Here is a 115,343-nt window from a genome sequence, read left to right as displayed (position 1 = left end):
CGCTGGCGATACGCGCTCGGTTCCCGGCTATTACAAATTCGAAGTCGAGCGTTACACCGTCGATGCCGGTGCCCGCGTGCGCTTCGACACGGGCCCGATCAACCACAGCACCACCGTGCAGGTCACCCGTTACCGCGACGAGTTGTCCAGGGGCATCAACTCCGGGCCGGCGGTTCTGTCGAACATGTATCACCCGGTCGACCGTCCGAAGCCGTCGATTGCCAGCCCCGATGCGCTGAAAGTCTCCGAGACCGAGCTGTCCGGCGTGGCCCTGGCCGATACCCTGTCGATGATGGACGAACGTTTGCAGGTCACCCTCGGCCTGCGCAAGCAGAATATCCAGTCCGATAACTACAACACCGCCGGCGTGGTCACCACCTCGTACGATGAAAGCGAAACCACGCCGCTGTTCGGGGTGGTGGTCAAACCCTGGGATCACGTTTCGTTCTACTACAACTACATCGAAGGCTTGAGCAAAGGCGACATCGCGCCTGCCACGGCCTCGAACTCGGGCGAGATCTTCGCACCTTACATTTCCCGCCAACAGGAGGTCGGGGTCAAGGTCGACTACGGCACCTTCACTTCTACACTCGCCCTGTTCCAGATCAAGAAGCCCAGCGGCGAACTGGCCAACGGCGTGTTCTCGGTGCAAGGCGAGCAACGCAACCGTGGCGTCGAGTTGAACGTGTTCGGTGAAATCGCCCAGGGCACGCGCCTGCTCGGTGGTGTGACCCTGCTCGACGCCGAACTGACCAAAACCGGCACCGCCGCCAATCGCGGCAATAAACCGGTGGGTGTGCCCGAGGTTCAGGCCAACCTCTGGGCCGAATGGGACACCCCGTGGGTGGAGGGTTTGACGCTGACCAGCGGCGCGATCTACACCGGCAGCCAATACGTGAACCAGGCCAACACCCAGGAACTCGATCCATGGACCCGCTTCGATGTTGGTGCGCGTTACGCCACCCGCATCGCGGAACGCCCGACCACGTTCCGGGCGACGGTGCAGAACGTGTTCGATCGTGAGTACTGGTCCGGTGTCGCGTCTTACGGCGCTTTCTCCCAAGGTTCGCCGCGCACCCTGCAACTGTCGGCCACCGTCGATTTCTGAAAACGTTCAGCCCGAGCAGTGGCCTGAACCGCTGCTCGGGCTGGCCCTGTAAAGGCTTCAACCATGGCATCTGTTCATCGACACAGCCACGCCTTCGTTGCCCTGCTATTGGCAGGAGTGCTGGGCGTGGCGTTGTTTTTTTCACTGGCGCCGCGCAATGCGGTCGCCGCCGCTCAAGACCCTGCAGCAGTCACGGTGACTGACTTGCTGGGCCGCAAGGTCAAGGTGCACCTGCCGGTCAGACGGGTGATTCTCGGTGAAGGTCGACAGCTGTACTTGGTCGCCGCACTGGATACGCAGAATCCGATCGAGCGCATCGTCGGTTGGCGCAAAGACTTGATCCAGTCCGATCCGGACACCTATGGCGCCTACCTGCGCAAATTCCCCGACATCGCGAAGATCCCCACCTTCGGCGGCTTTGAAGACGGCACGTTCGACATCGAGCAAGCGATCTCGCAGCAGCCCGACGTGATCATCCTCAACATCGAAGCCCAACACGCCACCGAAGACGCTCGCTACATCGAGAAGCTCGACGCCCTGGGCATTCCGGTGGTCTATGTCGATTTTCGCAACAACCCGATGGACAACACCGAACCGACCATGCGCCTGTTCGGCAAGCTGTTCGGCAAGGAAGCGCGCGCCGAGGCGTTCATCGACTTTCGCAACCAGCAGATCCGCCGCGTCACCGACGTCATCAAGGCCAGTCAAGCGCCTCGCCCGAACGTGTTCATCGAGCGTATCGGCGGTTACACCGACGACTGTTGCCTGAGTTTCGGCAATGAGAACTTCGGTCGTTTCGTTGAAATGGCCGGCGGCAATAACATCGCCAAAGGCATCATTCCGGGCACCTTCGGCCAGTTGAACCCTGAACAGGTGATCGTCGCCAACCCGGATCACGTGGTCGTGACCAGTGCCAACTGGGAAGCCTTCGCGCCTAGTGGGCGTTGGATCGGCGTCGGCCCGGGCGCCGACCTCACAGAGGCCCGACGCAAACTGGCCTGGTACACCCAGCGCCCGGCATATGCCGGGATCAAGGCTCAGGACACTCAGGCGTTTCATGCGATCTGGCACCAGTTCTACAACAGCCCTTACCAATTCGTGGCCATCCAGCAACTCGCCAAATGGTTTCACCCGACGCTGTTTGCCGACCTCGATCCCGACGCTTCGTTTCGCGAACTGCATGAGCGATTCCTGCCGGTACCGTACGAGTCGGGTTACTTCGTCAGCCTGAAGGAGAGCCGTCAATGAGTTCTCTGGGTGAAGCGCAGATCGTACAGCGCGACACGTATCGCCAACTGGTGCTGCGCAAACGGCTGATCCTCGCGGCGTTGGTGGTGTTGCTGGTGTGCAGCGTGTTGCTGGATCTGGCCCTGGGCCCCGCCAGTTACAGTTTGAGCGAAGTGCTTAACGCGCTGTTTTCACCGGACACCGCCTCGGCGCAAGTGCGGGTGGTGATGTGGGAAATCCGTCTGCCGGTGGCGCTGATGGCAGTGGCGGTCGGTGCGGCGTTGTCGCTGGCCGGCGCGCAGATGCAGACCATCCTCAACAACCCTCTCGCCAGTCCTTTCACCTTGGGCATTTCTGCCGCCGCCAGTTTCGGCGCGGCCATGGGCCTGGCCTTCGGCGTGGCGCTGTTCCCGTTGGCGGCGCAGTACATGGTGCCGGTGAATGCCTTCATCATGGCGATGCTTTCCGCGCTGCTGATCCACTTCCTGAGCATGCGCCGTGGTGTGACGGCGGAAACCATCGTGCTGCTCGGCATTGCGCTGGTGTTCACCTTCAATGCGCTGTTGGCGCTGGTGCAGTTTTTCGCCACCGAACAAGCCGTCGCGGCGGTGGTGTTCTGGACCATGGGCAGTTTGACCAAAGCCACCTGGCCAAAACTCGGGGTGATCTGCCTGGTGATCCTGATCACCCTGCCGATCTTCGCCAAACGTGCCTGGGCTTTGACCGCCCTGCGCCTGGGCGATGACAAGGCCGCGAGTTTCGGGATCAACGTGCGCAGCCTGCGCTTTCAGACGCTGATCATGGTCAGCCTGCTCGCCTCGTTTCCGGTGGCGTTTGTTGGCACTATCGGTTTTATCGGGCTGGTCGGGCCGCATATAGCACGGATGCTGATCGGCGAAGATCAACGGTTCTTTTTACCCGCCTCGCTGCTGACCGGTTCGCTGATTCTGTCTGCCAGTTCGGTCGTCAGTAAAACCCTGATCCCGGGTGCGATATTTCCCATCGGCGTGGTCACCTCGCTGATCGGCGTACCGTTCTTCATATCTCTGATTCTCAGCGGGAAGAAAAACTCATGGTGAAGATCCAGCTTGAGAACCTTGGCGCCCGCTACGGCCAGCGCGAGATCATTTGCGGCGTGACCACCGCGACCTTCACCGGTGGCCAGGTGGTCGCCGTGGTCGGGCCGAACGCGGCGGGCAAGTCGACACTGTTCAAACGCATGGCCGGGCTGATCGACGGGCCAGGACAAGTCATTCTGCAAAACTCGAAAAAAGGCTCACGAGGCATCAGCTACATGCCTCAAGGCCTGAATGCCAGCGCACGTCTGACGGTTTACGAGTCGGTGTTGCTGGCGCGCAAACAACTGACGCCTGGCTGGGTCGTGCACGACGACGAGTTGAGGCTGGTGGACGACATCCTCGGCGCGCTGGGGATCACCGAGCTGTCCTTTCGTAACCTCGGCGAACTCAGCGGCGGCCAGCAACAGCTGGTGTCGATTGCGCAAACCCTGGTGCGCGAACCGGAAATCTTGCTGATGGACGAACCGACCAGCGCCCTCGACATGCATCGGCAGGTGCAAGTGCTGAACTTCATGCGCGCACTGGCGCGCAAACGCGAGGTGATTGTGTTCATCGCGATCCACGACCTGAATCAGGCCCTGCGCTTCGCCGATCAGGTGCTGGTCATCGCCAACGGCACCAGCCACGGCAGCGGGCCCAGCGATGAAGTGATCACTGAGCAGATGCTGCGCGAGGTCTACAAGGTCGAAGCGCGTATCGAGAAATGCAGCCGTGCCCAGAGTCACATTCTGATCGACGATATCGTCTGAAACCCGCCGTCAAAGGTCGAAGCGATCAACCGCCCGACGGCGTTCATTGTCGTCGCGCACATCGTAATTGGCCGTGGTCTGGATGTTGCTGTGATGGGCCAGTTTCTGGGCGATCGACAGGTCGTGCTCTTCAATCACTCGAGTGATGAACGACCGCCTAAAATCGTGCGGCATGATTTTCACCCCGACCTGCGCACCGCGTTGCCGGGCAATGTAGTAAATCGCATGCTTGGTGATGCGCTCGCGGGTAATGTGGCTGCCACGGCGGATGCGGTTGAACAGGAACGGATCATCCGTCTCGCCCTCCTTTAACTGCGAACGCCGCAACTCCAGCCACGCATCCAGTTTGGCGAAGGCCCAGGCTGGCGCGTACTTGATCAACTGTTTGTTGCCCTTGGCGGTGACGCACAGGCTGCGTTCGGTGAAGTCCACCTGGGCCAGGTCCAGATTCACCGACTCCGATTTGCGCATCCCCGAACCGTACAGAATCCCGATGATTGCCGCATCCCGTAGCCCTTGTGGCCGTGGATCGGCGGCGCAGACCTCCATCAGATCGCGGATCAAGGTGCGCTTGAGGTTGCGCCCCTGGGACAGTCGCGTGCCGGCAATGCCTTTGACCGAACGCATTTTCAGCAGATGCTCCTGACTGATCAGGCTCATGCGCCACGCTTCGTTCATCACCCCGCGCACCGCATTAACGTAGAGCGACGAGGTATTGGGCGCGTAGCCGTCTTCGCGCAAGGTCGCCACCAGTGCAACGACATCCTCGGGCTGCAGTTGATGCCAGGGAATCTCTTCGATGTTCATGTCTTCGAAGTCCAGACGGTCGGCGGCGTCCTGCAATACATAACGCATGGTCAACTGGCTGGACGGTGCCAGACGCGCCAGGTACAGGGTTAACGGGTTGGCTTTGGAAACGCTGGATTCAGTAGCAGGTAAGTCAATCAATGAAACGGCCTTGAAATGAATAAAGTTCAACAAAACAACTGAACAATGAAATTTACTTAAGATAAAAACGAGGGATTTCTGTCGGGCTATTACCTGCATTCGACCAGCCCGAGGGGCCGTCACGCTGCCGGTCATGGCCGAAAAAGTCAATTGATGGCTTCTTGGCTTATCGCCAATGCCAAACGTCTGCTTGACTGGATATCAACGGTTGCAATGAGCGAGACCACTATGCTGGCCGGCGCCGCTTCTGGCCTGGCCTGACGCCTGAAACGCCCCGACGTGGCGTTATACAACACGATAGGCGAATTGAAATATGACCTCGCCTATCCTGATTCAGTGAAGCAGCGAGTCGACCCGGACAAGGTGCGACAGTGGATGCGCGAAGCCCGCCAGAGTGGTTCGGTCGGCGTGGTGATGTGGGTCAAGGGCGATGGCGAGCTGCAAGAAATCGAACGACTGCCCAAGGATGGCAAACGTCATGAACAAGGCAACCTGGTGATTCTGATCTTTCCTCAGGGGGTGTCATGAGCCTGCTGCTCGTATTGGCTGCCTGCCTGCTGACCTGCCTGGGCCAAATCGCCCAGAAATACGCCGTGGAAAGTTGGCGCGGCAAGACGTCGGGCTGGGGCGAGAAACTGCGCTCGCCGTGGCTGTGGCTGGCGCTCGCCTCTCTGGGATTGGGCTTGCTGGTCTGGCTGCTGGTGTTGCAGCGCCTCGAAGTCGGCGTCGCCTATCCCATGCTCAGCCTGAATTTTGTGTTGATCACACTGGTCGCCCGCTTCGTCTTTCATGAAACCATCGACCGCCGTCACTGGCTGGGCGTGGCGCTGGTAATCGCTGGCGTGGCGCTGCTGGGGCAACACGCATGAGCCTGCGTCGCGGACTCGCCTTCGCCTTGGGCAGCGTGCTGCTGGGCAGCGCCGCGCAGTTGGGTATGCGTTGGAGCATGACCCGCCTGCCCCATCCCGAACAATTGATATCCGCCTTGAGCAACGGCAGCGTCGATGTGTCCGCCGTAGTCGCCGTGCTGGCCGCCATTCTCGCCTATGCCGTGTCGATGTTCACCTGGCTCGCCGCCCTGCGGGATTTGCCCCTGGGGCGGGCGTATTCACTGCTGAGCATCAGCTACGCGCTGGTGTACGTGCTGGCCGCCAGCCTGCCGCTGTTCAACGAATCTTTCAGCCTTTCGAAAACCCTGGGGGTGGCGCTGGTCATCCTCGGTGTCATCACCATCAACTCTCGACCTGCTCACGCGTCCACTATCAGGAGAGCTCCATGAAAATCAGCGTATTTGGTAGCGGTTATGTCGGCCTGGTGCAAGCTGCCGTCCTGGCTGAAGTCGGCCACGACGTGGTGTGCATGGACATTGACGAGAAGAAGGTTGCGTTGCTGCAACAAGGCCATGTCAGCATCTTCGAACCGGGGCTGGCCAGCCTGGTGCGCGAAAGCCTGGAAGCCAAACGGCTGCAGTTCACCACCGAGGAAAAATTCGCGGTGCAACATGGCCAGGTGCTGTTCATCGCCGTCGGCACGCCGTCCCGGGACGATGGTTCAGCGGACCTGCGCCACGTGCTGTCGGTGGGTGAAGCGGTGGCGCGTCATCGTGAACAACCGGTGATTCTGGTGGAGAAATCCACGGTACCGGTGGGCACGGGCGATACGTTGCGCGCGCATATCGAAAAGTGCTTGCTCAAGGTCGGTCGACTGCTGCAGTTCGATATCGTCTCCAACCCCGAGTTTCTCAAGGAAGGTTCGGCCGTGGCCGATTGCCGGCGCCCGGACCGCATCATCATCGGCTGTGAACGCGATGATGTGCGCGATGTGATGCGCGATCTCTACGCCCCGTTCAACCGCAACCATGACCGCATCATGTTCATGGACCTGCGCAGCGCCGAGCTGACCAAATACGCCGCCAACTGCATGCTGGCGACCAAGATCAGTTTCATCAACCAGATCGCCGAGCTGGCCGAACACCTGGGCGCCGACATCGAATCGGTGCGGCTGGGCATCGGCGCCGATTCACGCATCGGTTATCACTTCATCTATCCCGGCTGCGGTTACGGTGGCTCGTGTTTCCCCAAGGACATGCGCGCGCTGATTCACAGTGCCGAAGTGGCCCATTGCTCCAGCGACCTGCTGCAAGCAGTGGAAGCCATCAACCAGCGGCAGAAACACAAACTGTTCGAACGCATCAACGCCTTCTACAAGGGCGACTTGCGCGGCAGAACCTTCGCCGTGTGGGGCCTGGCCTTCAAGCCCAACACCGACGACATGCGCGATGCGCCGAGCCGGGTGCTGCTGGAATCGCTGTGGGCTGCCGGGGCCCATGTGCGGGCGTTCGACCCGGAAGCCATGCAGGAAACCCAACAACTTTATCCTGACGAATCGAAGCTGATGCTCATGGGTACGCCGGAATCGGTGCTCGCGGGTGCCGACGCTTTGATCATCTGCACCGAATGGCAGCAATTCAAGGCGCCGGACTTCGATCTGATCCAGCAACGGCTTAATGCTCCGGTGATCTTCGACGGGCGCAACCTGTACGACGCCGAACGCCTGGCCCGCAGTGGTTTTCTGTACTTCCCGATGGGCCGTGGCGAATCACGCAACCTGCCGATTCCCCATCAGCAATGGCCAGCGGCCTCGGTCGTGGCGTGACGCGCCCATCTTCCAGCCCCCCTTTGTGGAGCTGCCGAAGGCTGCGATCTTTTGGCGGCTTCAAAGTTGCCGAAAATCAAGATCAAAAGATCGCAGCCTGCGGCAGCTCCTACACAAAGCTCGGTGTACGCAGGCTTTGTAGGCGCCGCCGAAGGCTGCGATCTTTTGGCGGCTTCGAAGTTGCCGAAGATCAAGATCAAAAGATCGCAGTCTGCGGCAGTTCCTACATAGAAGTATTGTCTGTTGGTTATTGTTAGCCATGCTTGAACACTTGCGTTTGAGGTCAAACCGACGCCTTCAAATCCACCCCCAACGCTTGGGCAAACGCCTTCACCAGCGGACTGCGCACAGTGTTGTGACGCAGGATCAGATTGAACGGCGTGACGATGTTGATCAGGTCCGGCCGCACCGCCCGAAACTGCCCCTGAGCCACCAGGGTTGCCGCGTAATGCTCGGGCAGAAAACCCACGAAACGGCCGGTCTTGACCAGCAGCGCCACGGCTTCCACTTGAGTTGCCGATGCGGAAAAGCTGTCGTAGCGGGCAAAATTCAGTTTGTCTCGATGGATCGCGTAACGGTGGTTAATGCACTCGTAATCCTGCAACACATTGCTGCCCATCTCCGCCTCCGGCACCGAGAACAGCGGATGGCCGACGGCGCAATACACGTACGAGCGTTCCTCATAAAGCGGAAAGTAATCGAACTCCTCTCTTCTCTGATAAACCGGCACGATCCCGGCCACTAACCGCCCCTCGACTACGCCTCTTTCTACCTCATCTAACTGAGACGCTTGAAGTTGAAACCTTACTTTTGGCGACTCTTCATTTATTTTTCTAAGCGCCGCAACTAACGGTGAATTATCGTCGGTGATCGCATTATCAATAACACCCACCCCAAGGTCGCCAATAAGTTCGTTCTGCGCCGAACTAAGCCGATCACGGAAGTTATCGACCGAGGCAAATAAATCGATTGATGCCTGGTACACCAGACGCCCTTCTTCGGTCAGGTGAAACCCTTCCCGCCCTCGGGTACACAGGCGCATGCCAATGCGAATCTCGAGGTCCGAGATCTGTTTGCTGATGGCCGCCAGGCCCACATTCAGCTCATTCTGCGCTGCGCTGAAGCCGCCAGCCTCGACCACAGCCTTGAATACTTTGAGCAGTTTGAAGTCCAGACCGCTGAGGGCCAGCGGTGCCCGATGCACCGATTTTAGCGGCGGGTTTCCGGAATTGGAAAGTGGGGTTTCCATAATGCTTATTTACCTCTGGCGCCCTATTCAACAATCTGTGCCCAACAACAAAAACAGTGCTGGCTAATAATAATGAACACAGAAAACAAGGCTTGGCAACCGTTAATAAATCCCGTCAATCAGTGCCAACTCACTGATTTCGAACTATTAAAAGCTGACACTTCGACGTAGGAGCTGCCGAAGGCTGCGATCTTTTGATCTTGATCTTTTATGGGTCAATCAAGATCAAAAGATCGCAGCCTTCGGCAGCTCCTACATGAGATATCGCTTCGATCTGACGGCATACCGATTTCAATTCGCTCTACGACGAGGAAAACAACAATGTCTCAATCCACCGACCGTCTCTGGGGTGCCCGCTTCAAGAGCGGCCCGTCCGAAGCCCTGGCGGCCCTGTCCCGTTGTCCCGAGCGCTACTTTCGCCTCACCCCGTACGACCTCGCCGGCTCCAAGGCGCATGCCCGGGAATTGCAGCGCGCAGGGCTTCTGAGCGAGCAGGAAACCCAGACCATGCTCGACGCCCTGGAGCGTATCGGTGATGACTTCCGTGCCGGCAGCATCGCGCCGACGCTGGATGACGAAGACGTCCATACGTTCATCGAGCGCCTGCTGACCGAACGCCTCGGCACACTGGGCGGCAAGCTGCGCGCTGGCCGCTCGCGCAACGACCAGACCGCCAATGACCTGCGCCTGTTCCTGCGTGATCACGTGCGTACCCTGGCCGTTGAAGTGCTGGCCTTGCAACAAGCGCTGGTGGATCAGGCCGAGCAACACATCGAGAGCATCTGCCCTGGGTTCACCCACTTGCAACAGGCCCAGCCAATCGTCTTCGCTCATCACTTGCTGGCTCATGCCCAATCGATGCTGCGTGACGTGCAGCGCCTGGTGGATTGGGATGTGCGCACCTCGCTGTCGCCACTCGGCGCGGCGGCCATGGCCGGTTCCGCCATCGCGCGTCTGCCGCAGCAGTCGGCCAAGGAAATGGGCTACAGCGGCGTGTGTGAAACTCCATCGACGCCGTGGCCAGCCGCGATCACGTTGCCGAGTTTCTGTTTATCGCCAGCATGCTGGGGATCAACATTTCCCGCCTCGCCGAAGAGTTCTGCCTGTGGTCGTCGCGGCAATTTCGCTGGGTCGCGCTGGACGATGCCTACGCCACCGGCAGTTCGATCATGCCGCAGAAGAAAAACCCGGACATCGCCGAACTGGCTCGGGGCAAGGCCGGTCGCCTGATCGGTAACCTGACCGGTTTGCTGTCGACCCTCAAATCCCTGCCGCTGTCGTACAACCGCGACTTGAGTGAGGACAAGAACGGCGTGCTCGACAGCGTCGACACGCTGCTGCTGGTGCTGCCGGCCATGGCCGGAATGGTCGCGACCATGAAGGTCAACGTCGAAGAACTGCGTCGTCAGGCCCCGCTGGGTTTCACCCTCGCTACCGAAGTGGCCGACTGGCTGGCGGTGCGCGGCGTGCCGTTCAAGGAAGCTCACGAAATCACCGGTGCACTGGTCCAGGCCTGTGAGAAACATGAGATCGAATTGTGGGAAGCATCCCCGGCGCTGCTGGCCGAGATCGATTCGCGCCTCAAACCTGAAGTGCGCGACAGCCTGACGCTGGAAGCCGCCATCGCCGCCCGCAGCGGCTGGGGTGGCACCGCGCCGCAACAGGTGCGCGAGCAGATCGGCCGTCTGAAAACTGCCCTTGCGGCGCAGCACGAATGGACCGAGAACTATCAGGGCTTCCGGCTCTGAATCAACGCCACCAAACCTGTGGGAGCGAGCCTGCTCGCGATAGCGGTTTTACATTCGACATCCATGTTGACTGACCCACCCCCATCGCGAGCAGGCTCGCTCCCACAGGGTCGCGCTTAACCTGAAAAACCATACATGCCGTCTTGATTGAGCGCGGCATACGGAGAACCAACATGAGCCAGACTCAGGCAGAACGACTCCAGGCGGAGCGCAAACTGGCGGAAAACCAGTTCGATATCACCCAGTACCAGCATGTGCCACGGCGTTATTACGGGCGGATTTTCTTCGCCACGGTAATCGTGATTGCGATTGTCGGCCTGGTACGGGCCTTCGCCGAAGGCAAGATCGAATGGTCGTACATCGGCCAGTTCCTCACCTCACAGGCCATTATGTGGGGCCTGCTCAACACCATCGTCATGGCGGTGCTGGCGATGGCGCTGGGCATCGTGTTCGGGGTGATCACAGCGATCATGCGCATGTCGGCCAACCCGATCCTGCGCTATGTGGCGCTGACCTACACCTGGCTGTTTCGCGGCACGCCGCTGATTCTGCAGCTGCTGCTGTGGTTCAACCTGGCGCTGATTTTCCCCACCATCGGCATCCCCGGCCTGTTCGAAATGGACACGGTGAGCCTGATGACGCCGTTCGTGGCCGCCCTCCTCGGCTTGAGCATCAACCAGGGCGCCTACACCGCCGAAGTGGTGCGCGCCGGTCTGCTCTCGGTCGACACCGGGCAGTACGAAGCCGCCAAATCGATCGGCATGCCGCGCCTGCAAGCCTTGCGCCGGATCATCCTGCCTCAGGCCATGCGGATCATCATTCCGCCGGTGGGCAACGAGTTCATCGGCATGGTGAAAATGACCTCCCTGGCGAGTGTCATCCAGTATTCGGAACTGCTCTACAACGCCCAGAACATCTACTACGCCAACGCCCGCGTGATGGAGCTGCTGATCGTCGCCGGTATCTGGTACCTGGCCACCGTCACCGTGCTGTCCTTTGGTCAAAGCCGACTGGAGCGTCGTTTCGCTCGCGGCGCCGGCAAGCGTTCTTGAGGAGTTCAACATGAGAAGCATCGTCAAGGCCGTGAGCCTGAACAAGTACTACGACCATTTCCACGCGCTCAAGGACATCAACATCGAGGTCGAGCAAGGCGAAGTGCTGTGCATCATCGGCCCGTCCGGCTCCGGCAAGAGCACCCTGCTGCGCTGCGTGAATCAGCTGGAAAAAATCGACAAGGGCGGCCTGTGGGTCGACGGCGAACTGGTGGGTTACCGCATCGCGGGCAACAAACTGCACGAGCTCAACGAAACACAGATCGCCCGTCAGCGCCTGGCCACCGGCATGGTGTTCCAGCGCTTCAACCTGTTCCCGCACATGACTGTGCTGCAAAACATCATCGAAGGGCCGTGTCAGGTGCTCAAGCGTTCGCCCAAAGAAGCGCACGAAGAAGCCTTGGAATTGCTCGCTCGCGTCGGCCTGGCCGACAAGCGCAACAGCTACCCGATCGAGTTGTCGGGCGGTCAGCAACAACGGGTGGCGATTGCCCGCGCGTTGGCCATGCGACCCAAGCTGATGCTGTTCGATGAACCTACTTCGGCACTCGACCCGGAACTGGTCGGTGAGGTGCTGTCGGTGATGCGCGATCTGGCGCAGACCGGCATGACCATGATCGTCGTTACCCATGAACTGGGCTTCGCTCGCGAGGTTTCCAACCGCATGGTGTTCATGGACGAAGGACAGATCGTGGAGGCTGGAAGCCCCGAAGAAATACTAATAAGTCCGCAAAACCCACGCACCCAAAGCTTCATTTCTGCCGTTCGAACCTAAGCGCCAGCCTCGCAAACCAAGAGCTGCGTAATAACACTCATAAGAGAACGACCATGAAGAACATAGTTATCCCAGCAGTACTCGCAGGCGTTATGGCTTCCAGCTTCACCTGGGCCGCCGAGCTACCGGCCAGCATCAAGGACAAGGGCGAGGTCGTTGTGGCAATCATGCCTAACTACCCGCCAATGGATTTCAAGGACCCGGCCACCAACACCCTCACCGGGCTCGACGTTGACCTGGGCAACGCCCTGGCCGAGCGGCTGGGCGTGAAGATCAAATGGCAGGAAACCGGCTTTGAGCAAATGATCAACGCGCTGACCACCGACCGCGTCGACATGGTGATGTCGGGCATGACCGACACCGCAGAGCGTCAGGCCAGCGTAACCTTCGTCGACTACTTCACCAGCGGTCCGCAGTTCTACACCTTGCAGAAGAACAAGGATTTCAACGAGATCATTGATTTGTGTGGCAAGAAAGTCGGCACCAGCCGCCGCACCACCTTCCCGGCGGAAATCGCCGAGTGGAGCAAGGCCAACTGCGAAGCCGCCGGCAAGCCTGCGATCAACGTGATCGGCACCGAAGGCTCGGCCGATGCGCGCGCGCAACTGCGTCAGAGCCGTATCGACGCGGCCATGCAAGGCAGCGAAACCCTGCCATACCTCAAGACCCAGGAAAAGGACATGTACAAAACCGTGGGACTGCCAATTTCCAAGCAGTTCACCGGTCTGGGCGTGAGCAAGAAAAAGCCTGAGCTGAGTGAAGCGGTGAAAGTGGCGATGCAGAGCATGGTCGATGACGGCAGTTACCAGGCGATCCTGAAGAAGTGGGACCTGGAACTGGGTGCAATCAAGACCGTGACCATTAACGCCGGCAAGTAATGCTTGCCCCGTAGGAGCGAGCCTGCTCGCGATAGCGGCCTGTCAGATGACATAGATGTTAAATGTGCCGGCCCCATCGCGAGCAGGCTCGCTCCCGCACGAGATCCGGGTCGATCATGATGTTGTGGCCCACCGAAAAACCTGTGGGAGCGAGCCTGCTCGCGATAGCGGTCTGTCAGATGACATGGATGTTGAATGTGCCGGCCTCATCGCGAGCAGGCTCGCTCCCACACTAAATCTGGGTCGATCATGATGTTGTGGCCCACCGAAAAACCTGTGGGAGCGGGCTTGCTCGCGAAGAGGCCCTGTCAGCCGGCATTGATGTTGACTGACACACCGCATTCGCGAGCAAGCCCGCTCCCACAGGGTTCGGCGTTTACTTTTAAATAGTTGGAGCACCACATGTCCTCCTCACCCCAACCGACCTGGCCGGACCAGCACACAGCCTGCCTCGCCCTGGCCTTCGACCTCGATGGCCCGACCGGCGATGCGATGCTCAACGGTTCGATCTGGCGTAAACCCGAGTATTTCGGTTTCGGTGGTTATGGCCCCTATCGGGCGCTGCCGCGGATTCTCGATTTGCTCGACGAGTTCCGGATCCCGACCACGTTTTTCGTCCCGGCCTGGGTCGTGGAGAACTGGCCGAAACAGTGCCAGGCGATTGTCGAGCGCGGGCATGAGGTGGCTTACCACGGCTACAAACACGAATCCTTTTACGCCCTGACGCTGGACCAGCAGAAGGACGTGATGCACAAATCCCGTGAGGTGTTCTGGAAGTATCTGAACATCCGCGCCGAAGGTTTCCGCACACCATCCGGCGACTGGCGAGCCGAAACGCCGGCCATGCTGGTGGAAGCCGGCGTGACTTATTCCAGCAGCATGCGCGGCGATGATCGGCCGTATCTGGTCAACGTGCCGGGCTTCGATACGCCACTGGTGGAAATCCCCGGCCGCTGGGAAATGGACGACTACGCCTCCCTCGCCTACACCCGCGCGCCGGACTTTCCGTCGGGACTGGACCGCACCGCCAGCTACGCGCTGACCCTCGACAACTGGTGCCGCGAGTTCGACGGCGCCATGGACGAAGGGTTGTGCCTGACCACCCTGTTCCACCCCAAGATTACCGGCAAGCCGGGGCGCATCCTGCTTCTGGAAAAACTCTTCGAACGCATGCGCCAACGCGACGACGTCTGGTTCGCCACCTGCCGCGACGTCGCCCACTGGTGGCTGAAGGAGCATCACCATGGTTGATTCCATCGTCTGGCCCAAAGGCTACCGCTGCGCCGTGGTGCTGACCGTCGATTACAACGACATCCACGGCATCCTCACCCAGGCGCCGGAAGTCGCCGGGCGCGACAAGACTTTATCGGTGTGGCGCTACGGCACCCAACGCGGCGTCGAGCGTTTGCTCAGGCTGTTCGAAGAGCTTGGCGTTTCCAGCAGTTGGTTCATTCCCGGCATCGTCGCCGAGGAAAACCCGCAGCACATACGAGCGATCCAGGCTGACGGGCATGAGATTGCCTGCGCCGGGTATCGCCATCAGAACTACGACAAGCTGACGCTGGCCGAGCAAAGCGCCGAGGTCGCCAAGGGTTGCGCGGCATTGAGCGCGTTGATCGGTCATCGTCCGACAGGCTTTCGTATTCCGGCCGGCAACGGTGCGCCCGGCTTCATTGAAGCGTTAAGGGAGCATGGCATCCGCTGGGACTCGTCATGGCGCGGCGATGATTTGCCCTTCGCTCATCCGACGGCGCCCGAAGTGATCGAGCTGCCGTTGCACTACGAACTGGAAGATGAGCCCTACTTCGCCTTCAACCTCAGCCCGGCGGTGCCGCCGGCGCAATCGCGGATTGCCTCTTACAGCCATACGCTGGGCAACCTGCAAATGGACTTCGCCGGGTTTCACCGCTTCGGGCTGTGTTACGTGCTGCGGCTGCACCCGGAGATCATCGCCACGCCCGGGCGGATCGGCGTGTTGCGCGAATTGCTACAAAGCATCCAACAACACGATGACGTATGGATCGCCACCGGTGCCGAGGTCGCTCAATGGTGGGCTGAATGGGCAGCGCCCGTGGCCGAGGATCATCCGGCAGCCGTGTACGAACGTCATTACCGGGATTACGGCGTATGAAAGATCAACAGATCTCAGCCTTCGGTAGCGCCTACGATGGAGTCGTGCGGATGGAGCGGTTGGCACAGTTCTGCGTCGATACTCGCTTCGAAGATTTACCTCCCGCGTTGGTTGCGCAAGCCAGGCGACACATCCTCGACACCTTCGGCGTGACCCTGGCCGGGGCTGGCAGTGATGTGGCGAAGCAGGCGCGCCAGGTTTTCGAAGGGGAAGCCGGCAGCACGTTGGTCTGGGGTACCGGTCAGCGCGTCGGCGCAGCGCAGGCCGCCATGCTCAACGGCATCGCCGCGCATGCCCTGGAGCTGGACGACACCGGCGGCTGCGACCATTCCGGCGCGGTGGTGCTGCCGGCGGTGATGGCTGCGCTCTCGATGTCGGTAAAACCGGTAAACGGCCGCGAGTTGATCACCGCCGTGGTGATCGGCTACGAAATCGGCCGCCGGGTACTCGAAGCCTGCGGCAGTTACTCGGCCCACAACGGCGCCGGTTGGCACTCCACCGCGACGTGTGGGGTGTTTGGCGCAGCGGCGGCCAGTGCACGAATTCTGGGGCTGGATGCCCAACAAACCCTGGCGGCGCTGGGCATTGCCGGCAGTTTCAGCGGCGGCCTGTGGGCGTTCATTCATGACGGCTCACAAAGCAAAAAACTCCACAGCGGACGGGCTGCCGAAGGTGGATTGTTGGCGGCGCGATTTGCGCAACATGGCATCACCGGGCCGACAAAATTGTTCGATGATGTCTGGGGCGGTTTTCTCAAGACCCTCGCGGCGGATACCGCCGTACCCGAGGCACTGGATGCCGAACTGGGACAGGTATGGAAACTCGCCCGCTGCTCGATCAAACCCTATGCGGCATGCCGGGGGACGCATTCGGCGATCGATGCATTGGGCCTGTTGCTGGATCAATTGCAGGTCAGCGCGGATCAGGTCGAGAGCGTTCAGGTGTCGTTGTGCGGATTTCTTCAGGACATGTGTGGCGGTCAGGGCATCAACACCCTGCCGGCTGCGCAAATGAGCCTGCGCTATGCCCTCGCCGCCCAACTGGTCCATGGGCATTGCCGGTTGGAAGCCTACGACGACGAACAGCGCCACCATCCGCGAATTGCTCACTGGATGTCACGCATTCACCTTGAAGTCGACCCGCTACTGTCGGAGGATGGCGAGCCTGTGGTCAGCCTGCAGACCGTGGACGGTCGGCACGCAAGCCTGTGTGTTGAGGTGCCGCTGGGTGCGCCGGGCAATCCGCTGAGTGATGAGGCGCTGGAGGAGAAGTTCTTCAGTCTGGCGGGGCGGGTTATGCCGCAGGAGCAGGCGAAAGGGTTGCTTGAGCAGTTGTGGCGGCTGGAAGAGCTGGAATCGGTTCGGGCGCTTGATCGGTGGTTGAATTGAATATTGCGTTGCCTTCGCGGACCTCATCGCGAGCAGGCTCGCTCCCACATTTGAAATGCGTGCCCCTGTGGGAGCGAGCCTGCTCGCGATTGGCGGCGACACCTCGCTAAAATCTGAAATAAGGACATTTGCCCCACCGTGGCCACTTACGCCCTCGTTATCCGCCGCTTGATGATCGTTTCGCTGACCATCGTCGTCAGCCGCGCCATTACCAGCCCGTTGCTCACCCTGTTTCTGAGCAACAAACTCGGCCTCAACCAACAGGACGTCGGCCTGTTGTTGGGTATCGCGGTGTTCATCGCCACCCTGCTCGCGCTTTACGGCGGTTACATCATCGACCGCCTCGAAAAACGTCGGCTGCTGATTCTGACCATGCTCTCCAGCGCCATCGGTTTCGTGTTGCTGACCTTCGCCGAAAACCTCTACCTGACCACCGCCACCCTGGTGATCACCGAAACTGCTTCGGCGCTGTTCCTGATCGGGTCCAAGGCGATCCTCAGCGAAAACCTGCCCGTGGGCCAGCGCGCCAAGGCTTTTTCACTGCGCTACACCCTGACCAATATCGGCTACGCCACCGGCCCGATGCTCGGCGTGGTGATCGCCGGGGTGCAGCCAACAGCTCCATTCCTGATCGCTGGCGGCATCGCATTCTTCAGTATTTTCCTGATGAGCGGGATTCCCAAAGACCCGGCCCAGACACCTGCCATTGGCCAGCCCCAGAGCTTCCTCAAAACCCTGATCACCCTGAAGAACGACCGCACACTGATCATGTTCACTTGCGGCTGCCTGCTCAGCACCGTGGTGCATGGTCGTTTCACCCTGTATTTGTCGCAATACCTGCTAGTCACCCAAGACACCAAACGCGCCCTGGAAACCATGGCCGCCCTGCTCGCCTGCAACGCCATCAGCGTGATCCTGCTGCAATACCAGATCGGCCGGTTCCTCAAGCGCGAACAACTGCGTTACTGGATTGCTGGCGGCACCAGCCTGTTCATCTTCGGGTTGATCGGTTTCAGCCTGGCTGACAGTCTGGTGAGCTGGTGCGTGGCGATGTTCATCTTCACGCTTGGCGAAATGATCATTTACCCGGCCGAATTTCTGTTCGTCGACACCCTGGCCCCGGAAGAACTGCGTGGCAGCTACTACGGCGCGCAGAATCTCGCAGCCCTCGGTGGGGCGCTGAGCCCGGTGATCTGTGGCTATCTGCTGCTGCACACGCCCGCGCCCACCATGTTTTATGCACTGAGTGCGTTGACGGCGATGGGCGGTTTGCTGTGCTTCATGAGCGGTCGGCGCGTGGCAATACTGCAAAAATAATGCACTGAAACAGCATTAATATGAATTTGTCAGCATAAGGAATGATCGGCACACTGTGCGCCGTTCCTCCCCCAATAGTTGGAACTACTTCAAGGGCTTTCTGGGTATCCCAGCTAAGCCTTTTTTTTGCCTAGATTTTTTACGGATTGTTTGCCTCATGTTCGCTCGCTGGTTACCTGCCGCCATCAACACCCGTCCTTCAGAATGGAGTCGCGCCGCCATCGGCATGTCACTGGGCACGATGTTCAGCGTCTGGCTCTGCAGTCAGGTATTCGGCATGCAAGTGGCGCTGCATCTGATCGGCCCGCTGGGCGCCTCGGCGGTGCTGTTGTTCGCTGTGTCCTCGGGCGCGCTTGCCCAGCCGTGGTCGATTCTTGGCGGTTACCTTTGCGCGGGAGTGGTGTCGCTGCTGGTCGCTCATGTGCTCGGACGCAGCCTCGGCAGCGCATGCCTGGCGGCGGGCATGGCGCTGATTCTGATGTGTTGGTTGCGTTGCTTGCACCCACCGGCCGGTGCCTTGGCGTTGCTGATGGTGGTGGCAGACCCGGCGACCATCGCCCTGGAGTGGAAAGCCCTCGGCCCGGTGATGCTCAGTGCCTCGACGATGCTGCTCTGCGCATTGGCGTACAACAATCTGACGCGCATTCGTTACCCCAAACGTCCCGCTGAACCGGCACCGATGATGCCCGTTCCCGACAGCCAGGCGATCACTGCCGCGGATCTGAAACTGGCCCTCGCCGAGATGGAGGCCTTCTACGACGTCACCCCCGAAGACCTCGAGCAGTTGATCCATGCCAGCGAGTTGCATGCCAGGCGGCGCAGTATCGGGGATGTATTTGCCAACAAGGGGTGAAGATCAAAAGATCGCAGCCTTCGGCAGCTCCTACGTGGTCCATGTGCACCGCAATTTTGCGCATGAACACCAATCCCGTAGGAGCTGCCGAAGGCTGCGATCTTTTGATCTTGCTTTAAGGCAAAAACGCAAACTAACCCTGCACATATGCCGGTTGTACATCACAAATTTGCACTGATACGATCCAGCATCGCTCGCGCGCGGGCTTCTCTAGAAAGAACAATAAAAGCAGGGAGTTAGTGATGACTGCTCAGGTTTCATCCCCGATAACACAGCCCATGGATGCCACGCAAAACGAAGTGTTGGCCGAGGTTCGCAATCACATCGGTCACCTGACCCTCAATCGCCCCGCCGGCCTCAACGCCATTACCCTGGACATGGTTCGCAGCCTGCAACAGCAGCTCGATGCCTGGGCACAGGATCCGCAGGTAAACGCAGTGGTGTTGCGTGGTGCCGGCGAAAAAGCTTTCTGTGCCGGCGGCGATATTCGCTCGCTGTACGACAGTTTCAAAAGCGGCGACACCCTGCACGAAGACTTCTTCGTCGAGGAATACGCCCTCGACCTCGCCATCCATCACTATCGCAAACCGGTCCTGGCCTTGATGGACGGCTTTGTGCTGGGCGGTGGCATGGGGCTGGTGCAAGGCGCCGATTTGCGGGTGGTCACCGAGCGCAGCCGTCTGGCGATGCCCGAAGTGGCTATCGGTTATTTCCCGGACGTTGGCGGCAGTTACTTCCTGCCGCGCATCCCCGGTGAGCTGGGCATTTATCTCGGGGTCAGCGGCGTGCAGATTCGTGCCGCCGATGCGCTCTATTGCGGCCTGGCCGACTGGTATCTGGACAGCGCCAGCCTGAGCACGCTGGACGAGCAACTCGATCACCTCCAATGGCACGACACGCCGCTCAAGGACCTGCAAGGCGTGCTGGCGAAACTCGCCGTGCAGCAGCTGCCGGTAGCGCCCCTGGCGGCGTTGCGGCCGGCCATCGATCACTTCTTCGCCCTGCCCGATGTGCCGAGTATGGTGGAACAACTGCGTGAAGTGACCGTCGCCGATAGCCACGAGTGGGCCACGGCCACCGCCGACCTGCTGGAAAGCCGTTCACCGCTGGCCATGGGCGTGACCCTGGAAATGCTGCGGCGCGGTCGGCACCTGAGCCTGGAACAGTGCTTCGCCCTCGAACTGCACCTGGATCGCCAGTGGTTCGAACGCGGCGACCTGATCGAAGGCGTGCGCGCCTTGCTGATCGACAAAGACAAGAACCCGCGCTGGAATCCGCCGACTCTGCAGGCGCTAGACGCCGGGCACGTGGCGAGTTTTTTCACCGGGTTCGACCCAAGCTGGAGCTGAGCCATGCACGATATCGAATTGAGCGAAGAGCAAGTGATGATCCGCGACATGGCCCGGGATTTTGCCCGCGGCGAAATCGCGCCCCACGCACAAGCCTGGGAAAAGGCCGGCTGGATCGATGACGGTCTGGTGGCGAAGATGGGTGAACTGGGTCTGCTGGGCATGGTGGTGCCCGAGGAATGGGGCGGCACTTATGTCGACTACGTGGCCTACGCCTTGGCGGTGGAAGAGATTTCCGCCGGTGACGGCGCCACCGGTGCGCTGATGAGCATCCACAATTCCGTGGGCTGCGGGCCGGTGCTCAACTACGGCACCGAAGCACAGAAACAGCAATGGTTGCCGGACCTTGCCAGCGGCCAGGCCATCGGTTGCTTCTGCCTCACCGAACCCCAGGCCGGGTCCGAAGCGCATAACCTGCGCACCCGCGCCGAACTGCGTGACGGCCAGTGGGTGATCAATGGCGCCAAGCAATTCGTCAGCAACGGCAAACGGGCGAAACTGGCGATCGTGTTCGCCGTGACCGATCCGGAGCTGGGCAAGCGCGGCATTTCGGCGTTCCTGGTGCCGACCGAAACTGCGGGTTTCATTGTCGACCGCAGTGAACACAAGATGGGCATCCGCGCTTCTGACACCTGCGCCGTGACCCTGAACAATTGCACCGTTCCCGAGGCCAATCTGCTGGGCGAGCGCGGCAAAGGCCTGGCCATTGCCCTCTCCAACCTCGAAGGCGGCCGCATCGGCATCGCCGCGCAAGCCTTGGGCATCGCCCGGGCAGCGTTCGAAGCAGCGCTGGCTTACGCGCGGGATCGGGTGCAGTTCGACAAGCCGATCATCGAGCACCAAAGCATCGCCAATATGCTAGCCGACATGCACACCCGACTGAACGCCGCACGCTTGCTGATCCTGCACGCCGCACGGTTGCGCAGTGCTGGCAAACCGTGTCTGTCGGAGGCTTCACAGGCCAAGCTGTTTGCCTCGGAAATGGCCGAGAAGGTCTGCTCGTCGGCGATACAGATTCATGGCGGGTATGGGTATCTGGAAGATTACCCGGTGGAGCGCTACTACCGGGATGCGCGGATCACGCAGATTTATGAAGGGTCGAGCGAGATACAGCGGATGGTGATTGCCCGGGAGCTCAAGCACTACCTGGTTTGAAGCCTTAAAAGCATCGCGAGCAGGCTCGCTCCCACAGTGGATCTCCAGTGTTCATGAGATCCCTTGTGGGAGCGAGCCTGCTCGCGATGGCGTCAATCAGAACGCTACATCACTTGCCTTGGAATTCGGCGTCACGCTTGGCAATAAACGCCGCCATCCCTTCCTTCTGATCCTGCGTGGCAAACGCCGCATGGAACACCCGGCGCTCAAAGCGCACACCTTCCGACAGGCTGACTTCAAAGGCGCGGTTGACGCTTTCCTTGACCATCATCGCAATCGGCAGCGACTTCTTGGCAATCAGCGCCGCGACTTTCAGCGCCTCTTCCAGTAGCTCATCCGCCGGCACGATCCGCGCAACAATGCCGCAGCGCTCTGCTTCTACGGCATCGATCAAACGCCCGCTCAGGCACATTTCCATGGCTTTGGCCTTGCCCACCGCGCGAGTCAGGCGCTGGGTGCCGCCCATGCCCGGCAACACACCGAGGTTGATTTCCGGCTGACCGAATTTGGCGTTGTCGCCCGCCAGAATGAAGTCGCACATCAACGCCAGTTCACAACCACCGCCCAAGGCGAAACCGTTGACTGCGGCGATGATCGGCTTGCGGCGGTTGGCCACCCGATCGCTGTCGCTGAACAGGTCGTCGAGATAAATCTGCGGATAGGTCAGCTCGGCCATTTCCTTGATGTCGGCACCGGCGGCGAAGGCTTTTTTCGAGCCGGTCAGCACGATGCAACCAATGTTCGAATCGGCTTCCAGGCCATCGAGGGCGTGGTTCAATTCGCTGACAATTTGCGCATTCAACGCGTTCAAGGCTTGCGGACGGTTGAGGGTAATCAGGCCGACGCGGTCCTTGATCTCCAATAAAATCGTTTCGTAGCTCATATATGACTCCTGATAAACACTCGATCCCCCGTAGGAGCTGCCGCAGGCTGCGATCTTTTGATCTTGCTCTTCTGGCGGCATCAAGTGCGACACAAAAACAAGATCAACAGATCGCAGCCTTCGGCAGCGCCTACAGCGGTTCCTTCTCAAAGATTGCGCGAAATGACCATGCGCTGAATATCGCTGGTGCCTTCGTAGATCTGGCACACCCGCACGTCGCGGTAGATCCGCTCCAGCGGGAAGTCGTTCAGGTAACCGTAACCGCCAAGGGTTTGCAACGCTGAGGAGCAAACCTTCTCGGCCATTTCCGAAGCGAACAGCTTGGCCATGGACGCTTCGACCAGCGCCGGTTTGCCGCTGTCGCGCAATGCCGCCGCGTAATGCACCATCTGCCGGGCGACGGCGATCTGGGTGGCCATGTCCGCCAGCCGGAAGGCCACCGCCTGGTGTTCAATGATCGGCTTGCCGAAGCTCTCGCGTTCACGAGCATAGTCGCGGGCCGCTTCGAACGCGGCGCGGGCCATGCCCACCGATTGCGAGGCGATGCCGACACGGCCGCCTTCGAGGTTGGCCAGGGCGATCTTGTAGCCTTCGCCCTCCTCGCCCAGTCGATTGGCGACCGGGACTTTCACATCCTCGAAGAGGATCTGGCAGGTATCAGAGGCGTGCTGGCCGAGCTTGTCTTCGACTCGCGCGACTTTATAGCCCGGCGAATCGGTGGGCACGATCAGCGCTGTGATCCCACGCTTACCGGCACTCGGGTCAGTCACCGCAAACACGATCACCACCCCGGCGTTTTGCCCGGAAGTGATGAACTGCTTGCAGCCGTTGAGCACGTAGTGATCGCCGTCGAGCCGGGCGCGGGTTTTCAGGCTGCTGGCGTCGGAGCCCGCTTGCGGTTCGGTCAGGGCAAACGCACCGAGCATCGCGCCGCTGGCCAGCGGCTTGAGGAAGCGTTCTTTCTGCTCGTCGTTGCCGAACTTGAGGATCGGCACACAACCCACCGAGTTGTGCACGCTCATGATGGTCGAGCAGGCGCCATCGCCCGCAGCAATTTCTTCCAGCGCCATGGCGTAGGCCAGGTAACCGGTGTCACAACCGCCCCACTCTTCCGGCACCAGCATGCCGAAGAAGCCCAGGTCTGCCATCTCGCCGATGGCTTCCTTGGGGAAGCGATGTTCGCGGTCCCATTCGGCGGCGAACGGTTTCAGCCGTTCCTGGGCAAACTGCCGGGCCGCGTCGCTGATCTGAAGTTGTTCGTCATTGGGAATCATGCCAAGTCCTTAAAAATACAGTTGCCCTTGTAGGAGCTGTCGAGTGCAACGAGGCTGCGATCTTTTGATCTTGATCTTTAAAAAGCAAAGTCAAAAGATCGCAGCCTCGTTGCACTCGACAGCTCCTACATTGCTCCTACAGAAACCATGCGGGCCTTAGTAGAGGCACTCAACGGCCATGGCCGTGGCTTCGCCGCCGCCGATGCAGATCGCTGCAACGCCGCGTTTCAGTCCTTTCTGGCGCAAGGCCGAGAGCAAGGTCACGAGGATCCGCGCGCCGGACGCACCAATCGGGTGACCCAACGCGCAGGCACCGCCGTGGACGTTGATCTTCTCGTGGGGAATTTCCAGTTTGGTCATGGTCACCAGACTCACCACCGCGAACGCTTCGTTGACTTCGAACAACTCGACTTCGTCCAGGGACCAGCCGGTTTTCTTCATCAGTTTCTTGATCGCGCCCACCGGTGCCACCGGAAACAACCCCGGCGTGTCGGCAAATGCAGCGTGACCATGAATCACCGCCAGCGGTTTCAGGCCTTGTTTCTCTGCTTCGGAACGGCGCATCAACACCAGTGCCGCCGCGCCGTCGGAGATCGAACTGGAGTTCGCCGCGGTCACGGTGCCACCGTCACGGAACGCCGGTTTCAGCGAGGCGATCTTGTCCAGTTTGGCTTTCGGCGGCTGTTCATCATGGCTGATCAGCACTTGCTCTTTGCCGACGGTCACGGTGAGCGGCACGATCTCGGCGTTGAAGCTGCCGTCCTTGATCGCCTGTTGGGCGCGGGTGGTCGACGCGATGGCAAAGGCGTCTTGCGCCTCGCGGGTAAAACCGTTGATTTCAGCACAATCCTCGGCAAAGGTGCCCATCAGGCGACCTTTGTCGTAGGCATCTTCCAGGCCGTCGAGGAACATGTGATCAAGCACCCGGCCGTGGCCCATGCGGTAACCACTGCGGGCGCGGTCCAGCAGGAATGGTGCGTTGGACATACTTTCCATGCCCCCGGCAACGACCACATCGGCACTGCCGGCGATCAGCATGTCATGGGCCAGGATCGTGGCTTCCATGCCCGAGCCGCACATCTTGTTCAGTGTCGTGCAACGGGTCGACTTATCCAGCCCCGCGCCCAGTGCCGCTTGCCGCGCCGGCGCCTGGCCGAGGCCGGCGGAGAGTACGCAGCCGAACAGCACTTCTTCTACGGATTCAGGGGCGACACCGGCGCGTTCGACGGCAGCACGAATCGCTGCGGCGCCCAGCTGCGGTGCGGTCAGGCTTTTCAGTTCGCCCTGGAAACCGCCCATCGGGGTGCGGACGGCGCTGACAATCACAATCGGATCGTTGGAAAGTGTCATGTCTAATCCTCCTTATTTGGCGGCCATGCGCAAGGCACCGTCGAGACGGATCACCTCGCCGTTGAGCATGCTGTTTTCTATGATATGCCTGACCAGCGCGGCGTACTCGCCCGGCTTGCCCAGACGCGGCGGGAACGGCACGCCAGCGGCCAGAGACTCGCGCACTTCCGGGGTCATGCCGGCCATCATCGGCGTTTCGAAAATGCCGGGGGCGATGGTCATCACGCGGATACCGAAGCGCGCCAATTCACGGGCGGCGGGCAAGGTCAGGCTGACGATCGCACCTTTCGAAGCCGAATACGCGGCCTGACCGATCTGGCCGTCGAAGGCTGCGGCCGACGCGGTGTTGATGATCACGCCACGCTCACCGTCTTCGTCAGCTTCGGTTTCGGCAATCGCCGCGGCCGCCAGACGCAGCATGTTGAAGCTGCCGATCAGGTTGACGTTGATCACCTGGCTAAAACTGTCCAGCGCATGAAGACCGTTCTTGCCGAGGATCTTCTCGCCACGGACGATGCCAGCGCAATTGACCAGACCATTGAGGCCGCCAAACGCTTTGACCGTCGCCTGCACCGCCGCTTGCGCCGCCGTTTCATTGCTGATGTCCGCCACCACGCTTTGTGCGCCCAGACGTGCAGCCTGGGCCGCGACAGCTTCGGCGTTCATGTCCACCAGCATCACCTTGGCGCCGGCAGCGATCAGCATTTCAGCGGTGGCGGCACCGAGGCCGGATGCACCGCCGGTGACGAGAAAAACCTTGTTTTCGATCTGCATCATTGTTTCCTTGGATTCAAGCTGAAACGTTCTTCGCGGCGGCCTCTTGAGCCTTGGCGATTTCCTGGTTGCGCAAGATAAAGCGCTGCAATTTGCCGCTTGGGGTTTTCGGCAACTCGCTGACAAATTCGATTTCACGGGGGTACGCGTGCGCCGCCAGACGCTTGCGCACGTGTTGGCGCAACTCTTCGGCGAGTGCAGGTTCGGCGCGGTATTGCGGGCTGAGCACGACGAAAGCTTTCACCAGCTCGGTGCGCTCCGGATCGGGCTTGCCGATCACTGCGGCTTCGACCACTGCCGGGTGTTCGACCAACGCGCTTTCCACGTCGAACGGGCCGACGCGGTAGCCGGAGGTGGTGATCACATCGTCACTGCGGCCGACGAAGCTGATGCTGCCGTCCGGGTTCCACTCAACGGTGTCGCCACTCAGGTAATAGTTGCCGACGAACGCCTTGGTCGGCGCACCTTCGTAACCGCCGAACCAGCACATCGGCGACTGGGTGCGGTCGATGGCCAGAATGCCGGGCTGGCCGACGCCCAGTTCTTTGTATTCGTCGTCGAGCACCACGATGCGGTGGCCCGGCGAGGCGAAACCGGCAGCGCCGACGTGCACCGGATGATCGAGGCCATGGTGATTGCACAACACCATGCCCAGTTCGGTCTGGCCGTAATGGTCGTGGATCACCACGCCGAGGTTATCGGCGAACCAGCGGATCACTTCCGGGTTCAGCGGCTCGCCGGCGCTGCTGACGATGCGCAGCTTGCCCTTGATCGAGCGGGCAAACTCGTCGCCACCGGCAATCAGCAAGCGATAGGCCGTCGGCGAACCGGTGAGGTTGGTGATTCCGTATTTGTTGATCACCCGGCAGGTACTTTCGAGGGTGAAGGGGCCATCGTAAAAGGTGATCGGATGCCCCATCGCCATCGGCCCGGTGACGCCGAAATAGATGCCGTAGGCCCAACCCGGATCGGCGACGTTCCAGAACGCGTCTTCAGGGCGCAGGTCCACCGCGTCACGGGTGTAACTCTGGAACGCGACGATCGCCTTGAGCGGCACCGACAGCGCTTTCGACGGGCCGGTGGTGCCCGAGGTGAACATCAGCAGGAACGGGTCTTCGCCAGTCAGCAATACCGGTTCGCAGACGTTGGAGTAGTTGGCCAGTTCGGCCCAGAAACTGAAATCACCTCGAACAATACCTTGGCCTTTCGGGCCGCCAACGGTGACGATGGTCGGGCAGTCGGCCACTTCAGCGAGTTTCGGGCGATTGACCGCGTCGGATACCACCACTTTGGCGCCAGAACTGCTCAGGCGATGTTCGATGGCTTTAGGGCCGAAGGCGGTAAACAGTGGCTGATAGACCGCGCCGATGCGCCAGGTGGCGAACACGGTGATCAGCAATTCGATGTTGCGTGGCAGGAGGCCGGCGACCTTATCGCCCTTCTTCACGCCCTGGGCCAGCAGGAAATTGGCGAAGCGCGCGGCTTTGTCCTGCAAGTCGCTGAAGGTGTAGGTCGCGCTACTGCCATCGCGACCTTCCCAGAACAGCGCGATGCGCCCCGGCAAGGCATGCCGGTCGCAACACTCGACGCAGGCATTGAGCGCGCTCAACGACCCTGTGAGCGCGGCATCGACGGTGTGCTGATAATTGAACTGTGACGTGGCAGACAAGTAATCGCGCATTGCCAGAATCCCTGTGTGTTTTTATTAGGTTGGGGGAACCGTAAACAACAGGGAAATACTCGCTCTGCGCGGGGAGCGGGACAATGGTCAAAGCTATCAAGTTGTGTGACTGGTTTGGCCAAGGTTCGAAGGATGTGGCGGCTATAGGTGATCCCTGTAGGAGCTGCCGAAGGCTGCGATCTTTTGATTTTGATCTTCTGGCTGTATCGAGAACCGCACAAAATCAAGATCAAAAGATCGCAGCCTTCGGCAGCTCCTACGGAAGCAAATTCCGTCAGGTGGGTTCGTTAAGAATCAAACTCCGATAATGCCCCGGATTAGACCCCGACCACTTGCGAAACGCCTTGTAGAACGAGCTGGTATCGGCAAATCCCAAGCGGGTGGCGATTTCGGTGAAGCTGATGGCAGGCTCCGCCAGCCAGACGATCGCCAGTTCCTTGCGCACACTGTCCTTGAGCCCCTGATACGTCTGGCCCTCTTCAGCCAGGCGCCTACGCAGGGTCGAGGCCGACATGCATAGTTGCTGCGCCAGTGCCTCGGTTTCCGGCCAGTGTTCGGCGGGCAGTTGCCGCAGATCGTGTTTGATCCGGCTGGCCAGGCTCTCGGGATCGCGGTACTTGACCAGAATGTTCGCCGGCGCATGGGCGAGGAATCGCTTCAGTTCTTCAGGGCTGCGCTTGATCGGCAAATCCAGGCAGTCAGCCGAGAAAATCATCCGCGTGCGCGGCCGGTCGAACCGCAGGTTCTCGGAGAACATCACCCGGTAGTCATCACAAAAATCCGGTGCAGGGCAACGCAACTCGATGGCCAGGATCGGTATCCGCCGCCCCGCCAGCCAGCAGGCCACGCCGTGTACGATCATCCAGTAAGTGAAATAGGTGAAGGCGCGGCGCGGGTCTTCGTCGTCCTCCAGCAGGACGATTTCCGCCAGGCTTTGCTGACGAACCAATTGCGCGGGCATGCGCTCAAGCATCAACGACAGAAAGCTCAACCCCGAGGTCAGCCCGGCGGTCAGGCTTGGCTGAACCATCGAGCAGCGACACAGGAACTCCAGACTGCCGGACTTGAGTTTGCGCGGGTCCATGCCAAAAAACTCATCGTCCCCGCGCCGGGCCAACAAGCGCCACAGCCTTGCATAAGCAGTGGCCGGAACGCGGGCGTCGGTGGTTTCCAGCAGCACAGGATCGATGCCGACCTTGTTCAACACCTCTTCGGTGGCAGCGCCCGGGGCGCAACTTTGCAACAGCGCTTCACGCACCAGTTGAATGGAGATGGTGTCTTTTTCCGACATTGACCGTGACGAGCCTTGTTCTTGTTTGAGTGGTGAGCATATTAGCGCAGCCACCCGCCCGGCGCAGAGCCCTGTGGGCCGCCTAGATCCCTGTGGGAGCGAGCCTGCTCGCGATGGCATTTGCGCAGTCGCCCACACCTGCCCCGCCGCGCTAAGCCCTACAAAATCCGATACAACAACCGCTCGATCCGTACCCGGCTCACACGCTTGAGAAACTTGGCCACTCCCGCCGGATAATCCGGCAGCGTTTCCAGATCCTGATACCGCTCGATGCGGCGGGTGTGCTGGAAAATCTCCGCCAGCTCATTGCCACGCGGCTCCAGCAATTCACCTTTCGGATCATCAATCAGCAACGCGTTTTCCAGGTCGAGACGGAATGCACGCGGGTTGAGGTTGTTGCCGGTCAGCAAGGTGTAGCGCTGATCGATCCACATCCCCTTCAGGTGATAGGTGTTGTCGCCATCCTTCCACAAATGCAGGTTCAGCTTGCCACTGTCGATGCTGCGCTGATGACGCTTGGCGAAGCGCCGCAGGCTGATCTCGTAAAGGTATGGCAGTGCCGCGATTACCTTGAACGGCTCGCTCGGCGGGATGTAGAAATCGTTGGCGGTTTTGTCGCCGACGATGATGTCGATCTTCACCCCCCGCGCCAGCGCCCGATTGATTTCCCGGGTCACCGCCAGCGGCAGGTTGAAGTACGGCGTGCAGATGGTCAGCTGATGTTGCGCACTGGCGATCAGCTCGCAAATCACCCGACTCAACGGGTTGTTCTTGCCCACACCGAGCAAGGGGCTGACGGATAAACCGCCCTTCGCCGTGCTGCCCGCCGTGGTGTCGTATGCCGCGTGCTTGAGACGGCTGCGCAAGTCACCGATGTCGTTACGCAGGCTGCGGGTGGTCGGCAGGTTCGGCAGGTCGAGGCGATGCACCGCTTTGGAGGCGATCAGACCGTGCTGAATCAAATGCTGCATCGAATCGGCCAGTGCTTGATTCTGCAGCAGGTGATAACGGTCGAAGCGGTACTTGTCGAATTTGTGCAGGTAAACGTTGTTCAGGCTCGCGCCGCTGTAGAGCACGCAATCGTCGATCACGAAACCCTTCAAATGCAGCACGCCGAACAGCTCGCGGGTCTGCACCGGCACGCCGTACACCGGCACAACGCTTTCGTGGGTGCGGGTCGTTTCCTGATACCAGGCCGCGTTGCCCGGCTGCTTGCCGGCACCAATCAAACCGCGCTGGGCGCGCAACCAGTCCACGACTACTACCACGTCCAGTTCCGGGCGCGCCAGTTTGGCGGCGTGCAGGGCATCGAGGATTTCCTGCCCGGCCTCATCCTGTTGCAGGTACAGCGCGACGATATAGATGCGCCGGGTTGCCTGAGCGATTTGTTCCAGCAGGCAACGACGGAACTCGGCGGCGCCAGAGAGGATGGTGACGGCATCGGCGGTCAGCGGAAAACTGCGCAGTTTAGGCAGCAGAGAGCGTTTGAAAAGCGACGGCATAGGGCTCGCAAAGGGTCGAATCCGAAGAACCCGAGAGCTTACACCATGGATTGCCTTGGGTCTTGTTAGTGTCTGTAAAGACCCTATCGCGAGCAGGCTCGCTCCCACAGGGGAATGCATTCCAAATGTGGAAGCGAGCCTGCTCGCGATGGCAATTTCATAGGCGCCAAAAATAATTGCTTGACCAAGGAGAACGACCATTCTACTGTTAGCCACATGAACGAAATCACTAGCAACGACACACGCGACATCATTCTGGATGTCACTGAAAAGTTGATCTACAAAAGTGGCATCGCTGCCACCGGCATGGATCTTCTGGTGAAAACCGCCGGCGTTTCCAGAAAAAGTATTTACCGCTACTTCGCCAACAAGGAGGAGCTTACCGTCGCGGCCCTGCAACGCCGTGATGTGCGCTGGATGCATTGGTACCGAACGGAAGTCGGCAAGGCACAAACCCCGGCCGAGCGGCTGCTCAACCTGTTTACCGTGCTCAAGACCTGGTTCGCCTCCGAAGGCTTTCGCGGGTGCGCATTCATTAACACCAGCGGCGAAACCGGCGATGCGCAAGACCCGGTTCGCCTGGTCGCCAAAGACCACAAACAGAAACTGCTCGACTACGTGTGCGAGCTCTGTACCGAACATGGCGCAACAGACCCGGAGACGCTGGCCAAACAGCTGCTGATCCTGATCGACGGTGCCATTACCGTAGCGCTTGTGATGGGTGATCACAGTGCCGCCGATAATGCGCAATGCATGGCGCGAAAGTTATTGGACCTGTAACACTCTTTAATAAGCCCGACAACTTGCTAGAACGTTAATTTGATAGGGAGACTTAATATGTCTACTGCCGAAGTTCGTCCGCCATTGCCGCCGTTTACCCGTGAATCGGCCATCGAAAAAGTTCGCCTGGCCGAAGATGGCTGGAACTCCCGCGACCCGGAACGGGTGTCCCTGGCCTACACCCTGGACACCCAATGGCGTAACCGCGCCGAGTTCGCTCACAACCGCGAAGAAGCCAAAAATTTTCTGGCCCGTAAATGGGCCAAGGAACTGGACTACCGGCTGATCAAGGAACTCTGGGCCCATGGCGACAACCGTATCGCTGTGCGTTATGCCTACGAATGGCATGACGATTCGGGTAACTGGTTCCGCTCCTACGGTAACGAGAACTGGGAGTTCGACGAGAACGGCTTGATGTTCAACCGTTACGCCTGCATCAACGACATGCCGATCAAGGAAAGCGACCGCAAGTTCCACTGGCCGCTTGGCCGCCGGCCGGATGATCACCCTGGCTTGTCCGATCTGGGCCTGTAACTTCACCGAGTTCCCATGTGGGAGCGGGCTTGCCCGCGATGGCGGTGTCACAGACAACTTACTTGTTGAATGTGAAACCGACCTGGGCCTGTGAACAAAAAACCCTGTAGGAGCTGCCGAAGGCTGCGATCTTTTGACTTTGCTTCTTAAAATCAAAAGATCGCAGCCTTCGGCAGCTCCTACAAATGCATTGCTCCAGACCGGTCGCCGCAGCGTTTGGATATGAGTAAGATACCGGCCTTCCCCGCAGCCCATCTTCTGCGCCCTGCCGAATAAGCCCATTTCATGCCATTCGAACTCAGCGTTGACCTCACCACCCTGGCCGTTCTGGCTCTCGTCGCTTTCATCGCCGGTTTCATCGACGCCATCGCTGGCGGTGGCGGTCTGTTGACCACCCCGGCGCTGCTGACCGCCGGCCTGCCGCCGCACCTGGTGCTGGGCACCAACAAACTCAGTTCGACCTTCGGCTCGGCCACCGCCAGTTTCACTTTCTACCGGCGCAAACTGTTTCATCCACGACAATGGATGCACGCCATTGCCGGCACGCTGGTGGGCGCACTCACCGGTGCTGTGGTCGCTCATTACCTGCCGGCGGAATGGCTGAACAAGATGCTGCCGGTGATCGTTTTCGCCTGCGGTCTGTACCTGTTGTTCGGCGGCACACCAAAGGCGCCGCTGGACAGCGACGCACCGATCAAGAAGAAGTGGCAATCGAGCCAGGGCTTCAGTCTTGGTTTCTACGACGGCGTCGCCGGCCCGGGAACGGGTGCATTCTGGACCGTCAGCAGCCTGCTGCTCTACCCCATCGACCTGGTCAAAGCCAGCGGCGTGGCACGCAGCATGAACTTCGTCAGCAACATCGCAGCGCTGTCGGTGTTCATATTTTCCGGGCAGGTGGACTGGATCATCGGCCTGAGCATGGGCCTGTCGGTGATGGTCGGCGCCTTCTTCGGCGCGCGCACCGCCATCAGCGGCGGTGCGAAATTCATTCGCCCGGTGTTCATCACCGTGGTGCTCGGCTTGACCGTCCGGTTAGCCTGGCAGCACTGGTTCAGCGTGGCCTAAGCGCCGCGCCACATAGACATCGATGAGGTAACGGGCAATCGAGCGTGACGCCGGCAATGGCGGCAGCTCGTGCACGTTGAACCACTGGGCGTCTTCGATCTCATCTTCCTGACAGAAAATCTCGCCCCCGGCGTACTCGGCGTGAAAACCGAGCATCATCGAATGCGGGAACGGCCAGCATTGACTGCCCATGTACTGGATGTTCTTGACCTCGATCTGCACCTCTTCGCGGACCTCGCGAATCAGGCAGTCCTCGGCCGACTCACCCGGCTCGGCAAACCCCGCCAACGTACTGTAGACCCCGGCGACAAAACGCGGCGAACGAGCCAGCAGAACCTCGTCGCCACGGGTCACCAGCACGATCATGCTCGGTGAAATGCGCGGATAGTGGCGTATATCACACGGCTCACAGTACATCGCCCGCTCACGCGGCACCTGGCTCATCACCTGCCCGCAATTGCCACAAAAACGATGTTCACGGGCCCAGGTACCGATTTGCGCGGCGTAGCCGAGAACCTTGTAGACAGTGTGATCACCCTCAAGCATGAACGCTCGCAGGCCTTTCCAGTTGCAGCCCGGTACTTCGCTGTGACTGCGCAGCTCCAGCAGGTAGACCGGTTCGCCATCCAGGTGACCGATGCCATGCTCGGCGAGAATCGACAGGTCCTGACGCTTGAGCCATTCCCGTGGAAACAGCGCGCCATTGTCATCGAACAAAAAGCCTTCGGGGCTGCGCGCCACGGCCCAGCCGCCGGGTTGATCGGTGTCCAGTACTGCGGTGGTCCAGCGTGAAATCATGGTTAATCAATCCAGAAATTCGGGTTTCTGTTTGCTCATATGGGCGGCCATGGCCACGCGCAGATCGGTGGATTGCACCATGGCAGCGTTCCAGGTGGCGACGTATTCGAGGCCATCGTCGATGCGATGGTCGCGCATGTAGCTGATCATCTCTTTGGTACCGGTGACGGCAATCGGCGACTTGCCGGCGATTTCACGGGCAATGCCCATCACGCCTTCAAGCAGGCTGGCGGCATTGCTGTAGACGCGATTGACCAGGCCAATGTTGCGCGCTTCGTCGGCGCCAAAGGTGCGACCAGTGTAAGCCAGTTCACGCAGCATGCCGTCACCGATTATCCGTGGCAAGCGTTGCAAAGTGCCAACATCGGCTGCCATGCCGATGTCGATTTCCTTGATGGAAAATTGCGCATCCTCGGCGGCGTAACGCATGTCGCAGGCTGAAATCAGGTCGATGGCGCCGCCCAGGCAATAACCCTGAATCGCCGCCAGCACCGGTTTGCGGCAGTTGTCGACGGCATTGAAGGACGCTTGCAGCGTGAGGATCGTTCGTCGTAGCAGCCGTGCATTGCGGCTGACGTCCTTGCCCAACTCGTTGAGCATACCGGCCATCATCACCAGGTCGATGCCCGAAGAAAAATGCTTGCCGGCGCCACTGAGTACCACCACCCGGACTTCATCGGTATCGTCGATCCACCGGAAAATCTCGATGATCTCGCTCCAGAACGCGGCGTTCATCGAATTGATCTTTTCCGGGCGATTGATTTGCACATGGGCGATGTTATCGGCCAGTTCGACGCTGAAGGCGGTGTATTGAGACATGGCACTGATCCTTTACCGGGGCAGAAATGAGGCCCGAACTATAACAAGGCATTAGTGCCGACAGTAAGGCAGCGGTTCGGCCAAATGCGGGACTGGTTTCAGGTTCTTTAGCGTCTGGGCTGACCTCATCGCGAGCGGGCTCGCTCCCACATTGGATCCTGGGCGTTCACAAATCCCCTGTGGGAGTGAGCCTGCTCGCGATTGGCCGCACCACCGAAATTAATGAGAAACCGGCTTAGCACACGAGCAAACTTGTCACTATGCTTGCACCGGACTTTCCAAGGAGGAACCCGCCCATGCCAATCTCTTCACGAGCAGCCCTGCTGGTTATCGACGTACAGAACGACTTCATTCCCGGTGGTCAACTGCCGGTGCCGGAGGGCGACCTGATCGTGCCCTTGATCAACCAGCTCGGGCGCCGGTTCAAGCAGGTCATCATTGCCCAGGACTGGCATCCGCCCGGCCATGCCTCATTCGCTTCCAGCCACCCGGGGCGCAAACCTTACGACGTGATTCAGTTGCCTTACGGTGAACAAACGCTTTGGCCTGAGCATTGCGTACGGGCCACACCCGGCGCCGAGTTCCACGCGGGACTGGACCTGCCCCACGCCCAACTGATCATTCGCAAGGGCTGCAATCCGGACATCGACAGCTATTCGGCGTTTCTGGAGGCGGATCGAACCACCACCACAGGCTTGGCCGGGTATCTGAAAGAGCGCGGCATCGACACGGTTTACATGGTCGGGCTGGCACTGGATTTCTGCGTGATGTTTTCTGCGCTGGATGCGCGGACGGCGGGGTTCAATGCGTTTGTGGTGAAGGATGCGTGTCGGGCGATTGATCTGGAGGGATCGCTGGCGGCGGCAATTGAGCGGATGCAGGTGGCTGGGGTCGGGTTGATTCCATCAACCGAAATACTCGGCACTTGCGGCGAATGATCCCCTGTGGCGAGGGGGCTTGCCCCCCGTTGGATCGCGAAGCGGCCCCGCTCTCTGTAGGAGCTGCCGAAGGCTGCGATCTTTTGATCTTGTTCTTTTAAAAGCAAGATCAAAAGATCGCAGCCTTCGGCAGCTCCTACCTTTGGATCGCGTAAAACCGCTAACGCGAATCGTCTGAAAGAGGACCTTTAAACCGGAGTCGGTAACCACAACCGAAACCGCGCGCCCCCCAGCGGCGAAGCTTGCGCGGTGAGTGTGCCGCTCTGTGCTTCCAGCGCCCGGCGGCTGATTGCCAGGCCCAGACCAAACCCGCCAGTGGCGCGATCCCGGCTGCGGTCCAGCCGATAAAACGGCTCGAAAACCCGCTCCCGCTCTTCTTCCGGAATGCCGATGCCATCGTCATCCACCCAGATCTCACAGCCCTTGGGGCACACCTGCACGCCGATCTGAATCCGTTTTTCGCAGTACCGCATGGCGTTGCGCAGCAGGTTCTGGATCGCCCGGGCGGTCAAGCGCGGGTCCAGTGAGAAGCGTTCGAGCTGGCCGTTAAGCAGCACATCGATCACGATTTGCGGTGACTCAAGTTCTTCATCGACGCTGCCCAAAATGCTGTCGATGAACTCATCCAGCGACACATCGACCTGTTCCGGCAGCTGCCCCGGGTTTTGCAAACGGCTGTAAGACAGCAATTCCAGCACCAGCTCATCCAGTTCACGAATGTGCGCGACCAGGCCTTGCAGACGTTCACGGCTGGTGGGCGGCAAGTCGTCAGACAGCGCCAGGGCCAGGCCGAAATCCAGCCGCGTCAGTGGCGTGCGCAACTCATGGGACACGGCGTTGAGCAGATCGCGCTGTTGGTTGAGCAAGTTTTCGATGTCGCCGGCCATGGTGTCGAACACGTGGGCCAGGCTACCGATGTTGGAGCTGGAGGAAATCTGCGTGCGCTCGCTCAAGTGGCCCTTGCCGAAGCGTTCGGCGGTGCCTTTGAGGCGTTCCAGATCGCGCCAGTGCGGGCGCAACCACAGCAACAGACAGGCAAGCATGGTCGCGCCGATCAGCACGTTGATGCTCCAGTACAACCAACTGACGTCCGTCGGGTCCGGCGGCACGACCATCTTCACGACCAGTTGCTCGTTCAACGGCGCCACGGCCAAGGTGCGCCAGCCCCAATCGCCGATGCGCACGACGTTTTCCCCACGCTGCAAGCGCGCACGTTCATCCGGAGTAAATTCGGCGTCATCGTTACGGGCCAGCACAATGTCCAGCGGCTGGAATTCCTTGTCCATCTCAGCTGCCAGCGCTGGCCACTGCTCTGAAGGCACGGCGCGAAACTGCTTGGCAATCAGCGTTTGCAAACCTCGGGAATAATCGAGGTTGTAGGTGACAAAACGCTCATGGAAAACCTGGATTACCAGGTCCGGCACCAGGTAGATCGCTGCGCTGAACGAGACAATGGTCACCAGATAGAGGCGAAACAGGATTCTGAACATCGACTCAGCATTCCCATTCAGAGCGGCTGAACAGGTAGCCCTTGCCCCACACGGTCTTGATCTTGCGCGCCTCGCCAGCGTGGTCGTCGAACTTGCGCCGCAACTTGGAGATCGCGACGTCCACCGAGCGGTCGGTGCCGTTGAACTCGATACCGCGCAAGCGTTGCAGAATCTGGTCGCGGCTCAGTACTTCGCCGGCATGCCGGGCCAGCACCACCAGCAAGTTGTATTCACCGCTGGACAGCTCGACCAGTTGCTCGCGCCAGGTCACCGTGCGCTCGGACAGGTCGATGCACAGATTGCCCATCAGAATACGGTCGTTAGCGGTCATCGGTTCGCTGAGGCTGCTGCGGCGCAACAAGGTCCGCACCCGGGCCAGCAACACCCGTGGTTCGCAAGGTTTGGTGACGTAATCGTCGGCCCCCATTTCCAGGCCCAACACTTGATCGTGGCTGTCATCGCGGGCGGTGAGCATCAGGATCGGCAAAGTCGCCGAATCGGCTCGCAGCAAGCGGCAGACCTGCAAACCGTCGAGCCCCGGCAGCATCAGGTCGAGAATCACCAGGTCTGGGGGATTGAGCCGCGCCCGTTCGCGCACATGATCGCCACGGCTGATCACGCTGACGCAATAGCCGTTGCGTTCCAGGTAGCTGGCAATCAGTTCGGAGAGCGCAGAGTCGTCTTCGACCAGGAGGATGTTGGGCATGGGTGTTTCCAGAAAGTGCAGTGGCGCCGGATAAATCGTCATCGCGAGCCGGCTCGCTCCCACAAGGAGTTTCATGTGGACACAAATTCTGTGAACACTACCGGACCACTGTGGGAGCGAGCCTGCTCGCGATAGCGATTTACCAGGCGCAAAGGAATCAAGCCGCCAAGGATATACGCCCTCACGCCTGCGCGAGCAAAACCCTTACACAATTTCACACAGCACCTACAAAGCTTCACCGCTACCCTCGTCGGCCCCCCGTAGGATACGGGGGTCAATATTGGGGTACCTACATGTCAAAGAATCTGCTTGCCCGGCTCAGCCTGATTGCACTGGCATTGACGCTGAGCGCTTGTGACCAGTCCTCGACCGCCGAAGAACAGGCGCCGCTGGCCACCGTGCGGGTTGAAACCGTCGAAGCCCGGCCGCTGTCGATCAGCAGCGAGCTGAGCGGGCGGATTGTCGCGCCACGCATCGCCGAAGTGCGCGCCCGAGTCGCCGGCGTGGTGTTGCAGCAGGCCTTCCGTGAAGGCAGCGACGTAAAAAAAGGCGACGTTCTCTTCCGTATCGACCCGGCGCCGTTCAAGGCCGACCTGGACAGCGCCGAAGCCGCACTGCGCAAGGCCCAGGCCAATGCATTCCAGGCCAGATTGCAAGAACAGCGCTACGCCCAGTTGATCGAAGGCAACGCCATCAGCGGTCAGGATTATGACAACGCCCGGGCCAATGCCCGGCAGACCGCCGCCGATGTCGCCGCCAACAAAGCCGCCGTGGAGCGGGCGAAACTGAACCTGGGTTACGCCACCGTCATCGCGCCTATTTCCGGACGCATCGGCCGCGCACTGGTGACCGAAGGCGCGCTGGTCGGGCAGAACGAAACCACGCCGCTGGCACTGATTCAGCAGTTGAACCCGATCCACGCTGACCTGACGCAATCGACCCGTGAACTCAATGACCTGCGCCGGGCGTTCCGTTCCGGCCAGTTAAAAGAAGTGGGCCAGGGTCAGGCCAAAGCCACTTTGATTCAGGACGACGGCAGCCTCTACCCGCTGCCGGGCAAGTTGCTGTTCACCGACATCACCGTCGACCCGGGCACCGGCCAGATCATCCTGCGCAGCGAGTTCCCCAATCCGGACCTCGACTTGTTGCCGGGCAGCTTCGTGCGCGTGCGCCTGGAGCAAGCGTTCAATCAGCAAGGCATCAGCGTGCCGCAACGGGCCATCCAGCGTGACAGTGCCGGCATCGCCCAAGTGCTGCTGCTCGATGCCGAACAGCGGGTCGGCCAGCAACCGGTCGAACTGGGCGCAGTGCAGAACGATCGCTGGATCGTCACCAACGGTCTCAAACCCGGCGACCGCATTGTCACCGAAGGCCTGCAACATGCGCGCCCCGGTGAAAAAGTCCAGATCGATGACACCCCTCTTCCCCTTGCCCAGGTTTCTGGTCAGTAAGCAGGACGCTTTTTATGCCGCAGTTCTTTATCGACCGCCCGGTGTTCGCCTGGGTGATCGCCTTGTTCATCCTGCTGGCCGGTGCGTTGGCCATTGTGCAGTTGCCGGTGGCGCAGTACCCGAACGTTGCGCCGCCGAAAGTCGAAATCTATGCCACCTACCCCGGCGCATCGGCGCAGACCGTGGACGAAAGCGTGGTCAGCCTGATCGAGGAAGAACTCAACGGCGCCGACCATCTGCTGTATTTCGAATCCCAGAGCAGCCTCGGCAGTGCCACCATCACCGCGACTTTCCAACCAGGCACTGACCCGGAAATGGCGCAGGTCGACGTGCAAAACCGCCTCAAAGTAGTCGAGTCGCGCTTGCCGCAAGCGGTGACTCAGCAAGGCTTGCAGGTTGAGAAAGTCTCCGCCGGTTTCCTGCTGCTGATCACCCTTACCTCCAGCGATGGCAAGCTCGACGATGTGGCGCTCAGCGATTACCTGGCGCGCAACGTGATGAACGAGATCAAGCGTCTGGACGGCGTCGGCAAGGCTCAGTTGTACGGTGCCGAACGGGCGATGCGGATCTGGATCGATCCGCGCAAGCTGATCGGTTTCAACCTGACCCCGGCCGATGTCAACGCCGCCATCGCTGCGCAAAACGCTCAGGTTTCCGCGGGCAGCATCGGCGACTTGCCAACCCGCACCACCCAGGAAATCACCGCGACCATTCTGGTCAAAGGCCAGCTGTCGACACCTGAAGAATTCGCCGACATCGTCCTCAAGGCCAATCCTGACGGCTCCACGGTGCGCATCGGCGATGTGGCGCGGGTCGAGATCGGCAGTCAGGAATATCAATTCTCCACGCGCCTGAACGGCAAACCGTCGACCGCCGTCAGCGTGCAACTGTCGCCAGGCGCCAATGCCCTGAGCACCGCGACGCTGGTGCGGGCGAAGATGGATGAACTGGCGCGCTACTTCCCGGCCGGCGTCGAATACAAGATTCCGTACGACACTTCGCCCTTCGTCAAAGTCTCGATTACCAAGGTGGTCTACACCCTCATCGAGGCGATGGTGCTGGTGTTTGCGGTGATGTTCCTGTTCCTGCAAAACATCCGCTACACGCTGATCCCGACCCTGGTGGTGCCGGTGACGCTGATGGGCACTTTCGCGACCATGCTCGCACTGGGCTTCTCGATCAACGTGCTGACCATGTTCGGCATGGTGTTGGCCATCGGCATTCTGGTGGACGACGCCATTGTGGTGGTGGAGAACGTCGAGCGGATCATGGCCACCGAAGGCCTGTCGCCCAAGGACGCGACGCGCAAGGCGATGAAGCAGATCACCGGAGCGATCATCGGCATTACCCTGGTGCTGGTGGCGGTGTTCATTCCGATGGCGTTCATGCAGGGCTCGGTCGGGGTGATTTACCAGCAGTTCTCGCTCTCCATGGCCACGTCGATTCTGTTCTCGGCATTCCTCGCCCTGACCTTGACTCCGGCCCTGTGCGCGACACTGCTCAAGCCGATTGCCCAGGGCGAACATCACGCCAAGGGCGGCTTCTTCGGCTGGTTCAACCGGCGCTTCGAACAACTGACCGAGCGTTATCAGGGTTGGGTCGCCTATGCACTGAAACGCACCGGGCGTTATCTGTTGATTTACGGCGTGCTGCTGATCGGTCTGGGGCTGTGCTTCAGTCGTCTGCCCTCCTCGTTCCTGCCGGTGGAAGACCAGGGTTACACCATCACCGACATTCAACTTCCACCCGGCGCGAGCAAGAATCGCACGGTGCAGGTGGTCGAGCAGATCGAAGCACACAACGCCACCGAACCGGGCGTCGGCGACAGCACGGTGATTCTCGGTTTCAGCTTCTCCGGCAGCGGGCAGAACGCCGCACTGGCGTTCACTACGCTCAAGGATTGGTCGGATCGGGGCAGTGACGACTCGGCGAGTTCGATTGCCGACCGCGCCAACATCGCACTCAGTCAGATCAAGGATGCCATGGCCTTTGCGGTCCTGCCGCCGCCGGTCGACGGCCTCGGCACTTCCAGCGGTTTCGAGTTCCGCCTGCAAGACCGTGGCGGCCTTGGCCATGCCACGCTGATGCAGGCGCGCAGCCAATTGTTGGCCGCCGCCGAGAAGAGCCCGGTCCTGATGAACGTGCGCGAAAGCGCTCTGGCCGAAGCGCCGCAGGTGCAACTGGAAGTCGACCGCAAGCAAGCCAACGCCCTGGGCATTTCGTTTGCCGACATCGGCAACGTGCTGTCCACCGCCGTCGGGTCGGCCTACATCAACGACTTTCCCAATCAGGGACGGATGCAGCGAGTGGTGGTCCAGGCTGAAGGCGATCAGCGCAGTCAGGTCGACGACCTGCTGAAGATTCACGTGCGTAACAACGGCGAGAACATGGTGCCGTTGTCGGCTTTCGTTCGGGCCAACTGGACCCAGGGCCCGGCGCAATTAACCCGTTACAACGGCTACCCGGCCATCAGCATTTCCGGCGAACCGGCGCCCGGCTACAGCACCGGCGAAGCCATGGCGGAAATCGAGCGATTGGTGGCGCAAGGGCCGGCGGGATTAGGGCAGGAATGGACCGGGCTGTCGTTGCAGGAACGTTTGTCCGGCAGTCAGGCACCGATTCTGCTAGGGCTGTCGTTGCTGATCGTGTTCCTGTGCCTGGCGGCGCTGTACGAGAGTTGGTCGATTCCGACCTCGGTGTTGCTGGTGGTGCCGCTGGGAGTGCTCGGTGCGGTACTGGCCGTGACCCTGCGTGGGATGCCCAACGATGTGTTCTTCAAGGTCGGGCTGATCACCATCATTGGCCTGTCGGCGAAGAACGCGATCCTGATCATCGAATTCGCCAAGAGCCTGTACGACGAAGGCCACGACCTGATCGACGCCACCCTGCAAGCCGCGCGTTTGCGCCTGCGGCCGATTGTCATGACGTCACTGGCATTCATCCTTGGCGTGGTGCCATTGGCGATTGCCACCGGGGCCAGCTCGGCGAGCCAGCAAGCCATCGGCACCGGGGTGATTGGCGGGATGATCACCGCGACCCTGGCTGTGGTGTTTGTCCCGGTGTTTTTTGTGGTGGTGATGAAACTGGTGCGCAAACGGCACAAAAACATGTAAGCCACAACACATCCCCTGTAGGAGCGAGGCTTGTCCGCGAAGGCGGTGCGTCAGTCGATATTAATGTTGAATGTGACGGCCTCTTCGCGGGCAAGCCTCGCTCCTACAAGGGATTATCGTTGTGGTCACAACCTGGGCTAAGGTGTTTAGACACCCAGGCCCATCGAGTTCCCATGCCTCTACTCGCCCGCACCCACCCTCGCCTGTCCGCCGCGGCCACACTCGGCATCGCGGTGGGCATTCTGGCTCCGGCCGACTCGATCATCAGCAAAATCCTCTTCGGCTGGAATGCCGGTGTCTGGGCATACCTGGTCCTGATGCTCTGGCTCACCGCGCGTGCCAAAGCGCCGGATGTGAAACGCATTGCCGAGGTCGAAGATGAAAATGCCGGTCTGGTGTTGCTGCTGGTGAGCATCGCGGCGCTGGCCAGCCTCGCCACCATCACCTTCGAACTCGCCGGCAGCCGGGATCTGGAAACCACCCGTAAACTGCTGCGCTACGGTTTCACCGCGCTGACCGTGATCGGCTCATGGCTGCTGATCGGGGTGATCTTCAGCGTGCACTATGCCCGGCTGTATTACACCTGGAACGGCAAGGAACCGGCGCTACGTTTTGCCGAGGGCCTGACAACCCCCAATTATTGGGATTTTCTGTACTTCTCATTCACCATCGGTGTGGCGGTACAGACCGCAGATGTAGGCGTCGCTACGCGGGATCTGCGCAAGATCGTGTTGGCGCAATCGTTGATCGGGTTTGTGTTCAATACAGCGATTCTCGGGTTCTCGATCAACATTGCCGCGGGATTGTTCGGTTGATCGGGGCAGCCACAACCCCATCAGACAGATATAAAAATGCCCCGGCACTGCTGGGGCATTTTTTATAAGTCATTTCATTGAAAAAGCTTTATCAGAAGAAATAGCTCACTCTTACGCTACCGCTCCAATCCTGACTGACCGTCGTGCCTTTGCTGCCACCCACCTGACCGGAAACCTGCCAGTCACGTTGAGCCGGGGTCCACTTCAAGCCCGCTCCATACTCAATGGAGCTACTGGCGCGGTCATCATCGAAACTGTCGTCATTGATCTTGACCTCATTGTTTTTCACAAACTCGTGATTGACCGCTGTCATCAAGCTCGGCTCAAGCAAGCTGCCATTGTCGAGGATGATGACACGCCCACCGCGAACACCGACCTTGCCCTGCACTGAACGCATGGTGTCGCTTTTCACTTCCAGGCCATTGTCGAGCCGGTACTTGTCGCTTTGAATGACGCCGGTCGATACTTGTACTTGAGGCTCGACAAAGTAGTCGTCCTTCAAGCGAATATGCTTGCCGATGGCTACCGACCCACTGGCGCCCAAAGCCTTGTAATCACCCTTGGCCCGTGTACCGTCACTCATGGTGACTTTTGCCTTGTTATCGAACTGATTGATCTTGGCCATGACATTGACGAACACGCCGCTTTCAACATCGAATGTGCTGCCGTAAACACCGGCATTCACACTGTCGACAGTGGCGCTGGAGCCGTACTTGAGATCCATTTTGGTGTGGCTGGTCCCGACGAATCCGCCCACCACCCACGACCTGCCGCCCAGGTCCACTGTTGTGTCGGCACCACCGGTGATACCGGTCTGGTTCTGGGTGTACCCATCACCGTAGGCGTTATCGACGTTGTACTGGTTGCCGTAAGTGCGAACCCAGACACTGTTGCTGAGTTTTACCGAACTGTCGTCCATCGAGCGCATCGCTGCCTCGGGTCGGACGCTCAGACTACGATCGCCCAATTGATCGCTAAGCATGGCTGCTTCAGCGTTCAGCACGCTACGTGCGCTGCCGGCCAACGCCAGTGCGGTATTGGTTGAAGTGCTGACCGTTTCTTTGTCTGGATTCAGATATAAACCCTGGCCTTCCTTCGCCAGTCTGTACACAAACGTACCCGCATCCACCGTTTCGCGATTGCCCAACGAGAAGCTCGCATCACCGGAAGCGATATTACCGACCTTCACCGCCTCGGCAGTTACCGGATTGGTGCCCGTCGCGGAAATTTGCAGTTGATGTTGTCCGCTGGCATTGCCAGTCACATTCAGGAAGTCGGTGTTGCCGTTGCCCAGGTCGGTGCCCATTACAAAGGTACCGTTACCAGAAAGATCGCCCACATTCAGTTGCTGGAACTGTTCGTTGGTGCCCATTTGAACCACGCCGCCATTCAGGGCAAGACGCTGCACGTTGCTGTCTGCGGTCATCACCCATTGGGCTGCGTTGTTGATATTCAGGTTGCCTGAATTGTTGATCTGACCGGTCAGCACCGAGCCGTTGTCCAGTTGCACGCTGCCATTGGTGTCAGTGAGCACGTCTCCGGTCATTCTGCTGCCATTGTTCAACGAAAGGCTGGAGACATTTTCGACATTGCCATTGATCGCAGAACCATTGTCCAGATTGACTGCCGCAGCCGTGCCCGCAACTGCCAACACATTGCCGTTCAAGGTACTACGGGTATTGAGATTGACCTGAGTGACGTTCTGCAAATTGCCGTCAAGGGAGGCCGCGTTTTGCATCAGCAGCGCAACAGTGCTGCCGGTATCGGCAATGACATTGCCGCTCAAGTTGCTTGCGTCGACGTTAAGGTTGGCCGTGGAACGATTAGTCGCTTGCAACAATGTGCCGTTGCCGCCGATCAGTTCGGAACCAGCGAGTACATTGATGTTGGCAACTGTGCCCGCACTGCCGGACGAACCCAGCACGATCGCCGAACCTGTTCCGCCCGTTACGCGAGTGCTGTTGAGCGTAATAGTGCTGGCATTGACACCCGTGTTGTCAGTGACGATTTGCAGGCCATCCTGCCCGCCAGAAATCGTGCTGCCTGTCGACGAAAGTGTTGCGCCGCCCAATTGCACACCGTAGCTGGCTGCACCGGTGCCTAGAACGGTTGAATTTTCCAGGTTCAACACCGCAAAACCAACGGCATTCGCGCCCCCCGGAACGCCAGTGATTACACTATTGCCAGTAACCGTCGCGCTGGACGACGTCGGAGTATTGATGTTACGTCCCAACAGAAGTCCAAAACTGTTGGTGCTCGTGATGGTGCTGTTATCAATAGTGGCAGAGCTGTCGCTAAGCGAAATGGCTCCTCTTCCCGATGCGCTGTTTACTGTTGCACCTGTCAGTGCAAGCCTGGATCCCTCACGGGCATCGACCCGCTGACTCTGACCACCGTTGAAAATGACATTGGCGTTTTGGGATAAGATTGTCAGCGCGTTTGCATTATTGATCGTAAGGGTCCCCCCTTGAGAGACACTCCATGCCTCGGGCGCCGGCGGATTTGTAACGGTCTCACTCTCACCCGGTAGGAGTGGCCTGCCATGTGCCAGAGGTGAGGAAAGACATATCGCTGTGACCAGATACTTGGTACTCCGGGAACGCTTGAAACTCGATAGAAACGGCATTGTGAACTCCTCATCACCACATAACTCTCAACGCGATTTTTCTGACAGAGCACAAAAACCACTTGAAAAACGTCCGACAGACTAATCAGCAAACTGCACGCGATATGTAGGAAAAGTCCTCATTCACAGAGGAATAATCTGCAAAACAATTAGGTTTATGACTCATAATTTTTTCGACAAATATCAATATCGCGAGAGAAAGTATCAACTCTCTCTCGCGACAGACCTCGTTTGATATTGGCTTGAGTTATTAAGGTGCGGCCGGCGGAACCGCCAACCGATCACAGTACTCGCCACTGGAAGTGATCGTGTCTAACGGCTTGATAATCGGCACCGAAGTTTGTTCACCGCCTATATCGGCCGTATACCAATACTTACCAAAGGCCCTCGTACCAAGACGTGGTTGCGCTGCCTTGAACACCGCTGCGCTAGCAACACTTGCAACATCAACCGTACCAGCGGCCTGGATAATATAAGGTTGCGAGTCCTCTGTACCTGGAATCAAAGTAGTTCCACTAGCATCCTGGTAGGCTGCAAAATGCACGGTAATACTTTTTCCTGGTGGTAAGTTGCCCGGATCCTTGGGAATGGTTACTGCAAGCCGCCAGTTCGTGGTGGCGTTGTTCATTGCAAAACAATCGATCTGATCCTTGATTGACGGATTGCGGATTCTGATGGTGGGTGGCAACAAGTCGATTTTCCTGCCACTGACCAACACAGTTTTGAGCCCGGAGCTGATGACGTTCTTGTCAATGCCCGATTTCTGGCGCGTCCAGCGAGCCTGCACCGAAGGTGTGGGCAGCCCGGACATGATGGCAGCGTTAATAGGGACATCAAACGCTATCGCATCAACAAACGGCGTAAACTCACCCACAAGCTGATTATTCACATAGCACTTCGCTGTTTCTGCCGCAGTGATGGGTGGATCTGTCAACTTGAGCGTCACTGCAAACTTTCCTGGTTTGTCGCGATCACCGGGCAATATTGAATCGGGCGTGTTAGAGTTCCCGGTGACCACCGGCAATTCGAAGCTCGGATTCGTTAAGTCAGGCAATTCCGGATAAAGGCCTCCTGAAGGATAAAGATCCAGCCAGAAGTAGAAGTCGGGTGACTCGAACGAATTACTTCCCCGAATGAGCTCAAACCAGACTCTGACTTCCTTGGCCACTTCCGACGTACCAAAGATATCCTTCAGTTTGTCCATATAAGGAAGTGGGAATGTCAGGTCCACCGCCGCAAGTGGCTGGGTGCCGAAGTCCACGAAGTTGGTTGGATCCTCCGCATCCTCCATATAAAAAATAATCTGATCGCCAGGCTCCGCATTATCAATGGTTGCGCGTGTAACGATCCCCACGACGTTGTTAATATCCTCCAGATAAATCGTCGTGGTTCCATTTGGATCGGTTTTCGGTACCAAAGGAGGTGCATTCAATACCGGATCCAATGCCAGCCCCAAGGTTAGAACTGCCGTCGGAGCAGAGTTCAGACTGAAGTTTCCAGGCAGGTCAGTCCATGCATAAGAGATCGTCACCCGACCATTCGGGAGTCTGCGCAATTCAGAACTTGGAACCGCGAATGCACCGGTAGCCGGAACCGTATTTTTGAATACCTCAATAGTCACCGCGCCGGATGTCAGCCAAACGGTAAGTTTATCATCAAGACGCCGTGTTAGGTAACCGACAAAAACGGTGAAGTTCAGTTGCGCGTTTGCACTGATATAAGTTTCGTCGACAGTCCTTTGAGCATCTACGGGAGCGTTGACAAAGGTTGGAGCAGGTGTTGGTAGGTTTTTTCTGCGCGACGGGTACTTGACCTCGAACGGCGCAGTACGGTCGATGACGATTGGCACAACATTGGAGGGGTCGTCGTTACCGGCCCCCCCCTTGTAAAGAATTACTTGTACTTCGTAATTGGTGGGTGTAGCAGGCTGAGCCAACTCTGGAAAGTGGCTTGCGTCCACCTTAAGCAATATTGGATTAGTGCGATCTGCAATCGGTCCAAGCGGAATGTAAGCTATCTGGCCAAGCGATACACCTTCCTGCTTAATATAAACATCCACATCATCGAGTTCGTCCTCCTCCTCCGGGACAGGACGTTGCAACATTATAGTTATTTTTCCCGAATTCAATTCGCTAACCGGTATAGAACCGTCGGCCAACGTATCGATGGAAATAGCTGTTGTTAGCACTCCAAAGCTGTCAATGCCCGCGTCGGCATCAAAGAGTTTTGGAGTTTTTGGCCTGGCTTTAAAGGTCAACTTTTCCTGTGCTGTCATTTCCCTTTCTCCTTCAGTTAGGCCGGACGGGCCACTTTCTCCAGGTGTTACCCTGTCGATCTTCACTAAACCTTTTTCTGATACCGCAATGAGTTTCCTACCCCTGAATAATTGGCAAACCACTACGGCCGAGTCGTCATCAAATAACAAATTTATGTGTGACCAAAATGGCACTACATGATCAAATCCGTTTGTTATATCTGCGGCGGAGAGTGTTTTTTCCCAACGACCGTAAGTCCCCTGCACCTCTGGTCCACTGCCGTTGAGACTGCTGTATCCCCACCAGTGGATGTTTGCAACATCGCCGGGCTCAGCGATGTTTATAAAATCGGGAATTACAACCGTGGCGCCACTTGTCAGAGGAGGATTCGTATTGTTATTCAGATAACCCCAAGGGGTGGCATGCCGAAACCAGGGTTCTGCCAAAGTTAAAAGTGGCGTGTGATCGATGGTCAGTTGTCTTTCCGGTGAAGGGTCATCGGTACCGCCCGAACCTTTCCAGATTTTGTAATACAGGAATGCGATGCCGTCAGTTGCCAAGTCTTGCGCCGTCAAATCGAAATACAAGAAAGGGACGGTCAGAGGCGTTGGATAAAATTCCGTGTAGAGCCTGCGTTCCACGCCGTTCTGACGCAATACCACCCACAATTCATCGTTTGGTACAGGATCAATCCAATATGGAATAACGATACGAGTCCCGTTAATCAGAAGCTCGCGAGGGATATGCCCAGCCGGATCGTTGTCGTCGACGCCCTCCACTGAAAGCGGCTTTGCCAATACACCAGCATTTCGTGGCTGATTAAATGTCATCGAGGTCATTTTTCTATCACCGACTCATACGGAACATTCGAAAGGCTATGTCTTTTTGTTTACTGTCCAGGCGAGGAAATTAGGCGCTTCAACGTGACCATTTCCAACTGTCAGATCTGACAGGTTTTGCTACCGTCTGTCGGATACAGCGACTTTTTACCTGCTGCCAGAAGCATCTTCACTTGACGCGACCAAAGAGACTGGTGTTAGCTGAAACCGGTTTCAGATAACAAGAAGACTCAGACTGTGAACGATTTCTCCGCCGCCCAACGCAGCCGCGTCACCATGCTCGACGTCGCCGAACATGCAGGCGTGTCCAAGGCCAGCGTCTCGCGCTTCATCGGCGATGACCGCGCCCTGCTCTCCGATGCCATTGCCCTGCGCATCGAGCAGGCGATTAGCGAATTAGGCTATCGCCCAAACCAGATGGCCCGCGGCCTGAAACGTGGGCGCACGCGCCTGATCGGCATGCTGGTGGCCGATATCCGTAACCCTTATTCGATTGCCGTGATGCACGGGGTGGAAACCGCTTGCCGTCAGCACGGCTATAGCCTGGTGGTGTGCAACACCGATCGCGATGATGAGCAAGAGCGTCAACACCTGGCGTTGCTGCGCTCGTACAACATCGAAGGCTTGATCGTGAACACCCTCGGTCATCACCGGGATGAGCTGCGCGAACTGCATCAGGAAATGCCCATGGTGCTGGTGGATCGCAAGGTCGATCAGCTCGAGAGCGATCTGGTGGGGCTGGATAATCCGGCCGCTGTCGAGATGGCCGTTGCCCACCTTGAAGAACGCGGTTATCGCGATGTGCTGATGGTCACCGAGCCGTATGACGGCACCAGTTCGCGGATCGAGCGGGTCAGCAGTTTCAAGGCACAGATCGAGCGGCGTCCGACGCTCTCGGGGGCTGTGGTCGAAACCGGCGGCGATCTGACCGCTCGTTTGAAAAACTTTCTGCAAACGCCTGGCCCTGGCCCGAAAGCGCTGTTTTGCGCCAACGGTATCGCCGCGCTGGCCAGTACTCATTCGTTGCGTGAGTTGAAGTGCAACCTGTTCGCGGAGGTCGGGCTGATTGCACTTGATGATCTGGATTGGTATCCGCTGGTGGGGAGCGGGATTACCGCCCTCGCCCAGCCGACGGCGGAGATGGGTGCGAGTGCGTTTGAGTGTTTGCTCAAGCGACTGCGCGGGGATGACGGGCCGGTGCGGAGTCTGGATTTTCCGGCGCGGTTGATTGTTCGGGGGTCGACCGGTGGACATTCTCGGTGACATTTCTGACTCATCGCGAGCAGGCTCGCTCCCACAGGGGATTTGTGGTGCACATTGTATTCGTGTAACGACACAGACCCCTTGTGGGAGCGAGCCTGCTCGCGATGAGGCTCTGAGAATCACCCCATAACGCAACGGCAAATTTTTTTGACCAAAAATGAAACCGGTTTCAGAGGTGAATAACAATGAACAAACCACCCGTTTCCATCAGTCTGTCCAGCTACGGCGCCGACCTCGTCCGCCAACGTGGCCAAGGCAGTTTTGTCGAGGTGCTGTCCACTGCCGGCGCCACGCATATTGAATGGCGCGAAGAGCTGCTGACACTCGAAGACCCCACGCAATTGGCCAGCGCCACGCAATCCCGGGGCCTCGAAAGTGTGTATTCCTCACCGATGGAATTGTGGCTGGCCGGGCAGTCGGCCCCCAATCCTGAGCTGGTCCCGACCCTGAAACGTGCCGAGTCATTCGGCGCCCAATGGCTGAAAGTCTCCTTGGGCTATTTCACCGACAACAACGATCTGCAAACGCTGATGCTTGCGTTGCAACAGAGCCCGGTGCAGTTGCTGGTGGAGAACGATCAGACTTTGCACGGCGGCCGAATCGAACCCTTCCAGCGTTTCTTCGCCGGCGTCGAGCAGCACAACCTGCCGATCAAAATGACCTTCGACATCGGCAACTGGCAATGGCAGGACCAGTCCGCCGCCAGCGCCGCGCGGCTGCTTGGTCGATACGTCGGCTATGTGCATTGCAAAGCCGTGGCACGGCGGGCGGACGGCAAACGGGTGGCGGTGCCGCCGGCTGCCAGCGACTGGTATCTGTGGGGCCAACTGCTGCGGCACATGGATCACGGCGTGATGCGTGCGGCGGAGTATCCGCTGCAAGGTGATGACCTGGTGCAGTTGACCTCTGAGCATGTCGCCGTCCTCGCCCGCCTCGGTCAACCCCGCCAGGAGCCTGTTCATGTCTGAGATCGATATTCTGTCGTTCGGTGAAACCATGGCGATGTTCGTCGCCGAGCAGAACGGTGAACTGGCTGACGTCGACCACTTCCACAAGCGCATTGCCGGGGCCGACAGTAATGTCGCCATTGGCTTGTCGCGGTTGGGGTTCAACGTCGCCTGGCTGAGCCGGGTTGGCGCGGACTCGCTCGGCAGGTTCGTCATCGATACGCTGGAAAAACAAGGCCTGGATTGCAGCCATGTCGACATCGACCCGGCGCACCCCACCGGTTTTCAGCTCAAGTCACGCACTGACGATGGCAGCGATCCGGTTGTCGAGTATTTCCGCCGTGGCTCGGCCGCCAGTCATTTGTCGGTGCAATCCATTGCCCCGCAACTGCTCGAGGCTCGGCACTTGCACGCCACGGGCATTCCCCCGGCGCTGTCGGAAGCGGTCCGGGAAATGTCTTTCGAGCTGATGACCCGCATGCGCAATGCCGGGCGCAGCGTGTCGTTCGACCCCAACCTGCGCCCGAGTCTGTGGGCCAGCGAGCAACAGATGATCCGCGAGATCAACCGCCTCGCCGCCCTCGCTCATTGGGTGCTGCCGGGTTTGAGCGAAGGGCGTTTGATCACCGGTTTCGAAGCCCCCGCCGACATCGCGGCGTTTTATCTCGACCAAGGCGCTGAAGCCGTAGCGATCAAGCTCGGGCCGGCCGGTGCGTATTACCGAACGCATCTGGATGAAGGTTTCGTTGCAGGCGTGCCGGTGGAAACGGTGGTCGATACGGTCGGTGCCGGTGACGGGTTTGCCGTCGGCCTGATCAGCGCCCTGCTGGAAAACCACAGCATTGCCCAAGCGGTGCAGCGTGCCAACTGGATCGGTAGCCGCGCGGTGCAGAGCCGTGGGGATATGGAGGGGTTGCCCACCCGAGCCGAGATATATGCCGAATTCGGGGCCGCCAATCGCGAGCAGGCTCGCTCCCACATTGGATCGGGTTCAAACACAAATCCCCTGTGGGAGCGAGCCTGCTCGCGATGAGGCCATAACAGCCACTGCAAAAAGCTGATTCAAAACCGTTACCTGCTGCGACAAAAACAACAAGCTCAGGAGCATCACTATGAAAACCGCGACACTGGCCACCCGCCGCTGGTGGTACATCATGCCGATCGTGTTCATCACCTACAGCCTGGCGTATCTGGACCGCGCCAACTATGGATTCGCCGCCGCCTCCGGAATGGCTGCAGACCTGATGATCACCCCCGGGCTGTCGTCCTTGCTCGGCGCACTGTTCTTCCTCGGTTATTTCTTCTTCCAGATTCCGGGCGCGATCTACGCCCAGAAGCACAGCGTGAAGAAGCTGATTTTCGTCAGCCTGATCCTCTGGGGCGGCCTGGCGACCTTGACCGGGATCGTATCCAACGCCTACTGGCTGATCGTGATTCGCTTCATGCTCGGTGTGGTCGAAGCCGCCGTGATGCCGGCCATGCTGGTGTACCTGTGCCATTGGTTCACCCGTGCCGAACGCTCGCGTGCCAACACGTTCCTGATCCTCGGCAACCCGGTGACCATGCTCTGGATGTCGGTGGTGTCGGGCTACCTGATCCAGCATTTCAGCTGGCGCTGGATGTTCATCATCGAAGGCTTGCCAGCGGTGCTGTGGGCATTTATCTGGTGGCGTCTGGCCGATGACCGTCCGGCTCAGGCCAAGTGGCTGAGCGACCAGGAAAAGCAGGATCTGGAAAGCGCCCTGGCCGCCGAACAGGTCGGCATCAAAGCGGTGAAAAACTACGCCGAAGCCTTCCGCTCGCCAAAAGTGATCATCCTCGCCTTGCAGTTTTTCTGCTGGAGCATCGGCGTCTACGGTTTCGTGTTGTGGCTGCCGTCGATCCTCAAGGCCGGCGCGCAGATGGACATGATCGAAGCCGGTTGGCTGTCAGCGTTGCCCTACCTGGCGGCGGTGATCGCCATGCTGGTGGTGTCCTGGGGCTCGGACAAACTGCAAAAACGCAAACGCTTCGTCTGGCCACCGCTGTTGATCGCCTCGATTGCGTTCTATGGCTCGTACGCCTTGGGCGCGGAACATTTCTGGTGGTCCTACACGCTGCTGGTGATTGCCGGCGCCTGCATGTACGCCCCGTACGGGCCGTTTTTCGCCATCGTCCCGGAAATCCTCCCGGCCAACGTCGCCGGTGGCGCCATGGCGTTGATCAACAGCATGGGCGCGCTCGGCTCGTTTGGCGGCTCTTATCTGGTCGGTTACCTGAACAGCTCCACCGGATCGCCCGGTGCCTCTTATCTGCTGATGAGCGGTGCGTTGCTGCTGTCGGTGGTGCTGACGATTTTCCTCAAGCCCGGCGCCAGTGACCGGGTCGCTGTGGCGCGGCCGATGGCGGCTCATTCTTGATTTGATATAGAGATGACAACGATGAAAAAGCAGGTTGTGCTGTACAAGAAACTCTCGCCGCTGCTGATGGCTCGCTTGCATGAGCAGACCGAGGTGACGCTGATCGACAGCCTCGATACCGAGGGCCTGGCGCAACTGCGCCAGGCCCTGCCCCGCGCCCAAGGGTTGCTTGGCGCCAGTCTGAAACTGGACGCCGGGTTACTGGATCTGGCGCCGAACCTGGAAGCCATTGCCAGCGTGTCCGTCGGCGTCGACAACTACGACATCGATTACCTGACCGAACGGCGGATTTTGCTCAGTAACACCCCCGATGTGTTGACCGAAACCACCGCCGACACCGGTTTCGCGCTGATCCTGGCCACCGCCCGACGCGTGGTGGAACTGGCCACTATGGTTCGCGCCGGCCAGTGGAACCGCAACATCGGCCCGGCGCATTTCGGCAGCGATGTACACGGCAAGACGCTGGGCATTATTGGCATGGGGCGGATCGGTGAGGCGCTGGCGCAACGCGGGCATTTCGGTTTTGGCATGCCGGTTGTGTATCACAGCCATTCGCCGAAACCGGCGGTGGAGCAGCGATTCAACGCGCAATACCGCAGCTTGAGCGATCTGCTGCAGCAGGCCGATTTCGTTTGCCTGACGTTGCCGCTGACCGCTGAAACCGAAGGGTTGATCGGCGCTGAACAGTTCGCCCTGATGCGCCCCGAAACGATCTTCATCAACATTTCCCGGGGCAAGGTGGTGGATGAGCCGGCGCTGATCGAGGCGTTGCGGCAGAAGCGGATTCGCGCGGCGGGGCTGGATGTGTTTGAGCGTGAGCCGCTGGGCAATGACTCGCCGTTATTGCAGTTGAACAACGTGGTGGCGACGCCGCACATCGGGTCGGCGACGCATGAGACGCGGGAGGCGATGGCCCGGTGTGCGGTGGATAATCTGTTGGCGGCTTTGGCTGGGGAGCGGCCGGCTAATCTGGTGAATGCCGGGGCGTGGGGCGGTCAGGAAGAGCCGAAGCTCGTTCTCGCGACAGGCGGCATACAACCCGGTTAACCATCGCTTAACCCCATGGTCCAAAACTTTACTGGACCGCACGCCCTCAGCTCCTCTGACGCCCAGTGCGGCAGGTTCGACGTTCTTCAGTCGAACTGATTTCCCCTCTGCACTGGAGACTCATCATGAACACGCGAACACTGCTGATAACCACCTCCCTCGCCTGCACCGCGTTCGCCGGGCTTGCTCAGGCAAACGAGACGTCGTCCTCCCAGGCCGTGCCTTATCACTACGGCATGCAACTGCGGGTGGCCAAGGTCATTTCCCTGACTGAACCGCAAACGCAGGAATGCCAAGTGGTGACGGCCAACATGAAGTACATCGACACATCGGGTAAGCCTGCGGAAATTACGTACCAAAAACTGTCTGACGCGTGCAGCTATCAGAACTGACAGTAGGCATGTGAGGGTTCTGGCGCTAAGCTCTGGCGCTTCCCTCACTGCCGCAAGGATTCGCCATGCAGTTCTCGTTTCGCACGCTGTCGACGTTCACCGCCGCACTTTGTTTTCTGCTGGCGCTGGTCTGGGGTTTGATGCCGCAAGGGTTGCTGGCGATCTGGAGTATCGAGTATTCGTCCGCGGCGGGCTTTATCGCCCGGCGCAGTGCAGTGCTGTTCGGCGCATTGGGGGTGATGTTTTATCTGGTGCGGCAGGCCCCGCCCTCGGCAGCGCGAAGCGCAATGTGCAGCGGCTTTATGGTGGGATGTTTCGGTTTGGCGGCACTGGGCTTCGGCGAATGGCTCAATGGTCATGCCGGGCCGGGTATTTTGCTGGCGATCCTGGTGGAATTGGCGCTGGGTCTGGGGTTTATCCAGACCCGGCGCGTATCGGTCGAACTCGGTGAAACGGCCGGTTAATGGACTTTTGACGTCGGGTGCAACAGCTCGCTGTGCGTGTTGCGCTCAAGGTCGCGGCGTAACTCGGCGATCAGATTATTGATTTCCCGGCACCCGTTGAGGTGATGGGCGTCTATGCCAGTGACGATCAGGTCGAGGTGGTCAGTCTCGACGTCCGAATACACCTTGACGGTCATCGACAGGTCCGGCGACAGCGTGCATTGGCAGCGTTTCGGGAGAAAACTGCTTTCAACGATATTGCGTAGTTCCAAGGCAGAAAGAAACATGGCCACCCTCTCGGTATTGTGAGATTGCCAATCAAAAATCAATGTCGGTCGGAGCTCAAATCGCCCGTTGTTTTTCTTCCTTGGGGAACCTCATTGTTCCAACGTCCCAACCGTCTTCTTGTTTCAGCGCTGACTCAGTAATGATCGTGGTCAGCTCAAGACAGCTTCAGCATAAAACATGCCCGAGATTTCGCCCTGCGCCTCGTCGGCAAATCAAGGGTTTGGGGGAAATGGCAACACATCGCGTCATGCAAAATGCAAGAAAGGTCTGTTTCAAGACCTGCATTTTGCAAACGCCCCGATGGCGGGTTTGCATCGGGTGAGGACGGCAGTGAGAATGCGGCCCATCCATTCAGTATCCGCTGACCCCACACACACGCAAGGAGGCATCATGGGTACTTTGCCGCTTAACACGACCGTCGGGCTGATAGTTGCCATTTTGTCGTCCATAGCCCACGCCGCAACCCTCGAAGACGTCGCGCCGTATCCCAAGCCTGAGAGCGGTTTTACCCGCCAGATCATTCACCTCACCCCGCAACAACAGGAAGACGGTTATCAAGTCGAGATCCTGGCCGGTAAGACCCTCACCGTCGACTGCAACCGTCAGCGCCTGGGCGGCATGCTCGAGGAGAAAAATCTCGAAGGCTGGGGCTATCCGTTTTACCGGCTGGAAAAAGTCACCGGCCCAATGAGCACGCTGATGGCCTGCCCGGATGGCAAGCGCAAAAAGGACTTCGTGCCGGTTGTCGGTGACGGTTTCAGACTGCGCTACAACAGCAAATTGCCGATCGTGCTCTACGTGCCCAAGGACGTCGAAGTGCGCTACCGGATCTGGTCGGCGTCGAGCCATGTCGAGAAAGCCGTTCAGGAATAATCGGACCAGCCCTCACGCCAACACGCCGCTCAACGCGGCGCGCTCGGCCACATGCCGCAAACTGTCGAAATTGATATTCGCGCCCGAATCAATGGCCACCAGGGTCTGACCCCGAGCGCCGGTTCGCGCCACGTACTGCTTGATCCCGGCCACGGCCAGGGCGCCGGAAGGCTCGGTGATCGAGCGGGTATCGTCGTAGATGTTCTTGATGGCGGCGCAGAGTTCGTCGTTGCTGACGGTCATTACCTCGTCGACGCAAAACCGACAGACCTCGAAGCCATGGGCGCCGATCTGAGCGACGGCCACGCCATCGGCGAAGGTGCCGACGGTTGGCAGCACAACCCGTTCGCCGGCCTGTAATGCAGCCTGCAAACAGGCGGAATGTTCCGACTCGACGCCGATGATGCGCACTTCAGGGCGCAGGTATTTGATGTACGCGGCAATGCCGGCGATCAAGCCTCCACCGCCCACCGGAACGAAGATCGCGTCCAGCGGCCCTTGGTGCTGGCGCAGGATTTCCATGGCGACGGTGCCCTGCCCCGCGATCACGTCTGGGTCGTCGAAGGGCGAGACAAAGGTGCGGCCGGTTTGCTGTGCCAGGCTCAATGCGTATTCCAGGGCAAACGGAAAACTCTCGCCGTGCAGCAGCGCTTCGGCGCCTCGACTGCGAACCCCGAGCACCTTCAATTCCGGCGTCGTGCAGGGCATGACGATGGTTGCGCCGATCCCCAGCTCGCGGGCCGCCAATGCAACGCCTTGGGCATGATTGCCCGCCGAGGCCGTGATTACGCCGCGAGCCTTGTGTTCATCGCTCAGGTTCACCAGTTTGTTGTAGGCGCCACGGATCTTGAAGGAAAACGTCGGTTGCAAGTCTTCGCGCTTGAGCAGGATCTGATTGCCCAACGCCTCGGACAAGGCCGGAGCCGCTTGCAACGGCGTGCGCACGGCGAGTTCGTAAACCGGCGCGGCGAGGATTTTTTTCACGTAGTGCTCAAGCAAGCTCTGCTGGGCGGGGGTACTGTTCATGGTCGTCTCCTTGGTATCCGGGTTTACGCGGTCGGTGTAGGAGTTGCCGAAGGCTGCGATCTTCGCTTTCAAGATCAAAAGATCGCAGCCTTCGGCAGCTCCTACGCCGGTTGCATGCGCCCGGTAAGCTCAAAACCCAAGAGACAGAAAGTAAAAACCCGCCTCTAGGGCGGGTTGGGTGCTGCAGTCGTGAGCTAGCCCGCCAAATAAGGAATGGCGGTAATAATGCTTGGCTGGCAGCGCAATACGGTGGAAGTCATGGCTGGAAATTAGCCGGAGGCTGATGGCAAGTCAATGGCCAATTTTCAAAGGCCGCTGTAGGCTGGCGATTCTGCTCATTGTCCCAAGGAAGGAAACCATGAAGTCTGTCGCCCTGCCCCTCATCGCCTTGATCGCCTTCGCCGGCTACACCGTTTCGGTGATGCTGCAGGCCGAACAGTCGTTGCTCGACTTCGGCATCAGCCTGATGTCGCGGCCCGATACCGCGCAGGTGGTGATCGATTTATACCTGTTGGCGACGCTTGCCGGTATCTGGATGTACAAGGATGCGCGAAAGCGGGGGCAGTCGGGGTTGTCGGTGGTTCCCTATCTGGTGGTGACGGCGGTTTTTGTGTCTATCGGGCCGTTGTTGTATCTGGTGGTGCGGGGTTTTCAACGCCGCAAGAACTCCATCGATGCCACTCAACAAGCATGATCCAGAAGTGGTCTGATTTCGAGATAGCTATCGCGAGCAGGCTCGCTCCCGCAGGGAGGGCTGCGCTGGACTCGGAAGTTGGGGCAACCCGGATCAAAATGTGGGAGCGAGCCTGCTCGCGAAGGCGATCTGACAGCCGCCGAAGTCACTTCGCCAGGCGCTTGAGCCCGAGCACCATCACCCCCGCCCCCAGCATCATCGCCGTCAGAAACAACGGATAGGAAATCCACCACGGCGTACCAGCGGTCATCATGCTGAACTCGGACATGCCGCCAATGCTCGCAACCAGGTTCAACGGCAGAAACACCACGTTGATCAACGTCAGTTTGCGCAGCAAGTTGTTCATGCTGTTGTTCATCAGGTTGCCGCGCGCGTCGATCAGCCCGGAAAACACCGTGGAGTAGATTTCCGCCTGCTTGTAGCACTGGTTGTTCTCGATAATCAGGTCGTCGATCAAACCAATGGCTTCAGGGCTGAAGTGTTCCTTCGCCGCATGATTACGCAGCCGGGTCAGGACCGCGCCGTTGCTGTGAATGGCGTTGATGTAATAGATGAGGCTTTCGCTGAGGTTGAACATCTGGACCAGATGCTGGTTCTGCATCGAGGCATTGAATTTTTGCTGCAACTCCCGGGCAACCATCTTGATCACCTTGAGGTGCCCCAGATAGTGATGAATGTTGTTGAACAACAGGTCGAGCAACACATCCAGTGGTGTCTTCAGTGACTGCCGCGTGCCGAGGCCGCTGAGCGGTGAGTCGTCGGTGGCGATCACCAGCAGACGCCCCGGGGAAAACAGCAAGCCGCAGGATGACACTTCAAAGGCCAGGCTGCCGCCGCCGGAGTAGTTTTCCGGGCGTTTCCAGATCAGGAACAGGTTGTCGGGGTGGAACTCGATGCGCGACACCTCGTCGGGGTCCAGGGCTGAGGCCAGAGCGTGTTCATCGAGCTTGAAATGGCTGTGCAACAGATCCCGCTCGGCCGCATCGGGGTTGCTGAACAGCATCACGTCGGCGTCCAGCCGTTCGACCACATGCAGGGCGCCGTGGCTCAGTTCAAAGCTTTTGATCATCGGCCGCTCACCAGGCCTGGCCGCGGCGCTTGAGCTCCAGCCGACGGACAAACTCTTCCAGCACCAAGGAATACAAATCGTCCTGCAAGTAGGCGTCTTCGATGCCGGCGTCCATGTTCGGGTTGTCGTTGACTTCGATCACCACCACTTTGTCGCCGGACTGTTTGAGGTCGACGCCGTAGAGGCCGTCGCCGATGAGATTCGCGGTTTTCACCGCCAGTTCAACCACCGCTCGCGGCGCTTCGTGAACCGCTAGGGTGCGGCATTCGCCGTTGATGTCCTGGCCTTTGGCTTTATGGTTGTAGATCTGCCAATGGCCCTTGGACATGAAGTACTGGCAGGCAAAGATCGGCTTACGGTTGAGCACACCAATGCGCCAGTCGTATTCGGTGTAGAAGAATTCCTGGGCCAGCAGCAACACCGAGTGTTCGAACAGTTCGGCGGTGGCTTCAAGCAAGGCTTGCTGGCTTTCGACCTTGATAACGCCCTTTGAGAAACAACCGTCGGGTATCTTCAACACCAGTGGAAACCCCAGACGCTCGCCTACCCGCTCGAAATCTTCCGGTCGTTCCTTGTAGAGGATTTCAGTGACGGGCATGCCCAGTTGATGGCTCTTGAGCAAATCAGTCAGGTAAACCTTGTTGGTGCAGCGCAGGATCGACGCCGGGTCATCCATCACCACCAAACCTTCGCTCTCGGCTTTTTTGGCGAAGCGGTAGGTATGGTTGTCGACGCTCGTTGTCTCGCGGATCAGGAGCCCGTCGTATTCGGCGATTCGGACGTAGTCCTTGCGCTCAATCAGCTCGACGTCGATGCCTAGTGTCTTGCCGACCCTGACGAAGTTGTCCAAAGCCTTGGGATTGGAGGGCGGCAATGCTTCTTGCGGATCGTGCAGAATGGCCAGGTCATAACGGGCCAATCGCCTGGAGCGCGGCATGCGCCAAATCTTGCGACTGAAACTGTCGAGCGCATTAGCGAATTGATCTTCCTGATCCTCACGCAACTTATGCAAGGCGCCAAACTTTACACCTTCGATGTGCCAACCGTTAGTTCGACGAAACTCAACCAGCAATATCGGACAAGGAAAAACCTCGAACAACTGTCGAGCCAGATCCTGTAATGGCTCGATAGCGGTTTTGCCGAAATACAGTGTCAGGGTAAATCCTTCGGTATCGCTGTAAAGATGATTGCTGAGGGCCTTTTCCAGGGTTTTATCCAGATCATCCAGGGCCAGCCCATACAGGGATTTTCGGGTCAGTTCGCTGATGGTCCGCACCGACGGTATAACCTTGTGTCCCCGCGCTTCGGCCAGCAGCGAGCAGTAATAACCGTGCCCGAGGTACTTGTAGCTGCGGCACAGGTTAATTACCTGAACCCGCTTGCCCTGCTCGTTATCGCGGGTCTGTTCGAGGTATTCCTGGGCAGTGACGATGTCTTCACTGGGGAAATAGGAGGCCCAGTCTTCCTTACGTTCGACGATGATCATCAACTGGCTGGAAGTTCTTATCGAGCCATTTAAATAGTTTGTGGAAGTTATTGCTGTTGGTAACGTTTGCTCAGATACTTCGCGCCAATGACCTTGTACCGCTGACATAGTGATTGATCCATTGAAGAACAAGACCTTTCCTATTAAGCACGAACTTTTTCGAAAGTCCCGTTTCGTTACGCAACTTTTACGGCGGTTATATGAATCCTGTTTTTCGCTTGGCGGTAGTTGAAGATATACCGTCACTGCTGGCACTCGAACAGCAATGTTTCACCACGGACCGGCTCAACAGTCGCAGTTTTCAATGGATGATTACTCGGGCTCACGGGCAACTGCTGGTGGCCCAACGAGGCGAGCAATTGGTGGGCTATGCGGTGGTGCTATTTCACCGGGGCACTTCATTGGCGCGCCTGTACTCGATTGCGATAGCCCTTGATGCTCGCGGCAGTGGACTGGGCAAGCAGTTGCTCGAACGTGTCGAGGCCTGCGCCATTGAGCATGACTGCGCCTACCTGCGACTGGAAGTGCGCATCGACAATCCAACGGCGATTGCTCTGTATGAGCGTAACGGCTACCGGCGTTTTGCGCTGATTCACGACTATTACCAGGACCATGCCGACGCGCTGCGATTGGAAAAACGTATCCTCCAGCACCGCGATTCACGCAACATCAAGGTGCCTTACTACCCGCAGACCACCGAGTTCACCTGTGGCCCGGCCTGCCTGCTGATGGCCATGGGCGCGCTGCAAGACGATCGAGCGTTGGAGCGCGGTGAAGAACTGCAAATCTGGCGCGAGGCGACCACGGTGTTCATGACGTCTGGCCACGGTGGCTGCAGCCCTCAAGGTCTGGCGCTGGCAGCGTGGCGGCGTGGCTTTCGGGTGCGGCTGCAACTGAGCATGGCCGGGCCGCTGTTTCTCGACGGCGTGCGCGATGCGCATAAAAAAGACGTAATGCGCCTGGTACACGAGGCGTTCACGGCGCAGTTGCAAGCCACCGACGTGGAACGAATGATCGGCGGACCACTGGATCTGCAACGGTTACTGCACGATGGCGGACAGCCGCTAGTATTGATCAGCAGCTATCGCCTGACCCGTTCCAAGGCGCCGCACTGGGTGATCGTCACCGATTGCGATGAAGAGTTTGTCTACCTGCACGATCCGGATGTGGATCACAGCCAGCATCGTCAGCCGATGGACTGCCAGCACTTGCCGGTCAGCCATGGGGAATTCGACAAAATGTGCAGTTTCGGACGAGGCAAGCTGCGGGCTGCGGTGATTCTCTATCGCCGTGAGTAAACCTGTGGCGAGGGAGCTTGCGCCCGTTCGAGTGCGAAGCAGTCGATTGCATGGGGGCGCTTCGCACCCCAGCGGGAGCAAGCTCCCTCGCCACAGGTTATGCGATTACTTCAGGCCAAGCTTGTACAGCACCCCGTCATCTTCATCGGTCAGCAAATACAGATAACCATCCGGTCCTTGCCGCACATCGCGAATCCGTTTGTTGAGCTCGCCCAACAACCGCTCTTCGTGAACAACCTTGTCGCCTTCGAACTGCAGGCGAATCAGCTCCTGACTCACCAGCGCCCCGATAAACACGTTGTGCTGCCAGGCCTTGAAGCGATCGCCGTCATAGAAGGCCATGCCGCTGAGGCCAGGGGATTTTTCCCAGACATGGTGCGGGCCCACGGTACCTTCGGCAGTTTCGCCCTTGGCTTCCGGGATCGGCAGGCCGGAATAGTTAATGCCGTGGGTTGCCATCGGCCAGCCGTAGTTTTTGCCACGCTCGATGATGTTGATCTCGTCGCCGCCCCGTGGGCCGTGCTCGTTTTCCCAGAGCGTGCCGCTCCAGGGATTCAGTGCCGCGCCTTGCGGGTTGCGTTGGCCGTACGACCAGATTTCCGGGCGAACGCCTTTTTGCCCGACAAAGGGATTGTCTTGCGGCACCTTGCCATCCGGATAGAGCCGCACGATCTTGCCTTGCAGCTTGTCGAGATCTTGCGCCGTGGACCGGTCGTTATTCTCGCCCAGGGTGATGAACAGATAATCGTCACGGTCGAACACCAGTCGTGAGCCGAAATGATTGCCGACGGAGAGTTTGGGCTCCTGACGGAAGATCACCCTGAAATCCTTGATCGCCGTCAGGTCTTCCGACAACCGTCCGCGACCGACCGCCGTGCCGGCCTTGCCGCCCTCACCGCCCCCTTCGGCGTAAGACAGATAGACCATGCGGTCTTGCTTGAAATCGGGCGACAACACCACATCGAGCAATCCACCCTGCCCCTTGGCCCAGACCTGAGGCACGCCATTGAGTGGACCCGATAGCTTGCCGTCGGCACTGACCAGCCGCAGGTTGCCGGGCCGTTCGGTCACCAGCATCCCTTGGCGGTCAGGCAGAAACGCCAGCGACCAAGGGTGGTCCAGGCCTTTAACGATCGGCGTGAGCTCAAGGGTGCCCTGCTCGCCTTTAAAATCCTGTGTTGGCGCTGCAAAGGCGGGCGCCGTGACGGTTAATAACGCGCTGGCACAGAAAGTGGCCAAGAGGGTTTTACGCAACATGCACGATTCCTTTTGTCGTCAATAGCGCTGGCAAGACTTCTGTCTCGCCGTTCAACGGTAGTTGCGGTCCGAGCCCCGGGGGGGTGGATTGGGAATGAATTTCGGTTGGCTGGCGGGAGCCTGTCGATCTTGCGGATAGCGATTGCCGATGCCGCCATTATCGAGCGTTGGCGGTCGTGGCACAGGTACCGTGTTTGGCCCGCGGATTACCGGGATATTGGGTTGCGTGCCTTGCATGCTGTTGGGATTGGCCCGGCGAATCGGGCTGTTGTAGGGATTGTTGTTGCTTCCCGGCAGGTTCTGCGCCAGCAGCAAGGGCGAAGAAGACGATGCGGCGTCTGCCAGAGCCAAAGGGCTTAGCATGCCACTCAATGCCAGCGCGATGACGCCGAGCACACATCGGTTCATGGGGGACCTCTCTAAATGAGCGTGCCATGCTTCATGGATGAATAGAGCCACGCTACGCCCAGGGTTCGGATTTGTTAACTAAAACCTCCCCCGCAACATGTAACACGAGTTAACCGCACCGCCGATCCGCCCGCAGGACCGGGCCGCCGCCGACTGAAACTTTTGCCCTTGGCCACAGGTCACCTGAACATCAACGACGAGGTCACGACGATGGCACGGGCAATCTGGAAAGGCGCAATCAGTTTCGGTCTGGTCCACATTCCCGTTGCGCTGGTTTCGGCGACGTCTTCGCACGGGATCGATTTCAAATGGCTCGACAGCCGCAGCATGGACCCGGTCGGCTACAAGCGCATCAACAAGGCCACCGGCAAGGAAGTCACTCAAGAGCACATCGTCAAAGGGATCGAGTACGAAAAAGGACGTTACGTGGTGCTCAGTGAAGAGGAGATTCGCTCGGCTCATCCACTGTCGACCCAAACCATCGACATTTTTGCCTTTGTCGGCAGCGAGCAGATCCCTCTGCAAAACATCGACACGCCCTACTACCTGGCGCCGGACAAACGCGGCGGCAAGGTCTATGCGCTGTTGCGCGAAACCCTCAGCAAAACCGACAAGGTCGCCCTGGCCCGCGTGGTGTTGCATTCGCGCCAGCACTTGGCGGCCCTCATGCCGCTGGAGTCAGCCATGGTGCTGGTGATGCTGCGCTGGCCCGCCGAAGTACGCAGCCTGGATCAACTGGAACTGGGCAGTGAAGTGACCAAGCCGGATCTGGCCAAAGGCGAGTTGGAGATGGCCAAACGACTGGTGGAAGACATGAGTGCCGACTGGACGCCCGAAGAGTACCGCGACAGTTTCGAAGACAAGATCATGGCGCTGGTCGAGAAGAAGGCGAATGAAGGCAAGATCGAAGATGTCGAAACCGTGACGGGTGAAGAGGTGCGTAAAACCGCCGATGTTATTGATCTGACCGAACTGCTCAAACGCAGTCTTGGTGGCAAGGGTGGCGGTAAAGCGGCTACCAAAGCCAAAACGAGCGCAGACAAAAAAGCCCCGAAACATTCTCGTGGCTGACTGATCACTGGGACATCCATGAGTCAGGTGGTGAATCTCGGCCCCATTGCGAGCAGGCTCGCTCCCACATTGGGTCTTGTGAACGACAAAGATCAAAGGTGGGAGCGAGCCTGCTCGCAATGGCGTCATGCGCCACAACGCAAAACTCAGATCAAAACAAAAATCGCCAGTAACCCGCCAAAAACCGCCCATTTCTCCAGGTAGTAGCGAGTACGGTTACGCTTCTTGAGCGCTTTGCCACGCAGACGAATCTTGTAGATTCTGGCGAACAAGCGGTTGATACCACCGACCTTGTCGCCTGCATTGTTCGGCGCGCCCGCCGCTGCCATCACCGTACGGCTGAACCAACGGTTGAACGCCGCCGCCCAGCGATACTTCATCGGCCGCTCGATGTCGCAGAACAGAATGATGCGGTTCTGCGCAGTGGTGTTTTCGGCGTAATGAATGAAAGTCTCATCGAACATCACCGCTTCGCCATCGCGCCAATGGTAGTTCTCACCATCGACGTTGATGTAGCAACCGGCATCGTTCGGCGTTTCCAGCCCCAAGTGATAACGGTAAGAACCGGCATATGGATCGCGGTGACGGACCAGTTTCGAACCCGGCGGCAGCTCGGCGAACATCGCGGCCTTGATCGAGCCGATGCTTTGCACCAGTTCAGTCGTACGCGGGCAGAGCTTTGCGGCGGACGGGTGACTGTCGCCGTACCATTTGAGGTAGAAACGCTTCCAGCCACTTTTGAAAAACGAGTTGAAACCAACGTCGTCGTACTGATTGGAACGTTTGATCTCCCCGGCCTTGAGCAAATTCTGGCCTTCAGCGCGAATCTCTTCCCAATGAGCCTGCAAAGGGCTCAAGTCGGGAAAGTCTGCCGGATCGAGATAAGGCTTGTTGGGCGTTTTGGAGAACAGATAAAGGAAGCAATTGATCGGCGCCAGAAACGTCGAGTGGTCGCTTAACTGACGGCCTAATTTGTGGCGCACCTTTCCGCGCAAGTGAACATACGCGACGGAGATGACATAAATAGCGGCAATGATAAGTTTCACGAAAATCGTCACACGTCAGAAGTGAACAAACTGCGTCCCGATGGCGCGTTCTTGAGCCATGCCGATGAACGGCACGAGGTCGAAAAATGGCATATTAGCCGCACTTTGTAACTAATAGTTAACCTTCAACTGTGAAAATGTGTGCACGTTGTAAGTAGCGTGGGCGGCTGCTAATGCGAACCGCTCTTGCGATGGTAGCTTCCTGCCACACCACCATTCGTCGCCTATAAAACGTGGCACACAATACGCGCCCCTGTCTGGCTTAGGCTTTGCAAAGGCCGGACGTAGCAGCCCCAGAACGACGTAATTCTGACGCGGCGGCAATTAAATCAACGCTTAGGACTCCAGCGATACGCTTGGTCAGTCACCGGGAGATGTAACGTGTCAACTCTCAATGAAATCGCAGCGAACCACGCGAGAATGGCTAAGGCAAAAGAAGAAGAGTCGACCGGATTGAATGAGCGACACCTTCAAATAGTGGGAAGTTTCGAAATCCCGTCTATCGATGACCAACAACACATTCCACTGCACCTCATTACCGGAGGGCAAGACAACCATCCCGGACAAACCGCTGGTTATTTGCTGTAAATCCCGACCGGGTCAGTAGCGGCTTGTCGCACGCTGTTCGTTCAGCGCCCAGACGCGCTGCGCCTGGGGATGTGATTGGGTGCCCACCCTGACCAAGTGCTGGCCATTCAGCAATCCATCTGAAACACACGAGGCCGGGCAAGCGGTGCTGACTTTACCCAGAGCCACGCCAAGTGTCCCGAACACAACGCTGAACAAAAATAACATCGAGGCAGCTCTACGCTCCCCGGCCTATCCAGGATGAACGACCTCCCAGCCAGCCCCCGGTTCTGCACAAACCGGGGCCGAACCTTGAAGAAGCCTGCGACACGTTATCGCCCACCGTACAACTGCCGTCACACATATGCGACAATATGCGCAATGTCTGGCATGAATCCCGCCTTTTTGCCCAACAGCTTGGACACAACGTCCAGATGCTGCTCTCGACTTATGCGCGCTGGTTGAACTCTAGCGGTGACTGGGAAGAGATGGAGAGAAACTCCAGAATGTCCCAGGAATGGCCCAAGCGCCAAATGCGCAGCTCGCAACCCATTGATAGGTAAAGTAATTGATCTCCACAGCTAACATCACGATGCAGTTCGGCGCCAAGCCGCTATTTGAAAACGTTTCGGTCAAATTCGGCGCCGGTAACCGCTACGGCCTGATCGGTGCCAACGGTTGCGGCAAGTCGACCTTCATGAAAATCCTCGGTGGCGACCTCGAGCCATCCGGCGGCCAGGTCATGCTCGAGCCGAACGTGCGTCTGGGTAAACTGCGTCAGGACCAGTTCGCCTACGAAGAATTTACCGTGATCGACACCGTGATCATGGGTCACGAAGAGCTGTGGAAGGTCAAGGCCGAGCGCGACCGCATCTACTCGCTGCCGGAAATGACCGAAGAAGACGGCATGGCCGTGGCCGAGCTGGAAACCGAATTCGCCGAAATGGACGGCTACACCGCCGAATCCCGCGCCGGTGAATTGCTGTTGGGTCTGGGTATCGGCATCGAGCAGCATTTTGGCCCGATGAGCGAAGTGTCCCCGGGCTGGAAACTGCGCGTGTTGCTGGCGCAGGCACTGTTCTCCGATCCTGAAGTGCTGTTGCTCGACGAACCGACCAACCACCTGGACATCAACACCATCCGCTGGCTGGAAAACATTCTGACCCAGCGCTCCAGCCTGATGATCATCATCTCCCACGACCGTCACTTCCTGAACAGCGTGTGTACCCACATGGCTGACCTGGACTACGGCGAACTGCGTCTGTTCCCGGGCAACTACGACGAGTACATGACCGTGGCGACCCAGTCCCGCGAGCAATTGCTGTCGGACAACGCCAAGAAGAAGGCGCAGATTTCCGAGCTGCAATCGTTCGTCAGCCGCTTCTCGGCCAACGCCTCGAAAGCCAAGCAAGCGACCTCCCGCGCCAAGGCGATCGACAAGATCCAACTGGCCGAAGTCAAGCCTTCGAGCCGTGTGAGCCCGTTCATCCGTTTCGAACAAACCAAGAAGCTGCACCGTCAGGCGGTCATCGTCGAGCGCATGGCCAAAGGCTTCGACGGCAAGCCGCTGTTCAAGGACTTCAGCTTCCAGGTTGAAGCCGGCGAGCGCGTGGCGATCATCGGCCCGAACGGTATCGGTAAAACCACCCTGCTGCGCACCCTGGTCAACGAACTGACCCCGGATGCCGGTACCGTGAAGTGGACCGACGCCGCGGAATTGGGCTACTACGCCCAGGACCACGCGCATGACTTCGAAGACGACTGCAACCTGTTCGACTGGATGGGTCAATGGACCCAGGGCGGCGAACAACTGGTTCGCGGCACCCTCGGCCGGATGCTGTTCTCCAACGATGAAATCCTCAAGTCGGTCAAGGTCATCTCCGGTGGTGAGCAAGGTCGCATGCTGTTCGGCAAGCTGATCCTGCAAAAGCCGAACGTGCTGGTGATGGACGAGCCGACCAACCACTTGGACATGGAATCCATCGAGGCGCTGAACCTGGCGCTGGAGAACTACCCGGGCACGCTGATCTTCGTCAGCCACGACCGTGAGTTCGTATCGTCCCTGGCCACTCGCATCATCGAGTTGAGCGCCGATGGCGTGATCGACTTCAGCGGCACCTATGACGACTACCTGCGTAGTCAGGGTGTTTTGATGTAAGACGGCTGCAAGCTTCAATTTGAAAAGCCCTGTCCTGGTGACGGGGCTTTTTGCATTTCAGATCCAAAGGGTCTTGGTGCTGAGACCATCGCGAGCAGGCTCGCTCCCACAGTTGATCTCCAGTGAACATAAATTCTGTGTACGCCGCTACCCCTTGTGGGAGCGAGCCTGCTCGCGATGAGTCCCTCACAAGCGATGTAAATACTGGAGGCTTATACTGATCTACAATCCACATCGTTAGCCAGCTTCCTTTTATTCCCCGCCCACGCCATGATGCAGTTCTCCTACCGCCGCCCGCGAACGAGCTCTCATGTCTGTGCAGCAACTGCCCCCGCAAAGCTCCATGGCGATCACTCTGCAGATCGTCTCCATCGTTTTCTATACCTTTATTGCCTTCCTCTGTATCGGCCTGCCGATTGCCGTGTTGCCCGGGTATGTCCATGAACAGTTGGGGTTCAGCGCCATCGTGGCGGGGCTGACCATTGGTTCTCAGTACCTGGCCACCCTGCTCAGCCGGCCCATGGCCGGGCGTCTGTCGGACAGCATCGGCACCAAGCGGGCGATTGTTTACGGCTTGTCGGGGATTGCGTTGAGCGGCGTGCTGACACTGCTGTCGACCCTACTGCAAGGTTTGCCGTTGTTGAGCCTGATCATCCTGATCGCTGGCCGCTTGTTGCTGGGCATCGCTCAAGGGTTGATCGGGGTCGGCACGATCAGTTGGTGCATGGGCCAGGTCGGTGCCGAGCACACGGCGCGTTCGATTTCCTGGAACGGGATCGCCTCGTACGGCGCCATCGCTATCGGCGCGCCACTGGGGGTGGTGATGGTCGCTGAGCTGGGGTTCGCCAGCCTCGGGATCGCGCTGTCGTTACTGGCCCTGCTGGCGCTGCTGTTGATCCGCAACAAACCGTCGGTGCCGGTGATTCGCGGCGAGCGCCTGCCGTTCTGGGCGGTGTTCGGGCGCATTGCCCCCTTCGGCGCGAGCCTGAGCCTGGCGTCCATCGGATACGGCACGCTCACTACCTTTATTACCCTGTATTACGTCAACCTAGGCTGGACCGGCGCGGCTTATTGCCTGACGGTATTCGGGGTCTGTTTCATTCTGGCGCGGTTGTTGTTCATCTCCAGCATCAGCCGTTTCGGCGGCTTCACCTCCGCCATCGCCTGCATGACCATTGAAACCGTGGGGCTGGTCCTGCTGTGGCTGGCGCCCTCGACGGGTTATGCCTTGATCGGCGCCGGGCTGGCCGGGTTCGGTCTGTCGCTGGTGTATCCGGCGCTGGGGGTGGAAGCGATCAAGCAAGTGCCCAATTCCAGTCGCGGAGCGGGTTTGAGTGCCTATGCGGTGTTTTTCGATCTGGCGCTGGCGATTGCCGGACCGCTGATGGGCGCGGTGGCGTTGAACCTGGGGTATTCGTGGATTTTCTTTAGTGCGGCGATGTTGTCGATAACCGGACTTGGTTTGACCTTATTACTGAAGCACCGCGCAATGACCTGATATGCACTCTCCCTGTAGGAGCTGCCGAAGGCTGCGATCTTTTGACTTTGTTTTTAAAGACAAGATCAAAAGATCGCAGCCTTCGGCAGCTCCTACAGGGACCGCATTGAGTTTATTGATCGGCTGTCTGCATGCCGGCGCGGGTGGGTTTGCCCAGGGCATGGGCGAAGAACCGTCCGGCTTCGGAAATCATGTTTCGGTGAATGTCCTTGCGGTCGACGCCGTCGGCATCGGTGCACAGTGCCGGCATGGCGGCGATCTGTTCTTCGTTGCACGGCGCCAGGAATACGAAGTGCCCTGCCCCGGCCAGCAATTTGAAGTCCGGTGCGGTTGGCAGTTTGCGCGCAAGCGCTGCGGCGTTTTTGTCGAACGCCACCAATTTGTCGCCATCACCGCTGTAAAGCAGCACCGGCACATGCACGTCGGCCAGGGTATGGCGGCCGAACTTCAGACTCAGCGGCGCCATCAGCAGCAAGGCATGCACGCGCGGGTCCGCCACTGGCTGCAAGTCATCGCGGTCGACGATCAGTTCGCCTTGCGTGTTGCAGGCATCGTGATCATCCGGGCGCTCCTGGCAATAACGGCGCAGGCGATCCAGATCCGGGGTGGCACCGGACAGAATCAGTGCAGTCTCACCACCCGCCGAATAGCCAATCACCCCGACCTGCCGGGCATTGACGAAAGGCGCGAGCATCCGGTCGCTGAGGGTCGCGGTAATGGCTTCGGAAATCTGGATCGGCCGACCATAAAGGTTGCTCAAGGTGCCGAGGCGGCTGTGGTCTTTGGAGTTGTCGCCGGGATGGATCACCGCCACCACCACAAAGCCCTTGCGAGCCAATGAGGTGGCGAGATCGTGCAGGGCCAGCGGGGTTCCGGTGTTGCCGTGGGACAGCATCAGCATCGGAAAACGTCCGATGGCGACTTTGGTGTCTTCACCCGCTTCGACCGTGTAGCCCTCGAGCGTGCTGGAATGTTCCTTTTCACTGGACGGGTAAAACGCGATGGCGCGCATCGGCTGCAAATCCAGTGGATCGAGGAACGTCATTTCATGGAAGCCGACGCTCCAGTGAGGGTGCGGCGCAGGCGCGGCGTGCACTGAATTCAGGCTGCCGAGCAGGCAAATCAGTAGCGTTGCACAAAGACGTGCCATGGGATGCCCCCCACCTTATTACCTGACCGCAGACGTTAAGCCTCGGTGCATAACCTGGGCCAGAAACTGATCACCGCCAGAAACAAAAAACTCCGTACCTGGCCATCACGATGACCAGAATACAGAGTTTCAGGGGTATTGCCCGAGGCTGTTTACGACTTTATGCAAGCCTTACGCAGCGGCGAACAGTTGCTCGCTGATGTGGGCCTGAGCATCGCTCATGGCTTTGGTGCGCACTTCATCACCATAGGCCAGGCCATGGGCGCGAACGAACTCGATGTCGGTGATACCCAGGAAGCCGAACAGCACTTTCAGATAATCTTCGTGCGCAACACCGGTTGCCTGACCGGCATGCAGACCACCGGAAGTGGAAACGATCACGACTTTCTTGCCGCCGCACAGGCCTTCAGGGCCGGCTTCGGTGTAGCGGAAAGTCTGACCGGCCACGGCGATGCGGTCGATCCAGGCCTTGAGTTGGGTCGGAATGGTGAAGTTGTACATCGGCGCGGCAATCACCACGGCATCGGCGGCGATGAATTCGGCCAGGGCCTGCGCGCTCAGATCGGCTTCGTGCTGTTGCGCGGCGTTGCGCAGCTCTGCGGCAGTGCCGGCGGCAACCAGGGTGGAGGCGGAGAAATGGCTGATGGCATCGGCGGCCAGGTCGCGGTAAGTCACCACAACGCCAGGCTCGGCAGCTTGCCAGGTTTTGACGACTTCGCCGCTCAGCTGACGGGAAGCTGAGTTGTCACCCAGAATGCTCGAATCGATATGCAGTAATTTCATGTGGGATCTCCAAGGTGAGGATCGCCACCGGGCGATCTGATGGAAACAATCCTACCGACGAAAGCAATGGCTGATTAGTCGGTAACAATGCGATAGTTCGTCCCACTGATAGAACAGTCGAGTATTAAATCGATGCAAGACCTCAACGACCTCTACTATTTCGCCAAAGTGGTCGAAGCCGGTGGCTTTGCTGCCGCCGGGCGTTTGCTGGGGATTCCCAAGTCGCGATTGTCGCGACGCATTGCTGAGCTGGAAGAACGCCTCGGTGCGCGCCTGCTGCAACGCACCACCCGCCAACTCAACCTCACCGCCGTGGGCGAGCGCTACTTGCGCCATTGTCAGGCGATGCTGCTGGAGGCCGAAATGGCCGACGAAGCGGTGGCCAGCATGTCCAGCGAACCCCGGGGGCGCTTGCGAGTGTCCTGCCCCGTAGGGTTGGCCCATCAAATGCTGCCTGGGGTGATCAGTAACTTTCTGGAGAAATTCCCCCAGGTTCAACTGGAAGTCATGCTGCTCAATCGTCGGGTTGACCTGATCAACGAGGGCGTCGACGTTGCCTTGAGAGTGCGGGATCTGGGTGATGAAGATCCACTGCTGGTGACCCGTCGCCTGCGTCAGGCCCAGATGCTGATGGTTGCCAGCCCGGCATTTTTGCTCGGCCATGAAATCAATCACCCCGAAGACCTGAAAAATCTGCCCGTGCTCGGCGCTCTGGAGGCCGATCGCATGGTGCACATCCGCATGCTTGATCAACAGGGCAAAAACTACGACCTGAGCCTTGAGGCGCGTTTGGGCTGCGAAGATTTCATCGTGCGCAAAGCCTGCACCCTCAACGGCCAGGGCTTTACCATGCTGCCCATGATGTATTGCGAGCAAGAGCTGGAAAACGGTTCGCTGGTGCAACTATTGCCCGACTGGTCATTGCCGGGCGGCTGGTTGCAAGCCGTCTATCCTCATCGACGCGGGGTGATGCCGGCGGTGCGCGCCTGGATCGACCATTTGATCGAATCATTCAATGTTTGCGGGGACAGACTGTTATGAAAGCGGGACGAATGAGCGAAGAGGATGTCGCGCAATACTGCCTGGCGTTGCCCGGCGCGCGGGAGGATTACAAGTGGGGTGGCGTGCGGGTGTTTTCGATTGCCGGGAACAAGATGTTTGCCTTGCAGAACCTGCGGGGACAGTCCCTGGCGTTCAAGGTCGACAAGGACCTGTTCCTGGGCCATTGCGACCGGCCGGGCATTCACCCGGCACCGTATCTGGCCCGGGCCCAGTGGGTCATCATGGAAACGCCCTACCCCCTGGGCACCGAAGAGCTGCAAGGCTTGCTGCAACGTTCCCACCAACTGGTGGTGAGCAAGTTGCCCAAGCGCACGCAGGTCGGCTTGCTGCTTTAAAGTGCTTTAAAGTGCTTTAAAGCAATGCAAACAGGTTAGCGCCCAGAAACAGCTGATCGATCCAGAACACCTGGTGCATCAGCACGATGAGCCAGAACACCAACTGAAACGAGACTTTGCGGGTCTTGTGCCGAAACGCTTGCTGGGCCAGCAAGGCACCCGGCCAACCACCCGCCAGCTCCACCGCGTGCAGGACGTTCTCCGGCGTGCGCCAGCTATCGGCGCGGGCCTTGTGCTTGTCGCTCCAGTACAGGAAAAACGCCAGCACGCTGACGATGCCGTAGGCCGCCAGGGGAATCACCGACACCCCGCGCAGCCACATCGACACCGAGCCAAACAACGGCACTGCGCACAGCACAACGAACACCAGCAGTTTCAGCCGCAGATTCTGAATGGCGCCCCCGGACTTGCGCCCGGGGTTGTTGCGCGCACTGGAATCGCTCATGGCTTGACCGCGGTCCAGTCGACCCACCCGAATTGCCAGGTGGCCAGGATCACCAGACCGAACACAATGCGATACCAGGCGAATGTCGCATAGCTGTGGCTGGCAATGAAGATCAGCAGGGCTCGAACGGCGATCATCGCAAAGATGAAGGCGGTGATGAAGCCAATGGCAAATACCGGAAAATCAGCCGGCACGAAGAGGTTGCGGTATTTGTAGCCCGAGTACACCGCCGCCCCGACCATGGTTGGCATGGCAAGGAAGAACGAGAATTCGGTGGCCGTTTTGCGCGACAACCCGAACAGCAAACCGCCAATGATCGTCGAGCCGGAACGCGAAGTCCCCGGAATCATCGCCAGACACTGGGCGAAGCCGACTTTGAGAGCGTCTTTCCAGGTAATGTCATCGACGCTTTCAGCATGCACTTCATGCTGACGACGTTCGGCCCACAACATCACGACCCCGCCCACGACCAATGCGGTAGCCACGGTAATCGGGTTAAACAGGTACTCATGAATCAAGTCGGCGAAAATCACCCCCAACACCACCGCCGGCAGGAAAGCGATCAACAGGTTAGCGGTAAAACGCCGAGCGCTGGGCTGCGTCGGCAAGCCAATGACCACGTCGAAGATCTTGCGGCGAAACTGCCAGACCACCGCCAGGATCGCGCCGAGCTGAATGATGATATTGAAGGCCATGGCCCGCTCGCCGCCGAAATTGAGCAAGTCCGCCACAATAATCTGGTGCCCGGTACTGGAAATGGGCAAGAACTCCGTCAGCCCTTCTACCACGCCTAAAATCAATGCCTGAAAGGCCGTCCAAAGATCCATCAATCCCCCAAGAAACAATGCCCCCAGGCATGCTCCGTTAATAATTTATAAGCATTAACTGCGATCAACCTTAGCTGAATCCCCGCGCGCACAAGATCCACGCAAAACGGTAAAAATTGCGTGAAAAAAGACTTGGGCTCAGGTTTTCCCGCGCGGGGCCGAAATCCTATCAGACAAGCCTCGTTTACGCTGTCGCGTAATAGGACCTGAGTCGGATAGGCCCGATCGGCAAAGTGTGATTGGATGCTGGCGATCGTTTATTACAAGAACAAGAAACCGGAGTAATCGCGTTATGAACAGCTTGCGCAGTGTGTCGATCAGCCGACGCTTGTGGCTCATCTTGATCGTGGCCGTGGTGATGCTATTGACGTTGGGCGTGTTGATGCTCAAGCAGATTCACGACGACCTCTATCAGGCCAAGGCCCAAAAGACCCAGCACGTGGTGCAGACCGCCAGCGGGATCCTCACCTACTATCACGGCCTGGAAACTGCCGGCACCCTCACCCGCGATGCCGCGCAAAAACAGGCACTGACCGCCGTGCGCGGTTTGCGCTACGACCAGAACGATTATTTCTGGATCAACGACCTGACACCCGTCATGGTCATGCACCCGACCAATCCGAAACTTGAAGGTCAGAATCTCTCGACGATCCGCGACCCCGACGGTTTCGCGCTGTTCAACGAGATGGTCGCCATCGCCAAGGCCAAGGGTGCCGGCATGGTCGATTACCGCTGGCCGAAACCGGGCGCCAGCGCGCCGGTGGAAAAAACCTCCTACGTGAAACTGTTCGAGCCCTGGGGTTGGGTGATCGGTTCGGGTGTGTATATCGATGACATGCAGGCCGAATTTCATGCCCAAGTCTGGAAGGCCTCTTTTGTGGGTCTGGTAATTGCGCTGATCATGGCCCTGTTGGTGATCATGATTGCTCGCAGCATCGTGCGTCCGCTCCAGGAAACCGTGAACGCCATGGCCAACATTGCCAGCGGTGAAAGCGACCTGACCCGCAGCCTCGATACCCACGGCCAGGACGAAGTCACGCAACTGGCCCGGCACTTCAACGCCTTCACCGCGAAACTGCGTCTGGTGATCAGTCAGTTGCAGGTGTCCGCCGGCGCGCTGGGCCAGTCTTCCAGCGAACTGGGCAACGATGCCGCGCAAGCCCAGCAACGCAGCCAACAGCAATCCCAACAAATGGAACTGGTGGCGACCGCGATCAACGAAGTGACCTACGGCGTGCAGGATGTGGCCAAAAACGCCGAACACGCCGCCAGTGAAATGCGCAATGCCGAGTCTCAAGCGCAACAGGGCCAGGTCAATATCGACGGCAGCCTGCAGCAGATCGACAAGCTGTCGTCGACCATCGATCAAGCCGTTGAAGTGATTCGTACGCTGGCCGCCGAAAGCACGCAAATCGGCAGCGTTCTGGAAGTGATCCGCTCCATCGCCGAGCAAACCAACTTGCTGGCCCTCAACGCAGCCATCGAAGCCGCCCGAGCCGGCGAGCAAGGTCGCGGGTTTGCGGTGGTCGCCGATGAAGTGCGCCTGTTGGCCCAGCGTACTCAAAAATCGACGGCGGAAATCCAGTCGATGATCGAACGCCTGCAAAGCCATTCCGAAGCGGCGGTCAAGGTGATTGGCGACAGCAGCCGTGCCTCGCAACTGACCATCGAGCAGGCCGGCCTGGCCGGTGCCAGCCTGAATGCCATCGGCCAGGCCTTGCGCAATCTCAATGGGTTGAACGCTTCGATTGCCAGTGCGACCTTGCAGCAGGCCCACGTGGTGGAAGACATCAACCAGAACGTGACCCAGGCCGCAGGCTTGTCCCACAGCACGGCACTGGCGGCCGAGCAGTCGAGCGTGGCCAGCGTTCACCTCAAGGAATTGAGCGAGCAGTTGAACGGGTTGCTGAAGCAGTTCCGGGTCTGATCAATTCAGTAGGGGCAACTGGCCCGGCCAGCCCGGAACACCAGTCGCCCCCATCGCGAGCAGGCTCGCTCCCACATTGGATCGTTGTCGAACACAAAACCTGTGTCCTCTAAAGATCTCCTGTGGGAGCGAGCCTGCTCGCGATGAACGATGACGCGATTTTTCCGGGTACAATTCGCTCCCCCTCATTTTCACGACACCAAGGAACCTCCATGTCCGGGCTTGAACTGTTTGCTGCCGCCCTCGGCGTGATTGCCGTTTGGTTGACGGTCAAACAGAACCCCTGGTGTTGGCCGATCGGTCTGGTCATGGTGCTGCTGTATAGCTGGATCTTTTTCGAAGTGAAGCTGTATTCGGACATGCTGCTGCAAGTGATCTACGCCGGTTTGCAGATCTACGGCTGGTGGCAGTGGACCCAGGGGACCGCGACTCATGGCAAGCGGCATGTCAGCCTGCTCGATGGCAAATCCGTTGCGCTCGGACTGGCCGTCGGCGCAGTCGGCAGTTTGCTGCTGGGCGCCGCGATGGCCCACTGGACCGATGCCGCGCAGCCCTGGCTCGATGCGGCACTGACCGGTTTCAGCCTGGTGGCGCAGTTATGGATGGCGCAAAAACGTCTGCAATGCTGGCCGCTGTGGATCGCGCTGGACATCATTTTTGTTGGCCTGTTCATCTACAAAGAGCTGTACCTGACCGCGGGCCTGTATGGGGCGTTCGCACTGCTGGCAGTGCATGGCTGGCGGACATGGCGCACCGATCCGGCGTTGCGCACATGAAAGTTCTGGTACTGACGGGGCCTGAGTCCAGTGGCAAGAGCTGGCTGGCCGCCGAACTGCAACAGCAATTCGGCGGCGCTCTGGTGGGCGAATACGTGCGCTGGTTCATTGAGCAGAAGGCGCGCGACACCTGCCCGGCCGATATCCCCGAAATCGCTCGCGGTCAGCTGCAATGGGAGGACGACGCCCGCGCCCTGGGGCCGCCATTGCTGATTCTCGATACTCACTTGTTGAGCAATATGCTCTGGAGCGAAACCCTGTTTGGCGATTACCCGGCCTGGCTCGAGCAAGCACTGCTGGCTCGACACTATGACTTGCACTTGCTGCTGTCGCCCGAACAAGTCGACTGGACCGATGACGGTCAACGGTGTCAGCCCGAGCTGGAGGAACGCCGGGCTTTTTTCAACGCGACTCAAGCCTGGCTGGAGCAGCATCGACAGCCTGTTCAAGTGCTTCAAGGCGATTGGGCCGAACGCCGGCTTCAGGCATTGCAAGCCGTCACGCTGCTGCTCGGGCGCTGACCTCTCTATTTCGGCGGGACCTGTGGGAGCGAGCCTGCTCGCGATTGGGCCATCACATTCAACATCTATGTTGACGGTCAGACCGCTATCGCGAGCAGGCTCGCTCCCACAGGGATTGCGCTTAACTTGCTGGCACTCTCCTCCAGCCATTTGTTGCAGTATTTTTGCAAATACGTCCGCTTCTGAAACACCGTCCCCTCTCGAACAACCCATTTCAACGCCGGTCATCGTCTTGTCATGCGATGTGTTAGAACGCTGATACATCCCGCATAAAGCTTGGATCCAGTGCTATTGCAATCTCTTATCAATATTGCCCTCCCACAGGCTGTCTCAGACCTGAAACACCCTTTCATCGATCCACTAGCGTTGATCGATAACCCTCTGAATCAAAACGACAATCAAAAACCGGCACAGCTTTCGCTCGCTCCTTCGCAATGTTGATTGGGACCCGCCCACATCAAAGAAGGAATTGCCGCCGTGGGGACATTTGATAGCAGCATCTTTAGCCTCTTACTGATCGGATGTGCACTGGGCTCAAGTGTCAGCCTGCCCGTACAGGCTGACAACGGCATCATTATTATCAAACGTGATGTCCAACCGCGCATGGCAACGCGTGCACCGGTGATTCCCGACCCTAGCCCCACGACCGCCAATGCCAACCCGTCCAAACAAGTCCTCAGGCAAACGAACGAGTTGAGCGACGGCGACTTCGCCAACGTCGCCAGTGGTGCCGGTATCTCCCGCCTGGTCACTCAAGGCACCCACAACAACCTGGGCGGCAATCTCACCAACCAGACCCAGCTTTCCAACCTCCCCGCTGGACGTTCGGGAAACTCGGGCAACGGTATTGCCAACATGGTCAATTCAAATGTCCAGCAAGGCCTGGGTGCTCTGAGAGTTGTAACGGGAGACCGTTGAGATGAATCGTACGCTGCTGATGATGGCCCTGTTTTGCAGTGCATCGACCTTTGCCCAGCCTCCCGTCATCAATAACGCCCAAATCGACGGTTCGGGCATGCAGCACCAAGGCAACCTCTCGGTCAACCAGGCGGCGGGCGATCAGCAGCAACAGGCCAACGCCCGGGCCATCGCCATTGGCAACAACGCCAGCGCCACCACACAGATTCGCCAACGGCTGCGTACGCAGGTCGACCCCAGGATCGATGCTCGATCCAGCATTCAAGGCGACTCCTTCAGCCACGGCAACGGTGTACTGGGCGTCAACCAGAGCGCAGGCGCCAGCAACCAGCAAGCCAATGCCCTGCGGATAAGTATCAGTACACAACCGCAAAGTATCGACGACAGCGTCCTCATGCAGCAGAACGTGACGCTGATCCACAACTCCGATCCAACTGACTCTGCACCAGGCAATCGCCAAGTCGCTACCAGCGATCAGGCCTTCACCGGTAGCCGTGGGGTGATCCAGTTGAATCAGAGCTCCGGGGTGGGAAACCGAATGGCCAACACCCTGAGCGTACGGGTCACGGATTGATCCAAACAGGTAGACACAACACTTAACCTAAAATAAGTACGGAGAATCACCATGAAACCTTCGATGGCACTCAAGCCTCTGGTTTTCGCAATTGCTGCGGTCATGGCTGTTGCTGTACAAGCTGGGCAGAACGATTGGCGTGACAATGACCACCACCATGGTCATAAACCCCCTCCTCCAACAAAGATCCCTGTCTATGCGACGGCCAATGCGTGGGATAACCAGAGCAGTACCGGCAACCGCATCCGTAATGAAGGGACTATCAACGAAGCCGAGATGAGCAGCTCTGCCACAGGCGCCAGCGGCAACGTCGGCGTCAACGTGGCGGCAGGTAGTGGCAACCAACAAGACAACGCGTCCGCCATCGCCAATGCTGCCTCAAACTCCAGTCAGGACAACAGCTTCGTGTTCGGCACTGCTGAAGCCACCGCCGACGTCACGCAATACAGCAACAACAACAGAGTCAACAACTTCGGTAGTACAGTCTCTGCCGTGATGAACGGATCGGGGAATGGCGGCAGCGGCAATATGGGTATCAACATTGCTGGCGGCGACCTTAACCAACAGAAAAACACCATGGCCATTGCCAACACCAATGCCCCGCTCGGTAACGCAATAGCCACCGCCTCTGCCGATCAACAAGGTCCTGGCCTGGTAGTGAATAACAACGCTGATCGGACAACTCGCCTGGATACGATAACCGTTACCACAACGGCTAGCGGTAGTTCCTCTCGCGACAAGTCTTCCGATTTGAGCGTTAACAAAAGCGCTTCTTCGAGCTTCGATGTGAGTGGTTCCAGGAGCGCTGATGCGAGTGGTTCCAGAAGCTCCGATGCGAGCGGCTTCAGAAGCTCGGACAGCAGCTCCAGCCGCAGTGCTTCTTTGAGCGCTGCTTTGGACGCGTCTGCGAATGCCACCAGAACTGTTACCTGGAACAATGGCAATGGCGATCGCACCCGCACCAGGACTGTCGACGTATCGGTTGACGCATCAATCGATGCAGATTTCGACGCATCGCGTGAAAGATCGAGCGACTCCTCGTTCGAAAGATCGTTCGATAAGTCGTGGGAGAGCTCGTCGGCCTCCTCGTTCGAAAAATCGGGCAGTAAAGAGTCCGAATCTTCGTACGACAAATCAAAAAGTTACAGCGAGAGCAGTTCTTTTGATTTGAGCAACACCTATTCCTATCAAGTGCTGACCCCAACTGGCTGGGCCAACCCTGTAACCAACACCGCAACCTTGAACGGTTCGGTGAATGGTGGCAGTGGCAACCTGGGCGTCAACGTGGCTGCGGGTGTGGGCAACCAACAAAGCAACTCGTTGGCCATTTCCAACAACTCGTTCTAATTGCTGTCTCTGGAGGCCCCCTTACGGGGGCCTGTTTCAACACAACCAGAAGGCGTCCTTCCATGCGCATTATTGCCTTGGCATTTTTGCTGTGCGTGGCCAGTGTGAGCGAGGCTGCACAAATGCCGCTGTCCGTCCTGCCGGGTGGCGCGGTGGTGTACAAGCCGATCCAGAGCATTCGCGAGCGTAAGTTTGCCGACCTGGTGCAACAGAAAACCGACTTCAGTTGCGGCGCAGCTGCGCTGGCAACCATATTGCGCCAAGCCTATTGGCTGGACGTGAATGAAGAACAGATCATCGAAGGCATGCTGGCACATTCCGATCAAGATCTTGTCCGTGTCCAGGGCTTCTCCATGCTCGACATGAAGCGCTACGTGGAAAGTATCGGCATGCGGGCCCGTGGCTACCGGGTAGCGCCGCAAACGTTGAGCGACATCAGAATTCCGGTTGTGGTGCTTCTGGATATCCGTGGCTACAAACATTTTGTGGTCATGCAAAGAGTTCACAAGGGCTGGGTCTATATCGGAGATCCGGTACTCGGTCATAAACGCTACAAAGTCGACGACTTTGTAAAAGGCTGGAACGGCATCATCTTTGCGGTCATCGGCCAGGGCTACGACAAAGCCAATGCATTGCTCGACCCACCCATGCCACTGACCGCCAAGAACCGCATCAACGCCTTCACTCCGGTGCGAGACGCAGAATTGATGGATTTCGGCTTCATTCAAAGCGACTTCTTCTGATAACAAGGAGCACGACGCTCCGGGAGCATCACATGAAGACTCCACTCTGGCTGGCCGTGGTTTGCCTGGCCGCCAGCCTCCCGACCCAGGCACAGACGTTCAAACCCATTGAGCTGAAGGATCAGGAATTGGCGACCCTGCGCGGCCGCTATGTCATGCCGGGGCGAATCATCAGTTTCGGCATTGTCATGACCAGCACTTGGCAAAATGCCAACGGTGAAGTGATCGGGGCAACGTCCTCGATGCAAATTCAACAATCGACCATCAAGCCACAGTTCTATGTGTCGATGATCAATGAAAAGGGTAATGGCTCAACGAGTTCGCAAGGCACCGGCACCGTCACTGGCGGCAATGGCCTCAACAGCACCGAAGGCGTCACTCAAGTCGTGCGTGCTGCCGGCGACCATAACAGTGCCTACAACAACGTTCAGATCAACGTCACAAAGGCGAGCCAGGCGCCAGCAACGCAACAGCAGGGCCAGGCGTTGGCCGCAGGCTCGACGTTGGTCAGCGCCAATGGCGCGGGCGCGTTTAGCGTTTCCTCGACCGTTACGGGTGTGCAACTCAACATCGTCGCCAACAATAACCAGGGCAGCACCGAACAACGCCTGGCCCAGGGCGGGCTGATGCAGAACACGACGTTGCTCGGCGGTGGTAACCAGGTCAACAACCTCACGTCACTCAATGTCGTGCTGCGTGACAACGCGACAGCCGGGTCGCTGAACGGCAACCTGGACCAGCTCAAAGGTCTTCGCACTCAAGGATTCTGATCTACGCTCAGTGTCACCCGATGTAGTCAGAAGGGACGGCTAACCCATGCACCGATCGTTGACGTTCAGAGCTATCGTTTGTTTGAGTAGCCTGGCCCCGGTCCCACTGCTGTACGCAGCACCGGACCCCCAGGTCGAAGCACTAAAACAAGAACTCATGGAGTTGAAACAGCGTTACGAAGCACAACAGAACGCGCTGATGGTACTCGAGCAGCGCATTCGCCAAGTCGAAGAAACACCTGCGACGCCTGCCCCCAAACGTCTGACCAAATCCCCAGCGGAAACGCCCGGAAGTGGTCAGACAGTGGCCGCCGGTGCGCCGGGAACCACGGGCAGTTCATACGGCCAATCGCTCAAGGATGATTCGCAGCCTGCGCAAAGCGTTTCCAACCTGTATGACGAAGCCAGCGGCTTCTTTGGTGGCGGCAAGTTCAGCTTCGAGACCGGTCTGACTTACACGCACTACGATACCCGTGCATTGGTACTCAACGGCTTTCTGGCACTGGACTCGATTTTCCTTGGCAACATCAACCTCGACCGTATCAAGGCGGATAACTGGACCCTGGACCTGACCGCCCGCTACAACGTGGCACAACGTTGGCAGTTCGACATTAACGTCCCCGTGGTGTATCGCGAATCAACGTATTCCTCCGGTGGCGCCGGTGGCGCAGGCCCGGTGACGTCGGACGCAACCGTGACCCGCGACCCGACCATCGGCGATGTGAACGTTGGCGTTGCCTACAAGTTTCTGGATGAGTCGGCCAATCTGCCCGACGCGGTCTTTACACTGCGCGTCAAGGCGCCGACCGGTGAAGACCCTTACGGCATCAAGCTGGTCAATGACCCGAACAACGATAACCTCTCGGTACCCGAGGAGTTGCCTACCGGCAATGGTGTCTGGTCGATCACTCCGGGTCTCTCACTGGTCAAGAGCTTCGACCCGGCCGTACTGTTCGGCAGCCTGGCCTACACCTACAACATGGAAGACTCTTTCAGCGACATCAGCCCTCAGGTCAACTCCAAGGTGCCCGGGGACGTGAAACTGGGCGATTCCTGGCAGATCGGCGCCGGTATTGCATTCGCCTTGAACGAGAAGATGAGTATGTCGTTCTCGTTCACCGATCAGTTTGCCAGCAAGAGCAAGATCAAGCCGGACGGTGGCGACTGGCAATCGATTTCCAACAGCGATTACAACTCGGCCAACTTCAACATCGGAATGACCCTGGCCGCAACCGATAACCTGACGATCGTTCCCAACCTGGCCATCGGCCTGACCGACGACTCGCCGGACTTTTCCTTCAGCCTGAAATTCCCGTACTACTTTTAACCGTTTCACCCCCATGGAAAAGGCCCGCTGCGATGGAAGTCGCAGCGGGCCTTTTCGTTTCACCCGCCCTAGCGGATTTGGTGCTTATGCAGCAATCGGTAAAAAGTCGGCCGCGACACCCCCAGAACTCTGGCGGCGACACTCAGGTTATCGCTGTGCCGGTTCAACACATCGCACAACGCCTGACGCTCGGCGCGGGTCTTGTAGTCTTCAAGGGTGCCCATCGGCGAAGCGGTGGCGTGTTGACTGAGCAACCCCAGGTCTCGCGCCTCGATCTGCCGTCCTTCGGCCAGAACCAGCCCCCGCCGTACCCGGTTGGCTAGCTCGCGGACGTTGCCCGGCCAGTCGTGCTTACCCATGGCGATCAGCGCGTCTTCGCTGAAGCTGCGCGGACGACGACCGGTTTCATGGCTGTAGAAATGGGAAAAGTGATTAGCCAACATCGCGAGATCACCATGGCGCTCGCGTAGCGGCACGGTGATGACTTGCAGGACGTTCAAGCGGTAGTAAAGATCTTCGCGAAAGCGTTTCTTCTCGATGGCCGCTTCCAGGTCGACGTGCGTTGCCGCCAATACCCGCACATCCACCGGAATAGGCTGGTGGCCCCCTACACGCTCAATGTGTTTTTCCTGCAGGAAGCGCAGCAGATTGGCTTGCAGCTCCAAGGGCAAATCACCGATTTCATCGAGAAACAGCGTTCCACCGTTAGCCGCCTCGATCCGCCCGACCTTGCGCTGATGAGCACCGGTAAAGGCGCCCTTCTCGTGGCCAAACAGTTCGGACTGGATCAAGTGTTCGGGAATCGCCCCGCAGTTGATCGCCACGAACGGTTTGCTGTGACGCTGGGATTGTCGATGCAGCGTGCGAGCGACCAACTCCTTGCCGGTCCCACTTTCACCGCGAATCAGCACCGGGGATTCGGTGGGTGCCAGTTTGCTCAGCAGTTTGCGCAGTTCGCGAATCGGTTTGCTGTCGCCGAGCAGTTCATGTTCAGGCTGATCGATATGAACCGTGCCCTGGCCGCGCAAGCGTGCCATACCGAACGCTCGGCCCAGGGTGACCTGAACCCGTGAGACATCGAACGGCAGGGTATGGAAGTCAAAAAACCATTCACAGACGAAGTCTCCGACATTTTGTAATCGCAGAACTTCTTGATTCAGCACTGCAATCCACTCGGTACCACTACGGGTGATCAATTCCTTGACGGCTTCCGGGCGCTCCAGATGAAAGGGCTGCAAACGCAACAGGCCAACATCGCAGGTTCGTTCAGTGGCGTTTTCCAGCGTACAGCTGTCAACATCCCATCCAACGGCGCGTAAACCCGGCAACAAGCGGTGGCAGTCGTCGCAAGGATCCACTACTAAAAGACGTCGTAAGGCAGGCGCTTCGATCATGACTGTTCCTTGACGCCAAATTTAGGAAATATTAGTAAAAACAGTCATTTGGCGGGCTTCGATGTAACACTAGCAAGAATTTGACGCGAGCTTGTATCGATTGCTTATAGGGTTGTTTGCTTATTAGTTATAAGAAGTCAGTTGGTTAGTTGCCTAACGGGTTAAACCTTTCATTCAGCTTTCAGAAGCGGCCTGAATATCGAATCAATCAAAGAAAGTTAAAATTTCTTTCGATTGTGTGTGACCTAAACCCCGGTTGCGGACATCAGTACAAGTAACCAGCCGAACGGTAAGCCCAACCGACGGCACATCACTTGTTTGGGCATATAGAGAGAAGATCCCATGAACGCCCCGCTCCGTATCAACGAAGCACTTTTGATTGCCGACCGCGCATTCCAACCCTTTCAATGCGTGGCCTGGGCTCTACAAGACGGTAGCGAACTAAACCTGGCCATCATTGATCGCACCAACACGCGCATCAGCCGCAAACAAATTCCAAGCAGCGCCTATTCCGATCCAGAGCAACTCGAACACGTGCTGGAAGAAGCCCGTGCCGAGTTGAGCCAGGAAGGTTACAAATTGCAATCATGGTCCATGCCGCACTAAGTGTATTCGCGGATTGCCGCCCGGCAATCCGCGCCCCCTTCTTTTTAGTTGACGATTTTCTACAGTCAGCTGCGCAAACCCTCCCCTGTTTCAACTTCTAACCGCCGGTTTACTTGGCAGGCTTTTCAGTGGTTCGAAAAGACACTGTTCTGGCACAAAACGCCCCCCCTCCGGCTCATGAAAACAGTTGTGCGCCGAGTCATTCAGGGATTGAATGTTTTACTCAGGCGGTCACCTTCCGGGCACCCGGATCAGGACGACTGGCAAGGAGATGCATGCATGTCACCCCAGACTGCTTTTGCCTTACCTGCAACCGTGAATGGCGCTGAACGGCTCGATGCGAGTTTTGCTGGCACCGGCAAGACTCAAGTGTATTTTTCCGGCAGCCTCTCCAGCATGGCCAATGACATTGCGATTGACTCTGTCGGCCGGTTGCTGGTGGCGGCAAAAGTCGGTACGCCGGGCGGCTATCGCTTCGGCCTGGCCCGCCTGCTTGCAGATGGTTCGGCGGATCTGGCATTCGGCAAAAAAGGCAGCATCAGCGGCCAGTTCGCACTCGGCTTCGAGGCCATGGCTGGCAAGGTACGGGCATTGCCCAACGGGCACATTCTGGTGGCCGGCCTGCACTACGAGAATGCGCATCGTACGCTGCCCGCCCTGGCGATGTTTGATCAGCAGGGCTGCCCGGTCCAGGGCTTTGGCGACAATGGACGTTGCGTGGTGCACCTTCCGGGTAATCTTTCCCAAGGTGCTCGCGACGCCTGGTTACCGCCCGGCGTGCCGAGCGCCGAAGCCTGTGATGTCTGTGTGCAGGACGACGGTCGAATCCTGCTGCTGGCCAATCATTACTTCGAACCGACCGATCACGTCGGCATGCTGATACGACTCAACTCCGACGGCTCGCTGGACGACAGCTTCAACGGTCGCGGTTTCGTCATGATTCGGCACTTGTTGATGAACACTTGGCTCAGCAGTCTGATGGTGCAACGCGATGGTCGGATCCTGGTGAGTGGATCAATCAATTTTCCCGAGGAAGGTCTGCTGGCGCGCTATCACCCGGACGGCCGACTGGATGACAGCTTCGCCGTGGATGGTTTCATGACCATCAAGGCACGGGAGCACAGCGCTCAGATCAACCAGATCGTCCAGCATGAAAATGGTGACTTGCATTGTTTTGGCAGCAGTCGCGACCCGATGCTCTGCCTGTCTCTGAAAGTTTACAGTAATGGCCGACCCGATATTCATTGCAACGGTGGTCAGCCAAAGCTATTAGGCGTCGGCCGCAGCAGTTGCCGCTGGACCGCCGCCGAGACTCAACAGAATGGATGTGTGCTGACAGTTGGATCGACGGTCGGCGGGGTCGAAGCTGATCTCGTTTTTGCCCGATATTTACCCAGTGGGCAGCTGGATCGCAGTTTTGCCAAGGGCATCGGCTGGTGTCGCACACACCTGAGTCGCGGTTCGCATACTGCCACTTCATTGGCCATTCAGGCCAACGGTTGCATTGTCATAGGCGGCTATTCACTGGACGGAAACTGCCGCGCGGTCGTCGCGCGTTATCGGTGTTAGGCCAACGTCGTTTTCCGCACTTGATCTTCTGTTGTTCTTACGGCAACTTGCGCGCTTCTTAATACAAGGAGTAGCCAATGTCTGGTTCCATGGCCCAGGCCTTCGCGCATAATTTTCTCGGGCACTCACCTCGTTGGTACAAGGCGAGCATTGTCGGCTTCCTGATTCTCAACGCTCTGGTGTTGTGGACAGTCGGTCCGGTGGCGGCCGGCTGGTTATTGGTGCTGGAGTTTATTTTCACCCTGGCCATGGCGCTCAAGTGTTATCCGTTGATGCCCGGCGGGTTGCTACTGGTCGAAGCATTGCTGCTGAAAATGACCACGCCCCAGGTGCTCTATGATGAGCTGGTGCACAACTTTCCGGTGATCTTGCTGCTGATGTTTATGGTGGCAGGCATCTATTTCATGAAAGACCTGCTGCTGTTTCTCTTCTCGCGCTTGTTGTTGGGTGTTCGCTCCAAGGCCCTGCTGGCGTTAATGTTCTGTTTCCTGTCCGCGTTTCTGTCGGCGTTTCTCGATGCGTTGACCGTGACTGCGGTGATTATCAGCGCGGCGGTGGGTTTCTATTCGGTGTATCACCGTGTCGCCTCGGGTGGCGATCCGCGTCAGGACAGCGAAATCGGCGATGACCGGCACCTGCCCACGCTCCATCACGCCGACCTCGAACAGTTCCGCGCCTTCCTGCGCAGCCTGCTGATGCACGGTGCGGTCGGCACCGCGTTGGGCGGTGTGTGCACGCTGGTTGGCGAGCCGCAGAACCTGTTGATCGGCCATGAAATGGGTTGGCACTTCGCCGAATTCTTTTTGAAGGTCGCACCGGTGTCGTTGCCGGTATTGGCAGCGGGTCTGGTGACTTGCGTACTGCTGGAGAAACTGCGCTGGTTTGGCTATGGCACGCTGCTGCCGGACAACGTGCGTACGGTGCTGGCCAACTACGCCGCCGAAGACAACGCCGCACGCACTGCACGTCAGCGCGCTGCGTTGATGGTTCAGGGCGCGGCAGCGCTGATTCTGATTGCCGGCCTCGCGTTTCACGTCGCCGAAGTCGGCTTGATCGGTTTGATGGTGATCGTACTGATCACCGCATTCACGGGCATTACCGATGAGCATCGCCTTGGCAACGCCTTCAAGGATGCCATGCCGTTCACGGCGCTGCTGGTGGTATTTTTTGCAGTGGTGGCAGTGATTCAAGATCAGCAACTGTTCACACCGCTGATCCAGTGGGTGCTGGCGCTACCGACAAGTCAACAGCCGGGCATGTTGTTTATTGCCAATGGCTTGCTGTCGGCCATTAGCGACAATGTGTTCGTGGCGACCATTTACATCACCGAAGTGAAACAGGCGTTCCTCGCCGGCCACATGAGCCGCGAACAGTTTGAAACCCTGGCGATTGCGATCAATACCGGCACCAACCTGCCGAGCGTGGCGACGCCCAATGGTCAGGCGGCGTTCCTGTTCCTGCTGACCTCGGCGATTGCACCGCTGATTCGCCTGTCGTACGGGCGGATGGTATGGATGGCGTTGCCTTATACCGTGGTGATGGGCGTGTTGGGCTGGTATGCGGTGAGCTACTGGCTGTAACACCGCAATACTCACTGTAGGACTGTAGGAGCTGTCGAGTGAAACGAGGCTGCGATCTTTTGATCTTGCTCTTTAAAAACAACATCAAAAGATCGCAGCCTCGTTTCACTCGACAGCTCCTACAATCGGTTGTGTATTCAGCGTTTGAGGATGTATTGCTCAATCGCCCGGGCCGCGCCGTCTTCGGTATTGGCTCCGGTCACCACGTCGGCCTGACGCTTCACCGCCTCTTCCGCCTGCCCCATGGCGATCGACAACCCGGCCCGGTGAAACATCGCCGGGTCATTGCCACCGTCACCCAGGGCGGCGGTCTGTTCCAGCGGCACCCCGAGAAACTCGGCCAGTGTCGCCAATGCCTCGCCCTTGTTAGCCAGCATCGCCGTCACGTCCAGATAGATCGGTTGTGAACGCGAGACCTGCGCCTGCCCTTCGACCTTGGGCAGCAACTGCGCTTCCAGTTCGATCAACAGTTCGGCGTTATTGCTGGCCGCGACGATTTTGTCGATACGTGCAAGGTAAGGCTCGAAATTCTCGACCACCACCGGCGGATAACCCAAGCCGTGCTGCTCTCGCGGGACCATCGGGCCGTACGGATCTTTCAACAGCCAGTCGCCGCCACTGAACACCCAGACTTCAATGTCCGGCTGATCGGTAAACAGTGTCAGCGCCGTCAGCGCCGCCGTTGCCGGCAAATAATGTGCAACCAGCACACTGCCGTCCGGGTTTACGAGGGTGCCGCCATTGAAGGCCGCCGTCGGCAGATCAACACCCAGGGCTTCGATCTGCTGCAACATGGCTTTGGGCGGACGTCCGGTGGCCAGGCTGAACAGTACGCCAGCCTCGCGCAAGGCGCGGACCGCTTCGATCGTGCGCTGACTGAGGCTGTGATCAGGGAGCAGTAACGTGCCGTCCATGTCGCTGAGCAGAAAACGGATGGGCTGTTGCGTTATCTCACTCATCCGACGCTGTGCCAGACGCGACCATCGCGGGTGAGCAGCTCATCAGCAATCTTAGGTCCGTCTTCGCCGGCCGCGTAGTTCTCAACCGTTGCGTCCTGCTGCCAGGCATCGAGGAATGGCTGCACGGCGCGCCAGCCGTTCTCGATGTTGTCGGCGCGCTGGAACAGCGTCTGATCGCCGGTCAGGCAGTCGTAGATCAGGGTTTCATAGCCGGTCGATGGCTGCATCTCAAAGAAATCCTTGTAGGCAAAACCCAGCTCGATATTGGCCATGTTCAACGCCGGCCCCGGCCGCTTGGCCAGCAGGTCGAACCACATGCCTTCGTTGGGTTGAATCTGGATCCGCAGGTAGGTCGGCTGCAACTCATCGACCTCGGTGTCGCGGAACTGCGCATACGGCGCCGGCTTGAAGCAAATGACAATCTCGGTGTCGCGCGCGCTCATGCGCTTGCCGGTGCGCAGGTAGAACGGCACGCCGACCCAGCGCCAGTTGTCGATCATCACTTTGAGCGCGACATAGGTTTCGGTCGTGCTGTCGGGTGCCACGTTGGCTTCCTGGCGATAACCGGGCAGCGGCTCGCCACCAATCTCGCCGGCGGTGTATTGGCCGCGCACCGAGTTGGCTCGCGCTTCCTCGGTCGACCAGGGGCGGATCGCGCCGACAACTTTGGCTTTTTCGCCGCGTACCGCATCGGCGCCAAAAGCAGCCGGTGGTTCCATGGCCACCATCGCCAATAATTGGAACAGGTGATTGGGCACCATGTCCCGCAGGGCGCCGGTGACCTCATAAAAACTGCCACGGGTTTCCACGCCGACGGTTTCGGCGGCGGTGATTTGCACATGGTCGATGTAATGGTTGTTCCAGAAGGCTTCGAACAGGCTGTTGGAGAACCGGCTGACCAGAATGTTCTGCACGGTTTCCTTGCCCAGATAGTGATCGATCCGGTAGATCTGCTTTTCCGTCATCACTTTGAGCAAGCACGCGTTCAAGGCTTCTGCGGTATGCAGATCGGAGCCGAAAGGCTTTTCGATCACCACCCTTCTGAAGGCATCGGGGGTTTCTTGCAGCAATCCGGCAGCACCGAGACGCCGCACCACCTCACTGAAAAAACGTGGTGCGGTGGCCAGGTAGAAAATCGCATTGCCCGTGCCGCTGGCGGCGATTTTCGCCGCCAGCGCTTCGTAGGTGCGTTCGTCAAGGAAGTCGCCCTGGACATAGCTGATGTGCTTGGCCAGTTTGGCCCACAACGCCGGATCAAGGGCTTGATCGCCCTTGCCAACCTTGGCCGCCACTTCCACCCGAATGAAATCTTCGAGCTTTTTGGCGAAGGCTTCGTCACTGATAGCGTTGTGATCAACGCCGATGATCCGCAGTCCATTTCCCAGCAAACCGTCGCGACTCAGGTTGTATAGCGCCGGCATCAGCAGGCGCTTGACCAGATCACCATGGGCACCGAACAGAAACAGCGTGGTAGGCGGTGCGGGTTCTGCCTTGGATTTCCTGCGGATCACATGGGTCATTTTTTCGGGGTCTCCACATGGCCGCCGAAGCCGAAGCGCTGGGCCGAGAGAATCTTGTCGCCAAAGGTGCCTTGCCCGCGCGAACGGTAGCGCGAGAACAGCGAGTTCGACAGCACCGGTACCGGCACCGATTGCTCCATCGCGGCTTCGATGGTCCAGCGACCCTCACCGCTGTCAGCCACCGAGCCTGAGTAGCCATCGAGCTTCGGATCGCTGGCCAGTGCGTCGGCGGTCAGGTCAAGCAGCCAGGACGACACCACGCTGCCACGACGCCAGACTTCGGCGATGTCGGCAACGTTCAGGTCGAAACGCTGATCTTCCGGCAGGTTGGTGCTGGCTTTGGTCTTGAGGATGTCAAAGCCTTCGGCGAAGGCCTGCATCATTCCGTATTCGATGCCGTTGTGAATCATTTTCACGAAGTGGCCAGAACCAGCCGGGCCTGCATGGATGTAACCGCGCTCGGCGCGATCGTCATCGGACTGGCGATCCTTGGTGCGCGGGATGTCGCCCATGCCCGGGGCCAGCGTTTCGAACAGCGGGTCAAGACGCTTAACAGTGTCGGCATCACCGCCGATCATCATGCAGTAGCCACGCTCCAGGCCCCAGACGCCGCCGGAGGTGCCGACGTCAATGTAGTGCAGGCCTTTTTCCGACAAGGTTTTGGCCCGGCGGATGTCATCTTTATAGAAGGTGTTGCCGCCGTCGATGATGGTATCGCCCGCTTCAAGCAAGGTACTCAGGGTGTCGATGGTGTCTTCGGTCGGTGCGCCGGCGGGCAGCATGACCCACACCGCGCGTGGTTTGGCCAGGCCAGTGACCAGGGCTGGCAAGTCGGCAACACCGGTGGCGCCTTCTTCAGCCAGGGTATCGACAAAGGCGCTATTGCGGTCGTAAACAACGGTGGTATGTCCGTTGAGCATCAGGCGCCGCGCAATATTACCGCCCATGCGGCCCAGTCCAATAATCCCGAGTTGCATGTACTGATGCTCCCTACTACAAATAAAGTGTGTCAAAGGTTATAGCCCAACGCGACTCATTCGAGTTAGTCCAGCGTATGGGGATGAAGTTTCCGGGCATTGTGCCCGATCCAGACTGATAACGTCGGGAATCGTACCGAAGACACAACGACCATGAAAAATAAAAAAGTTCCCTTCAGGGGCAAAAGAAATCAAAATCGGCGCCGATAGTAAGTGAGCACCCGAAATCGGGAGCGAACTTATAGTTGAGACAGCCATTTGCGAGGTGAGCAATGGGCACCGTACACACAGCACTGCCAGCACAAACCCTTTACGTCACGATCCGTCGCGATGAACTGCGCCAGTTGAAAGATGAGCGCGACCAGTTGAAGCGGGAAGTCGCCCAATTGCGCCTGCTGACCCAAGGCAATCAGGCTCAGCCCTTGCCCGTCACCCAACGCGCCCCCCACGCCTGACCCCTCGTTTGACTCGGAAGCAGTCGCTGCTGTTTCCGACTCGCTGCAACCCTGCCAGCTCTGGCAACTCACAAAGTTTTCACACCTTCTTGTTGATACTCCGGCTCATTGTGGCCGCTCGGTATCCACGCGGCGCCCGTTCGTCTGCGACAGGGAGTGCCGACGGCCGAAGTAATTATCAGGCTGGAGTGCTGAATGGCTTTGTTTAAACGCAGCAAAACGTCTGCGAAAGGTTTTGATTGGGCAGGATTTCTCTGGTTATTTCTGTTCTTCTGGTATTTTTCGGGCATTACCCAACTGCTGATTCAACTGACGGGCACCTCCGGTTTTACCGGGTTCCGCCAGGCCTTTGTGATGAGCGCCATCTGGCTCGCGCCGATGCTGCTGTTCCCCAGAAAAACACGGGTGATGGCCGCACTGATCGGCGTGGTGCTGTGGGCCTGTTCGATGGCCAGCCTCGGTTATTTCTTCATCTATCAGCAGGAATTTTCCCAGAGCGTCATCTTCATCATGTTCGAATCGAACGTGTCTGAAGCCGGCGAGTACATGACCCAGTATTTTGCCTGGTGGATGGTACTGGCGTTCCTCGCCCACACCGCGTTCGCGTATTTCCTGTGGACCCGTTTGCGCCCGGTATACCTGCCACGCGGCCAGGCATTGGTCGCGGCGACGGCAATTCTGCTAGCCGTGGTCGGTTACCCGCTAATCAAGCACACCGCACGCAGCGGCAGCCTGGCGGGCGGCTTCGAGAAGTTCGAAACCCGCATCGAGCCCGCCGTGCCTTGGCAGATGGCCGTGGCCTATCACCGCTACCTCGATACCCTGGCCGGCATGCAAGACATGCTTCACAGCGCCAGCAAAATTCCACCGCTCAAGAACCTCACCGATTCGATGGCCAATCAGCCGGCGACCCTGGTGCTGGTAATCGGTGAGTCCACCAACCGTCAGCGCATGAGCCTGTACGGCTACCCTCGGCAAACCACGCCGGAGCTGGACAAGCTCAAGGATCAACTGGCGGTTTTCGATAACGTCATTACCCCGCGTCCCTACACCATCGAAGCGTTGCAGCAGGTATTGACGTTCGCCGACGAAGAAAACCCCGACCTCTACCTGTCCACTCCGTCGGTGGTCAGCATGATGAAACAGGCGGGTTACAAGACTTTCTGGATCACCAACCAGCAGACCATGACCAAGCGCAACACCATGCTCACGACCTTCTCCGAACAGGCCGACGAGCAGGTGTACCTGAACAACAACCGCAACCAGAACGCCGCCCAGTACGATGGCGACGTGATCGAACCGTTCAACAAGGCCCTGGCCGATGCAGCGCCACGCAAGCTGATCGTTGTGCATTTGCTCGGCACGCACATGAGCTACCAGTACCGTTACCCGCCGACATTCAACAAGTTCACTGACCGCAAAGGCGTTCCGGACGGCGTGCGTGACGATCAGGTGCCGACGTACAACAGCTATGACAACGCAGTGCTGTACAACGACTTCGTGGTGTCGAGCCTGATCAAGGACTACGCCAAGTCTGATCCGAACGGCTTCCTGCTGTACCTCTCTGACCATGGTGAAGACGTCTTCGACTCCGTTGGCCATAAAACCCTGGGCCGCAACGAGAGCAAGCCGACGGCGCCGATGTACACCATTCCGTTCATGGCGTGGGCTTCGCCGAAATGGCGCGAAACCCATGACTGGAGTTTTGCCGGCGATCTGAGCCGGCCGTACAGCAGCTCGCAACTGATTCACACATGGGCGGATCTGGCCGGCCTGAATTTCGATGAACTGGACCGCAGCAAAAGCCTGGTCAGCGACAGCTTCAAGCCTCGGCCATTGATGATCGGTGACCCTTATGCGCGTAAGCAGAGGCCGTTGATCGACTTCAGCCTGATGAAACCCAAGGGCGCACCTATCACGCCGGAAGTCGTTCAGCAGTAGTTGCACTCATGTGGGAGCGGGCTTGCGTGGCGAGGGAGCTTGCTCCCGCTCGACTGCGAAGCAGTCGTAAACCCTTTATATGCGGTTTAATTTTGAAATGCAGGGGTCGCTGCGCGACCCAACGGGAGCAAGCTCCCTCGCCACAAAAGCCCATTCCACAACAAACTCGCTCCCAAAATGGACTGCGAATTAAAGCGCTTTGATCCAGAACAGCATCCGGCCATGCGCCGGGTCGAACATGCCTGGCGCAAAACCGAATTTGCCATAAGCCCCCTGAGCCACCGCGTTACCTTCCAGTACTTCCAGAGTGATTTTGCAGCAGCCGCGCTGGCGTGCGATGTCTTCGACTTTGTGCAGCATCCTCTGACTCAGCCCCAACCCGCGAAACTTCGACACCACGGCAACATCGTGCACGTTGACCAGCGGCCGGCAGGCGAAGGTCGAAAAACCTTCAAAACAGTTGACCAACCCTGCCGGCTCGCCGCCGACAAACGCCAGTACGCTGAAGGCATGGGGACGTTTGGCCAGTTCCCCCGGCAGTTGTCGCAATCTATCGGCGGGTAACGGGTGACCGCCGCCCATTGGGTCTTCGGCGTAGTGGTTCAATACAAGACAAATCGCCTCGGCATGCACCGGGTTGGTGTAGCTGGCCTGAAGCACAAGAATTTCTGCGGATTCCATTTCCACCCTCAATCACACAAGTTGCCCCAGCTCGCTTCTTGCGCGCTGAAAGGTCTGACGACCTTATCGCGAGTGCAGGGGTGCCGACAACCGGATCCTGTTGTGATCGTTCTCTCTCAAACGCCCCAGATCAATGACTCGGTCCATCCCAACTCAGCAAAATCCTCAGCCCTCAGCTTTGCCTCACCGGCACAGAAAAACTCGTCCAGTTGCGGCGGCTTGACCGACGTGCCACTGAGCATCGCGTGAACCTGCCCGCGATGATGAATCTGATGCTCGAACAAATGGGACAGCATGCGCAAACGGCTGTCATGTTGCGGGGTGTCGCGCGCGATGGTCACGAGCCGTCCGAGGTCTGCGTCGCGCAGTTGCTCGCAGTAGGCAATCAGTCGACGGTCCACCAGGGCTTGCTCGCGTTTGAGATCGGCGCCGTGGGCGAACGGCTCGTCTTCGTTGAAAAACACGTAGCAATCGGGATGCGGTTCGTCACCGCGCAACTCCCGCTCCAGTGCATCCACATAGAACCAGTCACAGGTCAGGATGTGATTCAGGGTCGCGATGAGGCTGGGAAAGAAACTGACTCGCGGCGCTGCCAGTTCGGCCGGGCTTAGCTGAAGCCAGGCCTTGGCCAGTCGGTGATTGGCCCAAGCGTTCTGATAGGCCATGGTCAGCAAATGGTGGGACAAGGGCTGATTCATGTTCGCTCCTCCCGGATATCAAACCTCGGCGAAACGTTTGAGCTGCATTTCCTGCAGGCGACTAAGGGTGCGACGAAACGGAAACTCCAGATAGCCCTCGGTGTACAACGCCTCCATCGGCACCTGCGCCTCGAGGTACAGCGGCACCTTGCGGTCGTAGCATTCGTCCACCAGGGCGATGAACCGCCGCACGCCATCGTCATGCACCGACAACTGCGGCAACTCACGATCCCCCGCCGCCACCCGCTCAACGCCGTCTTCAGTGCCGCGGGCGATGCGCCCTTCGCGTTTTTGCGCGCTGAGGTTGGGCACGTCGCTCAACAGAATAGCGCTGAAAGTGTCGCACAGGGCCATGAAGTCCATGGCGGCAAATGGCTGCTCGCAGAGCTCGGCGTAACGGCACCAGAGCACGGTTTGACTGGCCTGCATAACATTGACCGAACGGTAGCCAATCTTGACCGGATCGCTGGCCAGCGACTGGCCGACGGTCAAGGCCTTGAACACCTCGCTCAGCGCGCCGGGCTGACCCGGTACGTTCACCCAGTAACGCTGCAGACCGGCGCCAGGATGCAGACGATGATCTTCCCCACCATCCACCGCAATCACTTGCATGTGTTGTTTGATTGCAGCAATAGCCGGCACGAACCGGTCACGATTGAAGCCATCTGCATACAGCTGATCCGGCGGTTGATTGGAGGTGCAGACCACCACCACGCCCTGCTCGAACATCACCTGAAACAAACGTCCGAGAATGATCGCGTCACCGATGTCGTTGACGAACAGTTCATCGAAACACAGCACCCGCACTTCCTGGCTCAGCTCGCGGGCCAGCGCTTTCAATGGGTCGGCGGTGCCGGTCAATTGAAAGGAGCGCTGATGCACCCAGCCCATGAAATGATGAAAGTGCTGACGTCGGGCCGGGACGCGCAGGTTTTGGTAGAACTGATCCATCAACCAGGTCTTGCCCCGCCCGACCGGCCCCCAGAGGTACACACCGGTAATGGACGCGCGGCCTTCATGCAAGGCTTCATGGCATTTTTGCAACGCCCACACGGCATGTTCCTGAGCTTCGTCCTGGACGAAGCCCTTCTGTTCGATGGCGTGTTGCCAGGCGCTTAAGGGAGAGTCGACATTCATGCGCGGCAGTATATAGCAGCTAGCGAAGCTCAACCCCTGTGGGAGCGAGCCTGCTCGCGATAGCGGCGGGTCGATCAATATTGATGCTCAATGTACCGCCGTCATCGCGAGCAGGCTCGCTCCCACAGGTTAAGCAGCGCGACATAGCCCGGGTTACAGCGAGATGTCCAGCCGGGCAATCTTGCCCTGTTCATTGAGGCGGAACATGTAGCGCAGTTCCAGCGGGCTGCCAGGGAACGTTCCGGAGATCAGGTTGTGCACCAGCACTTTGCCGGTGCGCAGCTGAACGTCGAGCACCTCGACCCGGGGCTGATAACGTTGTGCGGTGTCTTGCATCCATTGGGCGATGGCTTGTGTGCCGACCTGATGCTGCCCCTCATCGAACACGTTGGCATCCTCAGCGAAAAAACTGGCAACCTTCGACGTGTCGCGAGCATTGGCAGCGGCAATGTAGGCGGCGATGGCGGGGGCCAGTGAAGAGGCTGGATTGGACATGTTTACGGCTCCTTGTGAGTTGATTCTGGCGCCATGCTAAAACAAGCCTGTGTCAATTCTTGTCAGGAGTGAAACGCCCTGCTTCGTCGAGTTGCATCTGCTTGCGCCAGGTGCGCAGCAGGTCGCTGCGCCGCCCCGGATAGCGTTCGCCCTGCTCGCTGGCGGCCGAGATCCGGTCGGTGCGAAACGTGCGATAGGCACTGCGCAACTCACACCAGGCGACGATGATCCGCACCTCGTTGAGAAAGCCCAGGGCCAGTGGCCAGATCAGCCGCTGACTCGGCACCTGATTGGCGTCCGCGTAGTCGATGTGCAGCTTGGCCTGATCGCGGATGGCTTGGCGAAACACGTTCAAAGGCACGGCATTTTGCGGATAGCCATAACCCGGCGGCCCCGGCAGCACTGTCGGGTTGCGCAAGGCGTCCTGGGCCGTGGGGTCGAGTACCGCGGCGATTTTCGCCAGAGCATCGGCCGCGGCTTTGCTCAAGACCTCATCACCACGCTGATCCACGTAACGCAAGCCAAGCACGATGGCTTCGGTTTCGTCGGCATTGAGCATCAAGGGCGGCAGAAACAGACCGCTGCGCAACACATAGCCGATCCCCGCCTCGCCAAAAATCGGTGCGCCGAGCGCGGTGAGTTCAGCGATGTCGCGGTACAGCGTGCGTTCGGAAATCTCCAGTTCGCTGGCCAATGTCGCCGCCGTCACCGGACGACTTTTGCCCCGCAGCACTTGTAACAAAGTCAGTAAACGGCTGGTTCGCGACACGGTCGGCAGGCTCTTTCCTGAAAAGTCGTCGGAGCTTAGCAGAGGCTGTTGTCAGAAACTGGCAGTAGCGATTGACCCGGCGTTCGGCACCCCAGTGCACACCCAATCTCATGATCACAACATTCCCCTGTGGGAGCGAGCCTGCTCGCGATGACGACAGCACATCCAGCATTGATGTAACTGACACACCGCTTTCGCGAGCAGGCTCGCTCCCACAATTGAAAACGCGTTACCGATCGACCTTATGCCTGGCCGCATACAAACACAGCATCTCCATGGCCAATGTCGCCGCTGCCAGTGAGGTAATGTCCGCGCTGTCGTAGGCTGGCGCCACTTCCACCACGTCCATCCCCACCAGGTTGATCCCGCGCAAACCGCCGAGAATCTCCAGCGCCTGCACCGTGCTCAAACCGCCGCACACCGGCGTTCCGGTGCCCGGCGCAAAGGCCGGGTCGAGGCAGTCGATGTCGAAGGTCAGGTACACCGGATGATCACCGACCCGGGCACGAATCGCCTCGACGATCGCTTCGCACCCTTGCCGATGCACCTGCCGCGCATCCAGTACCTGAAAGCCCTGATGATCGTCATTGGTGGTGCGCAACCCGATCTGCACCGAGCGCAACGGATCCACCAACCCTTCTTTGGCCGCATGCCAGAACATCGTGCCGTGATCGACGCGCTTGCCCTCTTCATCCGGCCAGGTGTCACTGTGGGCGTCGAAGTGAATCAATGACAACGGGCCATGCTGACGGGCATGGGCCTTGAGCAGCGGATAACTGATGAAGTGATCGCCGCCAAACGTCAGCATCGCGCAACCGCCGCTCAGGATGTGCTCGGCGTGGGCTTCGATGCTTTCCGGCACCGACTGCGGCGAACCGTAATCGAATGCGCAATCGCCGTAGTCGATCACCGCCAAGTGATCGAACGGGTCAAACGTCCACGGCCAATGGCGCTCCCAGGCGATCCCGGTGGACGCCGCCCGAATGCCGCGCGGTCCGAAACGCGCGCCGGGACGGTTGCTGGTGGCAGTGTCGAACGGCACGCCGCTGACCACCACGTCGACGCCACGCAAGTCGCGGCTGTAGCGGCGGCGCATGAAACTGGTGATACCGGCGTAGGTGCTTTCGGCGGCAGTCCCGTAAAGACTGTCGCGGGTCATGGCCTGATCGTTCTGTGCAGGGACGTCCATGGTCTATTCCTTGTTATTGGCTTATTGGCGGCTACGGAAAGTGGTCCATAAGCGGGTGCGCTGACGCATGTCCTTGAGGCTCATGCTGCGGTCGGCGTACAGCCGCTCACGCACCTCGCTCTGCGGGTAGATGTCGGGATCACTGCGCACCGCCTCATCCACCAATGGCGTCGCCGCCCAATTGGCCGTGGCGAAGAACAGCGTATTGGTCAGCGCGGCGACAGATTCGGGACGCAACATGAACTCGATGAAGGCCCGGGCGGCTTCGGGGTGCGGCGCGTCCTTGGGAATCGCCAGGTTGTCCTGCCACACCAGCGTGCCCTCCCGCGGAATGCGGTAGGCCACTTCGAACGGCTTGTTGGCCTTGCGCGCCTGGTCGGCGGCCATGCTCGCGTCACCGTTGTAGGTCAATGCCAGGCAGACGCTACCATTGGCCAGATCGTTGATCTGCCGCCCGGTGGCGACGTACAGCACCGACGGCTGTAACTGACGCAATAGTGCATCGGCGGCTGTCAGATCAGCCTTGTCGGTGCTGTAGGGATCTTTACCCAGATAGTGCAGCGCCAGGCCGATCACCTCTTGGGGCGAGTCGAGAATCGCGATGCCGCAATCTTTCAACTTGCTGGCGTATTCGGGTTTGAACAGCAGGTCCAGGCTGTTGAGCGGTACGTTAGGCAAGCGCTGCTGCAGCGCTTCGACATTCATCCCCAACCCGAGCGTGCCCCAGGTGTAAGGCACGCCATACCGATTGCCGGGGTCGACCGCCGCCAGTTTTTCCAGCATGTCCGGGTCAAGGTTGGCGTACCCCTTGAGGCCATCGTGAGGAATTTCCTGCAGCGCACCCGCCGCCAGCCCACGGGCCAGCACACTGGACGACGGCACCACCACGTCGTAGCCACTGCCGCCGGTGAGCAGCTTGGTTTCCAGCACTTCCGGTGTATCGAACGTGTCGTAGCGCACGTGGATGCCGGTTTCCTTTTCGAACCGTTGCAAGGTCTCGGGCGCGACGTAATCGGCCCAACTGTAGAGATTGAGGACTTTTTCCTCGGCCTGGGCCGGCACGGCCATGGCGAGGAACAGTGCGGGTAAACACAGCTTGAAGAGCGGAGCCATGACGAACACCTGACCGGAGGAAGTGGTTGCAGGATGCGTCGTCAGTTACATTGGAAAAATACCAAGTTAATTATCCTGACTTTATTGCGGAGTAATGTTTGATGCTCGGTCAACTTCATGACCTCGACCTGCACCTGCTGCGCCTGTTTGTCAGCGTGGTGGAATGCGGTGGTTTCAGCGCGGCTCAGGGTGAGTTGGGGCTGAGCCAGTCAAGCATCAGTCAGCAGATGGCCAGGCTCGAAACCCGGCTTGGTTATCGGCTGTGCAGTCGCGGCAAGGGCGGGTTCAAAATCACCCCCAAAGGCGAGCAGCTGCTCCTTGCCATTCGTGCCTTGTTCGAGTCGATCGAAGCGTTCCGTCATCAATCCAACGGCGTGGCGGGACGCTTGATCGGCGAAGTGCGCCTGGGCTTGTCCGAAGCGCTTGATCAGTCAGTGCTGCAACGGGTTGCCGAGGCGATCCGGCGCTTTCGCGAACGGGATGAATCGGTGCGTATCGAGTTGATCAGCGCCATGCCCGGCGAAATGGAGCGGCTGTTGCTGCAACAACGGCTGGACCTGGCGATCGGCTATTTCTCGCAGGCGCAAAGCGCTTTTGACTACCGCGAACTGTTCACTGAAACCCAGCACCTGTATTGCGCCCCGGGGCATCCGTTGTTCACCGATGAGGCGCCTGACGATCAAGCGCTTCAGGCCTGCGACCGGGTCGATCACCCCTACCGCTTCCTGCGCAGCGACGAGCCGTTTCAGGGGAAAATGTGTTCGGCCCGTTCCGAGCAGGTCGAAGGCACCCTCGCCTTTATTCTTTCCGGCAAGCACGTTGGCTACCTGCCCGATCACTTCGCCCGTAGCTGGGAAAGCAAAGGGTTGCTGCGCCCCGTGCGCCAGGGCGATATGAGTTTTGAGGTGGCGTTCCATCTGGCCCGCCATCGCGCGCAGGTACCGGGGGATGCGCAAAAAGCTTTTGAAGAGGATCTGCTTGCGGCGTTTGCTTGACGATCAAAAGATCGCAGCCTCGTTGCACTCGACAGCTCCTACAGGGTAAACCTATGCAGGAACTGCCGAAGGCTGCGATCTTTTGAACTTGCTCGGCCCTTTTTCTTTACGAGAACCTGTCCATGCGCAGATTGTTCGCCCTGTCTCTGTCCCTCCTGCTGCTCTCCCTGAGCGCCTGCGCTTTGCTCCCCCAACACGACCCGCTGAACATCAACGTGGTCGGTATCGAGCCACTGCCAAGCCAGGAACTGGAAGTGCGTTTCGCGGTAAAACTGCGCGTGCAGAACCCCAATGAAACGGCGATCGACTACAACGGCGTGGCCCTGGATCTGGAGGTGAACGGTCAATCCCTCGCCTCTGGTGTCAGCGACCAGTCGGGCTCGATCCCGCGCTTTTCCGAGGCGGTGATTGTGGTGCCGGTGAGCGTTTCGGCTTTCTCGGTGCTGCGTCAGACCCTCGGGCTGGGTCAGACGCAGACACTGAACAATCTGCCTTACGTGCTTCGGGGCAAACTGGCTGGTGGCGTGTTCGGCACGATGCGTTTCCTTGATCGCGGCAAACTCCGCCTGCCGGAGCCGACCACCGGCACGTGGTAACGCTCACGGTTCGGCCCACGGCTTAACCGGATCAATAACCTGGGTCACACAATGTTTGAGGCCTTCTACGTGCCAATTGGCCCACAGCCGACTTTTGCCGGTGCTGTCTTCATCCGGCTCTATCGCCAGCCAGTTTCGAGCGGCGATCAGGTAACGTCCCCGTGCACCAATGGGCAACATGGTTCCGGTGATGCCGTAGTCGATCTGTTCCTGGTGCTTGCCAATGGACTCCAGAAACTGCACTGCCAGCACCGGCGGTGCAGGATGCACGACCCCGGTCGAAATCAATTGGTAAATCAATCCCGAACCATCGTTGCTATGCCGGGACAACGTTGATTCGACCACGCAGGCCCCCGCCACATGAACATCACCGGACACCAGCGTGACCTTGCATGACTCGGCATGGGCGAAATCCAGCAGACGCATGATCAGTCGCTTGCGTTCGTCCCGGTGGGGCAGGCTTCGCCAATGGTCGCGCAAATCGTCCTCAAGCTCCTGTTGCCCCGAGATCAGGTCCAGTGCCTTTTCCGCCGCCTGCAAATCAAGGTAACCCACGGGAATACTCGACATCAGCAGCAAGTGCTTATGCCCCTTGGCCTTGCCCAGCCAGGCATAAATTGCATCCCAACTGACGAGCGAAATGATCCGGGTTCGCCGGGCCGGCGCAGTCGTCAGATCCGGCGCACGTTCGCTGCGCAAGTCGGGAACCAGTAATGCCAATTCGCCCAGGCCGGTAAACCCCAGGTGAAAGCCGTCAGCGGTATCGGGAATCGCACAAGGATGAGTATCAGCGGACGGTTTGAGGTGCGGATGAGTCTGGATCAGTTGCTGTTGGAAAATCCTGAAATAGCGTTTGGCCGTGGCAAACAACCCCTGGAACACCGGGCTTGAATGCAGAATCTCATCGTAGGAACCCCAGCCATCGATGATGTCGTGGTCATCCCACATCATTACCGTCGGAACGGCGCTGAGCAGCTTCGCGACCTCAGGCTGTTTCCAGCGCTCCAGGTAGAGTCTGGCGAAGAACTTGTCCAGATCGGCTTCGATCACCTTGCTGTAGACCGCCTTTCGACGGTCGGCGAAGGGTTTGGCAAACCATGTTTTCATCGACGACACACTGCTGCGCATATCGTCGCTGTAAACCTGATCGCCCCCCATCAACAACAGGTGATAGGGCTTGCTTTGATGAGCCCCCCACATGTGCTCCCAGCGCTCATGGTTTCTGTCCACCTTCTCCATGTCCTTGGGGTTCGAAAAGCCGTTGCACGACACATAGGCCATGCGCGGCGACTGCCCCTCGGCCGGAACGACGAAGTTGGCCTGCGCACCCTCTATCTTGATCGTGTAAGTGCTGGCAACAGCCTGGTCTTGCAGCGCTTTGAAATCGATGCGCCAGACGCGGTACTGAGGACTGAGCAACGGGATATCGGCGATGGCCAACGGTTTGCCGGCAGTGACACCGCCGGGTACTTTTACGCTGGGTGATGTCGCACCCAAGGGTAAAACCACTAGAGCAGACACGTTATAGACATTACTGTTGATGCCACGAAATTGCAGAATCGGGCCGAGTAACAAACTCATGGACAGTCCATCCGTTGACAGGGGTGTGAACGCCTGGAGACTAGACGACAATCACACCCCCCGACGGATTATGCGTTGAACCGCACGCCCGGTTTGGCCCGCTCATCCACCGTCAATTCAAATACGTCCGGGCGCGCGTAGTGCCCGACCACGTCGTAGTCGTAACGGGCGCGGATCAGGTCCTCGGTGTCGATTTCAGCAGTCAGCAAACCCGCCTCGTCACGCAGCGGCCCGGCGAGAATGTCGCCCATGGGCCCGACAATCACGCTGCCGCCGGCAATCAACGGGCGCTCCGCCGGCCAGTTGGCGATGTCCACGCCCAAGGCTTGCGGTGAGGCCTGGACCTGACAGGCGCTGACGACAAAGCAGCGTCCTTCATGGGCGATGTGGCGCATGCTCACCTGCCACATTTCCCGCTCGTCCACGGTCGGCGCACACCAGACCTCCACGCCTTTGGCGTACATCGCGGTGCGCAGCAGCGGCATCATGTTTTCCCAGCACACCACGGCGCCGATTCGCCCGACCTGGCTGTCGATCACCGGCAAGGTCGAGCCATCGCCCTTGCCCCAGATCAGCCGTTCGGTGCCGGTGGGCATCAGTTTGCGATGCTTGGCGACCAGGCCGGCCTGCGGGTCGAAATACAACGCGGTGCAATATAACGTGCTGCCCTCGCGCTCGATCACGCCGATCACCAGATTGGCCCCGGTGCGTGAGGCCAACCCGGCCAAGGCTTCAGTCTCGGCACCGGGCACGTCTATGGCGTTGTCGAAATACCGCGCAAACGCTTCACGACCTTCCGGCAGTCGATAGCCGAGTTGCGTGCCGAAGCCCTCGCCCTTGGGGTACCCGCCGAGCAACGCCTCCGGCATGACCACCAGCGCGGTACCGGATTCGATAATGGCGGTTTCCCAGGAGAGGATTTGATCGAGGGTTTCAGCCTTGCCGCCGGGCAAGGCGCCGATTTGCAGCGCAGCAACGATGGACTTGGGCATCGCGATGACTCCGTCAGTAATGAGGTGTTGCTCATTGTCCGGCGCCACAGGATCATGAATAAAGCCCGACTCACTGCTGAATGATATGAACCAAATGAATATCGCCACCGTCGATCTCAATCTGCTCAAAGTCTTCGAAGCCCTGCATGAGGAATCCAGCGCCAGCCGTGCCGCACTGCGTCTGGGCGTGACGCAATCGGCGGTCAGCGCGGCGTTGCGCCGATTGCGCGAGGTGTATGGCGATCAGTTATTCGTGCGTACCGGCCGAGGTCTTGCGCCGACACTCAAGGCCAACCAGTTGAAACCGGTGGTCAGCGATGCGCTGAACAAATGCCGCCAGAGCCTGGCGATGGTCGACCCGGCGGCGAATCATTATGACGGGCGTTCGGTGACGGTGGGTTTGTCGGATGATTTCGAAATCGCCTACGGGCGACGATTGATTGAAGAGATCGCGGACCGCGCGCCGAAACTGCGGCTGATCTTTCGCCAGACCCACAGCCAGATCGTCGCCCGGGCCTTGATGGAACGCAGCATTGATCTGGCGATCACGGCAGGCGGGTTTGCCGAGCGTTTGCTCAGTCGTCAGGTGCTGGGTGAAGGCGATTATCTGTGCCTGGTGGACCCCCTCAGTCTGACCGAGGGACAAGAGACTCTCAGCCTTGAGGCGTTCGTCGCCCGCGAACACATTCTGGTGTCATCGGGCGGTTTTATCGGGATTACCGATGAAGGCCTGGCGGCGTTGGGGCTGAGTCGGCGGGTATGCGCGTCAACCACGCACTTTGCCGCGTTGCCGCATCTGCTCAAGGGCAGTCAGGCGGTTGCGACCATTCCAGCCCATGCGGCTCGAAGTATCGCCGCGCTCAGCGGATTGGCGCTGCTGCCCTGCCCTTTGGCGCTGCCACGCTATCCGATCGAGCTGGGCTGGCGCACCAGCACGCAGCTCGATCCGGTGGTGTTGAAAGTGCGCGAAGCAATTGTCGCGGTCTTTCCGTAGGAGCTGCCGAAGGCTGCGATCTTTTGATCTTCGGCAATTTCGAAACCGGCAAAGAGCAAGATCAAAAGATCGCAGCCTGCGGCAGCTCCTACAGCGGAATGGTGTCTGGACGTTTATTTAGCGGCCATCAGGCGATTGACTTCGCTGCGCACCATGTTCGCGAATTCAGGGGGCGACATGCCGTCGAGTTCGGCGCGGACCCACTCGGCCCATTTGCCTTTGCGCTTGGCACGCTCACCGAACAACCGTGCGGCTTCGCCCTTGGATTTACCCAGGTTGTTTTGCCAGAGTTCGAACAGACGGGATTTTTCATCTTCAAGCGCCGCGCGCTCGGCAAGGGGTTTGTCGGCCAGATTGAAACTCATGGAAGATTACCTGCTGCGTAAAATAGGCGACATCTTACACTGTAGGAGGAAATGTCCTGTCCTGGATTTTTCTTCAGGGTGGAGTCGCCACGCAAAATGACTGCAACTTTTGCCAGGGCACCAGACTCCATTGTTCACTGCCCATTTACCTGCAAGGAGTACTCCAATGGCCCGCAAAATCATCGATCAAGTCGCCGAGGATCAAATCAAGGATCAGGTCTTCAGCGAACTTCAGGCCCTGATCGAAGAGTCGGAAAAACTGCTGAAAAGCAGTGCTTCACTGGTCGGTGAAGAAGCGGACACCCTTCGTGGGCAAATCGCCCAGAAGCTCCAGCAGGCGCGGGGTTCAGTTTCCAGTATGCGTGACCGGACCAGGCCCGCGGTCGAAGCCAGTGAAATCTACATCGGCGGTCATCCCTGGCAAACCGTGGCCATCTCCGCCGGATTCGGTTTGGTGGTGGGGCTGTTGTTGGGACGGCGTTAAGCCATTGAGCATCAGTACAGAACCTGTGTGCGGGCTTATGTGGCCACAAAAGCCCGCTCCCACAGGGATTGCACACAAGTTCAGAGCCCGGCCAGCTCCCGCAGATCTGCCAGCGTCTGAGGATCAAGCGCAATGCCTTCGACCCTGGCTTTGGCGCGCTGCCCGTGACGTCGATCACCCGGTAACCGCTTGAGCCCGACACCGTGCATCTGCCGGACCAGTTCCTGGCTGCGCTCGGCAAAATTCTGCCCCGCCGATTTGCTCGGATCGATCACAATCAGCAGTTGACCGGTCCAGGGTGTTTTCGCCCCCGGATGGTTCGACCAGTCGAACTCGAAAGAAAAGTTGCCCCCCGTCAACGCCGCCGCCAATAGCTCCACCATCATCGACAGCGCCGAGCCCTTGTGTCCGCCAAACGGCAGCAAGGCGCCGCCTTCAAGGATTGCTTTTGGATCCTGGGTCGGCTGGCCGAGGCTGTCCACCCCCATGCCTGGCGGCAAACGCTCGCCTTTGCGGGCGGCGATCTGTACATCGCCATGGGCGATGGCGCTGGTCGCCAGGTCGAAGACGATCGGAGCACCGTTGGCCCGAGGGGCGGCGAAGGCTATCGGGTTGGTCCCGAACAACGGACGATCGGCACCGTGCGGCACCACGCAGGTCATGCTGTTGACCACACTCAGCGCCACCAGCCCTTCATCGGCAAACGGCTCGACGTCTGGCCACAAGGCAGCGAAATGGTGGGAATTACGAATGGCCAGCACCGCAATACCGGCACTGCGGGCTTTTTCGACCAGCAATGGCCGCGCCGCCGCGAGGGCCGGTTGGGCGAAACCATTCGCGGCGTCAACCCGGACAAACCCCGAAGCCACGTCCTCGACCACCGGTACAGCCTGACCATTGACCCAACCACTTTGTAACGTCGATACATAACCGGGAATGCGAAATACACCGTGGCTGTGAGCCCCGTCGCGCTCGGCACCGGCGCAGTTGAGGGCCAGGGTTTTGGCGACATCGGCTGAGGTGCCGTGGCGCAGGAAGATTTGCTCGAGCAACGCCGTCAGCGCTTCGAAGGACAGGTTTTGCGAGATAGCAGTAGACACAGGATCGTGTGGCGCAGACATCTGAAGCTCCAGAGTAATTATTGGAGGGGGCAACAGCGTACGAAAACCAACCGATTAACAACGGGCGACGAGCAGCCTGTCAACCTTTCGCTTGAACCGGAGCATCTGATCAGTACCGATTGAGCCGAAAAGACGCTTCGGCGCATGTTTGCACAAACATCGGGCGGCCATGTGGTAACTATCTACCACCTTCGACTCCCCCGCGACTTTTAGTCTTGAGCCTCAACCCACAGGCGCATTCAGCAGCGCCCTGAACGAGACTCGACGATGCCCACACCTCCCGCTCCGCTGTTTTTCCCCCAAGCCCTGCACTCGCCCGGCCACTGGAATGATCTGGGTAAAACCCATGGGCTGACGCGCAAGGATTTCGAATGGTTCAGTCATCTGGAACTGGCCAGCCAAACGTTACGCAGTCAACAGACCCCGCCCATGTTTGCCGAAAAAATCCTGCTCAATGCGCAAGACTTGGCCTCCATCCCCTTGGCCGGCAGCTTCGTGTTGAGCCTCACTCCGGATGACAACGGTGAGATTCTCTACACCCCGTACGCCGGCATAAAGAAGTTTGACAGCCGCAAAGCCTTGATCGAACAGCTTGAACGTCAGCTGAAAGGCGCGACCGAGGACGACGACCTGCTGGCTTTCATGTCGTTGTCTGCGCGTAAAACATTGGCGGCTGCGACCAACATTCAGGTGAGCTTTCAGGCCATCGAGGGCGACATATTCGAAGACCAGCGCACCGTCATCGCCAATAACCAGCGAATGAACGAGCAGGCCATGCTCGACGAGTTGTTCAAGCTGCCAACGCTCACCTCGCTGCTCACTACGCTGCTTGATGAGTTGCTGCAGTCGTCATTCCCGGGCCTTGATCAAAGCCAGACCCGGCTCAACTTTTACTCCGTTGCACCGGCCCATGACGACAACCAGGAAAGTGCCCCGCCTCGGCGCTGGATCAACTCCATGTCCCTGAGTGACGCGGTACTGTCGTACTACCGCCATCAGCGATGGCCGATCGGGCAGTCTCATGAATTCTCCCATCCGGAAAAAAAGCCGACGAGCACCGACCAACTCCAATGGGAAACCGCGGTAAAGACCGCTTCCAGCAAACTGATCAGCCTGCTTTCCGGGAAACTGCAGCGCTACTGGAACGATGCGGCGGCTGACGGGGCATCCCGCCGCGTTTTTTTCAGCCGTGCCATCTGTGAAAAGGCACGCGCAGAGTTCCTGATCAAGCGCGAGGCCGAGATCATCAGCCCTGAACAAAGCCAAGCCTTGCACTCGTTGATTCAGCCGACGGCGAGTACGTCCTCGGCACTCAGCCTCGAGACGGTGCGTCTTTGGGAACACGCAGCCAATTATGTCGAACTGGCGGGCGCACTGATGATCAGTCACGCCAATTCCAAGGCCTTTCTTTACACCCCCACGCAAGGACTCCAGGTGCTGAAGGACTATCAGGACCTCAAAGATACCTTGCTGAGCAAATTCAGCGCGCGCGGTCACGAAGATGAACTCTACGGCCTCCTGAGTCTGGAGGAACGTAACCGGTTCATCGGTTTCAATCAGCCTCAAGTCTCCGGCGAGGTGATTTCAGGCTCGATATTCAAAACACTATTTGAGGCGATCATCACCAAGCAACGGCAAAACATGGAATACGTTCTGCAGGTTTTCCGTCACAGCGACGGTACCGTGGACCTCCATGCCTTGTTCGACAAGGCACTGGATATCCGTGCCATGATCAGTGATCAGTTACTGACGCTGGATGCTCAGGGACGCTGGAGTACCCGGCCGGTGCTGTCTGGCAACCAGCTGCCTTCCATGGTCTTGGCGGATAGAGCCGCGGCGTTCGTTAAAACCTTCAGCGATGTCGAATCGCTGATCAGCGCGGAATTCGCCTCCCAGCCGACCGCCTCTGGGGCCCTGCAACGCATTTACCTGGAGAATCTGAAACCGCGTCTGGCCCACGCGCTTTCCGTGGGTGTACGGGGAGAAGCCAGCCTTCGAGTGCTCAACGCCACGCTGCGGGACGCCGACCGGGCCATTGTCGATACGGTGTTCAACCCGGATCAACCGGATCGAGAAACGCGCCTTGCCCTCAATGGTTTCAGGCCTGACGCTTATTCACTGCTCCTTGAGTGCTCCGGGCAGAAGAATCCGCTGCCCTTGGCCAACTGCGTACTATTGACCGAACGTGGCGGGCTCGATGCTCAACATTCCGGCCGGGCAATTCTGTGGACGCCTGCGACCGGACTGGAAGTCTTCGCGACGGTCAGTAGCGCAACGACGGAATTGAACCGGCGCCTGCTCGACGCCAACAAACGCCTGGAACTGCTGGAGAACCTCCCCCCTGCCCAGCGCACATTCCACCAGCGCTATACGCTCAACTCGTTGCGACTGATTGAGGACAACGTCCTGCGGCGCCTTGCGCAATCCTCCATTGACCACTTCCTGGCCCGTTGCGAACACCTGCGCAGCCTGAAGCTGGACGCTGCAAAGAAGATCAAAGCGCTTAACGAAATGACGCAACAGGTCATCGACACCAACTTGCAAAGAGCCAGGTTGATCTCGCAGGCAATCACTCTACAGCAGTCCCTGCCTGCATGGCTTGGCATGGCCCCTGTCGAAGAACAGCAGTTACACATTGAACTGCTGGAGCAATACCACAACAGCGTCACCGACGATAAAGACTACCTGCACGGGGTCCAGCCCCTGAAGTCCTATGTGCATGACCGATTGGTGTCATTGCTTGGCAGCCGATTCAAAGGAACGCAAATGGACCCCGACCACATCAAAATCACGCCCAACCTGGCCCTGGCCGGGCCGCCGCGTAGCCTGACCGAGTTTGCCCTGAAACCTGTCAACACAGCTCAAGGCATCGGCTTCAAGATTGCCTCGACAACCTCGACGGCCCTTCCCGATCGCCTGGATCAGAATGCCGTGCGCCAGCTTGTGCAGTCACTGAATATCCACAGCGATTATGCAACGCGGGTGACGGATGCATTGACCAAAGCCGGCACCGATACCGACAACCGAAAGCAGCGCTTTATTCAGCAACTACCGTGGCAACTGTTGCAACACGCTCATGCACTGAAACTGCAGCAACATCTCAGTGCCAGCGCCTTCGACTTGATCTGGCAGGTTCTCGACATGCCGGACGCCATTGCCCGCGCAGCTGTAACAGGTGCCCACGCCATCGTCAGGCCGCTGGAACTGATCAAGACCGCAGGCGCCGCGGCCGTTAAAACCCTGGGTCTGTACCTGATCGGCCCCGGTGTCGGACATCAAGGGCCGCAAATCCTGTATGCGCCCTACCACACAGGCTCCGTGTTCACCGAATTCGAGAACGAAGCCAGCGTTATATCTGCGATCAATGTGCCAGGGGCACTGCAGAATCTGATCATTCGTCGGCTTCCCGAGGGTGAGCAAACCTTGTTCGGCAACCTGCTCAAGTCCACCATCGGACAACAAAGCGAAATCACCCTCGCGTCCACCCCCATTAACGGCAACCTGCTTGCACAACTGTTCAGCGATAATATCGGCCTTCTATCAAAGATGCTGGGCAGCCAGTCAGAGATCACCGGCCAGGCCGACTGGGAAACCGCCAAAAACCTGTTCAGCGCCGGCATCAAACTGATATCGGGCCTGTTGCCGGGCAAACTCGCCTATGGGCAGTTACTGTGGCAAAGCTACAAGGACTTCAAGAACTCTGCCGAAGCGCTACAGGATCATCACTGGAAACAGGCATTGCAGGCGTTTATTGCCGGCACCGCGCAAATGGTGACGTTAGGCAAGTTGTCGCTGGAGGCTTCAGCGCCCCCTGCGCAAGCAACCTCCAGCGCGCCTGTTGCCAAACCGGTGGCCGCCCTGCAATGGTCAAAAGTGAAACCGACGGCTCTGATGCGCACGGTGTTGCAACCTTTCGAGGCCTCGGACACTGCATTAAAGGATTTGAAGAAGAGCAGCACCAATGGAACTTACCTGGACTCGATCAGCAATCGTACGTACGCCCCCGTCGAGGGAAAGGTTTACCCCGTCGTCAAAACCGGGCCGGTCTGGCGAATGATCAGCGACCGACAGCAGGGTCCCGCGCTGCTGGCGGCTTCCGGCCAGCAGCTAGTGATCGATCCGGACATCCACACGGTCCATTACGGCAAAGCCCTGTCGAAAATGCACAATAAATATGTTGTTGATCGCACGGCTCGAGACATTCTGAATATCGAAGCGCGGGGAATGGAAGCCATTCGGACAAAACACCCGGAAAAAGCACGCATGATCGTGCAGGCCATAGACTTGGCTCGCTACTACGCGTTTAACAGTATGCATAATCTGGCGCAGCTCAGACATCTGAATCCGGGGACGCGGCTGGATACCTTTCTTAAAGCCTTTTTTGATGCTGACCACCTCGACGCCAGCCTCCTGGAAAAAATCAAAAAGGTCATCGTTCCCATTTGCACAGCGCTGGTGGACCCAAACGACGATTTGATCAACTCCGAACGTTTTGTGGTCGGTTCAAACAAATACGAGACCAATAGCATGATCGCTTTTGTTGTACATAACGATGCACAGAAGCGTGTGCATTTCACGGAGATGTTTTTTGACCCGCAACTTGATTGGTACAAGTCCTGTTTGACTGAACCTTTCGACGTCGACGACCATGCCCGGGCCGCTACCCTGATTCATGAGTTCTCCCATATTTTTTCAAACACCGTAGATATTGCAACGCTTGAGGCAAGGCGTCCGTTCACCGATCTCATCGCCACCGTCATCGGTTTCGGTACGCAAACCAAACAGACTCAGCAGGACTTCCAGCGAGAGGCACTGTCCCTGGAGACCCCGAGGGAAGAACTGTTTGCCCGCTGGAACGAAACATTGCAGTCATGGATCAGTCTGGACTCGATTGAGGGGTTGGAGCATGTGGGTAAGGACATCCTCAAAACGACGAGCTGCAAAACGATGGATGAGGCTCGCAACGCCTTCCTGAATCCAGGGAAGGTGGACCTGCGAGCCGACATCATTTTGCGCAACGCCGACTCGATCGCTCACTTGATCTGTGAAATGGGTCGACAACTGGATCCGGTGCCCGCCCCGCTCACTGCCTGACGTCCGGCCGTAGCAGCTGTCGAGCTCCAGCGTGGCTGCTACGGCCTGACGCAGCCTTGCTGGGGCTCGACAGCTGCTACAGTCCTGGACGGCGGGATCAGTCCTGGAGGTCTTGACCATTTTTTCACTCCATTTATGGATACTGCCTGGTGACGCCCGGCTTTCAGAGCGTCCATGTGAAAATAAGTTGTTCTTTGATGGGCAAATGCCATGACGGTTGTTCTCGCAGACTTCCCCTCAAGGTTAGAATGCAGGAAATCAGGATGAGTCAATGACCGACCACTCTCTCTCCCAAGCACAATACGACGCCATCACCGATGCCGCTGCGCACTGGTGTATGCGTTTGCATGCCATCGACTGCACAGCCGAAGAGCGTCAGGCGTTCGAGCAATGGCATGATGCCCATCCCCTGCACGCTTTCGAGTACGAAGCCATGCTGGAAATCTGGGAGGTTGCGGGCGATTTGCCTCGTCCCGAATCTCCCGCGCCGGCTGTTCGCGGCAAACCGACAATGCCTTGGCGCACTTTCGGCATTGCCGCCACCGTCTGCGCCTTGGCGTTGCCGCTGGCGGCCTATACCGGATGGAACCTGGGTTGGCTGCCCAATGCCTATCAGCATTTCGAAGCGACCGACAATGTTCGTCAGGTCACGCTGAGCGACGGCAGTCAGGTGGAGCTGAATCTGGGCACTGAACTGACGTTCAGCAATTACAAGGATCAGCGTCGTGTCATGCTGAAAAAAGGCGAAGCCTTCTTCAGCGTCAGTCATGACCTGCAGCATCCATTTATCGTCAAGGCAGCCGATGGCAGAATTCGCGTCACCGGTACCCGATTCAATGTCTGGATGTATGAAGACCAGGTACGCGTGAACCTGATCGAAGGGTCCGTGCTGGTGACCAGCAACGGTGCCTTGCCCGGCGAAGGTTCACGTCTTGAACCTGCCATGCAGGCACGTTATCGACACGGCGACTTCACGCCGCAAATCAGCCAGGTCTCTGCCGATGACCACTCGCTGGCGTGGCGCAGCGGCAAACTGGTGCTCGATGATCTGACGCTGACCGACGCCCTGCCCTTGATCAATCGTTATTTGAACAAGCCCGTCATGATCGCGGACCACAGCACCGGCTCGATTCGCCTCGGTGGTGTCTACAACATCAAAGAGCTCAATAGCTTGGTGGCTTCGTTGCCCAAGGTGCTGCCGGTCTACCTGACCCGCAACAAGGACGGCAATCCGGTCCTCAATTCGATCCCGCAACAAGCCCCAAAAAGCTGAAGGCCGCCACCCTTGCGAGGTGCGGCCTTCATGTTTCATTCGAACGCTATCGCTATTACTGCGCGGCGATCTTCCCTGCCTTCTCATCCTGCTCGCGAATCGTCTGAGCCTGATACTGCGGATCGGACGTGATCTGCTGCTCGGTGAACGGCAACACACTCAACTGCTTCTTCGAAAAGGCCAGTGTCTGGTCCCGGGAGTACTTCGACGCCGGGTCACTGGACAATGAGAATGCCAACAAACCTTGAGCCTGCGGCCCCTCGTCATCGAAAGTCACCACCTGCAAATAGCTGGTGCCACTGACGACTTCGCGCTTGCCGTCGGTTCTCGGCACGCTTTGGATCGCGTTATACACACCCAGCGTGCCCGGTCCGCCGTGAATTGGCGTTTGCTGCCCGCCACTGCTGACCACCTGGATATCGCCCCAGCGGCTATCGGCTTTCAGGCCAAGGGTTTTTACCTGTTCGACCGAGGCCAGCATCGCCGCCCGAATCGCTTTGGCGACGTCTGGCTGTTCAATTGCCAGGCCACGTGGAGTGTGTTGCGGATCCTTCGGATCGAACGCGACACGCCAGATGCCAGGGATTTGCTGCAACGGCCCCATGACATTTTGAAAATGCACAAAGCCCAATCCACTGTCCAGATTCACCCGGCGATCCCAAGCCTTGAGGCTGGCACACAACGGCGTAAGCGTCGGCGCATCGGCGCCAAGATCCGCGGCGCAGAATTGCAGCAGGTCCGGCATCACCTGGGTCGCCTGATACACCTGATCGTCCATCACCATGTGTTGCAGATCTGCCGCAGCGACAGGGCCGGCCTTGCTCAAGGTGCCCAGACGCTCCAGTGCGAAGCGCGAACGCAGCCCCAACGGTTGATTGTCCTGACTGATCAATGGCGAGAAGCCGGTAAGCGGTTGTGCCGGGTTGGCCATCCAGGCCGAATCGTTGGAATGTTGTACAAAGTCTTTGCGCAACAGTTGCGGCAACTTGTCTGCCGCATAAATACCTTTTTGCGCAGCGTGCGGGTCGATGTCCCAGGCACAGGCGCTGTTGGAACCGTCGAGCAGGATCATCTGTAATCCGGCCCGAGGATCGCTGCACTTGGCCAGCTTGTCGGCATTGACGTTCGGCACCACCGACAGGTTCATGTAAAGCGTCTGCCCCTGATCGTCCACCGCCAGGGTATTGACCCACGGAATCCCCTGAATCTTGTGCACCGATGCCTGAAAATCCTTGAGGCTGGCGGCACGGTTCATCGCATACCACTGCTGCAAGACCCGGTCGTTCTCCAGATTGGCATCGCGCAGGCTATAGGCGAACTGGTTGTTCCAGTCCAGCTTGCCGGGCCATTGCACAATCGGGCCGAATTGCGAGCTGTAGACCACA

General features: G+C 58.7%; 101 protein-coding genes and 4 pseudogenes (2 of these 105 only partly in view). 63 read left to right on the top strand and 42 right to left on the bottom strand.

Annotated features, from left to right (window positions below):
- The 4 genes from ACZ89R_RS01525 to ACZ89R_RS01510 all read left to right on the top strand — a co-directional run.
- Positions 1-1,108: the 3' end of a TonB-dependent siderophore receptor gene (locus tag ACZ89R_RS01525; protein ID WP_429546971.1), read on the top strand. The gene continues 1,325 nt to the left of window position 1, outside the view; only the last 1,108 of its 2,433 coding nucleotides appear in the window; the start codon falls outside the window, past its left edge; it ends in the stop codon at positions 1,106-1,108.
- A 63-nt stretch (positions 1,109-1,171) separates the two neighbouring features.
- Positions 1,172-2,356 (top strand): ABC transporter substrate-binding protein, encoded by a 1,185-nt coding sequence (locus tag ACZ89R_RS01520; protein WP_429546972.1) that lies wholly within the window; start codon positions 1,172-1,174, stop codon positions 2,354-2,356.
- On the top strand, positions 2,353-3,414 hold the full coding sequence (locus ACZ89R_RS01515) for a FecCD family ABC transporter permease (protein WP_038983252.1): 1,062 nt from the start codon (positions 2,353-2,355) through the stop codon (positions 3,412-3,414). Before ACZ89R_RS01520 ends, ACZ89R_RS01515 begins: the two co-directional genes overlap by 4 nt.
- Positions 3,408-4,163 (top strand): ABC transporter ATP-binding protein, encoded by a 756-nt coding sequence (locus tag ACZ89R_RS01510; protein ID WP_429546973.1) that lies wholly within the window; start codon positions 3,408-3,410, stop codon positions 4,161-4,163. The genes ACZ89R_RS01515 and ACZ89R_RS01510 overlap by 7 nt, the downstream gene beginning before the upstream one ends.
- A 9-nt stretch (positions 4,164-4,172) precedes the next feature.
- Here the strand turns inward: ACZ89R_RS01510 and ACZ89R_RS01505 are convergent, their stop codons facing one another.
- Positions 4,173-5,111 (bottom strand): site-specific integrase, encoded by a 939-nt coding sequence (locus tag ACZ89R_RS01505; protein WP_429546974.1) that lies wholly within the window; start codon positions 5,109-5,111, stop codon positions 4,173-4,175.
- A gap of 237 nt (positions 5,112-5,348) precedes the next feature.
- On the opposite strand from ACZ89R_RS01505, the pseudogene ACZ89R_RS01500 reads away from it, so the two are divergent.
- The 4 genes and pseudogenes from ACZ89R_RS01500 to ACZ89R_RS01485 form a co-directional block, all read left to right on the top strand.
- Positions 5,349-5,639 (top strand): annotated as a pseudogene (locus ACZ89R_RS01500) (lipid IV(A) 4-amino-4-deoxy-L-arabinosyltransferase); the annotation flags it as partial.
- Positions 5,636-5,980 carry a 4-amino-4-deoxy-L-arabinose-phosphoundecaprenol flippase subunit ArnE gene (gene arnE / locus ACZ89R_RS01495; protein ID WP_008072369.1) on the top strand — a complete coding sequence of 115 codons (345 nt, stop codon included), beginning with the start codon at positions 5,636-5,638 and terminating at the stop codon, positions 5,978-5,980. The pseudogene ACZ89R_RS01500 and the gene arnE, both read left to right, overlap by 4 nt.
- Positions 5,977-6,390 (top strand): 4-amino-4-deoxy-L-arabinose-phosphoundecaprenol flippase subunit ArnF, encoded by a 414-nt coding sequence (arnF, locus tag ACZ89R_RS01490; RefSeq protein ID WP_429546975.1) that lies wholly within the window; start codon positions 5,977-5,979, stop codon positions 6,388-6,390. The genes arnE and arnF overlap by 4 nt, the downstream gene beginning before the upstream one ends.
- Complete coding sequence (locus ACZ89R_RS01485; RefSeq protein ID WP_429546976.1) at positions 6,387-7,766, top strand: UDP-glucose dehydrogenase family protein; 1,380 nt, start codon at positions 6,387-6,389, stop codon at positions 7,764-7,766. Before arnF ends, ACZ89R_RS01485 begins: the two co-directional genes overlap by 4 nt.
- A gap of 283 nt (positions 7,767-8,049) precedes the next feature.
- On the opposite strand, the gene ACZ89R_RS01480 is transcribed toward ACZ89R_RS01485, so the two are convergent.
- Positions 8,050-9,015, bottom strand: a complete 966-nt coding sequence (locus ACZ89R_RS01480) for a LysR family transcriptional regulator (RefSeq protein WP_429546977.1) — start codon at positions 9,013-9,015, stop codon at positions 8,050-8,052.
- A gap of 321 nt (positions 9,016-9,336) precedes the next feature.
- On the opposite strand from ACZ89R_RS01480, the pseudogene argH reads away from it, so the two are divergent.
- The 11 genes and pseudogenes from argH (at position 9,337) to ACZ89R_RS01425 (ending at position 21,661) form a co-directional block, all read left to right on the top strand.
- Positions 9,337-10,763, top strand: a pseudogene (argH, locus tag ACZ89R_RS01475) (argininosuccinate lyase).
- Between the two features lie 173 nt (positions 10,764-10,936).
- The gene (locus ACZ89R_RS01470; RefSeq protein WP_052966338.1) at positions 10,937-11,815 is read left to right on the top strand and encodes an amino acid ABC transporter permease; all 879 of its coding nucleotides are present in this window, start codon (positions 10,937-10,939) and stop codon (positions 11,813-11,815) included.
- A 10-nt stretch (positions 11,816-11,825) separates the two neighbouring features.
- Complete coding sequence (locus tag ACZ89R_RS01465; RefSeq protein ID WP_429546978.1) at positions 11,826-12,590, top strand: amino acid ABC transporter ATP-binding protein; 765 nt, start codon at positions 11,826-11,828, stop codon at positions 12,588-12,590.
- Positions 12,591-12,643: 53 nt separating this feature from the next.
- A complete protein-coding gene (locus ACZ89R_RS01460) occupies positions 12,644-13,468 on the top strand; it encodes an ABC transporter substrate-binding protein (RefSeq protein WP_429546979.1) in 825 nt (274 codons plus the stop codon).
- Between the two features lie 402 nt (positions 13,469-13,870).
- Positions 13,871-14,719, top strand: a complete 849-nt coding sequence (locus tag ACZ89R_RS01455; RefSeq protein ID WP_429546980.1) for a polysaccharide deacetylase family protein — start codon at positions 13,871-13,873, stop codon at positions 14,717-14,719.
- Positions 14,712-15,599 carry a polysaccharide deacetylase family protein gene (locus tag ACZ89R_RS01450; protein WP_429546981.1) on the top strand — a complete coding sequence of 296 codons (888 nt, stop codon included), beginning with the start codon at positions 14,712-14,714 and terminating at the stop codon, positions 15,597-15,599. The genes ACZ89R_RS01455 and ACZ89R_RS01450 overlap by 8 nt, the downstream gene beginning before the upstream one ends.
- Complete coding sequence (locus ACZ89R_RS01445; RefSeq protein WP_429546982.1) at positions 15,596-16,987, top strand: MmgE/PrpD family protein; 1,392 nt, start codon at positions 15,596-15,598, stop codon at positions 16,985-16,987. The genes ACZ89R_RS01450 and ACZ89R_RS01445 overlap by 4 nt, the downstream gene beginning before the upstream one ends.
- Before the next feature lie 138 nt (positions 16,988-17,125).
- On the top strand, positions 17,126-18,304 hold the full coding sequence (locus tag ACZ89R_RS01440) for an MFS transporter (protein WP_429546983.1): 1,179 nt from the start codon (positions 17,126-17,128) through the stop codon (positions 18,302-18,304).
- 157 nt (positions 18,305-18,461) lie between these two features.
- Positions 18,462-19,157, top strand: a complete 696-nt coding sequence (locus tag ACZ89R_RS01435; RefSeq protein WP_429546984.1) for an HPP family protein — start codon at positions 18,462-18,464, stop codon at positions 19,155-19,157.
- A gap of 242 nt (positions 19,158-19,399) precedes the next feature.
- On the top strand, positions 19,400-20,506 hold the full coding sequence (locus ACZ89R_RS01430) for an enoyl-CoA hydratase/isomerase family protein (RefSeq protein ID WP_429546985.1): 1,107 nt from the start codon (positions 19,400-19,402) through the stop codon (positions 20,504-20,506).
- A 3-nt stretch (positions 20,507-20,509) separates the two neighbouring features.
- Positions 20,510-21,661 carry an acyl-CoA dehydrogenase family protein gene (locus ACZ89R_RS01425; RefSeq protein WP_429546986.1) on the top strand — a complete coding sequence of 384 codons (1,152 nt, stop codon included), beginning with the start codon at positions 20,510-20,512 and terminating at the stop codon, positions 21,659-21,661.
- A 109-nt stretch (positions 21,662-21,770) separates the two neighbouring features.
- Here ACZ89R_RS01425 and ACZ89R_RS01420 read toward each other — a convergent pair whose 3' ends face one another.
- The 7 genes from ACZ89R_RS01420 to pssA all read right to left on the bottom strand — a co-directional run bounded on the left by ACZ89R_RS01420 (position 21,771) and on the right by pssA (position 30,416).
- A complete protein-coding gene (locus ACZ89R_RS01420) occupies positions 21,771-22,544 on the bottom strand; it encodes an enoyl-CoA hydratase (protein ID WP_429546987.1) in 774 nt (257 codons plus the stop codon).
- Positions 22,545-22,690: 146 nt separating this feature from the next.
- Complete coding sequence (locus ACZ89R_RS01415) at positions 22,691-23,818, bottom strand: acyl-CoA dehydrogenase (protein ID WP_429546988.1); 1,128 nt, start codon at positions 23,816-23,818, stop codon at positions 22,691-22,693.
- A gap of 156 nt (positions 23,819-23,974) precedes the next feature.
- Complete coding sequence (locus tag ACZ89R_RS01410; RefSeq protein ID WP_429546989.1) at positions 23,975-25,168, bottom strand: acetyl-CoA C-acyltransferase; 1,194 nt, start codon at positions 25,166-25,168, stop codon at positions 23,975-23,977.
- 12 nt (positions 25,169-25,180) lie between these two features.
- Entirely contained in the window at positions 25,181-25,942 is a 762-nt protein-coding gene (locus ACZ89R_RS01405; protein ID WP_429546990.1) for an SDR family NAD(P)-dependent oxidoreductase, read from the bottom strand.
- Between the two features lie 16 nt (positions 25,943-25,958).
- A complete protein-coding gene (locus ACZ89R_RS01400; protein WP_429546991.1) occupies positions 25,959-27,623 on the bottom strand; it encodes an AMP-binding protein in 1,665 nt (554 codons plus the stop codon).
- Between the two features lie 274 nt (positions 27,624-27,897).
- Positions 27,898-28,914, bottom strand: coding sequence for an AraC family transcriptional regulator (locus ACZ89R_RS01395; protein ID WP_429546992.1), 1,017 nt, complete (start codon positions 28,912-28,914; stop codon positions 27,898-27,900).
- Between the two features lie 158 nt (positions 28,915-29,072).
- On the bottom strand, positions 29,073-30,416 hold the full coding sequence (gene pssA, locus ACZ89R_RS01390) for a CDP-diacylglycerol--serine O-phosphatidyltransferase (protein WP_429546993.1): 1,344 nt from the start codon (positions 30,414-30,416) through the stop codon (positions 29,073-29,075).
- A gap of 216 nt (positions 30,417-30,632) precedes the next feature.
- Between pssA and ACZ89R_RS01385 the strand changes: the two genes are divergently transcribed.
- The 3 genes from ACZ89R_RS01385 to ACZ89R_RS01375 all read left to right on the top strand — a co-directional run bounded on the left by ACZ89R_RS01385 (position 30,633) and on the right by ACZ89R_RS01375 (position 32,795).
- A complete protein-coding gene (locus ACZ89R_RS01385) occupies positions 30,633-31,196 on the top strand; it encodes a TetR/AcrR family transcriptional regulator (protein ID WP_427624682.1) in 564 nt (187 codons plus the stop codon).
- A 57-nt stretch (positions 31,197-31,253) separates the two neighbouring features.
- Positions 31,254-31,730, top strand: coding sequence for a nuclear transport factor 2 family protein (locus ACZ89R_RS01380; RefSeq protein WP_123497029.1), 477 nt, complete (start codon positions 31,254-31,256; stop codon positions 31,728-31,730).
- A gap of 285 nt (positions 31,731-32,015) precedes the next feature.
- Positions 32,016-32,795, top strand: coding sequence for a TSUP family transporter (locus ACZ89R_RS01375; protein ID WP_429546994.1), 780 nt, complete (start codon positions 32,016-32,018; stop codon positions 32,793-32,795).
- On the opposite strand, the gene nudC is transcribed toward ACZ89R_RS01375, so the two are convergent.
- A complete protein-coding gene (gene nudC, locus ACZ89R_RS01370; RefSeq protein WP_429546995.1) occupies positions 32,763-33,593 on the bottom strand; it encodes an NAD(+) diphosphatase in 831 nt (276 codons plus the stop codon). The two genes, ACZ89R_RS01375 and nudC, sit on opposite strands and share 33 nt — an antisense overlap.
- Positions 33,594-33,599: 6 nt before the next feature.
- The gene (locus tag ACZ89R_RS01365) at positions 33,600-34,412 is read right to left on the bottom strand and encodes a crotonase/enoyl-CoA hydratase family protein (RefSeq protein WP_429546996.1); all 813 of its coding nucleotides are present in this window, start codon (positions 34,410-34,412) and stop codon (positions 33,600-33,602) included.
- A 296-nt stretch (positions 34,413-34,708) separates the two neighbouring features.
- On the opposite strand from ACZ89R_RS01365, the gene pncA reads away from it, so the two are divergent.
- Entirely contained in the window at positions 34,709-35,350 is a 642-nt protein-coding gene (gene pncA / locus ACZ89R_RS01360) for a bifunctional nicotinamidase/pyrazinamidase (RefSeq protein WP_429546997.1), read from the top strand.
- 188 nt (positions 35,351-35,538) lie between these two features.
- Here the strand turns inward: pncA and ACZ89R_RS01355 are convergent, their stop codons facing one another.
- Positions 35,539-36,840 (bottom strand): ATP-binding protein, encoded by a 1,302-nt coding sequence (locus tag ACZ89R_RS01355; RefSeq protein WP_429546998.1) that lies wholly within the window; start codon positions 36,838-36,840, stop codon positions 35,539-35,541.
- 4 nt (positions 36,841-36,844) lie between these two features.
- A complete protein-coding gene (locus ACZ89R_RS01350) occupies positions 36,845-37,546 on the bottom strand; it encodes a response regulator (RefSeq protein WP_007900125.1) in 702 nt (233 codons plus the stop codon).
- Positions 37,547-37,839: 293 nt separating this feature from the next.
- On the opposite strand from ACZ89R_RS01350, the gene ACZ89R_RS01345 reads away from it, so the two are divergent.
- The 3 genes from ACZ89R_RS01345 to ACZ89R_RS01335 all read left to right on the top strand — a co-directional run bounded on the left by ACZ89R_RS01345 (position 37,840) and on the right by ACZ89R_RS01335 (position 42,925).
- Positions 37,840-38,997: an efflux RND transporter periplasmic adaptor subunit gene (locus ACZ89R_RS01345; protein WP_476241463.1), complete on the top strand. Its 1,158-nt coding sequence runs from the start codon at positions 37,840-37,842 to the stop codon at positions 38,995-38,997.
- A gap of 14 nt (positions 38,998-39,011) precedes the next feature.
- On the top strand, positions 39,012-42,110 hold the full coding sequence (locus tag ACZ89R_RS01340) for a multidrug efflux RND transporter permease subunit (RefSeq protein ID WP_429547000.1): 3,099 nt from the start codon (positions 39,012-39,014) through the stop codon (positions 42,108-42,110).
- A gap of 173 nt (positions 42,111-42,283) precedes the next feature.
- On the top strand, positions 42,284-42,925 hold the full coding sequence (locus ACZ89R_RS01335; protein WP_476241462.1) for a DUF1345 domain-containing protein: 642 nt from the start codon (positions 42,284-42,286) through the stop codon (positions 42,923-42,925).
- Positions 42,926-43,016: 91 nt separating this feature from the next.
- Here the strand turns inward: ACZ89R_RS01335 and ACZ89R_RS01330 are convergent, their stop codons facing one another.
- Together ACZ89R_RS01330 and ACZ89R_RS01325 are read right to left on the bottom strand one after the other, a co-directional pair.
- Positions 43,017-45,551, bottom strand: a complete 2,535-nt coding sequence (locus ACZ89R_RS01330; RefSeq protein WP_429547001.1) for an autotransporter outer membrane beta-barrel domain-containing protein — start codon at positions 45,549-45,551, stop codon at positions 43,017-43,019.
- Between the two features lie 250 nt (positions 45,552-45,801).
- A complete protein-coding gene (locus tag ACZ89R_RS01325; RefSeq protein ID WP_429547002.1) occupies positions 45,802-48,645 on the bottom strand; it encodes a hypothetical protein in 2,844 nt (947 codons plus the stop codon).
- A gap of 237 nt (positions 48,646-48,882) precedes the next feature.
- Between ACZ89R_RS01325 and ACZ89R_RS01320 the strand changes: the two genes are divergently transcribed.
- From ACZ89R_RS01320 to ACZ89R_RS01290, 7 genes are all read left to right on the top strand, one after another.
- Entirely contained in the window at positions 48,883-49,908 is a 1,026-nt protein-coding gene (locus ACZ89R_RS01320) for a LacI family DNA-binding transcriptional regulator (protein WP_429547003.1), read from the top strand.
- Positions 49,909-50,093: 185 nt separating this feature from the next.
- On the top strand, positions 50,094-50,876 hold the full coding sequence (locus ACZ89R_RS01315) for a sugar phosphate isomerase/epimerase family protein (protein WP_429547004.1): 783 nt from the start codon (positions 50,094-50,096) through the stop codon (positions 50,874-50,876).
- Positions 50,869-51,888 (top strand): sugar kinase, encoded by a 1,020-nt coding sequence (locus ACZ89R_RS01310; protein ID WP_429547005.1) that lies wholly within the window; start codon positions 50,869-50,871, stop codon positions 51,886-51,888. Before ACZ89R_RS01315 ends, ACZ89R_RS01310 begins: the two co-directional genes overlap by 8 nt.
- A gap of 79 nt (positions 51,889-51,967) precedes the next feature.
- A complete protein-coding gene (locus ACZ89R_RS01305) occupies positions 51,968-53,254 on the top strand; it encodes an MFS transporter (RefSeq protein ID WP_429547006.1) in 1,287 nt (428 codons plus the stop codon).
- Positions 53,255-53,275: 21 nt separating this feature from the next.
- Positions 53,276-54,301: an NAD(P)-dependent oxidoreductase gene (locus ACZ89R_RS01300; protein ID WP_429547007.1), complete on the top strand. Its 1,026-nt coding sequence runs from the start codon at positions 53,276-53,278 to the stop codon at positions 54,299-54,301.
- Between the two features lie 125 nt (positions 54,302-54,426).
- Positions 54,427-54,693, top strand: a complete 267-nt coding sequence (locus tag ACZ89R_RS01295) for a DUF2790 domain-containing protein (protein WP_429547008.1) — start codon at positions 54,427-54,429, stop codon at positions 54,691-54,693.
- Positions 54,694-54,758: 65 nt separating this feature from the next.
- Positions 54,759-55,157 (top strand): hypothetical protein, encoded by a 399-nt coding sequence (locus ACZ89R_RS01290; protein WP_123497067.1) that lies wholly within the window; start codon positions 54,759-54,761, stop codon positions 55,155-55,157.
- On the opposite strand, the gene ACZ89R_RS01285 is transcribed toward ACZ89R_RS01290, so the two are convergent.
- Positions 55,154-55,423, bottom strand: coding sequence for a DUF1652 domain-containing protein (locus ACZ89R_RS01285; protein WP_429547009.1), 270 nt, complete (start codon positions 55,421-55,423; stop codon positions 55,154-55,156). The two genes, ACZ89R_RS01290 and ACZ89R_RS01285, sit on opposite strands and share 4 nt — an antisense overlap.
- A gap of 391 nt (positions 55,424-55,814) precedes the next feature.
- Between ACZ89R_RS01285 and eco the strand changes: the two genes are divergently transcribed.
- A complete protein-coding gene (gene eco / locus ACZ89R_RS01280) occupies positions 55,815-56,297 on the top strand; it encodes a serine protease inhibitor ecotin (protein WP_429547010.1) in 483 nt (160 codons plus the stop codon).
- Between the two features lie 30 nt (positions 56,298-56,327).
- Here eco and ilvA read toward each other — a convergent pair.
- Positions 56,328-57,323, bottom strand: a pseudogene (gene ilvA, locus ACZ89R_RS01275) (threonine ammonia-lyase, biosynthetic); the annotation flags it as partial.
- Between the two features lie 358 nt (positions 57,324-57,681).
- On the opposite strand from ilvA, the gene ACZ89R_RS01270 reads away from it, so the two are divergent.
- The gene (locus tag ACZ89R_RS01270; protein WP_429547011.1) at positions 57,682-58,017 is read left to right on the top strand and encodes a DUF2834 domain-containing protein; all 336 of its coding nucleotides are present in this window, start codon (positions 57,682-57,684) and stop codon (positions 58,015-58,017) included.
- A 145-nt stretch (positions 58,018-58,162) separates the two neighbouring features.
- Here ACZ89R_RS01270 and ACZ89R_RS01265 read toward each other — a convergent pair whose 3' ends face one another.
- Together ACZ89R_RS01265 and ACZ89R_RS01260 are read right to left on the bottom strand one after the other, a co-directional pair.
- Positions 58,163-59,086: a magnesium transporter CorA family protein gene (locus ACZ89R_RS01265; protein WP_429547012.1), complete on the bottom strand. Its 924-nt coding sequence runs from the start codon at positions 59,084-59,086 to the stop codon at positions 58,163-58,165.
- Positions 59,087-59,093: 7 nt separating this feature from the next.
- Positions 59,094-60,572: a RimK family protein gene (locus ACZ89R_RS01260; RefSeq protein WP_429547013.1), complete on the bottom strand. Its 1,479-nt coding sequence runs from the start codon at positions 60,570-60,572 to the stop codon at positions 59,094-59,096.
- A 200-nt stretch (positions 60,573-60,772) separates the two neighbouring features.
- Between ACZ89R_RS01260 and rimI the strand changes: the two genes are divergently transcribed.
- A complete protein-coding gene (gene rimI, locus ACZ89R_RS01255; protein WP_429547014.1) occupies positions 60,773-61,870 on the top strand; it encodes a ribosomal protein S18-alanine N-acetyltransferase in 1,098 nt (365 codons plus the stop codon).
- A 105-nt stretch (positions 61,871-61,975) separates the two neighbouring features.
- Here rimI and ACZ89R_RS01250 read toward each other — a convergent pair whose 3' ends face one another.
- On the bottom strand, positions 61,976-63,127 hold the full coding sequence (locus ACZ89R_RS01250) for a PQQ-dependent sugar dehydrogenase (protein WP_429547015.1): 1,152 nt from the start codon (positions 63,125-63,127) through the stop codon (positions 61,976-61,978).
- Between the two features lie 51 nt (positions 63,128-63,178).
- Positions 63,179-63,535, bottom strand: a complete 357-nt coding sequence (locus ACZ89R_RS01245) for a hypothetical protein (RefSeq protein WP_429547016.1) — start codon at positions 63,533-63,535, stop codon at positions 63,179-63,181.
- 210 nt (positions 63,536-63,745) lie between these two features.
- Between ACZ89R_RS01245 and ku the strand changes: the two genes are divergently transcribed.
- On the top strand, positions 63,746-64,606 hold the full coding sequence (ku, locus tag ACZ89R_RS01240) for a non-homologous end joining protein Ku (protein ID WP_429547923.1): 861 nt from the start codon (positions 63,746-63,748) through the stop codon (positions 64,604-64,606).
- A 146-nt stretch (positions 64,607-64,752) separates the two neighbouring features.
- On the opposite strand, the gene lpxO is transcribed toward ku, so the two are convergent.
- A complete protein-coding gene (gene lpxO, locus ACZ89R_RS01235) occupies positions 64,753-65,652 on the bottom strand; it encodes a lipid A hydroxylase LpxO (protein ID WP_429547017.1) in 900 nt (299 codons plus the stop codon).
- A 381-nt stretch (positions 65,653-66,033) separates the two neighbouring features.
- On the opposite strand from lpxO, the gene ACZ89R_RS01230 reads away from it, so the two are divergent.
- The 4 genes and pseudogenes from ACZ89R_RS01230 (at position 66,034) to ACZ89R_RS01215 (ending at position 69,875) form a co-directional block, all read left to right on the top strand.
- Entirely contained in the window at positions 66,034-66,240 is a 207-nt protein-coding gene (locus ACZ89R_RS01230; protein ID WP_429547018.1) for a hypothetical protein, read from the top strand.
- A gap of 309 nt (positions 66,241-66,549) precedes the next feature.
- Positions 66,550-66,782 (top strand): annotated as a pseudogene (locus ACZ89R_RS01225) (integrase); the annotation flags it as partial.
- 5 nt (positions 66,783-66,787) lie between these two features.
- Positions 66,788-68,377: an ABC-F family ATPase gene (locus tag ACZ89R_RS01220; RefSeq protein ID WP_123496728.1), complete on the top strand. Its 1,590-nt coding sequence runs from the start codon at positions 66,788-66,790 to the stop codon at positions 68,375-68,377.
- 310 nt (positions 68,378-68,687) lie between these two features.
- Positions 68,688-69,875 (top strand): MFS transporter, encoded by a 1,188-nt coding sequence (locus ACZ89R_RS01215; RefSeq protein WP_429547019.1) that lies wholly within the window; start codon positions 68,688-68,690, stop codon positions 69,873-69,875.
- Between the two features lie 112 nt (positions 69,876-69,987).
- Here the strand turns inward: ACZ89R_RS01215 and ACZ89R_RS01210 are convergent, their stop codons facing one another.
- Both ACZ89R_RS01210 and ACZ89R_RS01205 read right to left on the bottom strand, forming a co-directional pair.
- A complete protein-coding gene (locus ACZ89R_RS01210; RefSeq protein WP_429547020.1) occupies positions 69,988-71,025 on the bottom strand; it encodes an alpha/beta hydrolase family protein in 1,038 nt (345 codons plus the stop codon).
- A 171-nt stretch (positions 71,026-71,196) separates the two neighbouring features.
- Positions 71,197-71,808, bottom strand: coding sequence for an FMN-dependent NADH-azoreductase (locus ACZ89R_RS01205; RefSeq protein WP_429435191.1), 612 nt, complete (start codon positions 71,806-71,808; stop codon positions 71,197-71,199).
- Between the two features lie 132 nt (positions 71,809-71,940).
- Here ACZ89R_RS01205 and ACZ89R_RS01200 point away from each other — a divergent pair, with 132 nt between their 5' ends.
- Positions 71,941-72,849, top strand: a complete 909-nt coding sequence (locus tag ACZ89R_RS01200; protein WP_218394774.1) for a LysR substrate-binding domain-containing protein — start codon at positions 71,941-71,943, stop codon at positions 72,847-72,849.
- Complete coding sequence (locus tag ACZ89R_RS01195) at positions 72,846-73,205, top strand: MmcQ/YjbR family DNA-binding protein (RefSeq protein ID WP_008069285.1); 360 nt, start codon at positions 72,846-72,848, stop codon at positions 73,203-73,205. Before ACZ89R_RS01200 ends, ACZ89R_RS01195 begins: the two co-directional genes overlap by 4 nt.
- A gap of 16 nt (positions 73,206-73,221) precedes the next feature.
- On the opposite strand, the gene ACZ89R_RS01190 is transcribed toward ACZ89R_RS01195, so the two are convergent.
- Positions 73,222-73,650 carry a DUF1294 domain-containing protein gene (locus ACZ89R_RS01190; protein WP_429547021.1) on the bottom strand — a complete coding sequence of 143 codons (429 nt, stop codon included), beginning with the start codon at positions 73,648-73,650 and terminating at the stop codon, positions 73,222-73,224.
- Positions 73,647-74,477, bottom strand: coding sequence for an undecaprenyl-diphosphate phosphatase (locus ACZ89R_RS01185; protein ID WP_429547022.1), 831 nt, complete (start codon positions 74,475-74,477; stop codon positions 73,647-73,649). Before ACZ89R_RS01185 ends, ACZ89R_RS01190 begins: the two co-directional genes overlap by 4 nt.
- 292 nt (positions 74,478-74,769) lie before the next feature.
- On the opposite strand from ACZ89R_RS01185, the gene ACZ89R_RS01180 reads away from it, so the two are divergent.
- From ACZ89R_RS01180 to ACZ89R_RS01140, 9 genes are all read left to right on the top strand, one after another.
- Positions 74,770-76,404 carry a methyl-accepting chemotaxis protein gene (locus ACZ89R_RS01180; protein WP_123496742.1) on the top strand — a complete coding sequence of 545 codons (1,635 nt, stop codon included), beginning with the start codon at positions 74,770-74,772 and terminating at the stop codon, positions 76,402-76,404.
- Between the two features lie 212 nt (positions 76,405-76,616).
- A complete protein-coding gene (gene pnuC / locus ACZ89R_RS01175; RefSeq protein ID WP_063343558.1) occupies positions 76,617-77,180 on the top strand; it encodes a nicotinamide riboside transporter PnuC in 564 nt (187 codons plus the stop codon).
- Positions 77,177-77,701 carry an AAA family ATPase gene (locus ACZ89R_RS01170; protein WP_429547023.1) on the top strand — a complete coding sequence of 175 codons (525 nt, stop codon included), beginning with the start codon at positions 77,177-77,179 and terminating at the stop codon, positions 77,699-77,701. Before pnuC ends, ACZ89R_RS01170 begins: the two co-directional genes overlap by 4 nt.
- 477 nt (positions 77,702-78,178) lie before the next feature.
- Positions 78,179-78,619 carry a hypothetical protein gene (locus ACZ89R_RS01165; protein ID WP_429547024.1) on the top strand — a complete coding sequence of 147 codons (441 nt, stop codon included), beginning with the start codon at positions 78,179-78,181 and terminating at the stop codon, positions 78,617-78,619.
- 1 nt (position 78,620) lies between these two features.
- Positions 78,621-79,193, top strand: coding sequence for an adhesin (locus ACZ89R_RS01160; protein WP_429547025.1), 573 nt, complete (start codon positions 78,621-78,623; stop codon positions 79,191-79,193).
- A 51-nt stretch (positions 79,194-79,244) separates the two neighbouring features.
- A complete protein-coding gene (locus ACZ89R_RS01155) occupies positions 79,245-80,540 on the top strand; it encodes a heme utilization protein (protein WP_429547026.1) in 1,296 nt (431 codons plus the stop codon).
- Positions 80,541-80,602: 62 nt separating this feature from the next.
- Positions 80,603-81,283, top strand: coding sequence for a C39 family peptidase (locus ACZ89R_RS01150; protein WP_123496755.1), 681 nt, complete (start codon positions 80,603-80,605; stop codon positions 81,281-81,283).
- Positions 81,284-81,315: 32 nt separating this feature from the next.
- Positions 81,316-82,053 carry a hypothetical protein gene (locus ACZ89R_RS01145; RefSeq protein ID WP_429547027.1) on the top strand — a complete coding sequence of 246 codons (738 nt, stop codon included), beginning with the start codon at positions 81,316-81,318 and terminating at the stop codon, positions 82,051-82,053.
- Between the two features lie 46 nt (positions 82,054-82,099).
- Complete coding sequence (locus ACZ89R_RS01140; protein ID WP_192342937.1) at positions 82,100-83,380, top strand: coiled-coil domain-containing protein; 1,281 nt, start codon at positions 82,100-82,102, stop codon at positions 83,378-83,380.
- A 68-nt stretch (positions 83,381-83,448) separates the two neighbouring features.
- Here the strand turns inward: ACZ89R_RS01140 and ACZ89R_RS01135 are convergent, their stop codons facing one another.
- Entirely contained in the window at positions 83,449-84,774 is a 1,326-nt protein-coding gene (locus tag ACZ89R_RS01135; RefSeq protein ID WP_429547028.1) for a sigma-54 dependent transcriptional regulator, read from the bottom strand.
- Positions 84,775-85,116: 342 nt separating this feature from the next.
- Between ACZ89R_RS01135 and ACZ89R_RS01130 the strand changes: the two genes are divergently transcribed.
- The 3 genes from ACZ89R_RS01130 (at position 85,117) to nhaB (ending at position 88,529) form a co-directional block, all read left to right on the top strand.
- Positions 85,117-85,380 carry a hypothetical protein gene (locus tag ACZ89R_RS01130; RefSeq protein WP_429547029.1) on the top strand — a complete coding sequence of 88 codons (264 nt, stop codon included), beginning with the start codon at positions 85,117-85,119 and terminating at the stop codon, positions 85,378-85,380.
- Between the two features lie 279 nt (positions 85,381-85,659).
- The gene (locus tag ACZ89R_RS01125) at positions 85,660-86,949 is read left to right on the top strand and encodes an NHL repeat-containing protein (protein ID WP_429547030.1); all 1,290 of its coding nucleotides are present in this window, start codon (positions 85,660-85,662) and stop codon (positions 86,947-86,949) included.
- A gap of 77 nt (positions 86,950-87,026) precedes the next feature.
- Positions 87,027-88,529, top strand: a complete 1,503-nt coding sequence (nhaB, locus tag ACZ89R_RS01120) for a sodium/proton antiporter NhaB (protein WP_429547031.1) — start codon at positions 87,027-87,029, stop codon at positions 88,527-88,529.
- A 137-nt stretch (positions 88,530-88,666) separates the two neighbouring features.
- Here the strand turns inward: nhaB and ACZ89R_RS01115 are convergent, their stop codons facing one another.
- From ACZ89R_RS01115 to gnd, 3 genes are read right to left on the bottom strand one after another with little or no spacing between them, the layout of a single operon-like run.
- The gene (locus ACZ89R_RS01115; protein ID WP_429547032.1) at positions 88,667-89,488 is read right to left on the bottom strand and encodes an HAD family hydrolase; all 822 of its coding nucleotides are present in this window, start codon (positions 89,486-89,488) and stop codon (positions 88,667-88,669) included.
- On the bottom strand, positions 89,485-91,008 hold the full coding sequence (gene zwf / locus ACZ89R_RS01110; RefSeq protein ID WP_429547033.1) for a glucose-6-phosphate dehydrogenase: 1,524 nt from the start codon (positions 91,006-91,008) through the stop codon (positions 89,485-89,487). Before zwf ends, ACZ89R_RS01115 begins: the two co-directional genes overlap by 4 nt.
- On the bottom strand, positions 91,005-91,985 hold the full coding sequence (gene gnd / locus ACZ89R_RS01105; RefSeq protein ID WP_429547034.1) for a phosphogluconate dehydrogenase (NAD(+)-dependent, decarboxylating): 981 nt from the start codon (positions 91,983-91,985) through the stop codon (positions 91,005-91,007). Before gnd ends, zwf begins: the two co-directional genes overlap by 4 nt.
- 272 nt (positions 91,986-92,257) lie before the next feature.
- Here gnd and ACZ89R_RS01100 point away from each other — a divergent pair, with 272 nt between their 5' ends.
- Together ACZ89R_RS01100 and ACZ89R_RS01095 are read left to right on the top strand one after the other, a co-directional pair.
- A complete protein-coding gene (locus tag ACZ89R_RS01100) occupies positions 92,258-92,440 on the top strand; it encodes a DUF6026 family protein (RefSeq protein WP_008069248.1) in 183 nt (60 codons plus the stop codon).
- A gap of 195 nt (positions 92,441-92,635) precedes the next feature.
- On the top strand, positions 92,636-94,381 hold the full coding sequence (locus ACZ89R_RS01095) for a phosphoethanolamine transferase CptA (protein ID WP_429547035.1): 1,746 nt from the start codon (positions 92,636-92,638) through the stop codon (positions 94,379-94,381).
- 189 nt (positions 94,382-94,570) lie between these two features.
- On the opposite strand, the gene ACZ89R_RS01090 is transcribed toward ACZ89R_RS01095, so the two are convergent.
- From ACZ89R_RS01090 to ACZ89R_RS01060, 7 genes are all read right to left on the bottom strand, one after another.
- Positions 94,571-95,062 (bottom strand): GNAT family N-acetyltransferase, encoded by a 492-nt coding sequence (locus tag ACZ89R_RS01090; RefSeq protein WP_429547036.1) that lies wholly within the window; start codon positions 95,060-95,062, stop codon positions 94,571-94,573.
- A gap of 116 nt (positions 95,063-95,178) precedes the next feature.
- The gene (locus tag ACZ89R_RS01085; RefSeq protein WP_429547037.1) at positions 95,179-95,760 is read right to left on the bottom strand and encodes a DinB family protein; all 582 of its coding nucleotides are present in this window, start codon (positions 95,758-95,760) and stop codon (positions 95,179-95,181) included.
- 18 nt (positions 95,761-95,778) lie between these two features.
- Positions 95,779-96,897 (bottom strand): cell division protein ZapE, encoded by a 1,119-nt coding sequence (gene zapE / locus ACZ89R_RS01080; protein ID WP_429547038.1) that lies wholly within the window; start codon positions 96,895-96,897, stop codon positions 95,779-95,781.
- Positions 96,898-97,050: 153 nt separating this feature from the next.
- Entirely contained in the window at positions 97,051-97,392 is a 342-nt protein-coding gene (locus ACZ89R_RS01075; protein WP_218394755.1) for a nuclear transport factor 2 family protein, read from the bottom strand.
- A 52-nt stretch (positions 97,393-97,444) separates the two neighbouring features.
- Complete coding sequence (locus tag ACZ89R_RS01070; RefSeq protein WP_007937821.1) at positions 97,445-98,161, bottom strand: helix-turn-helix transcriptional regulator; 717 nt, start codon at positions 98,159-98,161, stop codon at positions 97,445-97,447.
- 229 nt (positions 98,162-98,390) lie between these two features.
- Entirely contained in the window at positions 98,391-99,350 is a 960-nt protein-coding gene (gene speB / locus ACZ89R_RS01065; protein WP_429547039.1) for an agmatinase, read from the bottom strand.
- A gap of 21 nt (positions 99,351-99,371) precedes the next feature.
- On the bottom strand, positions 99,372-100,463 hold the full coding sequence (locus ACZ89R_RS01060) for a polyamine ABC transporter substrate-binding protein (protein ID WP_429547040.1): 1,092 nt from the start codon (positions 100,461-100,463) through the stop codon (positions 99,372-99,374).
- Positions 100,464-100,564: 101 nt separating this feature from the next.
- On the opposite strand from ACZ89R_RS01060, the gene ACZ89R_RS01055 reads away from it, so the two are divergent.
- Together ACZ89R_RS01055 and ACZ89R_RS01050 are read left to right on the top strand one after the other, a co-directional pair.
- A complete protein-coding gene (locus tag ACZ89R_RS01055) occupies positions 100,565-101,458 on the top strand; it encodes a LysR family transcriptional regulator (RefSeq protein WP_429547041.1) in 894 nt (297 codons plus the stop codon).
- 122 nt (positions 101,459-101,580) lie between these two features.
- On the top strand, positions 101,581-102,054 hold the full coding sequence (locus ACZ89R_RS01050; RefSeq protein WP_429547042.1) for an LEA/WHy family protein: 474 nt from the start codon (positions 101,581-101,583) through the stop codon (positions 102,052-102,054).
- Positions 102,055-102,057: 3 nt separating this feature from the next.
- On the opposite strand, the gene ACZ89R_RS01045 is transcribed toward ACZ89R_RS01050, so the two are convergent.
- Complete coding sequence (locus tag ACZ89R_RS01045; RefSeq protein WP_429547043.1) at positions 102,058-103,635, bottom strand: alkaline phosphatase D family protein; 1,578 nt, start codon at positions 103,633-103,635, stop codon at positions 102,058-102,060.
- 68 nt (positions 103,636-103,703) lie between these two features.
- A complete protein-coding gene (locus ACZ89R_RS01040) occupies positions 103,704-104,627 on the bottom strand; it encodes a carbon-nitrogen hydrolase family protein (RefSeq protein ID WP_429547044.1) in 924 nt (307 codons plus the stop codon).
- An 85-nt stretch (positions 104,628-104,712) separates the two neighbouring features.
- Between ACZ89R_RS01040 and ACZ89R_RS01035 the strand changes: the two genes are divergently transcribed.
- Positions 104,713-105,621: a LysR family transcriptional regulator gene (locus ACZ89R_RS01035; RefSeq protein ID WP_429547045.1), complete on the top strand. Its 909-nt coding sequence runs from the start codon at positions 104,713-104,715 to the stop codon at positions 105,619-105,621.
- 113 nt (positions 105,622-105,734) lie between these two features.
- Here ACZ89R_RS01035 and ACZ89R_RS01030 read toward each other — a convergent pair whose 3' ends face one another.
- Positions 105,735-105,986, bottom strand: coding sequence for a hypothetical protein (locus ACZ89R_RS01030; RefSeq protein WP_007897387.1), 252 nt, complete (start codon positions 105,984-105,986; stop codon positions 105,735-105,737).
- Positions 105,987-106,152: 166 nt separating this feature from the next.
- Here ACZ89R_RS01030 and ACZ89R_RS01025 point away from each other — a divergent pair, with 166 nt between their 5' ends.
- Entirely contained in the window at positions 106,153-106,470 is a 318-nt protein-coding gene (locus ACZ89R_RS01025) for an ElaB/YgaM/YqjD family protein (protein WP_305449598.1), read from the top strand.
- Between the two features lie 80 nt (positions 106,471-106,550).
- Here the strand turns inward: ACZ89R_RS01025 and ACZ89R_RS01020 are convergent, their stop codons facing one another.
- Positions 106,551-107,591, bottom strand: a complete 1,041-nt coding sequence (locus ACZ89R_RS01020) for an Ldh family oxidoreductase (protein ID WP_429376693.1) — start codon at positions 107,589-107,591, stop codon at positions 106,551-106,553.
- A gap of 267 nt (positions 107,592-107,858) precedes the next feature.
- On the opposite strand from ACZ89R_RS01020, the gene ACZ89R_RS01015 reads away from it, so the two are divergent.
- On the top strand, positions 107,859-112,685 hold the full coding sequence (locus ACZ89R_RS01015) for a dermonecrotic toxin domain-containing protein (RefSeq protein WP_429547046.1): 4,827 nt from the start codon (positions 107,859-107,861) through the stop codon (positions 112,683-112,685).
- A gap of 271 nt (positions 112,686-112,956) precedes the next feature.
- Complete coding sequence (locus ACZ89R_RS01010) at positions 112,957-113,958, top strand: FecR family protein (RefSeq protein WP_429547047.1); 1,002 nt, start codon at positions 112,957-112,959, stop codon at positions 113,956-113,958.
- Between the two features lie 55 nt (positions 113,959-114,013).
- On the opposite strand, the gene pvdQ is transcribed toward ACZ89R_RS01010, so the two are convergent.
- Positions 114,014-115,343, bottom strand: partial view of a bifunctional acylase PvdQ gene (gene pvdQ, locus ACZ89R_RS01005; protein ID WP_429547048.1) — the 3' portion only. 1,016 nt of this gene lie beyond the right edge of the window; only the last 1,330 of its 2,346 coding nucleotides appear in the window; its start codon lies beyond the right edge, outside the window; its stop codon occupies positions 114,014-114,016.

This window comes from Pseudomonas sp. TE3728, assembly GCF_056279145.1.
This window is presented reverse-complemented; position numbering and strand designations above follow the sequence as displayed.

Coding starts and splice junctions, on each gene's coding strand:
- ACZ89R_RS01520 (WP_429546972.1), top strand. CDS start 1,172: ATGGCATCTGTTCATCGACACAGCCACGCCTTCGTTGCCCTGCTATTG.
- ACZ89R_RS01515 (WP_038983252.1), top strand. CDS start 2,353: ATGAGTTCTCTGGGTGAAGCGCAGATCGTACAGCGCGACACGTATCGC.
- ACZ89R_RS01510 (WP_429546973.1), top strand. CDS start 3,408: ATGGTGAAGATCCAGCTTGAGAACCTTGGCGCCCGCTACGGCCAGCGC.
- arnE (WP_008072369.1), top strand. CDS start 5,636: ATGAGCCTGCTGCTCGTATTGGCTGCCTGCCTGCTGACCTGCCTGGGC.
- arnF (WP_429546975.1), top strand. CDS start 5,977: ATGAGCCTGCGTCGCGGACTCGCCTTCGCCTTGGGCAGCGTGCTGCTG.
- ACZ89R_RS01485 (WP_429546976.1), top strand. CDS start 6,387: ATGAAAATCAGCGTATTTGGTAGCGGTTATGTCGGCCTGGTGCAAGCT.
- ACZ89R_RS01480 (WP_429546977.1), bottom strand. CDS start 9,015: ATGGAAACCCCACTTTCCAATTCCGGAAACCCGCCGCTAAAATCGGTG.
- ACZ89R_RS01470 (WP_052966338.1), top strand. CDS start 10,937: ATGAGCCAGACTCAGGCAGAACGACTCCAGGCGGAGCGCAAACTGGCG.
- ACZ89R_RS01465 (WP_429546978.1), top strand. CDS start 11,826: ATGAGAAGCATCGTCAAGGCCGTGAGCCTGAACAAGTACTACGACCAT.
- ACZ89R_RS01460 (WP_429546979.1), top strand. CDS start 12,644: ATGAAGAACATAGTTATCCCAGCAGTACTCGCAGGCGTTATGGCTTCC.
- ACZ89R_RS01455 (WP_429546980.1), top strand. CDS start 13,871: ATGTCCTCCTCACCCCAACCGACCTGGCCGGACCAGCACACAGCCTGC.
- ACZ89R_RS01450 (WP_429546981.1), top strand. CDS start 14,712: ATGGTTGATTCCATCGTCTGGCCCAAAGGCTACCGCTGCGCCGTGGTG.
- ACZ89R_RS01445 (WP_429546982.1), top strand. CDS start 15,596: ATGAAAGATCAACAGATCTCAGCCTTCGGTAGCGCCTACGATGGAGTC.
- ACZ89R_RS01435 (WP_429546984.1), top strand. CDS start 18,462: ATGTTCGCTCGCTGGTTACCTGCCGCCATCAACACCCGTCCTTCAGAA.
- ACZ89R_RS01430 (WP_429546985.1), top strand. CDS start 19,400: ATGACTGCTCAGGTTTCATCCCCGATAACACAGCCCATGGATGCCACG.
- ACZ89R_RS01425 (WP_429546986.1), top strand. CDS start 20,510: ATGCACGATATCGAATTGAGCGAAGAGCAAGTGATGATCCGCGACATG.
- ACZ89R_RS01420 (WP_429546987.1), bottom strand. CDS start 22,544: ATGAGCTACGAAACGATTTTATTGGAGATCAAGGACCGCGTCGGCCTG.
- ACZ89R_RS01415 (WP_429546988.1), bottom strand. CDS start 23,818: ATGATTCCCAATGACGAACAACTTCAGATCAGCGACGCGGCCCGGCAG.
- ACZ89R_RS01410 (WP_429546989.1), bottom strand. CDS start 25,168: ATGACACTTTCCAACGATCCGATTGTGATTGTCAGCGCCGTCCGCACC.
- ACZ89R_RS01405 (WP_429546990.1), bottom strand. CDS start 25,942: ATGCAGATCGAAAACAAGGTTTTTCTCGTCACCGGCGGTGCATCCGGC.
- ACZ89R_RS01400 (WP_429546991.1), bottom strand. CDS start 27,623: ATGCGCGATTACTTGTCTGCCACGTCACAGTTCAATTATCAGCACACC.
- ACZ89R_RS01395 (WP_429546992.1), bottom strand. CDS start 28,914: ATGTCGGAAAAAGACACCATCTCCATTCAACTGGTGCGTGAAGCGCTG.
- pssA (WP_429546993.1), bottom strand. CDS start 30,416: ATGCCGTCGCTTTTCAAACGCTCTCTGCTGCCTAAACTGCGCAGTTTT.
- ACZ89R_RS01385 (WP_427624682.1), top strand. CDS start 30,633: ATGAACGAAATCACTAGCAACGACACACGCGACATCATTCTGGATGTC.
- ACZ89R_RS01380 (WP_123497029.1), top strand. CDS start 31,254: ATGTCTACTGCCGAAGTTCGTCCGCCATTGCCGCCGTTTACCCGTGAA.
- ACZ89R_RS01375 (WP_429546994.1), top strand. CDS start 32,016: ATGCCATTCGAACTCAGCGTTGACCTCACCACCCTGGCCGTTCTGGCT.
- nudC (WP_429546995.1), bottom strand. CDS start 33,593: ATGATTTCACGCTGGACCACCGCAGTACTGGACACCGATCAACCCGGC.
- ACZ89R_RS01365 (WP_429546996.1), bottom strand. CDS start 34,412: ATGTCTCAATACACCGCCTTCAGCGTCGAACTGGCCGATAACATCGCC.
- pncA (WP_429546997.1), top strand. CDS start 34,709: ATGCCAATCTCTTCACGAGCAGCCCTGCTGGTTATCGACGTACAGAAC.
- ACZ89R_RS01355 (WP_429546998.1), bottom strand. CDS start 36,840: ATGTTCAGAATCCTGTTTCGCCTCTATCTGGTGACCATTGTCTCGTTC.
- ACZ89R_RS01350 (WP_007900125.1), bottom strand. CDS start 37,546: ATGCCCAACATCCTCCTGGTCGAAGACGACTCTGCGCTCTCCGAACTG.
- ACZ89R_RS01345 (WP_476241463.1), top strand. CDS start 37,840: ATGTCAAAGAATCTGCTTGCCCGGCTCAGCCTGATTGCACTGGCATTG.
- ACZ89R_RS01340 (WP_429547000.1), top strand. CDS start 39,012: ATGCCGCAGTTCTTTATCGACCGCCCGGTGTTCGCCTGGGTGATCGCC.
- ACZ89R_RS01335 (WP_476241462.1), top strand. CDS start 42,284: ATGCCTCTACTCGCCCGCACCCACCCTCGCCTGTCCGCCGCGGCCACA.
- ACZ89R_RS01330 (WP_429547001.1), bottom strand. CDS start 45,551: ATGCCGTTTCTATCGAGTTTCAAGCGTTCCCGGAGTACCAAGTATCTG.
- ACZ89R_RS01325 (WP_429547002.1), bottom strand. CDS start 48,645: ATGACCTCGATGACATTTAATCAGCCACGAAATGCTGGTGTATTGGCA.
- ACZ89R_RS01315 (WP_429547004.1), top strand. CDS start 50,094: ATGAACAAACCACCCGTTTCCATCAGTCTGTCCAGCTACGGCGCCGAC.
- ACZ89R_RS01310 (WP_429547005.1), top strand. CDS start 50,869: ATGTCTGAGATCGATATTCTGTCGTTCGGTGAAACCATGGCGATGTTC.
- ACZ89R_RS01305 (WP_429547006.1), top strand. CDS start 51,968: ATGAAAACCGCGACACTGGCCACCCGCCGCTGGTGGTACATCATGCCG.
- ACZ89R_RS01300 (WP_429547007.1), top strand. CDS start 53,276: ATGAAAAAGCAGGTTGTGCTGTACAAGAAACTCTCGCCGCTGCTGATG.
- ACZ89R_RS01295 (WP_429547008.1), top strand. CDS start 54,427: ATGAACACGCGAACACTGCTGATAACCACCTCCCTCGCCTGCACCGCG.
- ACZ89R_RS01290 (WP_123497067.1), top strand. CDS start 54,759: ATGCAGTTCTCGTTTCGCACGCTGTCGACGTTCACCGCCGCACTTTGT.
- ACZ89R_RS01285 (WP_429547009.1), bottom strand. CDS start 55,423: ATGTTTCTTTCTGCCTTGGAACTACGCAATATCGTTGAAAGCAGTTTT.
- eco (WP_429547010.1), top strand. CDS start 55,815: ATGGGTACTTTGCCGCTTAACACGACCGTCGGGCTGATAGTTGCCATT.
- ACZ89R_RS01270 (WP_429547011.1), top strand. CDS start 57,682: ATGAAGTCTGTCGCCCTGCCCCTCATCGCCTTGATCGCCTTCGCCGGC.
- ACZ89R_RS01265 (WP_429547012.1), bottom strand. CDS start 59,086: ATGATCAAAAGCTTTGAACTGAGCCACGGCGCCCTGCATGTGGTCGAA.
- ACZ89R_RS01260 (WP_429547013.1), bottom strand. CDS start 60,572: ATGATCATCGTCGAACGTAAGGAAGACTGGGCCTCCTATTTCCCCAGT.
- rimI (WP_429547014.1), top strand. CDS start 60,773: ATGAATCCTGTTTTTCGCTTGGCGGTAGTTGAAGATATACCGTCACTG.
- ACZ89R_RS01250 (WP_429547015.1), bottom strand. CDS start 63,127: ATGTTGCGTAAAACCCTCTTGGCCACTTTCTGTGCCAGCGCGTTATTA.
- ACZ89R_RS01245 (WP_429547016.1), bottom strand. CDS start 63,535: ATGAACCGATGTGTGCTCGGCGTCATCGCGCTGGCATTGAGTGGCATG.
- ku (WP_429547923.1), top strand. CDS start 63,746: ATGGCACGGGCAATCTGGAAAGGCGCAATCAGTTTCGGTCTGGTCCAC.
- ACZ89R_RS01215 (WP_429547019.1), top strand. CDS start 68,688: ATGTCTGTGCAGCAACTGCCCCCGCAAAGCTCCATGGCGATCACTCTG.
- ACZ89R_RS01210 (WP_429547020.1), bottom strand. CDS start 71,025: ATGGCACGTCTTTGTGCAACGCTACTGATTTGCCTGCTCGGCAGCCTG.
- ACZ89R_RS01205 (WP_429435191.1), bottom strand. CDS start 71,808: ATGAAATTACTGCATATCGATTCGAGCATTCTGGGTGACAACTCAGCT.
- ACZ89R_RS01200 (WP_218394774.1), top strand. CDS start 71,941: ATGCAAGACCTCAACGACCTCTACTATTTCGCCAAAGTGGTCGAAGCC.
- ACZ89R_RS01195 (WP_008069285.1), top strand. CDS start 72,846: ATGAAAGCGGGACGAATGAGCGAAGAGGATGTCGCGCAATACTGCCTG.
- ACZ89R_RS01190 (WP_429547021.1), bottom strand. CDS start 73,650: ATGAGCGATTCCAGTGCGCGCAACAACCCCGGGCGCAAGTCCGGGGGC.
- ACZ89R_RS01185 (WP_429547022.1), bottom strand. CDS start 74,477: ATGGATCTTTGGACGGCCTTTCAGGCATTGATTTTAGGCGTGGTAGAA.
- ACZ89R_RS01180 (WP_123496742.1), top strand. CDS start 74,770: ATGAACAGCTTGCGCAGTGTGTCGATCAGCCGACGCTTGTGGCTCATC.
- pnuC (WP_063343558.1), top strand. CDS start 76,617: ATGTCCGGGCTTGAACTGTTTGCTGCCGCCCTCGGCGTGATTGCCGTT.
- ACZ89R_RS01170 (WP_429547023.1), top strand. CDS start 77,177: ATGAAAGTTCTGGTACTGACGGGGCCTGAGTCCAGTGGCAAGAGCTGG.
- ACZ89R_RS01160 (WP_429547025.1), top strand. CDS start 78,621: ATGAATCGTACGCTGCTGATGATGGCCCTGTTTTGCAGTGCATCGACC.
- ACZ89R_RS01155 (WP_429547026.1), top strand. CDS start 79,245: ATGAAACCTTCGATGGCACTCAAGCCTCTGGTTTTCGCAATTGCTGCG.
- ACZ89R_RS01150 (WP_123496755.1), top strand. CDS start 80,603: ATGCGCATTATTGCCTTGGCATTTTTGCTGTGCGTGGCCAGTGTGAGC.
- ACZ89R_RS01145 (WP_429547027.1), top strand. CDS start 81,316: ATGAAGACTCCACTCTGGCTGGCCGTGGTTTGCCTGGCCGCCAGCCTC.
- ACZ89R_RS01140 (WP_192342937.1), top strand. CDS start 82,100: ATGCACCGATCGTTGACGTTCAGAGCTATCGTTTGTTTGAGTAGCCTG.
- ACZ89R_RS01135 (WP_429547028.1), bottom strand. CDS start 84,774: ATGATCGAAGCGCCTGCCTTACGACGTCTTTTAGTAGTGGATCCTTGC.
- ACZ89R_RS01130 (WP_429547029.1), top strand. CDS start 85,117: ATGAACGCCCCGCTCCGTATCAACGAAGCACTTTTGATTGCCGACCGC.
- ACZ89R_RS01125 (WP_429547030.1), top strand. CDS start 85,660: ATGTCACCCCAGACTGCTTTTGCCTTACCTGCAACCGTGAATGGCGCT.
- nhaB (WP_429547031.1), top strand. CDS start 87,027: ATGTCTGGTTCCATGGCCCAGGCCTTCGCGCATAATTTTCTCGGGCAC.
- ACZ89R_RS01115 (WP_429547032.1), bottom strand. CDS start 89,488: ATGAGTGAGATAACGCAACAGCCCATCCGTTTTCTGCTCAGCGACATG.
- zwf (WP_429547033.1), bottom strand. CDS start 91,008: ATGACCCATGTGATCCGCAGGAAATCCAAGGCAGAACCCGCACCGCCT.
- gnd (WP_429547034.1), bottom strand. CDS start 91,985: ATGCAACTCGGGATTATTGGACTGGGCCGCATGGGCGGTAATATTGCG.
- ACZ89R_RS01100 (WP_008069248.1), top strand. CDS start 92,258: ATGGGCACCGTACACACAGCACTGCCAGCACAAACCCTTTACGTCACG.
- ACZ89R_RS01095 (WP_429547035.1), top strand. CDS start 92,636: ATGGCTTTGTTTAAACGCAGCAAAACGTCTGCGAAAGGTTTTGATTGG.
- ACZ89R_RS01090 (WP_429547036.1), bottom strand. CDS start 95,062: ATGGAATCCGCAGAAATTCTTGTGCTTCAGGCCAGCTACACCAACCCG.
- ACZ89R_RS01085 (WP_429547037.1), bottom strand. CDS start 95,760: ATGAATCAGCCCTTGTCCCACCATTTGCTGACCATGGCCTATCAGAAC.
- zapE (WP_429547038.1), bottom strand. CDS start 96,897: ATGAATGTCGACTCTCCCTTAAGCGCCTGGCAACACGCCATCGAACAG.
- ACZ89R_RS01075 (WP_218394755.1), bottom strand. CDS start 97,392: ATGTCCAATCCAGCCTCTTCACTGGCCCCCGCCATCGCCGCCTACATT.
- speB (WP_429547039.1), bottom strand. CDS start 99,350: ATGGACGTCCCTGCACAGAACGATCAGGCCATGACCCGCGACAGTCTT.
- ACZ89R_RS01060 (WP_429547040.1), bottom strand. CDS start 100,463: ATGGCTCCGCTCTTCAAGCTGTGTTTACCCGCACTGTTCCTCGCCATG.
- ACZ89R_RS01055 (WP_429547041.1), top strand. CDS start 100,565: ATGCTCGGTCAACTTCATGACCTCGACCTGCACCTGCTGCGCCTGTTT.
- ACZ89R_RS01050 (WP_429547042.1), top strand. CDS start 101,581: ATGCGCAGATTGTTCGCCCTGTCTCTGTCCCTCCTGCTGCTCTCCCTG.
- ACZ89R_RS01045 (WP_429547043.1), bottom strand. CDS start 103,635: ATGAGTTTGTTACTCGGCCCGATTCTGCAATTTCGTGGCATCAACAGT.
- ACZ89R_RS01040 (WP_429547044.1), bottom strand. CDS start 104,627: ATGCCCAAGTCCATCGTTGCTGCGCTGCAAATCGGCGCCTTGCCCGGC.
- ACZ89R_RS01035 (WP_429547045.1), top strand. CDS start 104,713: ATGAACCAAATGAATATCGCCACCGTCGATCTCAATCTGCTCAAAGTC.
- ACZ89R_RS01030 (WP_007897387.1), bottom strand. CDS start 105,986: ATGAGTTTCAATCTGGCCGACAAACCCCTTGCCGAGCGCGCGGCGCTT.
- ACZ89R_RS01025 (WP_305449598.1), top strand. CDS start 106,153: ATGGCCCGCAAAATCATCGATCAAGTCGCCGAGGATCAAATCAAGGAT.
- ACZ89R_RS01020 (WP_429376693.1), bottom strand. CDS start 107,591: ATGTCTGCGCCACACGATCCTGTGTCTACTGCTATCTCGCAAAACCTG.
- ACZ89R_RS01015 (WP_429547046.1), top strand. CDS start 107,859: ATGCCCACACCTCCCGCTCCGCTGTTTTTCCCCCAAGCCCTGCACTCG.
- ACZ89R_RS01010 (WP_429547047.1), top strand. CDS start 112,957: ATGACCGACCACTCTCTCTCCCAAGCACAATACGACGCCATCACCGAT.